Origin of the sequence: Streptomyces sp. NPDC092952 (assembly GCF_044754785.1) — a bacterium.
Classification (GTDB): Bacteria; Actinomycetota; Actinomycetes; order Streptomycetales; family Streptomycetaceae; genus Streptomyces.
Genome location: NZ_JBIVPT010000014.1, coordinates 1 through 112,428, shown reverse-complemented (window position 1 = coordinate 112,428; position 112,428 = coordinate 1). Strand labels below are relative to the sequence as shown.

Below are 112,428 nucleotides of genomic sequence, written 5' to 3'. Positions count from 1 at the left end.
CCCGGTCAGCGCCTCCTCATCCGGCACGCGCACCATGCCCCAAGCGTCGCACCGCGACATCGCCCCGGCAAACGCTCACCAGGCTCACCAGGGACCGGCCGTAAACGCTCACCAGGGACCGGCCGACCGCGGGCGGGCGGACCGCACGGCCCAGCAGCCGACCGGATGAGGACGGCACGGCGCGATCACCGGTGCTCGCGCAGGAGTGTGAGGCGGCGTCTGTACTCGTCCTCGTCGATTTCTCCGCGTGCGAATCGCTCCGCGAGCAATTCCTCGGCCCGTCGATCGCCCCAGCCGTTCCCGCCCGACGACGGCCCACCGTTCCGGCGGCCGCGCCCGGCGCCGATGAGCCAGTGGCCGAGGGCGACGATTCCGAGGGTCAGCAGACCCCACAGCAGGATCGCGATCATGATCATGAGGAACCATCCACCCCCGCCCCAGCCGCTGTGCCACATCACATCCATCACCTTCTTCGGCGGGTCACCGTGCGGCGCGGTGAACCCGGGAGTGGGGAGCCGGCCGAGTGGGACGCGCCGACCGTCCCGAACCGCGACTCCTGCCCACCCGGCCGGCCTTCTCAGCCGCCGTGCTTGATCTCCACGTGCCTGGTCGACGGCTTCTCCGCGCCCATGCCCACGCTGACCGTGAGCATGCCATCGGTGTAGTCCGCCGTGACGTCTTCCTCGTCCGCACCCGACGGCAGCGACACGCTGCGGCTCATCACGCCGTAGCGGATCTCGCTGTGGTTCCTGTCCGCTTCCTTCTCGGTGCGTTCGGCCTGGACCGTCAGCACACCGTCGCTGATGAAGACGTCGATGTTCTCGGGAGACGTCCCCGGGAGTTCCGCCCGCACCACGTAGCGGCCGTTCTCCGTGTAGTCCTCGATACGCACGGTGTACAGCTCGCCCATGGTGGGCATCGCGAACCTGGCGGGCAGGTTCTCGAACCACTCCGGGACCTCCGGGAAGGGGAACCTCTGCGCGCGTTTCAGGGTGGTCATCGTCCTGCCTCCTCGCTGTTCGGTCTCAGGTGCCGACACACACAGTCCAGCGCGGACGGATCCAGATTGCTGAGGCCGTTCGGCCCATCCCCGGGGTCCCTCCGGTCCTTCGGCCCGCTCCCCTGAGATCCCGGCGGCCGTCTCCGAACCCCGTCCGGCCACCCGGCGGGGCCGTTCGGCCCAGTGCGGGCGGCCGGACGCGTGGCGGATGGTCGGGGAGAGGCCGGACACGAGGAGGGCCGCATGCGGTGGGAGACGATTCAGAAGCACGCTCCGCCCCGGACCACCCCCAACATGGGCGACCACGAAGAGGTGTGTGCCGGCAGAACGCCCCCGGTCGGAAACCGGTCGCGAGAGACCGGCGAGTCGAGGACGACGACCGGGCCCGAGCCGATGGCCTCGCCGACCGCCGTGCCTTCGACGAGAGCCTGTCGCGGAGTGGCTGTCGGACGACAGCGGCGCAGCGTCGTCGCGCGTCGGCGGGACTGTGCACGGTCTCGGGGCGGGCCTGCACGATCGTCAGTTGCCCGGTCGGGCCGTCCTCGGCCCGTTCCAGGTCCATGGGGCAGCCGTAGTGCGTCTCGACAGCCATCGCCCACTTCGCCAGTCGCCGGACCTCCGCGCCGGTGAGAACGGATCGCGGGCGCTCGCCCGGTCGGTGAACAGCGAGGAGTGGCAGTGGTGACAAGACACCAGCGGCTGGGCGGGTCCACGCACGTTCAGACAGGTCTCCTAACTGTCCGGCGAAGCTCGCCTCGGGAAGATCCTCGGCGGTGGCGCCGCTCCGCACGGCGTGGACGGGACCGGGGAGCGCGGACCCTGTCATGCAAAGCCACCGGGCCGATCCAGGGCGGTCCCTCCGCCTCGCCGCCACCTCTTCAGGGGCGGGGCACGTCCTGCATCCACGATCACGCCTCGGACCGTGTCGCCGCAGTGCCGACGGGGCCAAGGACGGGACCGACCGGCCCCGTCCACAAGGCCCCTTTCCCTTGCCTGCCCCTTGCCTGCCCCCCCATGGGCCGGGCGGCCCCCGCCGAGGCCTGCCCGGCCCATCCCTCCCGTGCCGGGTGGTGCGACGGTGAAGATGCTGTCTTCCAGGGGAGAGGAGGCCGACGATGCCCGAGGCAGAGGCTCAGCCGCCCGTATCCGCTCCGAGGCCCGCGCTGTTGCGCTTCCTCGGCGGCGTCCGGACCGTCACCGGCAGCAAGTTCCTCGTCGAGAGCGACCACGCCCGGATCCTCGTCGACTGCGGCCTGTTCCAGGGCCTCGCGGACCTGCGCCGGCGCAACTGGGCGAAACTGCCGTGCGACGCCTCGTCCATCCACGCCGTGGTCGTCACCCACGCCCATCTGGACCACTGCGGCTATCTGCCCCGGCTGGTCCGGCACGGATTCCGAGGGCCGATCCTGGCCAGCCCCCACACCATCCGGCTCGCCGGAATCGTCCTGCGGGACAGCGCACGTCTCCAGATGGAGGCCGCCCAGCACGCCAACGAGCACGGCTGGTCCAAGCACCGGCCCGCCAAACCGCTCTACGACGATGCCGACGTCGACACCACCCTCACGTACTTCGACCCGGTCCCGGTCGGCGACGAGACCGAGATCATGGACGGCACCCGGCTGACCCTGCACCACGGCGGGCACATACTCGGCTCGGCCTGGGCCCGCCTCACCCTCGAGGACGGCCATACACTCGCCGCGAGCGGTGACCTCGGCCGCCCCGGCCACCCCCTCCTGCTGCCTCCGGAGCCGTTCTCGGGCGCGGACGTGCTGCTCATGGAGTCGACGTACGGCGACCGCACCCACGAGCCCGAAAGAGCCCGGGCGGAGTTCGCGGCCGTACTGGCCCGCACGTTCGCACGGGGCGGCACCGCCGTCGTTCCCGCCTTCGCGATCGACCGTACCGAGGTCGTCCTGCACGAACTCGCCGGACTGCGACGCAGTGGGGTACTGCCGCGCTCCGTTCCGGTCTTCGTGGACAGCCCCATGGCCCTGGCGGCTCTCGACGTCTACCGCGAGGCGCTGCGTGCCGGGTCCTCGGAGATCAGGCCCGAGGTCCTCGCCCTGGGCGAGGAAGCGATCAGTCCGGCTCCGTTCCTCGCCGCAAGGACCGTCCAGGAGTCCATCGCCATCAACAGCGTGACCGGGCCCGCGGTCATCGTCTCCTCGGCCGGCATGGCCACCGGCGGCCGGGTGCTGCACCACCTCCACCGCCTTCTGCCCGATCCGCGCAACACCGTCGTCGTGGTCGGCTTCGCCGCCGCCGGCACCAGAGCCCGCGACCTCGTCGACGGGGCCCGCACGCTCAAGATGTTCGGCGAGTACGTACCCGTACGCGCGGAGGTCGCCGACATCCCGCACTTCTCGGCGCACGCGGACGCCGACCAGATCATGGACTGGCTGCGCGGCGCCCCCGCGCCCCGCGCCACCTACATCGTGCACGGGGAAGAACAGTCGTCCGAAGCCCTGCGCGACCGGATCGACCGTGAACTGGGCTGGACCGCGGTCGTCCCGAGGCCGGGAGAGGCCGTCCTGGTCCGCTGACCGGCACAAACCATCCAGGGGCGTCGCCCGCCCGCCCCTCGTCCATAGAGGAATCCGCCATGGCCCCCAACCGGTACACCGTAAGCGACGTCATGACACGGAACGCCGTCACGGTCGCGCCGGACAAGGAGTTCAGGGAGATCGCCGACACGATGCGGCGGCACGAGGTCACCGCCCTGCCGGTCGTCACCGACGGGGGTGCCGTCATCGGTGTCGTCTCCGAGGCCGACCTGCTCCCGAAGGAGGAGTTCCGCGATCCTCCGCCCGGCATGATCGAGCAGATGCGCCGCCTTGCGGACACCGCCAAGTCCGGTGCGGTCCGGGCTGCGCTGATGTCGAGCCCCGCTGTCACGATCGGGCCCGACGCCTCCCTGCCGCAGGCCGCGCGACTCATGTCCGTCCGGCGCGTCAAGCGCCTCCCCGTGGTGGACACGGACGGCAGGCTCGAAGGCGTTGTCAGCCGGGCCGATCTCCTCAAGGTCTTCCTGCGCCCCGACGAGGATCTCGCCGCCGAAATACGACAAGAGGTCCTCGGCACGCTGTTCCCGGGAGGGGACCGGAACGTTCGGATCGATGTCGCCCAGGGCGTGGCCACGCTCACCGGCCGTGTACCCGACGCGGCGCTGATTCCCGTCGCCGCCCGCCTCGCACGGTCCGTGGAGGGCGTCGTGGGCGTGGACTGCTCGCTCGAGGGCCCGGTTCCGAACCGGTAGGGCCACGGAGCCGTCCCCTCCGAGGAACCGTCCGGACCGGACGAGGGACGAACGGCCCCTACGCACCGGCCGACGAACCGCCCCATGCTGAGAAGACGTCCGGATTCCCTTCCCGCACCACGGGACCCACCCGTGGCGGAGGCGGAGGCGGCCGATCCGCCCCGGGCCGGAGCCGACAGGTCCCGCACGGGGCGACGCCTCTTCGAGGAAGGCGGTAGGAGCCATGCAGTTCCCGATAGTCGCCGCAGTGGACGGGTCGGAGGGCAGCCTCCGCGCCCTGGACTGGGCCGCCTCGGAAGCGGCGCGCTCACGGCTTCCGCTGCGCGTCGTCCACGCGTCGTTGTGGGAGCGCTATGAGACCGCGTGGCCCACGTTCGACACCGGGCGGCCGGCGGAGCGGGTTCTCGCCGAGCACCTCGTCGCGTCCGCGCAGGAACGGGTGGAGCGCCTCCATGCCGAGGTGAGGACGACCGCCGACGTGCGGCCCGAGGATCCGGTCCACGCGCTGGTGCGCGAGAGCCACCAGGCCGCCCTGCTCGTGCTCGGCTCCCGTGGCCGCGGCCGGATCGCCGGAATGCTCCTGGGGTCGGTGAGCCTCGCCGTCGCCGGCCGCTCCCACTGCCCGGTGGTCGTGGTACCCGCCGCCGCGCCGGAGATCCCGCCCGAGCCGGCCCGCGTCGTCGTCGGGATCGGCGATGCCGCGGGACCGTCCGCGGCCGTACGTTTCGCACTCGCCCAGGCGGTCTCGCGCCACGGCGAGCTGATCGCCGTACGCGCCTGGCGCTGCCCCGCGCACGAAGCGGCGAAGCATCCGCTGCTCTCCGGCTCCCCGACCTCCGCACATCGTCAGGAGGCCGCCGACCACCTGGAAGAAGTCCTGGCCGTACTGGAACGGTCCGGGCCCGGAGCCGACATCCACCGGTCCGTGGTCCAGGGCCCCGCCCACCAGGTACTGATCGAGGCGGCCCAGGGCGCGGAACTCCTGGTCGTCGGCGCGCGGCGGGCCGACGGGCACCCCGGCTCGCGCCTCGGCCCGGTCAACCACGCGGTGCTGCACTACGCCTCCTGCCCTGTCGCCGTCGTACCCGACGGACCGGCCCCGCAGTGAGGAGACGGGAGAACCGCGCGACCCTTGGAGAGGAGGAGGGCCATCATGGGCGACGGAACGGAGTTCTCCGCACAGAATCCGATCCGCGTGTTCCTGCTGGACGACCACGAGGTCGTCCGGCGAGGTGTGCAGGATCTGCTCGACGCGGAGCCCGACATCGAGGTCGTCGGCGACGCGGGCACGGCCGACCACGCGCTGGCCCGGGGCCCGGCGCTCCGCCCCGATGTGGCGGTCCTCGATGTGCGGCTGCCGGACGGCGACGGGATCACGGTCTGCCGTGAACTGCGCTCGCGCATGCCGGAGCTGGCCTGCCTGATGCTCACCTCGTTCGACGACGACGAGGCGCTGCTCGACGCCATCATGGCCGGTGCGGCCGGGTACGTGCTGAAGGAGATCAAGGGCACGGACCTCGTCGCCGCCGTCCGTACACTGGCGTCCGGGCGCTCGACCCTCGATCCGTCGACCACGGCACGGCTGATGAGCAGCCTGCGCGAGGAGGGCTCCGGTACCGGTTCCGAGGAGGGCGACGCGCTGGCGGCGCTCTCCCCGAGGGAGAAGGACGTCCTCGCGCTGATCGGCGAAGGGCTCACCAACAGCCAGATCGGCAAGCGTCTCTACCTGTCCGAGAAGACGGTCAAGAACCACATCTCCCGCCTGCTTGCCAAGCTCGGTGTCGAACGCCGCATCCAGGCGGCCGTGATCGCCGCGCACGCCGCGGACGCCCACGCCGCTGGAACGTCCCCGCCCTCCGCCGGGCACCACCCGGCCTGATCCCTTCGTGTCCGGTCCGGCACGGGCATCAGGAGAGGCGCAACGGCACCCGCCAGCTCAGCCTGGTACCGCCCTGCGCGGACTCCTCGACCCTCATGGCGCCGCCGAGCTTCTCCGCACGGCGGGTGAGGTTGTCCAGCCCGCTCCGGGACGGGGCATGCCGGGGCATGCCCACGCCGTTGTCGGACACGACCAGCTCCACTTCGCCCTTCTCCGCCACCAGCGAGATGTCCAGCGCCGTCGCCCGTGCGTGTCGGGCGACGTTGCTCAGCGCCTCGCCGAGCACCACGATCACCTGCTCGGCGATTCCGGCCGGAACATCCGTGTCGATCAGTCCCGCCAGCCGCAGCGACGGCTGGAACCCCAGCGTCCTGGCGGCCTGCTCGACGGTGGTCGCCACCCGCACACGCAGTCCCTGGCCGGCCCGGCCCGAACCGGTGACACGGAGTCCGAAAATGGTGGACCGGATGATCTTGATGGTTTCGTCCAGATCATCCACCGCCCGCAGCAGCCGCTCACTCGCCTCCGGCTGTTCCACCAGGCGCACCACGCTCTGCAACGTCATCCCCGTGGCGAACAGCCGCTGAATGGCCAGATCGTGCAGATCCCTGGCGATGCGGTCGCGTTCCTCCAGCAGGGCGATCTGTTCGGCGGAATCCCGTCGCTCGGTGAGCTCCATCGCCAGCGCGGCCTGTCCGGCGAACGCCAGCAGTGGCGCGGTCTCAGCATCGGTGAAGACAGGACGTTCCCGTGTCCGGGCCAGCAGCAGTACTCCTCGGGCCCGGCCCCCCGCGATCATCGGAACCGCGACAGCGGGGCCCAGTCCCGTCCATCGCCGTGGTCCCTCCGTGATCCTCGGGTCGTGTTCCACATCGGGGCTGGTGATCGGCTCGCCCGCGTCCAGTGCCGCACCGGAGAACGAGCCGTTCCGCGGCAGGACCAGCCCGCGGTGCGACTCGGCATCCAGCCCGGACGCCTCCACCACGCGCAGGCTCTTCTTGTCGGCGGCCAGTGCCAGCACTCCGAGATCCGCGGCAAGGATGCGCGCGGAGTGACCGACGATCATCCGCTGGACACGGGTCTGGCCCGCCCCGCTCAACAGAGCGGCGACGACCTCGTTGCCGGCTTCCTGCCAGTGCTGACGGTCACGTGTCTCCGCGTGGACACGGGCGTTCTCGATGGCCGCTCCCGCCGCGACCGCGAGCGTGGACAGCACGGCCTCGTCCTCGGCGTCGAAGGCTTGGCCGCCCCGCTTCTGCGTCAGGTACAGATTGCCGAAGACCTTGTCGCGGACCCGGATGGGAACCCCCAGAAACGAGTGCATCGGAGGGTGGTTCCGCGGAAAACCGTACGACGAAGGGTGCTCGGAGAGCTCCACCAGCCGCAGCGGCTCGGGATGGCGGATCAGCTCACCGAGAATGCCGTGCCCCTCCGGCAGGGGCCCGATGGCCTCGTACTGCTCCGCCGTGAGGCCCACCGGCAGGAACTGGGCCAGCCGGGTTCCCTCACCGACCACTCCGAGCGCCCCGTACTCCGCGTCGACCACGACCACCGCCGCTTCGACGATCCGGCGCAGCACGCGGGGCAGATCGAGTTCCCGGCCCACCGACATGACCGCGTCCAACAGCTGGGCCATCTCCACCGGCTCCCGCATCACCGCGGCAAGCCGGTCCTGCAGACCGCTGGGGAGCGTGCCCAGCCGACGACGCCTCTCTCCGCAGTGGTCGCGTGACCTGTCGTTGTCGCCCACGATGCCTCCGCTGCGGCCCCGTGCGACGCGATGGGGCCACACCTTCACGGTAGTGGCCCTGGGCCGGGAGGCATCCGGTGGCGGAGTGCCGGCCGGACGCCGACGGCAGGGGCGTACCCCCGCACGTGGCGGAGACCGCCGAAGGGGAGCCGTGCGGCGGGCCGTGTACAGGGGCCGTTGGGCCTCCGGTCGGACCCGGGCGGCCCGTGGTGGCGTGCCCCGTGAGCGGTCACCCTGGATGGAGTGACCACGAAGGGAGCCGCTGAGATGACTTCGGCCACCACCATCGGCACCGCGCTGCCCGCCGAGCACCGCGAGCGGCTGTTGGACCTCGCCCGGGAAACCTCCTTCGACGCCGGTACGCGTCTGTTCGAGGAGGGGCGGCACGCCGACCGGTTCTGGATCATCCGCACCGGAACCGTCGCCCTCGACCTGCGTGTGCCGGGGCGCCGGCACGCCGTCATCGAGTCGCTCGGCCACGGCGAACTGATCGGCTGGTCCTGGCACTACCCGCCGTTCACCTGGCATCTGGGCGCCGAGGCGATGAGCCCGGTCCGGGCCTGGGAGTTCGACGCCGAAGCGGTCCGGGCGCTCTGCGCCGAGGACGCGGAGTTCGGTCGGTCGATCGCGGTCTGGGTCGGCCGCGTCGTGGCCCAGCGGCTGCATGCCGCCCGGGTCCGGCTCCTCGACCTCTACGCCCCCTACGGCAGCGGCGGGCCGTGAGCGTCCACGTACCCGAGGCGGCGCGTCCCCGCGCCGGCGGGCGTCCGAGGCCGCTCCGTCGAGCGGTCTCCGGCTGTCCGGCGGCGACGAGGATGGCGTCGGCATCGGCTCGTACGGAGTCGACGCGGTCGAAGTCGTCCTCGTTGGAAAGCAGTAGCCGTTCCTCGCCCGGGCGGGTGTCGAGGTGGCCGTCGATCGACACGGCCCCGGACAGCAGGACATAGGGGCGGGGCATGTCGTCTCCAGGAGGTGTGCGCGTGCGAGGTCAGCCGGGATGCAGAACGATGCGGTCGGGCGAGGCCCGGAACTCGGCCACGTCGTCCTCCTCGACTGCCGGGGCCAATGCCTGGTCGAGCCGGTCAAGCTGGCTGAAGATCCGTGCGGAACCGGTCTCGGCGGCGATACCCACGGCCTGCCGGCCGATTCGCGCGGCCAGTGGGCCTTTTCCAACCTGACGGCGCTGGACGAGGGTTGGACGGATCTGCGGGACGACGAAGCTGCTGGTAAACGGGTCCATGGCCAAGATCCACCGTCCGCCAGGAGCTTCGTGTGCTTGTCCATCCGCCGTCCATCGACCTGCCCAGCAGCCCCCTGCGGTACCTGACTGGACGGCTCGTCGCCCGGCGAGAAGGGCTCGGGACCCGGTGGCGGCGTCCGACCGCCGGCCGTCAGGCTCTCCTCGCCCTGGCCCATCCGCGGTGCCGTGACACCTACGTCCAGCTCGCCGCCGGGTTCGGCATAGCGACCCCCATACCGCTACCTGACCGCCGCCCGCACCCACGGCATCACCGATGCCTTCGCCCGCGAGCTCACCGAGCCCGGAAGTGCAAGCAGGCCGGTGAGCATCCGCCTTCGAGGACCCCTCAGGCATAGGAAGCCCGGGCTCGGCCAGGTGAAGGTGATGGACCGGACAGGCCCGGCCGGGGAACGCTCACGTACAGCCTCACTGTCAGTCAGCGTAAGGGACCGCGTTGGCAGCGTTGGTGTGCCAGTTGGTGGCTATCAGCGGGTCGACGGATGCCGGGTCGGGGAGCTTGAGGGTGACGGGGCTGGCCTCGTCGCCGTCGATGGCGAGGATGAGCCGGCCGGATTCCTTGCCGTACTCGGAGTCGGGCTCCTGGGGTTGATGCCTGCGTAGGCGACGGTGAAGGCGATGTCCGTCGGTGTCCAATTGGGTTAATCCGTTGCGGAATGCGTGGTGGATTGGTCCAGGATCTTTTTTCACCTGATCAAGTCGGGGACCAATCCGCCCCGCAGGCCAGAACCGAATTCGCCGCGTGAGGGACGAAGAGAAGGATCAGCGGGTACTGCCAGGTCTGCCGCGTCTGGCGCTGGGTGCGCTGAGCGGGGCGTTGGCCGGCTTCGCGGCGCTGGCGGTGGCCGAACTGGTCGCGACGGCGGTGCGTCCGCAGTCCAGTCCGGTCGTCGTGGTGGGCGGCGCATCCATCGACGCGACGCCCGCCGAGGTCAAGGACTGGGCGATCCGCCGCTTCGGCACCGACGACAAGCTCGTGCTGCAGCTCGGCATCCTTGCCGTGCTGACCGTACTGGCTCTGGTGCTGGGAGTGCTGGCGATGCGGTTCCGTCGGGTCGGAGCCGTCGGGGTCCTTCTCTTCGGGGCCGTCGGGGCAACTGCCGCCGTCGGCCGTCCCGACTCCACCGGCTTCACCGACGCGCTGCCCTCCGTGGTGGGAGCTGTGGCCGGGGCTCTGCTTCTGTACGTCCTGGTCAGCCGCCTGACTGCGGTGACGTTCCCACTGGCGTCGGCAACCGAGTCCATGGCCGAGGAAGTGGGAGCCGGTCCGCCCACCTCCGAGGGGTGGGACCGGAGGGGATTCGTTCTCGCGGCCGCGTCCGCCGCGGCGGCCTCCGCTGTGGTGGGCACGGTCGGCCGGTCGCTGAACGCCTCGCGCGGTCAGGACGCGATCGCCTCACGCAGGAAGGTCGTGCTGCCCCCTCCTGGGTCACCGGCGAGGCCGGCGCACAAGAGGGCTGGGCCACGAGTCCCCGGAATCAGCCCCTTCGTCACCCCGAACGACGACTTCTACCGGGTGGACACCGCACTGGTGGTGCCCAAGGTGGATGCCACCGGCTGGCGGTTGCGTATCCACGGCACGGGCGTGCGCCGCCCGGTCACGTACTCCTTCGACGACTTGCTGCGCAGGGAGCTGATCGAGCGGGACATCACCCTGACCTGCGTGTCGAACGAGGTCGGCGGGCCCTATGTCGGTAACGCACGCTGGACCGGCGTGCGGCTGGCAGACCTGCTGGCCGAATGCGGGGTCAAGGCTCCGTCCCGGGGCGGCCCGGCGGACCAGTTGGTGGCGCGGTCGGTGGACGGCATGACGATCGGCAGCCCCGTCGAGGACCTGTTGGACGGCCGGGACGCCATGCTCGCCCTCGGCATGAACGGTGAACCGCTGCCCTTCGCACACGGTTTCCCGGTGCGGATGGTCGTCCCCGGCCTCTACGGATACGTCTCCGCCTGCAAGTGGATCAAGGACATCGAGCTCACCACCTTCGATTCCTACGATGCGTACTGGGTCAAGCGGGGCTGGGCCCGCAAGGCCCCGATCAAGACCGAGTCCCGCATCGACACACCCAAGCCCTTCGCCCGGCCCAAGGCCGGAACAGTGATGGTCGCCGGCGTCGCCTGGGCCCAGCACCGAGGCATCGACAGGGTCGAGGTCCGTATCGACGACGGGCCCTGGCAGGAAGCCCACCTGGCCGCCGAGGACAGCCGGGACACCTGGCGCCAGTGGTCGATTCCCTGGCAGGCCAGCAAGGGCGGCCACACCCTCACCGTGCGAGCTACCGACCGCACCGGCACAGTGCAGACCGACAGACGCGCCCGCACTGTCCCGGACGGCGCCAGCGGACAGCACTCCGTGGTCGTGACCGTCGACTGATCACCTGCCCCGTCACAAGTGGGCGGTGGCCTTACCGAACCACCTTTCCGCAACACCCCCGAGTGCAGCCGCACCGCGGCCGCACCGTCCAACAGGAGAACATGATGAACACCCGCATCCGTCGTACCGCCGGCCTTCTCGCCGCTGCCGCCGTCCTGCCGCTGGCCCTGAGTGCCTGCTCCAACGGCAGCAGTGACTCGGGGAAGTCCGACTCCTCGGACAAGGTGTCGGCACCGGCAATCAGGAGCAGCGACGGCATGAGCGGCTCCAACGACGCGAGCAGCATGGCCCAGCCGTTCGGCCCCGCCTGTTCGGCCGTGCCGAAGAACGGCGCCGGGTCCTTCGACGGCATGGCAAAGGCCCCGGTCGCCACCGCAGCCTCCAACAATCCGGCCCTGTCCACGCTGGTTTCGGCGGTGAAGAAGGCCGGACTGGTCGACACCCTCAATAACGCGCAGAACATCACCGTGTTCGCGCCGACCAACGACGCCTTCAAGAAGATCCCGAAGGCCACCCTGGACACGGTGCTGAACGACAAGGCTCAGCTGACCAAGATCCTCACCTACCACGTCGTCGGCCAGAAGCTCGCTCCGAAGGACTTGGAGAACGGCTCCTTCGACACGCTGGAGAAGTCGAAGGTGATGACCTCCGGCTCGGGTGAGTCCTACACGGTGAATGACTCCGCCAAGGTGGTCTGCGGCAACGTCCAGACCGCCAACGCCAACGTCTACATCGTCGACACGGTCCTCATGCCCAAGAGCTGACACCGCACCGGACCGAGGACACGCGCCCTGCCCGGTCGCCTTGACGGGAGGCGAGCACGGCAGCACGTGTGCCTCGTGCAGGGCGTCCGAACAGGCCCGATCGGCCGGGCCTGTTCGGACGCCCCTCGTCAAGTGGGATGGGCCGCAGACCTCGAGGCCCGCGAACCAGCTCCCTGACATCGCCGTTCATCCGTCCGGGGACGGAGACAGAACCATGGGACGACCGTCCTGCGCGATGTCGAGCGGGCGGGCGACAGATGCCCGTAGCCGCGCCGCACAGCGGTCATCGGCAGCGGAGTCGCGGGACTGACAGCCGCGCGTACATCCTGGGCAGGGTCCATGACCCTGTACGAGGCCGACGCCCGTCTCGGCGGCCACGCCGACACCCACGACCTGACCTCGCTCGACGGGCGCATCCACCGCGTGGACTCCGGTTTCAGCGTGCGCAACCGCCGCACCTACCCGAACCTGCTCAGGCTCTTTCGTGAACTCGGCTTCTCTACACAGGATTCGGAGATGAGCATGTCCGTTCGGTGTGAGGGATGCGGTCTGATTACGCCGACGCTCGGGGCCTTCGCGGACTGCTCGCCCAGCCGCGCAACGCCCTGCGCGGGCCGCACCTGCGCATGCTGGCCGAGGTGCCGCCCTTCCACCGCGCCGCCCACCGCCTCCTCGCGATGCGCGCCGAGGACACCTTGATGCTCGCTGCTTTCCTGGACTGCGCCGGGTCCTCGACCTACTTCCGCGCACACTTCATGACACCGCTGGTGTCCGCGGTGTGGTCCCGGCATGGAAAGTGATCCAGAACCAGGGTTGGCCACAGGGCCGCATGGACATGATCCGCCGGTAGCCGCTCGCCCACGTCGCCGCTCCCCAGTCCTCAAGCACGTACGTCCACTCTCCGCACGAGCCGTACATGACGGGATTGACGCGTGGAGACGGTGTCCCCGGCCGAATCACCGGGATGGAGAGGTCTCTGTACGGAGTGCGCGCGGCCAGCTCGTCGAAGTCGGCGCCCAGCGCGATGAGGAGGTCGTCCGCCCCCATGCCCTTGGCCGCGGTGAGCGAGATCCCTCCGAGCATGCCGGGCACGGTAGTTGTCGTGGGGGTGTGGTGATGCGCACCTATCCACGCGATGCCGTCAGTCATACCCGGCAGGCTATCGATCCGTGCTGTGATCCCCGCCGTTCACAGCGGCCCCGAGGCGCGGGCAGCACCAGGAGGCGTACGCGGCGCACCTCGGCGTCATCGGCTCCCAGCGGTCGAGGGCACCCGCACCCGAACCCGCACCCGCCGACCATTTCCATCAACCATGAATACAAAAACACTATGCTTCGAGCGTGAGTCGTCACGACGCCGCTCCTGGAGCATCCGCCGCCATCGGGCAGCCCCCTACGGCCTGGCCACCAGGGTCGCGCGACGCCCGCCCCCGGACATGGGCCTGACGTACGCCGCCACCCCGGACCCATTGGACCGGACCGGCCCGCGGCGCTGATCGGCATCGGCTCCGTGGTGATCACAACGCTGACAAGCCTCGCCCCCGCCCGCCGGCGCTCGTGCACGACCAACCCGTATGCCAGACGCACTCATCCCCACACTGGAGGTTCCATGCCCAAGGGCTACTGGGTCAGCGCCTACCGCACCATTTCGGACCCCGAGAAACTGGCTGCTTACAACAAGATGGCCGCTGCTGCCGTCAAGGCCGCGGGCGGTCGGACCTTCGTCCGTGACGGCCGGGTCGTGGCGCATGACGCCGGGATCGCCGAGCGGACCATCCTGATCGAGTTCGACAGCTTCGAGCAGGCCGTCGCGGCGCACGAGAGCGCGGCCTACCAGGAGGCGCTGGCCGTCCTCGCCGACGGCGTCGAGCGCGACTTCCGGATCGTCGAAGGCCTCGACTGACCGAGGGCCAGCCGGACCCTCGCTGGAGGGCCTCCACCCCTGGATCGAGGTGGAGGCCGGTGCGTCGGAGCAGGGCGTTACGTGGACGGCGGCTTGTGGACGACGGGTTGCGCCCCGCCGAGCGCGTACACGGGCTCCCTGTCATGCATGCGGGAGATCACCGAACGGGCCGCGCCCCCTTCAGGCCGCGGTCGGTGCTCCGGCCGGGGGGACGGCGGGGGTGAGACGCAAATGGCCGGTGCGGTGCAGGCCCGTCAGCGCGCCCGCGCATGCCGCGCCGAGCGCGGAGAGCGCGGCCCAGGGCAGCCAGGGCGCCTGGACCCGGGCGGCCAGGTCGAAGAGCGCGCCCACCCCCAGGTTCCCGACGGCGACGGAGATTCCGGCCACCGTGCTGTACGCGCCGTAATAGGTGGCCACCAGGCGCTCCCCGGAGAGCCGTACCAGGGTGTCCATCTCGAACGGGTACAGCAGTGAGGACCCCGTGGCCAGCAACGCCGCGCACACCACCAGACCCATGAGCCCCAGCGCGGCCCCCACCCGGCCCGCGCCCCGGTCCGGGCCGGGCAGCAGCGGGAGGAAGGCCGCGCCCATGACGGCCAGGCCGAGCGCGATGGCCCGCGCCGGGTCCAGCCGCTTCCTTGCCCAGTCGGTCAGCCGGAGCTGGCCGGCGACCGCGACCAGGGCGGATACGGCGAAGACCACCCCCATCGCGGCGCCGTTCCCGTCGCCCAGCACGGTCCGGGCCCGGAGCGGCAGGGCGAGATAGGTCTGGAAGGCCAGCAGATACGAACCGGCCATCGCGGCGGAGAACAGGAGGAACGGCCGATTGCCCAGGACCGTCCGCCAGTCGGTGGCGACACCCCGCCAGCCGCCCGCGCGCTCCGGATCCGGCACCGGACGCCGTGCGGGCAGACGGCGCGCCTGGACGACGGCCAGCACCCCGAACACCGTCGCGGAGGCGGCGCACACCACCCGGAAGTCGAGCGTGAGCAGGGCGAGCCCCGCGAGCGGGCCGAGCAGGATGCCCGCCTGGTAGAAGACGTTGAAGGCGGCGAACGCCTCCACCCGCCGCTCCCCGGCCCCCTCGGCGATGCAGGCGCGGACCGCGGGGTTGAACAGGGCGCCGGCCAGCCCCGTCGCGGCGGAGGCGACGACCAGCGAGGGCAGGCTCCCGGCGAGGGCCAGCAGTGCGAACGCCCCGGTCCGCAGCGCACAGCCCGCCAGGATCATGGGCTTGTAGCCGATCCGGTCGGCCAGGGTCCCGCCGAGCCAGAACATCCCCTGCTGGGAGAGGTTCCGTACGCCCAGGACGAGGCCGACCGCCCAGGCCGCCAGCCCCAGGCCGTGCGCCAGATGGTCGGCGAGATAGGGCATCAGCATGTAGAAGCCGAGATTGATGCCGAACTGATTGACCATCAGCAGCTGGATGCCGGGATCGAAGGAGCGCACCCGCGCGCGCAGCCCCCTCACCGCGCACCCGCCGCGACGACGGGGGTGGCGAGGACGGCACCGGCGTCGGCGGTGCCGGCCGCCGGGCCGGTGACCGTACGGCAGCGCGTCCAGGACGTCACCGTACGTTCACCCGGATCGGTGATCTCGTCCGGTTCCTCCGGCGGCGGCGCGGAGAGGTGCGCGAGGCCCTGGCCCTGGCACCAGGCGTCGTTGTAGACGGTGTCGAGATAGCGGTGCGGGCCGTCGGGGAAGACCGCCGCGATCCGCGTACCGGCCGGACGGGTGCGGGCGGCCCAGCCGGCGACCAGGGCGACCGCGCCGACACTCCAGCCGCCCGAGGCGTAGTGGTGGCGGGCCAGCGAACGGCAGGAGCGCACCGCCTCGGCCGGGGCCACCCAGTGCACCTCGGAGAAGGCGGAGTGGGCGACATTGCCCGGGTGGATGCTGGAGCCCAGCCCCCGCATCAGACGCGGCCCGGCCGGCTGCCCGAAGATCGTCGAGCGCACGGAGTCCACGCCGATCAGTTCCAGGCCGGGGAACGTGCACCGCAGCGCGGCCGAGATCCCCGCGGAGTGCCCGCCGGTCCCGACGGAGGCGACCAGTACGTCGATCCGGCCCAGCTGAGCGACGAGTTCGGCGGCCAGCGGGGCGTACGCCGCCACGTTGTCCGGGTTGTTGTACTGGTCGGGGCACCACGCCCCGGGCATGGCGGCCAGCAGTTCCGCCACCCGCTCGCGCCGGGCCTGCTGCCAGCCGCCGGACGGATGCGGGGTGTCGACGGTCTCGATCCGGGCGCCATGGGCGGTGAGGGCCCGCCGGATCCCCGGTTCCAGACCGGGATCGGTGACGACGGTGACCGGATGGCCCAGGACGATCCCGGCCAGCGCCAGCCCCAGCCCCAGGGTGCCGCTGGAGGACTCCACGACCGGGGCGCCGGGCGCCAGTTCGCCGCGCTCGCGGGCCCGGGCCACCATGTGCAGGCCGGGCCGGTCCTTGATGCCGCCGGGGTTGGCGCCTTCGAGCTTGGCCCAGAAGCCGCGGCCGGCATCGGCGAAGGGCTCGCCGATCCACAGCACCGGGGTGCGGCCCACCAGCTCGGAGGGCCCCCGGGCGGAGATCGGGGCAGGTGCGTACGAGGACATGTTCATGCGGGTGTCACGGCTCCTCGCCCCGGGCCGGAAGCGGCCGTCGGGGCATCGCGCGGGATGGGGGACCGGGGCACCGCGGTCCGTGACCGGTCCGGCAGGTGCCGGGGACGGCCGGGCAGCGGCGCCGGGGCGTGCCCGGCGGATCCGGACCGGGACGACCCGGTCCGCCGGACACACCCCGGCCCTGTCAGGTCCGTGCCACGCAGAGTGCCGTGAGAACGCACCGCCCACCGGTCGGCCGACGCACCGGCACCCGGTCCGCACCGCACCCCACGAGGGCGGCGGCGGCCGGACAGGGCCTGACCTGCGCCGTCAGCGCCCCGCCCGGCACCGGCGCGGACGGGGTGTCGGTACGGAGCCAGTCCGCCGCGTGATCCGACTCCGGGCAGCACGACCCGGAATCCGAGGACGACGCCGCCACCGGACCGGGCCCGGGCGGGCCGGGGGAAGCCGGAGCGGTGACGCCCGCCTCCATCGGAACGTGGTGCGCGCCGAGCTCCGAGGCATGGCTGTGCACACAGCCGAGCAGATGGAAGGCGACCCAGACCAGCGCGAGGAGCACACCGCTGCCGCGCACCCGGCGATGCACCGGAGGGAGGGGCGCGGCAGCGATCACTCACTCAACGTACTCAATCGAATGCGTGAAGTCACATTCAGTGTTTCCGTGCGCGGTCACCCCCGAGGCCGCCGTCCGCACGGGCCCGGTGGGTGACCGGTCGTCAAACGGACGTCAAGAGGGGTGCGTACGAGGTCAAGGGGGCGCTAACGGGTGGGTCCGGACGGGCGGGAGCGGGCCTAGGGTGTGTCGTCGGATGCCCGGCCGCCCCGCGGGCGGTCCGGGGCGAACCACCCGTTCCCACAAGGAGTGCCATGAACGACCACCCGTGCGCAGAGGACCCCGACCCCCTTCGGGCCGGCCGGACCGGAACGCTGTTCGTGCCGGTCCGGCCGGGACCGGCGGGCTGCTGCGCCCGCCTCTTCCGTACGCCGCTCGGGGAGCGGACCGCCGTCGCCTTCACCGGTGAACGGCAACTCGTCCGGGCCCTCGGCGTCCGGCAGCACTGGATCCGGCTGTCCGAACCGGCGGTCCGCGCCCTGGTCGCGCCGCTCGGCGTCACCGGACTCGTCGTCGATCCGCTGCTCGCCGTACCGGGCCCCGCCGCCGTGCCCCGGCGGCCCGTGTGCCGGACGGTGCGGGAACCGCGTACGGCCAGGACGCCGTCGCTGTCCGCCGCATCCGCCTCCTGACCGGCCGAGGGAGACCACCATGACCACCGCAGCTCCCGGGGGCCCGGACACGGCCGCGCCACCCGCCGTCCCCGCCGGCCTGTCCGTCTGGCCCGCCTCGGCGCGGCACCTTCCAGGCGGGGACGTCGCGGTGGGCGGCGTCCCGCTCACCGAGGCGGCCGAACGGTTCGGCACCCCGCTCTACCTCCTCGACGAGCACGAGGTGCGCGAGCGCTGCCGCACCTACCTGCGCTCCTTCCCGGACACCGACGTCCTCTACGCGGCCAAGGCCTTCCTCTGCCGCGCCCTGCTGCACTGGGTGCGCGAGGAGGGGCTCGGCCTCGACGTCTGCTCCGCGGGCGAGCTGGAGTACGCCGTCACCGCGGGCTTCCCGCCCGGACGGATCGTGCTGCACGGCAACGCCAAGAGCCCGCAGGACCTGGAGACCGCGCTGCGCCTGGGCGTCGGCCGGATCGTCATCGACAGCACCTGGGAGATCGCCCGGATCGCCGCGCTCGTACCGGCGGGCACCCGCCAGAAGGTGCTGGTCCGGGTGGTCCCCGGCGTCAGCGCGGGCGGTCACGCGGCGATCCGTACCGGCACGGACGACCAGAAGTTCGGGCTGTCGGTCAGCGACGGCGGAGCGGAGCGCGCCGTCGCCCGGATCCTCGACCAGCCCGGACTCGAACTCGTCGGGCTGCACTGCCACATCGGCTCGCAGATCACCACGCCCGAGCCCTACACCGCTGCCCTGCGCACGGTCGTCGCCCTGCTCGCCCGGATCCGCGACCGGCACGGCACCGCCCTGCCGGAGCTGGACCTCGGCGGCGGGCACGGGGTCGCCCACCGGCCGGGGGAGACCGCGCTCGACCTCCCCGCCCTCGGCGCCCTCCTCCGCCGGGAACTGGCCGAGAGCTGTGCCGGGGCCGGTCTCCCCGTGCCCCGCCTCGCCGTCGAGCCGGGCCGGGCGCTGGTCGGGCCCGCGGGTGTGGCGCTCTACCGGGTCCTCGCGGTGAAGCGGACCGGGACCCGGGTCTTCGTGGCCGTGGACGGCGGGATGAGCGACAACCCCCGGCCCGCGCTCTACGGGGCGCGGTACGCACCCCGGCTCGTCGGCCGGCGCAGCACGGCGGAGCCCCGCACGGCGACCGTCGTCGGACGCCACTGCGAGGCGGGCGACATACTCGCCGCCGATGTGGACCTGCCCGGTGACGTCCGCCCCGGGGACCTGATCGCCGTACCGGTCGCGGGCGCCTACCACCTCTCCATGGCGTCCGGATACAACCTGGTGGGCCGCCCGCCGGTGGCCGCCGTGGCGGACGGCCGCGCCCGGCTGCTGGTCCGCCGGGAGTCCCTCGCCGACCTCGTCGGCCGCGACGTCGGGCCGTGAGCCGCCCGCCCCGCTCCGTCAGCCGTGCTCCTCTGTGCCGGTCGTCGCCATCGCCGCCCCCGCCTGGTCGGCCAGGGTCACCGCCACCAGACGGGCCTGGAGCGGGGCGGGCTCGGTGCCGGGTTCCGGCGTCAGCATGAACCTGCCGTAGTAGTGCCCGTTGCCGGTCGCCCGCAGTTCGATCTCCTCGCGCGGCCAGCCCCTGCGTTCCAGGTCCCAGGTCCGCCGGCCCACGACCACGTCGCCGCCCTGCTCCAGCCGCGGCGGATGGCCCAGCAGCGTGCCGTACTCGAACCGGCAGCTCCGCAGTCCGAGCAGCCGGGTCAGCTCGCCGCGTACATGGTCGACCACCGCGTCGGGGGAGGTCGACGACCGGGCCAGCCGGGCGGTGTCGTGGAGGGCGGCCAGATGGTCCGCGTCGGTGATGGCCACCACGCGCAGCCGCCGCACCCGGGCCGCGAGCTGGGAGACGACCAGCCCCACCACCAGCAGCAGTACGGCCGTCTGGAGGTTGTCGCGGCCGGTGATGGTGAACCGCTGGTACGGCGGCGCGAGGAAGAAGTCGAACCAGACGGCGGCCGACAGCGCGGCGAGCGCACCGGCCGGCCGGCTGCCGAGCGCGGCGACCGCCACGACCACCACGACGAGCACCAGCGCCGCGTTCGCGCTGGTCAGGCCGGTACGGAACGGCACCAGCAGCGCTGCGACGGCCGGGGGACAGACCAGGGCGGCGGCCACGGCCACACCGTCCCGCAAGGAGAAACCAGACATTCCTGCCTCCTGGGGTCCGTCTTCCACGATGCTCCCGCGGTGGCCGAAGCGGTAGCCGGACCACTGCCGCCGGACCACTGCAGGAGGAGCGCCCGCGGGGGCGCCCGGACGGTACGGTCCGTCCCGGCGCCCCCGCGGGGCCGGTGGATCAGCGACGCGGCGTGAGGCGGTGGACGCCCCCGTCGATGGTGCCGACGAAGAGCGTGGAGCCGTCCGGGGACGCGGCCAGCTTCGTGGTGTCGGTGTTCTGCAGACCGGACGAGATGTTCTGCCAGCTGCGGCCGCCGTCGGTGCTGCGCAGCACGCCGCGCCCGCCCTGCGGGAGGCCGCTGGCCCGGGAGGAGGTGGTGGCCGCGTACCAGGTGCCCTTCACCCGGAGCAGGTCGGAGACGTGGACCGCGAGCGGGCCCGTGTCCGAGGTGCGGAAGCTGCGGCCGCCGTCCGTGCTGACCCGGACGTCCTCGCCGCCGACGACCAGGCGCCGTCCGTCCAGTCCGATCGCCGTCACCGGGCCGTCGGCCACCTTGGTGACGGTCACCCCGCCGTCGTCCGACCGGAACAGGCCGTCGCGGCTGCCGAGCCACAGGCGCCGGGGATCGGCGGGGTCGCCCACGAGGGTGGTGAAGGAACGGCCGTGGTAGAGGTTCTTCCAGGTCGCCCCGGCGTCACCGGTGGCGAACAGCCCCTTGCCGAGCAGGCTCTGGAAGCCGACCAGCACCCGGTCCGGGTCGGCGGGGTGGACCAGCAGGGACGTCGGAACCTCGGAGGAGGTGCCGCGCCGGTGCCAGGTGGCTCCGGCGTCGCCGCTGCGTTCGACATCGAACGTTCCAGACGCGGTGCGCCGGACCCGCCAGACCACCTTCGGGTCCTTCGCCGACACGGAGAGCTGCGGGACGGCGACCCCTCTCCTGCCCTCGCCGCCCGACCGGCCCCATTCCGGGCCCTGGACGGGAAGAGCGGTGCGGTAGACCGAGCTGTCGGTGGCGGCGAGCAGATGGCCGCCGCTGACCGCGAGGTCGTTGACGGTCAGCCCCTGGACGCCGATCCGCCGGAGCCCGGTGCCGTCGGCGGAGCCCTGGTAGAGGCCGTCCTGCTCGCTGGCGACGGTCACGGAGCCGTCGGCCCACCGGTCGTAGTCCAGCGGCAGTGCCGCCCGGGTCGGCTGGGGCACCTCGCTCCAGGTCCTCCCGCCGTCGCGGCTGAGCCGGCCGGTGCCGAGCGTCGTGGCCAGGTACAGGTCACCGCCCGAGGCCAGCAGATCGACGCCGCCCTCGACCAGCGGCAGCAGGGTGGCCCATGTCTTTCCGCCGTCGTGGGAGCCGACCACGCCCCGGCCCGGGACGTACGCCGCCACGACCGAGGCGTCGGCGACCGTCGAGCCGACGGTCGCGCCGTCCGGGTCGAGGATCCGGCGCGCCTCGCCGGGCTCGCCGGAGCCGACGCCGGACCGGGACCAGATGCCGTCGAACGTCGACAGGTAGAGGGTGTCCCCGGTGAGGACGGCGGTCCTGACCTGGCCGGGTACACCGGTCGGGTACGTCGTCCAGTGGTCGCCCGCGTCCGTGCTGACCAGCAGCGCGTCCGAGGTGACCGCGACCAGGGTGCGGGTCCGCTCGTCGGCGGTGAGCGCCGTGAACCGGGTGTCGGGGACGTCGAGCGTGCGCCAGGTGCGTCCGTTGTCGTCGGTGCGCAGGACGGCGCCCTGCCGACTGCCGTCGTGGACGCTGTTCACCGCGTACCACCAGCGGTCGGCGTTCTTCGCGTCGACCACGAGCGGCCCGGTGCCCTCGGGAACGGGGAGCCGGCCCAGACGGCGCCAGGAGGCACCGTTGTCGGTGGTGAGCCAGGGGGCCGCTTGCTGGTACTGAGTGAGGACGGCCTGCTTCGGCCGGTCAGGCGAGAGCGCGACCCAGCCCGCCTCGCTGTTGGGCCCGGCCGGTTCCCAGCGGTCCGTGCGGCTGTCGGCCGGGGTGACCTCGAAGAAGCCGGTTCCGGTGAGCAGTCGGCCGCTGTCGGCGGTGCCGCGGACCGAGACCCGGTAGACGCCGGGGTTGGTTCCGGTGGCCGGGGCCCGGTAGTAGCCGGTCCGGGTGTCGAGGGTGGCGGGCACCTCGACGGACCGGCCCCGGGGCGGGGTGACGGTGACGGTCGGCGGGGCGGCGAGCGGGGTCGGCGGGGCGATGTGCACGGTGGTGCGGCCGTCGCTGGGGTCGGGCGCCGCCTGGACGGCGAGGTGCCGCACCACCAGCAGGTACGGCACCCCGATCGAGGGGCCGCGATCGGGGGTCGCCGTGAGACGGCCGGCGATCTCGGTGTCGGTTTCGGGCCGGGCGGTGCGCAGAGAGAGCGTGGCGGTCGCGGTGCGTCCGGCCGGTACGGTGATCCGCTTCGGCGAGACGGTGGCCGGGCCGTCGGTGCGCAGCGCGGCCGACAGGGCGCGGTCGCCGGTGTTGCGCAGCGTCACCTTCGTGGTGCCGCCGACCCGGTTGGCGGACAGGTCGGCGAGGCCGAACGACACGGACGGGGGAGAGGCGGCGAGCGCGGTGGCGGCGGCCGTCGCCACGTCGAGCCGGCCCGCGCCGTGCGTGGTGGGCCCGGTGCCGGCCAACGGCTTCGCGGTGCCCATGAGTTCGGCCTTGATCCCGGCGGGCGTCCGGCCGGGGTGCAGCTGGCGCAGCAGGGCGGCGGCCCCGGCGACGTGCGGGGCCGCCATCGACGTACCGGACATGCGGTACTGGCCGGGCCCGAACAGGGCGGCGGGGATGGTGGAGCGGATCTCCACGCCCGGTGCGACCAGGTCGGGCTTGAGGCCGAAGGACGGGGTGGGGCCGCGCGAGGAGAACGAGGCGATCCGGTCGGTGGTGTCGGTGCCGCGCAGGGTGACCGACACCTTCCCGGCGGCGAGCCGGGCGGTCAGCTCGGTGTACTGGGTCGGGTCGATGCCCATGACCACGAGGTGGTCCATGCGCAGCGAGTCGCCGGAGGCGTCGATCCGCGCGGACGACGAGGGCACGTGGACCGTGCCCGGTCCGGGGTCCGCCGCCGGTGGCCGGACCGATCCCGGCTCCCCGGCGAGGAGGACCGGGCCGTCGGAGGTGGGCAGTCCGCCGAGCACGGCGAGCGCGCCGCGCTTCTCCGCCTCCTGGGCCCACTCCAGGGCGTCGGCCCTCACGTCCCGGGTTTCGGAGGCGATGAGCATCTCGGCGCGGACGATCTTCCCGCGTACGTCACCGGCCCGTTCCCAGTCCTCGGCGGTGCCCCTGCCGACGTCGACGAGGGGTGCCGTGACCGGCCGCTCGGGCGGGTTCGCGGAGAGGATGCCGCGGTAGGTCTGGATCAACTCGGGCTTCCTGCCCGCCAGATAGGCGCTCGGCAGCCGCAGACCACTGGTCGATGCGCCCACCGAGATCACCCCCTCGGCGATGCCGGGGGTGCTGACCGTGCCGGTGCCCGGTCCCTCGTTGCCCGCCGCGGCCACCACGACCACACCGGCCTCCACGGCGGCGGTCGCCGCGCGGCCCAGCGGGTCGGTGCCGTCGCCGGGGCCGCCCAGGCTCATGTTGATCACGTCGGCGCGGTGCGGATTGGCCGGGTCGGCGGCCGCCTCGATCCCGGCGATGATGTCCGAGGTGTAGCCGGCGCCGTCGGCGTCCATCACCTTGTACGCCAGCAGGTCCGCGCCGGGCGCCATGCCGGTGACGCCTTCCTTCCCGGCGGCCCGGCCCGCGACGATGCCCGCGACATGGGTGCCGTGGCCGTTGTCGTCCATCGGGTCGTCGTCGCCGTTGACGAAGTCGTACCCGCCGACGACCTTGTGCCCCTTGCCGATGCCGCCGCCCAGGTCGGGGTGGGTGTAGTCCACGCCGCTGTCCAGGACCGCCACGGTGGTCCCGGTGCCGGTGACCCGCCCCCCGGCGCGGTCCTCGCGCCGCCAGACCTCGGGAGCGCCGGTGAGCGGCACGCTCGCGTCGGTCTTCGTCAGCATCCGGGTGTCGGGGTGTACGGCGACGACCCCCGGCAGGGACGAGAGCCGGTCCACCTCGGAGGCGGGCACCGTCATCGCCACGGCGTCGACGAGCAGGCCGAGTCGACGGGTGGCCGAGGGGTGCAGCCCGGCGCCCCGGGCCGAGCCGAGGAACGTCTCCTGCCGTGCGGCGAGGGTGCGGCGCGCGGTGCCGACGTCGCGGGCGGCCCCGGCGGCGAGCAGCGAACCGCCGGGCGCGGCGGTCACGGCGGGGCTGCCGGAGAGCTCGACGAGCACCCGGCGCGGCGGGTCGGGGGTGGTGGACGCGTCTGCCGCGCCCGGCGTCGCCGCCAGGGCACCGGCGAGCACGACGACGGCGAGTGCCGCGTGACGTGGTCTTCGTGACTTGATTGCCATGCGTAAAGGTCCTACTGGTCGCGGCACTTGTCGCACAACGAATCCGTGTGGCCCATTGCTGCATGTGGCACAACTGGGCCACGATCCCTCCATGAATCCCGAGAATTCACAGCTCACCGCTGCGGGCATCGATCCGTTCGACGAGAGCGTCTACCGCCATGTGCTCGCGCGGCGGACCGCGGCGCCCGCCGAACTCGCCGCAGACCTCGGATGTTCGGCCGAGCGTGTCGCCCGAGCGCTGGACCGGCTCCGCGACCACGGGCTCGTCGGCCGGCTCGCCGGTGCCCGCCGCCGGTACGCGGCGATCGAGCCGGAGGCCGCCGTCGAGGCGCTGGTGCGGGCCAGGAGCAAGGAGCTGGAGAAGGTCCGGTCGGCGGCGGGGGAGCTGTCCCGGCTGTTCGCCGCGGCGTGCGCCGGGGCGGGCGGCGAGGACGAGGTGGAGATCACCGCCGGGAGCGAGGCCCTCGGCCGCTGGTTCGTCCGCCTCCAGCAGGAGGCCCGCGAGGACGTCATGACCCTGGACCGGCCGCCGTACGCCCTGACCACCTCCAATCCGGTGGAGGCGACGGCGCTGGGCCGGGGCGTGCGCTACCGCGCGGTCTACGCCCCCGAGGCGCTGGAGTGGCCCGGCGTCCTCGACGACATCCGCGAGCTGGTCCGCCATGGCGAACAGGCCAGGGTCCTGCCCGGCCTCGGCATCAAGCTCGCCATCGCCGACCGGAAGCTCGCCCTGATGCCGCTCTCGCTCGACCTCCACGACGTACGCGCCGCGGTGATCCGCCCGTCCACCCTGCTCGACGCGCTCACCCACTACTGGGAGCTGTGCTGGAAGCAGGCGCTGCCGCTGGAGGCCCCCGCCGAGGACCCGCTCGGCGAGGAGGACCGGCTCGTCCTCACCCTGCTGGTCAGCGGGCTCAAGGACGAGGCGATAGCCCGCCAGCTCGGCTGGTCGGTACGGACCATGCGCCGCCGGATCAGCCGGCTGCACGAGCTGCTCGGTGCCGCCAACCGCTTCCAGGCCGGGGTGATCGCCGCCCGCCGGGGGCTGCTGTGAGACCGGGGCTCGGCGGTGTGTGAAGCGAGAGAGTGTTCAGTATCCCATTCTGTGTGGTGATGAGGCTCTTTAGGTCTTCAGTGGCAAGGCGCGCGAGGTGCCGATTGCTCTTGTTCGCAAATTTGGTATACAAAAAATCCATGCCTGGTCCCCGCACTCCCCACCGCTCCCCGTTCCCGCCGCAGCAGCCGTACCCCAAGCGCTGGTGGGCCCTGTGCGTGCTGGGGCTGGCCCAGCTGATGATCCTGCTGGACAGCACGATCGTGAACGTGGCCCTGCCGTCCCTCCAGACCGAACTGGACATGAGCGACGGCGACCGGCCCTGGGTGGTCACCGCCTACACGGTCGCCTTCGGCGGGCTGCTGCTGCTCGCCGGGCGGCTCGCCGACCACCTCGGGCACCGCCGGGTGTTCGCCGCCGGACTGATCGGCTTCGCCATCGCCTCCGCCGCGGCGGGCCTGGCCCCCACGGCGCAGACGCTCTTCGCGGCCCGCGCCGTCCAGGGCGCCTTCGCCGCCCTGCTGGCCGCGTCCGCCCTCGCGCTCGTGGCGACCACCTTCACCGACCCCGGCGAGCGCCGCCGCGCCATCGCCGTCTTCGGCGCCCTCGGGGGAGCCGGCGCCTCCCTCGGTGTCGTCCTGGGCGGGGTGCTCACCCAGTGGCTCGGCTGGCGCTGGTGCCTGCTGGTCAACGTACCCATCGCGCTGGCCGCGCTCCCCGGCGCGGGCTGGATACCGGCGGACCGCGTCCGGCGGGCGGGCGGCCGGATCGACATCGCCGGCGCCGTACTGGGCTGCGGCGGGCTGACCGCCCTGGTCCTCGGGTGCAGCCGGGCCGAGGCGGACGGCTGGCGCTCCCTCCCGGTGCTGGGCACGCTCGTCGGCGGCACCCTGCTGCTCACGGCCTTCGCCTTCTGGCAGACCCGCGCCACCGCGCCGCTGCTGCCGCCCCGGCTGATGAAGGACCGCCGCAGGGTGGCCTCACTGGTGGCCGGGGGCGCGCTGATGACGGGACAGCTCTCCGTCTCGCTGTTCCTCACCTACTACCTCCAGACCGTGCTCGGCTGGTCCGCGCTCGCCAGCGGCCTCGGCTTCCTGCCCATCAGCCTGGTCACCACCGCCACCGCCACCCAGCTCGGGACCCGCCTGCTGCCCCGGCTCGGCCCCCGGGTGATGATGACGGCCGGCCTCTGCCTCGCGGCCGCCGGGCTGCTCCAGCTCGCGCTCCTCACCCCGGACTCCGGCTACGCGGCGGACGTCGTACCCGCGCTGGTCACGTTCAGCGTCGGCAACGGCGGCAGTTTCCTCGCCATCATGACCGGGGCGACCTCCGGCGTCACCGCACAGGACGCCGGGATCGCCTCCGCATCCGTCAACTCAGCCCAGCAGATCGGGGGTTCGATCGGATCGGCCGTCTTCAACACGGTGGCGGCGAGCGCGGCGGCCGCCTTCGCGGGCAGCGGGCGGGCGGCCACGCTGCACGGTTTCACCACCGCCATGTGGTGCCCCCTGGCCGCCCTGCTGCTCGCCGCCGCCGTCACCGCGGGCCTGGCGGGCGGGTCACACCCGCGGCGGCCAGTTGAGGATCCGCTTGGGGCGCGGCGCGGCGTACGTGCGCACCTTCGAGGTGGTCAGCCCGAGCCGCACCAGTGACTCGGCGATGGTCACCGCCGCGGTCACCCCGTCCACGACGGGGACACCGGTGCGCTCCACGACGCGCTCGGTGAGGCCCGACATGCCCCCGCACCCCAGGCAGATCACCTCCGCGCGGTCGTCCTCCACCGCGCGGGCGGCCTGCTCCACGATGGCCTCCATCGCGGCCTTCTCGTCCCGCTCCAGGTCGAGCACGGCGAGCCCGCTGGCACGCACCGAGGCGCACCGGGCGCTCAGCCCGGCGGCGTGCAGCCGTTCCTCGATCAGCGGGACCGTGCGGTCCAGGCTGGTGACGACGGAGTAGCTGCGGCCGAGGAACTGGGCGGTGCTCGCGGCCGCCTCGGTGATGTCGACGACCGGTACGTCGAGCAGCTCCTGGAGGCCCTCGCGGCCGTGTTCGCCGTATCCGGCCTGGATCACCGCGTCGAACGGCTCCGGGTAGGCGCGTACGGCCTCCATCACGGCGATCGCGGCGAGGTAGCTCTCGTAGTTGCCCTCGACGGACTCGGCGCCGAAGGCGGGCGTCAGCGGGACGATCTCGGTGCCGGGCGACGCCGCACCGGCCGCCTGCTCGCCGATCGAGTCGGTGATGGACTGCGTGGTGTTGACGTTGACGACGAGGATGCGCATGGTTCGGCTCTCTGCTGGGCGGTTCATTCGGCGGCGACGGCGATGGACTCGCCGTCCACGTCGTTGAGTTGTGCGGTGCGGTCGGCGACGGCCGTGTACAGCAGCGCGGCGAGGGCGGCGCCGATGAACCAGGAGAACCCGGACACGGCACCGAAGAAGGGCACCAGCGCGACGACGACGGCGATCGCGGCGCTGGGGACGAAGGCCCATACGGCCCGCGGGTTGAACCCGTGCCGGTAGTGGTAGTCGCCCTGGGCGCCCTCGGTGTACAGGTCGGGCACGTTCACCCGGGCGCGTCGCAGCAGCCAGTAGTCCGCCATGATCACACCGAAGAGCGGCCCGAGCAGGGCGCCGAGCCCGCCGAGGAAGTAGTTCACCACGACGGGGTTGTTGTAGAGGTTCCAGGGCAGGATCACCAGCCCCGCGACGGCGCTCACCAGGCCGGCCCGGCGGAAGTCCAGCCGCTGCGGGAAGAGGTTGACCAGGGCGTAGATGGGGGCCACGAAGTTGGCCAGCAGGTTGACCGCGACCGTCAGCGCGATCAGCGCGAGCGAGGCGGCGGCCAGCAGGAACATGTTGGGGATCGTCCGCACGATGTCCGTGGGGCTGGTGATGACCTCGCCGTTCAGCTTGAACTGCGCCCCGCTGAGCACCGCCACGATCACCGCGAAGAACAGCATGTTCACCGGGATGCCGACGACGTTGCCGCGGACGATGGAGCCGCGGCTGCGGGCGGAGCGGGTGAAGTCGCAGAAGTTCAGTACGAAGGTCCCGTAGATCACCACCCAGAGCGCGGCGCCCTCCAGGATCTGGAGCCACATCGCGCCGCCGGTGAGCGGCTGGTCGACGGACCAGGAGATCGAGCCGTCGGCGCGTACGAACATCCAGACCGCGAGGGCGCACATGGTGATCAGGGTGGTGGGCGCGGCGAAGGCCATGTAGCGCCGGATCATCTGCATCCCGTAGCTCACGATGAGGACCTGCAGGGCCCACAGGGCGAGGAAGGTGATCCAGCCGAGCGTCGACTGGCCCAGTACGGAGTCGGTGGTCAGCGACCGCAGGCCGGGGAACATCATGACGAGCAGGGTGCTCAGCACGGACGAGGCCAGATAGGTCTGGATCCCGAACCAGGCGATGGCGACCGCGCCGCGCACCACGGCGGGTATCTTCGCGCCCCTGATGCCGAAGGCGATGCGGCTCATGACGGGGAAGGGGACGCCCGTCTTGTGCCCCATGAAGCCCGAGAGCGTCAGCAGCAGGAAGAGCAGCACGGACGCGAGGGCGAAGGCGGCCAGGATGCCCCACACGTTCAGTCCGAGCGCGAAGAGCCCGATGGCGAACGCGTAGTTGCCGAGGCTGTGCACATCGTTGGCCCACAGGGTGAAGACGTTGTAGGCGCCCCAGCGGCGCCCTTCCTTCTTCGTCGGGGCGAGATCGTACGTGTAGAGACCGGAGCTGGCGGTTCCGGTGGTTTCCACGCTCGACCGGTCATCCACGGCAGTCATAGGGGGCTCCGGGGAGTTGCGAGGAGGGAACGTTTCAAAGTTTCCGCAGATCGGAAGTGAACTTCCGTGGACCAGAACGTAGTTTTCGCCAACTCCACCGTCAAGGCTTTGGAGTTAATGACTTGGGAAAGCGGGTGAAACCGTCTCCAATGGTGATGAAATGCGAGAACACGGCGGGCTGGAGTCCGCCGTGGGGGCGTCATCCGGGCCGCCGTGTCGTGTTGCGTACGGCGGTGGGGGGAGGGGTGGGTCAGAAGGGCTTGGTGGGGAGGTACTTTCCGTCCAGGGTGATGACGGCGCGCTCGCCGCCCTCGGGGTCGGCGACCTTCTTCACGTCGAGCTTGAAGTTGATGGCGCTGATGATGCCGTCGCCGAACTGCTCGTGGACCAGGGCCTTCAGGGTGGTCCCGTAGACCTGGAGCATCTCGTAGAAGCGGTAGATGGTCGGGTCGGTCGGAATGCCGCCGGGGATCGATCCGCGGGTCGGGATGGTCTGGAGCAGCAGCACCGCGTCCTCGTCGAGTCCGAGCAGCTCGGCGACGGCGCGGGCGGAGTCCTCCGGCAGGGCGTGCTGGCCGAGGACCGCGGCGGTGACGAAGGCGACCGACAGCCCGGCGGCGTCGGCGATCTGCTCCCAGGTGAGGTCCTTGCGGGTCTTGGCCTCGACGGCGGCGACGGCGAGGGTCTGGCGGGCGGTGGGGTCGAACTGCGCGTGCGGCACGAGGGTTCCTTTCGGGGCCGGTCCCGGGCGGGGCCGGTGGTTCGGTGGGGGTGGAGGTGGTCAGGCGGCGGCCAGGGCGGTCCCGGCCGGCTCGACGGTGCCCGTGGCGATGTCGAACACCCAGCCGTGCAGGGTGACCGAGCTCTCGGCCAGGGCGCGGGCCACGGAGGGGTGGGTGCTCAGGTTCTGCAGCTGTGCGGCGACATTGGCACGCACCAGGGCGTCCACCCGCTCCGGGCCGGTCGTGGCCGGAGCGGCGGCGGTACGGGCCAGGGCGGCGTCCGCGTGGTGCAGCCAGTCGGCCACGACCGGGGCGGAGCCGAGGTCGTGCCCCTCCGCCAGGGCGGTCATCGCGCCGCAGGCGGAGTGGCCGCAGACGACGATGTCGGTCACGCCGAGCACGGCGACGGCATACTCGACGCTCGCCGCGATGCCGTCGCGGCCCGACCCGTACGCCGGGACGAGATTGCCCGCCGTACGGATCACGAACAGCTCACCCGGATCGCTCTGGGTGATCAGCTCCGGGACCACCCGGGCGTCGGAGCAGCCGATGAACAGTGTCTTCGGGCGGTGGGTCGTGGCCAGGTGGGCGAAGAGCCCCGCCTTCTCGGGAAAGACGTCGCGGCGGAATCGTGCGACGCCGTCCGTGAGGTCCTGCATCGGTCACTCCTTTCGATGGGTGCCGCCCCGAGGGGCTGACGAGAACCACCATGCATGACCTGGGCCTATAGAGTCCAAGACTTGATATCCATGATCCTTATAGGTCAGTTCTATAATTCGCTCATGGGTCCGGAACTACGTCATCTCCGCTATCTGATCGCGGTCGCCGAGCACGGGAACTTCACGCGCGCCGCCGAGGAACTGCGCATCTCGCAGCCCACGCTGTCGCAGCAGATCAAGCAGCTGGAACGGGTCGTCGGCGCCCGGCTGCTCGACCGGAGCGGCCGGGGGGTCCGCACCACCGACGCGGGCGCCGCCTATGTGCACTACGCGCGGCGTGCGCTGCGGGAGCTGGCCGCCGCCGAGCGTGCCGTCCTCGACGTCGCCGACCTCGCCCGGGGGCACCTGCGGCTGGCACTCACCCCGACCTTCACCGCCTATCTCGTCGGCCCGCTCGTGGCGGCGCTGCACACGCACCATCCCGGCATCACCCTGGACCTCAGGGAGATGCCCCAGGACCGCATGGAGGCGGGCCTGCTCGCCGACGAACTCGACCTCGGCATCGCCTTCGGGGGAACCCACCTCCAGGGCGTCGCCTCGACCGCGCTGTTCACCGAACCCCTCGGCCTGGTCACCGGTGCGCGCCGGGCCGGGGGTGAGCGCCCGCTGCCGGTGCAGGAGCTCGCCGGTCAGCAACTCGCCCTGCTCAGGGGTGACTTCGTCACACGCGTCCATGTAGACGACTACTTCGCCCGGCACCGGATCGACCCGCCGATCGCCGTGGAGGCCAACACCATCCAGGCCCTCACCGAGATCGTCCGGCGCATCGGCCCGCTGGCCACCGTGCTGCCCCTGGCGGTCACGGACGACGACCCGCACCTCGGCCACGTCCCCGTCGACCCCCCGCTCCCCACCCGGGTCGCGACCCTGCTGCGCCGGGAGAGCGGCTACGAGAGCGCCGCCGCCCGCGCCTTCACCCGGCTCGTCCACGATCTGGTCCGCGCCCGCGGCTACGCCCCGCCCGAGGCGCCCGCACCGGGGAACGGCCTGCCCGGAGCGGGTACCGGGTGATGAGAGAATCGGGCACATGACAGGGTCTGGGGACTTCGAGCCCGAGTCGGAACGGGTCACGCGCCAGCTGCGTGACGAGATCATCGACGGTGTGCGCGAGCCGGGCAGCAAACTCGTCGAGCGCGAGCTCGCCGCGGAGCTCGGGGTGAGCAGACTGCCCGTCCGCGAGGCCCTGAAGGCGCTGGTCACCGAGGGCCTGGTCACCCCCAGGCCCCGGACCTGGGCCGTCGTACGGGAATTCACCCCGGCGGACGTGGACGACCTCGACGAGGTGCGCGCGGCGCTGGAGGCCCTGACCTTCCGGCTGGCCGCCCAGCGGCGTACCCGCGCGGGGCTCGAAAAGCTCCGCGCGGACCTGGACGCCGAGCTGGGCGCGGCGGCCAGGGGCGACGCCGTGGCGGCCCGCCGGGCCGCCGCCGACTTCCACGAGACGGTCACGGCCCTGGCCGACAACGAGCTGCTGAACGAGCTCCAGGCCACCCTGCGCAGCAGGATGCGCTGGCTGCTGGGGCAGCACGACGACCTGGAGGGCGTCGCGCGGGAGCACGAGGACCTCTACGCGGCGATCGCCGACCGGGACGCCGAGAGCGTGGTGGAGCTGGCCGGCCGGCACCTGATCTCGGGCCGCCGGGCGGCCGCCGCCCGCCGCGGCCGCTCCTGAGGTCCGGTCAGCCGCCCAGCAGCCGGGCGATCTCGTCGAACCCGCGCTGCCGGGCGTGCTGGAGCGCGGTGGTGCCGGACCTGTCGGCGATCCCCGGATCGGCGCCCCCGGCCAGCAGCAGCCGCACGGTCTCCTGATGGTCCCTGCCGCCGTCGCCGAGGAGGACGGCCTCCAGCAGGGCCGTCCAGCCGAGGTCGTTGACGTGGTCGATGTCGACGTCGATGTCCGGGTTGGTGGTGACCTCCCGTACGTAGTCGACATGGCCGTGCTCCCCCGCCGGGATCAGGGAGGTGCCCCCGTACCGGTTGACGACGGTGTAGTCGGGGTCGGCCGCCGCCAGGGTACGGGCCATCGCGGCGCTGCCCGTCACCCCCGTCACCAGCCACGGGGTGTCGTGCTGCTGGTCCAGGGCGTCCGGATCGGCACCGGCGCGGACCAGTACCTCGGCGGCCCGGACGTGGTCGTTGGTGGAGGCCAGCAGCAGCGGGGTGCGGCGCTCCCCGTCCCGGACCTCCAGCCGGGCACCCCGCCTGATCGCGTCGCGCACCGCGTCGGCGTCGCCGGAACGCGCCGCGTCGAGCAGGGCCCGGTCCGCGGCCCCGGGCGTCGGCCCGGTGCCGCCGTCCCCGGACGGCCCGGCGCAGGCCGTCACGAGCAGGGCCGGTCCGAGGAGCAGGGCGGTCAGGAGGGCGGTGCGTCGTGTCGAAGGCATGGTTCCTCGCAATCCGTGGACGGCGCCCGGACGGTACGGGCCCGCACCCCCATGCTCGGCGCGCCCTCGGCCCCGGCGGTAGCCGGACCGGTCGGTGATGCGCGGCCGTCGGGACGACCTCCGTGTCGGCCGTCCGGGGGATGCGCCCACGGCTCCGCCGGTCGAACCGGAGGAACAGGGGCGGCGCGGCCCGGACCCGGACGGGGTGGAAACACGCCAAACCGTTCGCGTTAAGCTGCATCTGCCCCACGGGGGAAGTCCGGTCGAAGTCCGGCGCTGACCCGCAACGGTAGACGGTGCCCGAAAGGGCCCCGTGAGCCCGATTACCCGTGGCGGTGAAGGCTCCTGTCAATTCGCCGTGGACTGCGATGGGTGCTGCATCGGGCGCGCGGCGTCCGGGCCGCTCCGTTGATGACGTAGATGCACGGCCCGAGGCGAAAGCGAACCGCCCGTGGCCATCCCCCTCGACCGTCGCCCCGCCGTGCCGTCCCGCGCGGCCCCTGCCGCCTCCGGCCCCGCCCCGCCACGCCGGATGTCACCCGCGCTCCTCGTTCCCGTTCTTGTCGTGGCGCTGCTGTTCTCGCTGGTCTGCGGGGCGGGCATCGGGGCGTCCGGGCTCTCCTGGGGCGAGGTGCTGAGCCATCTGTGGGCCGGGCTGACCGGCGGCCGAATATCGCCCGACGAGGTCGCGGCGTACACCATCGTCTGGGAGCTGCGCTTCCCGCGCGCCGTACTGGCCGCGGTCGTCGGCGCCGGGCTCTCCGCCATCGGCATCGCCGTGCAGGCCATGGTCCGCAACGCGCTCGCCGACCCGTTCGTCCTCGGCATCTCCTCGGGCGCGGCCGTCGGCGCCAACGCCGTACTCATCTTCGGTGCCTTCGGCGCCCTGGGCATCTGGGCGCTGTCCACCGCGTCGTTCCTTGCCGCGCTCCTCGCCATGATGCTGGTGTACGCCATCGCCCGCACCGCACGCGGCCTCACCCCGCTGCGGCTCGTCCTCACCGGGACCGCGATGTACTACGGCTTCTCCGCCGTCACCACCTTCATGGTCTTCGCGGCCGAACACGGCGAGGCCGCCCGCTCCGCGATGATGTGGATGCTCGGCAGCCTCGGCGGCGCCAACTGGGCCTCGGTGCCGATCGCCGCCGGAGCCGTGCTCTGCGGCATCGCCCACCTCGCCTGGTCCGCCCGCCGGCTGAACGCCCTCGCCATGGGCGACGAGACGGCGGCCGCCCTAGGCGTCGACGCCGGACGGCTGCGCAAGGAACTCTTCGTGGTCTGCGCGGCCGTCACCGGGGCGGTGGTCGCGGTGAGCGGCGCGATCGGCTTCGTCGGACTGATGGTGCCGCACGGCGTACGGATGCTCGTCGGCGCCGACCACCGGCGGCTGCTCGCCGTCGCCCCGCTGGTCGGCGCCGTCCTGATGATCTGGGTGGACATCCTCTCGCGGGTGGTCCTCGCCCCCGCCGAACTGCCGGTGGGCGTACTGACCGCGGCCATCGGCGTGCCGTGCTTCGTGCTGCTGATGCGCCGCCGCACCTACACCTTCGGAGGCGCCTGATGCGGATCGACATCGAAGCCCTGACCGTCGAGATCGCCGGCGCGCGGCTCGTGGCCGACGCCACGCTCGGCGCGGGCACGGGACAACTCGTCGGCCTGGTCGGCCCCAACGGCAGCGGCAAGTCGACCCTGCTGCGCTGCGTCTACCGGGCGCTGCGCCCCTCCGCGGGCACCGTACGGCTCGACGGCGAGGACCTGTACGCGATGAGCCCGCGCGAGAGCGCCCGCCGGCTGGCCGCCCTTCCCCAGGAGGCCGTCTCCGAGTTCGACTTCACGGTGGCCGAGGTGGTGGCCATGGGACGCACCCCGCACCAGTCGTCGATGGGCCGGGCCACCGAGGCGGACCGGACGGCCTGCGCCGAGGCACTGGCCGGGGTCGGCGCCGCCCACCTCGCCGACCGGGGCTTCCTCACCCTCTCCGGCGGCGAGAAGCAACGGGTCCTGATCGCCCGCGCCCTGGCCCAGCAGCCCCGGCTCCTCGTACTCGACGAACCGACCAACCACCTCGACATCGCCCAGCAACTGGACGTCCTGGCGCTGGTCCGCGACAGCGGCCCCACCGTCCTCACCTCCCTGCACGACCTCAACCTCGCGGCACTCCACTGCGACCTGCTCCACGTCATCTCCGGGGGCCGGATCGTCGCGTCCGGCGCCCCCCACGACGTGCTCACCCCCGAGCTGCTGGCCGATGTGTTCGGCGTACGTGCCCACCGCGTCGCACATCCGGAGACCGGCGCCGTGCAACTGCTCTTCGACCGACTCGCCCCCGCCCGAACCGACTCCTGAGGACGCACCACCGCCATGCCCCACCCCGCACGCCCCGCCGCGTTCGCCCTCGCCGCCGCTCTGGTCCTCACCGGGTGCGGCGCCCAACTGCCCACCTCCCAGGAGGAGAAGGGCGCAAGCGCCGCGTCGGACCACTACCCGGTGACCGTAGAGAACTGCGGAGAGAAGAAGACCTACGACAAGGCCCCGCGGCGCGTCGTCACCAACGACGTCGGCATCACCGAGATCATGTTCGCGCTCGGCCTGGCGGACCGCATGGCCGGCTACGTGATGCCCGACGACAAGGGCGACCTCACCTCCGTACCCTGGAAGGACGGGTACGGGAAGACCACGTGGCTCTCGAAGAAGACCATCAACAAGGAGCTCGTCCTCGACGCCCGCGCCGATCTCGTCTTCGCGGGATGGAACTACGGATTCAGCGAGGAGGGCGGCTTCACCCCCGCCGAACTCCGGCGCGTGGGCGTCGACTCGTACCTGCTCAGCGAGTCCTGCCGCAACGGCCAAGGCAACGCGCGCGGGGTGATGGCCCCGCTCGACGCGCTCTACACCGACCTGCGCAACCTGGGCAGGATCTTCGACGTCGAGGACCGCGCCGAGGCCCTCGTCACCGACTTCCGCGAGCAGGTGGCCCAGGCGCGCGACACCGCCCCCAAGGGCTCCGACCGCCCCCGGGTCTTCCTCTACGACGACGGGCGGGACAAACCGCTGACCGCCGGGGCCTTCGCCGGACCGCACGACATCATCACCAAGGCCGGCGGCGACCACGTCATGAAGGACCTCGAGGACACCTGGGTGACGGTCGGCTGGGAGACCGTCGTCGCCCGCGACCCCGAGGTCATCGTGATCAACAACTACGGGGACCGGAGCGCCGAGCAGAAGAAGGAGTTCCTGAAGTCCTACCCGCCGCTGGCCAACGTCTCCGCGATCAAGAACGACCGCATCTACGTCCTCGACTACGTCGACCTGGTGGAGAGCCCCCGCAACCCCGCCGCCGTCGCCTCCCTCGCCACCTACCTGAAGGAGGTGTCCCATGGCTGACCTGCCGGACCCGGTGACCGTCGTCGGCATCGGCGCCGACGGCTGGGCGGGACTGACCGACGCGGCGCGCACCGCACTGACCGGCGCCGAGGTCCTCATCGGCGCCGGACGCCAGCTGGACCTCCTCCCACCGTCCTGCCCCGGCCGGCGGGTCGCCTGGCCCTCGCCGCTGCGCCCCGCCGTCCCCGGACTCCTCGCCGAGCACGCCGGGAGCCGGACCGCCGTCCTGGCCAGCGGCGACCCCATGTTCTACGGGATCGGCCGGGCCCTCACCGAGGTGCTCGGCGCCGACCGGCTGCGCGTCCTGCCCCACCCCTCGTCCGTCTCCTACGCCTGCGCCCGCATCGGCTGGCCGGTCGAGGACACCGAGACCGTCACCCTGGTCGGCCGCCCCACCGCCCGGCTCGCCGCCCACCTGCACGAGGGCCGCCGCGTCCTGGTCCTCGGCGCGGACGCCGACGCCCCCGCCGACGTGGCCCGGCTCCTGCGCGAACAGGGCTTCGGCCCCAGCCGGCTCCGGGTGCTGGAACAGCTCGGCGGCCCCGCCGAGAACTGCCTGGAGGGCACCGCCGACGACTGGCCGCACCCCCCGTCCGACCCGCTGAACATCGTGGCCGTCGACTGCCGCCGCGCCCCCGGCGCCCTCCGCCTGGGCGCCGTACCGGGCCTGCCCGACGACGCGTACGAGCACGACGGACAGCTCACCAAACGGCACGTCCGGGCCGCGACCCTCGGCGTCCTCGCCCCCGCCCCCGGCGAACTCCTCTGGGACATCGGCGGCGGCTCCGGATCGATCGCGGTCGAATGGATGCGCAGCCACCCGTCCTGCCGCGCGATCACCGTCGAACGCGACCCGGAACGCGCCGCGCGCATCATCCGCAACGCCGACCGCCTCGGCGTGCCCGCCCTCCGCGTGGTCACCGGCCGCGCCCCCGGGGCGCTGGCCGAACTGCCGGTCCCCGATGCCGTGTTCATCGGCGGCGGGCTCACCGGGCCCGGTCTGCTCGACACCTGCTGGGAGGCGCTGCCGCTCGGCGGGCGGCTCGTCGCCAACACCGTCACCCTGGAGTCCGAGGCCCTGCTCGCCGAGGCGCACCGCCGCCACGGCGGCGAACTGGTCCGGCTCTCCGTCGCGCACGCCGTGCCGGTCGGCGGCTTCACCGGCTGGCGCCAGGCCATGCCGGTCACCCAGTGGTCCGTGCGCAAACCCCCGACCGCATCCGCACCGCACTCAGGAGACACCCACAGATGACCGTCCACTTCATCGGCGCGGGCCCCGGCGCGGCCGACCTGATCACCGTGCGCGGCGCCCGCCTCCTCGCCTCCTGCGCCGTCTGCCTGTACGCGGGCAGCCTGGTGCCCAGGGAACTGCTCGACACCTGCCCGCCGGACGCCCGGCTGGTGGACACCGCGCAGCTCGACATCGACCAGATCACCGCCGAACTGCTCGCCGCCCACGAGGCCGGTCACGACGTGGCCCGGCTGCACTCAGGCGACCCCGCCGTGTTCAGCGCCGTCAACGAGCAGATGCGCAGGCTCGACGAGGCCGGGGTGCCCTACGAGGTGGTGCCCGGCGTACCCGCGTTCGCCGCCGCCGCCGCGTCGCTCAAGCGGGAACTGACCGTGCCGACCGTCGGCCAGACCGTCATCCTCACCCGGATCGCCCACCGGGCGACCGCCATGCCGCCGGGCGAGGACCTGGACACCCTGGGCCGCAGCGGCGCCCTGATCGTGCTGCACCTCGCCGCCCGGTACGTGGACCGCGTCGTCGCGGAACTCCTGCCGCACTACGGCGCCGACTGCCCGGCCGCCGTCGTCGCGCTGGCCTCCCGCCCGGACGAGATCGTCCTGCGCGGCACCCTCGACGACATCGCCGGACAGGTGAAGGCGGCAGGCGTGATCCGTACCGCCGTCATCATGGTCGGCCGGACCCTGGGCGCCGAGCAGTTCCGCGACAGCCACCTCTACTCGCCCGCCCGCGACCGCCACACCTGCTGACCGGCGACCGGGGTGGTCGGCCGGGCCCGCTCACGGCAGGGGCCGGAGCCGTCGAAGGCACTGTTCGACCGTGTCTGCCGACCGGTGGCCGACGAGGACACTGCCGGTGCCTGGTTCCGGCCTGCTGGACCGCCCGGTCCGGGCATGCTGGTGCTCGCCGACCGGGGCATCACCGGTTTCGAGCTGTGGTGGGTCGCCACGGACCAACCCCCGCTGCTGCGGCTCGGCCGCACCGTCGCTCGGCAGGACACGGCGTGCGGCGACAGGGCCCCTCACGACCGGCAGGCGGCTGATCAGGGCAGATGGAGAACCGAGACGGGAGTATCTAGGGTCAGCACGTGGCTTTCATCATGGTGTGCGAGGACGACGCGGCGGTCCGTGGCGTCCTCAAGCGCGCCCTGGAGTACGACGGCCACACCGTCTCCGTCGCCGCCACGGCCGACAGCCTGCTGCGGCAGCTCGCACCGGCGCCCCATCTGGTCGTCCTGGATCTCGGGCTCCCGGACGCCGACGGCCGCGACGTCTGCCTGGCCCTTCGGGCACGCGGTGTCGACGTGCCGGTCCTGATGCTCACCGCGTTGGATGGCCTGCATCACAAGGTGGGTGGCTTCGAGGCCGGAGCCGACGACTACATGACCAAACCCTTCGACATCCCGGAACTGCTGGTCCGGGTCCGAGCCCTCCTACGCCGGGCCACCGCGGCGCCCGCACCGCGCGAGGTCGTCCTCGATCCGGCGAAGCACGTGGTGACCTACGGTTCGGTGAGCGAGAGCCTGACCCCGACCGAGTTCCGGCTGCTGGGCCGGCTGATCGCCTCGCAGGGCGACGCGGCACGTCGCCACGCCCTCATCGCCGCCGGCTGGCCGCACGGAGCGCAGGTCAGCGACAACACCCTCGACTCCTTCGTGCGCCGGCTGCGGACCAAGCTGGGGCGGCTGGGTGTGGCCGAGCGTCTGGTGACCGTCCGCGGCGTGGGCTACCGATGGCAGTGACGGGATTCCGGAGCAGGGTCGTCGCGCTCACTGTGCTGATCGCCACCGCCGTGGTCGTGGTGCTGGTCGTGGTCTCGCACGTCCTGCTGAGCGGGGTGACGGACGCCGACGCGCACGATCTGGCGCGTACCCGCGCCGAGGCGGTCGCGGCGAACGTCACCGCCAAGGGCGGCCGTGTCGTGCTCACGGAGAACAGCAGCGAGGCACTGGACGAGGTCGCCTGGGTGTATGCCGACGGCCGCCTGATCGATGGGAACATACCCCCGGGCATGCTCGATCGCGTCGAGGCGCTGGCAGACTCGGGGCGGTCGCAGACCACGTCGGTCGGCGACTATCTCCTGTACGCGCGGCAGGTCCCGATCGACGGTCACCACGTCCTGGTGATCGCCCGGGTGGACCTCACGCCCTACGAGACGTCCGAGCAGCGAAGTCTCACCTTGTCGCTGGTACTGGGCGGCCTCACGATCCTCCTCGCCGGCGGGGTCGCGCACCTCGTGGTACGCCGCGCGCTGCGGGTCGTACACGAGATGGCCGCACTCGCCGACGACTGGGGCCATCACGAACCCGGGCGCCGCTTCAACCTCGGAGTCCCACGCGACGAGTTCGGGGAACTGGGGCGGACCCTGGACCACCTCCTGGAGCGCGTCGAGACCGCGCTGGTGGACGAGCGCCGGCTCACCGATGAGATCGCCCACGAGCTGCGGACACCGCTCACGGTCCTGCGGGGCGAGGCGCAGCTGGCGCAGCTGTCCGGCGAGCCGGTGGCGCCGGAGGCGGTGCTGAGCGAGGCCGACCGCCTCGATGCGGCGATCACGACGATTCTGCGCGCCGCGCGCGCACGGACCGACGACGAGGCCCGGTGCGATCTGCGCTCCGCCGCGCGGCAGGCGGTCGCCGGCCGCGCGGTCGAGGTCGCCATTCCCGCGAAGACCGACATCGCAGTGGCGCCCGACGTCGCCGTGTCGCTGCTGTCGCCCCTGCTGGAGAACGGCCTGCGGCATGCGCGGTCGCGTGTGTGGATCACCGCGCGCGTCCAGAGCGGGACAATTGTGGTCGATGTTCTGGACGACGGCCCCGGGTTCGATTCCGCTGAGGTCGACCGGGTCTTCGAAGCGGGTGTGACCGGCGGCGACGGGTACGGGCTGGGGTTGCCGGTGGTGAGGCGCATCGCCGCCTCGGCCGGTGTGGAGGTCCGCGCGATCGCGGACGGCCGCGGTCACGTAGAGGTGACACTCCCGGCCGCGCGTGCGGCCACGTAGTCAGGTTGCTTGCAGGTTCCTCCCGCAAACCTTCCCGTATGACAACAACAACGGAAGCGCGTACGCGCAGCGGGCGCCTCATGCTCAACAAGGTCCCCGAGGTCACCGTCTGGTTCTGGGTGATCAAGATCCTGTGCACCACCGTGGGTGAGAGCTTCGCCGACTGGATCAACATGAAGCTGGGCGTCGGCCTGGTGAACACGGCTTGGATCTTCACCGCGGTCTTCGTGGTGGTCCTGGCCTTCCAACTGCGGCTGAAGCGGTACGTCCCGTTCCCTTACTGGCTGACCGTCGTCGTTGTCAGCGTCACGGGCACGCTGTACACCGACATCCTCACCGACCGGCTCAACGTGCCGCTGTGGATCAGCTCCGCCGTGTTCTCGGCCCTGCTCGCAGTGGTCTTCGGCGTGTGGTGGCTGCGCGAGCGCACCCTCTCGATCCACTCGGTCACCACGCTTCCGCGCGAGTCGTTCTACTGGCTCGCCGTTCTCGTCACCTTCGCGCTCGGCACCGCGACCGGCGACTGGACCCTTGAGGTCACCGGCTGGAGCCCGGGGGCCTCGGTACTGCTGCCGCTCGGCCTCATCGCGGCGATCGCCCTGCTGTGGAAGTTCGGCGCGAACCCGGTGCTGTCCTTCTGGCTTGCCTACATCCTGACCCGCCCGCTGGGCGCCAACACAGGCGACTGGCTCGCCTCCCCGAAGGCCGCTCGGCCGGGCGAGCCGACCGGTCTCGCGCTGGGCACCTCCACCACCAGCCTGATCTTCCTCGGCCTCATCCTGGCGACGGTGGTCTACCTGACGGTGACGCGCTCGGACGTGACCGAGACCTGCGAGGCGGCCCATGCCACCGGCGACCCGCGCAAGGAGCGCATTGCGCTGGCCGGCTTCGGGCTGCTCGCCGTCGCGACCACGGGCCTGCTGGTCTGGGCCCACGGTCAGCCGCACGTCGGCCCGGCGCCGGAGGCCGACAACACCTCCGCCGTCCGGATGGCCCCCGGCGTGGCGGTGCAGAAGTTCCCGCCCGCCAAGGTCGCCGCGCTGAAGAACCTCGCCTCCACCTCGCTCAAGGACGCACGCTCGGGCAACGCGAAGGGCGCCCACACGGCCGCCCAGTCGCTGCGTGACCTGTGGGACGCCGACCAGGCGTCGTTGCAGCCGCTCGACAACACCGGCTGGACCTCCATCGACGCTCAGATGGACAAGGTGCTGGGGACCTTCGGTATCGATCACTCGAACGCGCCGATGTCGCCCGCACAGCAGGAGAAGGAACTGAACACCCTCCTGGTGGACATGGGCTGACGGACCGTACGGCGCCCGGCCGGCCCACCCGGCCGACGGGCTCATCGTGCCGGGCCGCTCAGGGAGCCGCGCCCACTCCGCACACGCCGACGAGCCGCGGACAGCGCGGGCGGCCGGGGCCGCCTCCGGCAGCCCGGTGATATCCGCAGGCTCCCGCGGGGCGGTCGAAGCCGGTGTCAATGGCTTCGACCGCCCCGCTCGCCCTGGCTGGTCGGTCGCGGTGGCGGCGGATGCCGGAAGCAGGCGCTCTGCGTCGACGGTGCTGCCACACTCGATGGTGACGACGTGTCGGCCGGCGAAGCGGTCACGGCCTTCGAGGATCGCCGCGATGCCGAGTGCGGCCGAAGGCTCGACAGCCCTTAGGACTTGCCGGGAATCAACCTATGGGTTTCGCGACCTGGGCTCGCAGGTCAGCGTGCTGCTGGCCCACATGTTGTTCTCCGGCAAGCCCTTAGGGTTGCCGGGACGGACCGGGGGAGAGACGCGAAGGAGCGGTGACGGTGCTGATCGGTGAGGTCGCGCGGCGGTCCGGGGTCAGCGCCCGTATGCTCCGGCACTACGAGTCGCTCGGCCTGGTCCGGCCCGACGACCGCAACGAGTCCGGCTACCGGGAGTACTCCGAGGAGAACATCCGGCGGGTCTTCCACATCGAGAGCCTGCGCTCGCTGGGGCTCTCGCTGCGCGAGGTCGCCCGGGCGCTCGACGACCCCGGATTCGCGCCTGCCGCGCTCGTCGACGACCTCGTCCGCCGGACCCGGGAACGCATCGCCGCCGAGACGGAACTGCTCACCCGGCTGCGGCGGATCGGCGCCGCGGACCCGGCCGGCTGGCCGGACGTCCTGCGGACCGTGGCGCTCCTCCAGGAGCTGGGATCCACGAGCCCCGGCGCCCGGCAGCGCGCCGCCCTGTCCACCGCCGACGACCGCCCCGTACCGGCGGAGGCCCTGGTCGAGGCGGTACTGGGCGAGCCGGACCCGCTCGTCGCCGGGGCCCTGCGCTGGGCCCTGGCCCGCTCCGGCGAGGACGGCCAGGCCCTGCTCGCCGAGGCCCTGTGCGACCCCTCCGCCCAGGTACGGGAGCGTGCCGCGCGGGCCCTGGCAGCCCTGCCGCACACCACCGGGGCCGCACCGCTGCGCACGGCCCTCGCCGACCCGGCCCCCGAGGTCCGGGCCCCCGCGGCCCTGGCGCTGGCCGCCCGGGGCGCCACCGACGCGGTACCCGAACTCCTCGCCATGGTCGTCGAAGGCCGGGGCGACACCGACGCCGCCGACGCGCTCGCCGCCCTCGCCCACGACCCCGCCGCGGCCGACCGGATCGCGACCGGACTCGTCGACCGGCTCGCCCGGGACGGCACCGCACCGGGCGAGCGGCTGCGGCTCGCCCAGGCGCTCGCCGACATCCCGGGCACGAAGGCCGCGCAAGCCCTCGCCGCCCTGGCACAGGACCGGGACCGGGCCGTCGCGCTGACCGCCGCCCACGTACTGCGCCTGCGGGACGGCGACTGAGAGTGCGTTCGAGACCTCGATCCGGGCGATGTGCGACTGGCACTGGCACGGTCGGGATCGAGAACTGGTTGCGCCATGGTGAAGGATGAGGCGAAGGCTCATGTCGCGGCTGTCCGGGACGGGAGCGGACCTCCGGAGGAACCGGTGGGACTCACCCGGAAGCCGGAGGTGTGCCCTCCGTTGCCCATCAGCACGCTGGCGGGCCCGGCCCGGTAGCGGCTCGGCCCGGGGCCACCGGACGACGACGGACGAGTGGTGGAGCGGACCGGCCGCAGGAACCACTTCGAGTCGCTGTGCGTCGAGTTCGCCGGTCCGGACGGTGTACTGATGCTGCCGCACACAGCCCTGATGGCACAGGGCCGGGCTTGGCGCCGCCCGGCCGCCTTCGCCGCTCAGCCGCCGCGCACCGGCCCGCGCACACCGCTGCGGCCCACGACCGTGCCCGCCCGGTCGATGCAGACGACGTCCACCGAGACAGGCGCGCCCCGCAGTACCGACAGCGCCTCGTCCCGTGCCGTCACCGCCACCAGGTCCCCGAGCGGCACCCCCCGCGCGAGGCACAACTGGAGCGCCGCGAGCCCCGTGTTCGCCACCGCGACCTCGGCCGCCAGCGTCTCGTCCGCGCCGCCCCGCCGGGCCAGCCGGGCCAGGAACGGCTTGTCGACCTGGGACCGGCCGGAGTGCAGGTCGAGATGGCCGGCGGCGAGCTTCGACAGCTTCGCGAACCCCCCGCAGACCGTGAGCCGGTCCACCGGGTGGCGGCGGATGTACTTCAGCACCGCGCCCGCGAAGTCCCCCATGTCGAGCAGTGCGATCTCCGGCAGCCCGTACTCGGCCACCACGGTCCGCTCCGACGTGGAGCCCGTGCACCCCGCCACATGGGTCAGCCCGGCGGCCAGGGCCACGTCCACCCCGCGGCGGATCGAGTCGATCCACGCCGAGCAGGAGTACGGGACCACGACCCCGGTCGTGCCGAGGATCGACAGACCGCCCAGGATGCCCAGGCGCGGGTTCCAGGTGGACCGGGCGATCTCCTCGCCGTCGTCCACCGACACCGTCACCTCGACGTCCCCCGACCCCCCGTGCCCGGCGGCGACCCGGGCCAGGTGCTCCCGGATCAGCCGGCGCGGCACCGGGTTGATCGCGGGTTCCCCGACGTCGAGCGGCAACCCGGGCAGGGTGACCGTGCCCACCCCCGGCCCGGCCCGGAACACCACCCCCGAGCCCGGCGGCAGCCGCCGCACCGAGACCCGGACCAGGGCGCCGTGCGTCACATCGGGGTCGTCGCCCGCGTCCTTCACCACCCCGGCCGTCGCCCGCTCCCCGGCGAGCTCCTCCACCGCGAGCGCGAAGGCGGGCGTCTGCCCCTTGGGTAGGGTGATCGTCACCGGGTCGGGGAAGTCGCCCGTCAGCAGGGCCGTGTACGCGGCGGTGGCCGCCGCGGTCGCGCAGGCGCCGGTGGTCCAGCCCGGCCGCAGGCCGGTGTGTTTCAGCTGGGCGTCGCGCCCGCCCTCGATCTCACCCATGGATGGTTCCGATGCATGTACTCGTACTCGGCGGCACGACGGAGGCCCGCCGCCTCGCCGAGGCACTGGTGGAAGAGCTCCCCGCCGGTGACCGGCTGACGAGCTCGCTGGCCGGACGGGTGGCGGGCCCGAGACTGCCGCCCGGTGAGGTCAGGATCGGCGGGTTCGGGGGAGTGGACGGGCTGACCGGGTGGCTGCGTACCCACCGGGTGGACGTGCTCATCGACGCCACCCATCCTTTCGCCGGGACGATCAGTTTCCACGCGGCGGCCGCCGCCGCTGCCGCCCATGTTCCCCTGCTCGCGCTGCGCCGCCCCGGCTGGGTGCCCGGGGACGGCGACGACTGGCACCCGGTCGGCTCGCTGGCCGGGGCGGCGGCGGCCCTGCCCGCGCTGGGGCGGCGGGTCTTCCTCACCACGGGGCGGATGGGCCTGGCCGCCTTCGCCGGGCTGGACGAGCTGTGGTTCCTGATGCGCTCGGTGGACGCGCCCGAGCAGCCGTACCCGGCCCGGATGGAGGTCCTGCTGGACCGGGGGCCGTTCACCCTGGACGGGGAGCGCGAGCTGATCCGCCGCCACCGCGTCGACGTCGTCGTCACCAAGGACAGCGGGGGCGCCGCCACCGCCCCCAAGCTGACCGCGGCCCGCGAGGCGGGGATCCCGGTCGTGGTGGTGCGGCGGCCCCCCGCCCCCGAGGGCGTACCGGTCGTGGAGACCCCGGAGTCGGCCGTCGCCTGGCTGCGCGGGCACGCCCTGCGGAGGACGACCTCTCAGCCCTCCGGGTAGCGGCGCGGCGTCCACACGATCTGCCGTCCGCCCTCGCGTTCCACCCAGCGGGTCTGCGAGGACCCCACGATCAGGATCGTCCGCATGTCGACCTCGGCCGGGTCGAGATCGGCCAGCCGCACCGTCCGCACGCTCTCCGCAGGGCCGCCCACGTCCCGGCCCAGGACCACCGGGGTGTCCGGCGAGCGGTGCTCCAGCAGCAGGTCACGGGCGCTGCCGACCTGCCAGGTCCGGCTCCGCGAGCCGGGGTTGTACAGCGCCAGCACCAGGTCCGCCCCGGCCGCCGCGCGCAGCCGCTCCGCGACGACCTCCCACGGCTTGAGCCGGTCGGAGAGCGAGATCGTCGCGTAGTCGTGGCCCAGCGGGGCGCCCGCACGGGCCGCGGCCGCGTTGGCCGCCGTCACCCCCGGCAGCACTCGCACCGGCACGCCCGCGTACTCCTCCTGCGAGGCCACCTCCAGGACGGCCGTCGCCATGGCGAAGACCCCCGGGTCGCCGCCGGAGACCACGGCCACCCGGCGCCCGCGCCGGGCCAGGTCCAGGGCGAACTCGGCGCGCTCCGACTCGACCTTGTTGTCCGAGCCGTGCCGCACCTGCCCCGGCCGGACCGGCACCCGGTCCAGGTAGGTGGTGTAGCCGACCAGGTCGTCCGCGGCGGCCAGCGCCCCGCGCGTCTCCGGGGTCAGCCAGAGCGGCCCGGCCGGGCCGGTGCCCACCACCGTCACCCCGCCGCCCTCCGGGACACGCTCCGGGCGCACCGCCCCGACCCGGCTGGGCAGGACCGCGACCGCGAAGTACGGGACCGACCCGGGCTCCACGTCCGCCAGTTCGCCCACCCGCTCCCCGGCCATCGTGGCGCGCTCGACGTACCGCGCCTCCGGCAGCCGGCCGGACGCCTCGAACGCGCCGCGCACCGCCGGGAACGTACGGCCGAGCTTCATCACCACGGCGGCGTCGGTGGCCGCGAGACGGGCCGTCAGCTCCTCCTCCGGCAGGGTGCCGGGCAGGATCGTCAGCACCTCCTCGCCCTCCACGAGCGGGGTTCCGAGCCGGGCGGCGGCCGCGCTGACCGAGGTGACCCCGGGGACCACCTCGGTCGGATAGCGGTCCGCGAGCCGCTTGTGCATGTGCATGTACGAGCCGTAGAAGAGCGGATCGCCCTCGGCGAGCACGGCGACCGTGCGCCCGGCGTCGAGATGTGCCGCCAGCCGGGCCGCCGCCTCGGCGTAGAACTCCTCCATGGCGCCCCGGTAGCCGCCCGGATGGTCGGTGGTCTCCGTCGTGACGGGGTAGACCAGCTGCTCCTCGACATGGTCGGCACGGATGTGCTTCGCCGCGATGGAGCGGGCTATGGACCGCCCGTGCCGGGCGCTGTGGTAGGCGACGACATCGGCCTCGGCGATGACCTCCACCGCGCGTACGGTCATCAGGGCCGGATCACCGGGCCCCAGCCCGACCCCGTACAGCCGGCCCGTGCTCTGCTCGCTCACGTCTACTCTTCCTCGCTGGCAATGGCGTTGAGGGCGGCGGCCGCGATGGCGCTGCCGCCGCGGCGGCCCCGCACGATCAGATGCTCCAGCCCGGACGGATGCGCGGCCAGCGCGTCCTTCGACTCGGCGGCGCCGACGAAACCGACCGGCACACCGATGACGGCGGCCGGACGCGGCGCTCCCTCCTCGATCATCTCCAGCAGCCGGAACAGGGCGGTCGGCGCGTTCCCGACGGCGACCACCGCTCCCTCCATCCGGTCGCGCCACAGCTCCAGCGCGGCGGCGCTGCGGGTGGTGCCCAGCTCCTTCGCGAGGCCGGGGACCGAGGGATCGGACAACGTGCACACCACGTCGTTGCCGGCGGGCAGCCGCTTGCGGGTGACACCGCTGGCGACCATCGCCACATCGCACAGGATGGGCGCACCGGCCTGCAGCGCGGCGCGGGCACGGGACACCACCTCCGGGGAGAAGGCGAGGTCCCGGACGAGATCGACCATCCCGCAGGCGTGGATCATCCGGACCGCGACCTGGCTCACATCGGCGGGCAGACCGGCCAGATCGGCCTCCGCCCGGATCGTGGCGAACGACTGGCGGTAGATCGCCGGTCCGTCCTTCTCGTACTGGTGCACAGTGCTTTCGCTCTCTTCGTCGGAGGTGACAACGGTTCGGGTACGGGGAGTGGGGCGGGGGTCAGCCGTGGGCGCGGCGGGCCGCGGCCACCGCGGCGGCGAGCCCGTCCGACCCGTCGGCGACCGGCACGGGCGTGCCCCGCTCCCCGTCCCGTACGACGGAGACATGGTGCCGCCCGCCGGGAGCGGCCACGACATCGACCCAGGTGCCGCGCGGGTGACCGCACCGGCGTTCGCACCCGGACCAGTACACCGGCAGGGGTCCCACGGCCCGCACCGAGGCCGCCGCCTCGGCCCGCACGTCGGCCAGCGACCTGGCGCAGCCGGGCCGGCCGATGCAGGCACCCACCCCGGCCCAGGGGGAGTCGGGCGCGACGACGAGACCGGCCGCCGCCAGCGCGTCCAGCGCCCCGGCCGCCTCCCGCGGCTCCACGCCCGGGACGACGACGCCGCGCCACGGCGTCAGACGCAGCTCGCCGCGGCCCTGGTGACGGGCCGTCCCCACCAGTGTCCGCCACTGCGCGGCCGTGGCACGCCCCAGCGGCAGCCCGGCCGACAGCGCGGCCGTCCCGGACGGCGCGCCGGTCACGATTCCGGGCACCGGCCCGTCCGAGCCGCCCGGACACTCCCGGTGCCCGCCGTCCCCGACGTCGACCCCCGCCTCCCGCAGACGTTCCGCGACCGGGCCGAGGAGCCCGTCCCCACCACCGGGCAGGTCGGAAACCCGCCACACCCCGGTGTCCGGGGCCCGCTCCAGGAAGGCACCGGCCGCCACCAGGGCGGCCCGTGGCGCCTGCGCGGCCGGGACCCGCAGCACGGACCCGGCCGTGCCGATCCGCAGCAGCGCCGACGCGCCGTCCAGGGCCAGCAGCGACACATCGCCGCCCAGCGCGTCCACATCGCCGCGCCCGTCGTCGAGGACGAACAGGAACCTGCCGGACAGCCCGGCCGCCCGCTCGTCCGCGCACAGCAGCGCGTCCAGTTCGCGGAGCCAGGGCCCCACGTCCCGTACACCGCGGCCGTCGAGCCCGCTGAGCGGGGACGCCACGACGTTGCGCACCCGCTCGTGGCGTACGGAGGGCAACAGCCCCGCCGCGTCCAGCCGTCCGGCCAGCTCGCCCCCGCAGTCCGGACGCAGCCCGCGCAACTGGATGTTGCCACGCGAAGTGAGATGCACCTCACCGTCGCCCAGGGCCTGCGCCGCGGCTCCCAGGGCGTCCGCCCGGTCCGCCGTCAGCAGACCGCCCGGCACCCGGACCCGGGCCAGCGCACCGTCGTCCGCCCGGTGCAGCCGCAGCGCGCCGGGGCAGGCGTCACCACGGCCCCGGGACGGCGGAGCGCCCGACGGATCGGCGGAGGAAACGGCAGGTGGGGGCATGGCGGCGAGCATACCGACGATCCGGACGGAACCGAACGGATGCGCCTGACGCCGAAGGGCGACCGGCCCTTACTATGCCTAGCGACGGGCCAACCGGCACGTCGTCGCCACAGACGGCGACAAGGGGAGGAAGCCCGGTGCGATTCCGGCGCGGTCCCGCCACTGTGAGCCCGGCCACGGCCGGGTGAGTCAGGAACTCCCCTCACCGGAACCCCCGGTCCTCTTCGGGCAGGGGCGTTCCATCCGACACCGCCCGGGGCGTGGACACCCCGAGGAAGGCCCGACGCCGCATGATCCTGCTCCTGTCGACGTCCGACACCGACCTGCTCAGCGCCCGCGCTTCCAACGGCCCGGTTCCCTACCGCTACGCCAACCCCGCCCGCCTCCCCCTCCAGGACCTCCCGGAGCTCCTGCACGGCGCCGACCTGGTGGTCGTCCGCCTCCTCGGCGGCGTACGGGCCTGGCAGGAGGGGCTCGACCAGGTGCTCGCCACCGGCCGCCCGGTCGTCGTGCTCACCGGCGAACAGGCCCCCGACGCCCAGCTGATGGCCGCCTCCACCGTCCCCGTCGGCATCGCCGCCGAGGCCCACGCCTACCTGGCCCACGGCGGCCCCGCCAACCTGGACCAGCTCGCCCGCTTCCTCTCCGACACCGTGCTGCTCACCGGCCACGGATTCGAACCGCCCGCCCCCGCCCCCTCCTGGGGCCCGCTGGAGCGCACCGCCCACCGCACCGACGGACCCGTCGTCGCCGTGCTCTACTACCGCGCCCACCACATGAGCGGCAACACCGCCTTCGTCGAGGCTCTCTGCCGGGCCGTCGAGGAGGCGGGCGGCCGCCCGCTGCCGCTGTACGTCGCCTCGCTGCGCAGCCCCGAGCCCGAACTCATCGAGGCGCTCGGCACCGCCGACGCGATCGTGACGACCGTCCTCGCCGCGGGCGGCACCCGCCCGGCCGAGGCATCGGCGGGCGGCGACGACGAGTCCTGGGACGCGGGCGTCCTCAGCGGCCTCGACGTCCCCATCCTCCAGGCGCTCTGCCTCACCGGCTCGCGCACCGACTGGGAGGACAACGACGAGGGCGTCTCCCCGCTCGACGCCGCCAGCCAGATCGCGGTGCCCGAGTTCGACGGCCGCCTGATCACCGTCCCCTTCTCCTTCAAGGAGATCGACGAGGACGGACTGCCCGCGTACGTCGCCGACACCGAACGCGCCGCCCGCGTCGCCGGGATCGCCGTGCGCCACGCCCGGCTGCGCCACATCCCGGCCGCCGAGAAGCGGATCGCGCTGGTGCTGTCCGCGTACCCGACCAAGCACTCCCGGATCGGCAACGCCGTCGGGCTCGACACCCCCGCCAGTGCCGTCGCCCTGCTGCGCCGGCTCCGCGGGGCGGGCTACGACTTCGGTACGGAGGAGATCCCCGGCCTGGTCTCGGGCGACGGCGACGAGCTGATCCGCGCGCTGATCGAGGCGGGCGGCCACGACCAGGAGTGGCTCACCGAGGAACAGCTGGCCCGCAACCCCGTCCGCATTCCGGCCGCCGACTACCGGCGCTGGTACGCGGCGCTCCCGGCCGAGCTGCGCGAGGCCGTGGAGGAGCACTGGGGCCCCGCCCCGGGCGAGATGTTCGTGGACCGGTCGAGCAACCCGGAGGGCGACATCGTGCTCGCCGCCCTGCGGTTCGGCAATCTCCTGATCCTGATCCAGCCGCCGCGCGGCTTCGGCGAGAACCCGATCGCGATCTACCACGACCCGGACCTGCCGCCCTCGCACCACTACCTGGCCGCCTACCGCTGGATCGCCGCCCGCGCCGACGACAACGGCTTCGGCGCCGACGCGATGATCCACCTCGGCAAGCACGGCAACCTGGAGTGGCTGCCCGGCAAGAACGCCGGACTCTCCGCCGCCTGCGGCCCCGACGCCGCGCTCGGCGACCTCCCGCTGGTCTACCCGTTCCTGGTCAACGACCCGGGCGAGGGCACCCAGGCCAAGCGCCGGGTGCACGCCACCCTCGTCGACCACCTGGTGCCGCCGATGGCACGGGCCGACAGCTACGGGGACATCGCCCGGCTCGAACAGCTCCTGGACGAGCACGCCCAGATCGCCGCGATGGACCCGGCGAAGCTCCCGGCGATCCGCGCCCAGATCTGGACCCTGATCCAGGCCGCCAAGCTCGACCACGACCTCGGCGTGGCGGACCGCCCGGAGGACGAGGGCTTCGACGACTTCATCATGCATCTGGACGGCTGGCTCTGCGAGATCAAGGACGTCCAGATCCGCGACGGCCTCCATGTCCTCGGCGGCGCCCCGCAGGGTCCGGACCGGGTCAACCTCGTCCTCGCGATCCTGCGGGCCCGTCAGATCTGGGGCGGGACCGCCTCGCTGCCGGGGCTGCGCGAGGCGCTCGGGCTCGACGAGTCCGCCGCGACCAGGGTCACCGCCGACGAGGCCGAGGAGCGGGCCCGCGCGCTGGTCCAGGCGATGGAGGACGCCGACTGGTCGCCCGACGCGGTCGCCGAGGTGGCGGCCGGGCACCCGGCGGCCGTCGCCGACATCCTCGCCTTCGCGGCCCGCGAGGTCGTGCCGAGGCTGGCCGCCACCACCGCCGAACTCGACCACGCCCTGCACGCGCTGGACGGCGGGTTCGTGCCGGCCGGCCCCTCCGGCTCCCCGCTCCGCGGCCTGGTCAACGTCCTGCCGACCGGCCGCAACTTCTACTCCGTCGACCCCAAGGCCGTACCCTCGCGCCTCGCCTGGGAGACCGGCCAGGCCCTGGCCGACTCGCTGCTGGAGCGCTACCGCAACGACAACGGCGACTGGCCCACCTCGGTCGGCCTCTCCCTGTGGGGCACCAGCGCCATGCGGACCGCCGGCGACGACGTGGCGGAGGCGTTCGCCCTGCTCGGCGTGCGGCCCGTGTGGGACGACGCCTCGCGCCGGGTCACCGGACTGGAGGCGATCCCGCCCGCCGAACTGGGCCGCCCCCGCATCGACGTGACGCTCCGTATCAGCGGTTTCTTCCGCGACGCCTTCCCGCACACCATCGGCCTCCTGGACGACGCGGTCCGGCTCGTCGCCTCCCTGGACGAGCCCGCCGAGCAGAACCACGTACGCGCCCACACGCAGGCCGACCTGGCCGCGCACGGCGACGAACGCCGCGCCACCACCCGTATCTTCGGCTCCCGCCCCGGTACGTACGGGGCCGGTCTGCTCCAGCTGATCGACTCCCGCGACTGGCGCACCGACGCGGACCTCGCCGAGGTCTACACGGTGTGGGGCGGCTACGCCTACGGGCGCGAGCTGGACGGCCGGCCGGCCCGGGAGGAGATGGAGACGGCGTACAAGCGCATCGCGGTCGCGGCGAAGAACACCGACACCCGCGAGCACGACATCGCCGACTCCGACGACTACTTCCAGTACCACGGCGGCATGGTGGCCACCGTCCGGGCGCTCCGGGGCACCGCCCCGGAGGCGTACATCGGTGACTCCACCCGCCCCGAGACGGTCCGCACCCGCACCCTGGTCGAGGAGACCTCCCGGGTCTTCCGGGCCCGGGTGGTGAACCCCAAGTGGATCGAGGCGATGCGGCGCCACGGCTACAAGGGCGCCTTCGAGCTGGCCGCCACCGTCGACTACCTCTTCGGCTACGACGCCACGACCGGTGTGGTCGCCGACTGGATGTACGACAAGCTCACCGAGACGTACGTCCTGGACCCGGTGAACCGCGAGTTCCTCCAGCAGGCCAACCCCTGGGCCCTGCACGGCATCGCGGAACGCCTGCTGGAGGCGGAGTCGCGCGGCATGTGGGCCGAGCCCGACCCGGCGGTCCTCGAAGCGCTGCGCCAGGCGTACCTGGAGACCGAGGGCAGCCTGGAGGGCGAGGACTGAGCGGGCGCCGGGCCGCCCTCCGGCGGCCCGGCCGGACCTGCCCCGGACGGAACGGAATCGCCCCTTCCGATCCGGGGCATAGTGTCGCCCGTCGCGTGGAAGCGATCTTGGTATGACCGAAAGCAACAGTCCTTACATCTCCGTGCCCCGGATCGTCGTCCTGGGGGTGCAGCGCACCGACCCGCCCTTCCGCCTGGTGGAGATCGACGGCGAGGTCGCCGGCGAGGCGACCTCGATGCTGGATGTGCTCACCCTCGCCTCGGCCTACGGGATCCATGTCCACGACCTCGACGATCCCGGTGTGGTGCGCTGGGTGGGCGGCGACAAGCTCACCTGGCGGGCGCACTGAACACCGGCGGACGGTGCCGGAGACGGTCCTCTGCCGCCTCGAACTCTTCTTCCTCGTACTGACGTTTCACTGACGTTTCGCTGACGCCCCGGCGCGGCCCCGCCGTACCGGGGCCGTACCTGGGCCAACGGCCGGGCGGCCTCAGGCCAGCGACGCCGCGTGCTCCGGATCGATGGCGTGCGCGAAAGGCACGTCATGTATAAAGCGTCGGAGTTCGTCGAGCACAAGCTCTCCGAGACGATGACGTTCGGCCCCCAGGGCACCACCGATGTGGGGTGTCAGGACCACGTTGGGAAGGGTGAACAGTGGCGAGTCATGGGCGGGAGGCTCCGGGTGCGTGACATCGAGCACGGCGGTGAGGTCGGGCCTGGCGCGCAGGACCTCCGCCGCGGCGGCCTCGTCGACGAGCGCGCCGCGCGCGGTGTTGACCAGGGTCGCCCCCGGGGGCATGGAGGCCAGCAGCCGGGCCCCGACCATGCCGCGGGTCCCGGGCAGCAACGGGGCGTGCAGGCTGACGACATGGCTGGTGGCGAACAGTTCCTCGACGTCGACCAGCCGGACACCGGCCTCCCGCGCGGCCCCGGGGGAGGCGATCGGATCGGTGGCCAGGACCTCGATGTCGAACCGGCCCAGATGGGCGGCGACCAGCCGGCCGATGTGCCCGAGTCCGAGCAGGCCCACGCGTGAGCGGTAGGCGCCCGGCACCCGGGGATCGGACGGGAAGCGGCGGCTGCTCGCCATCTCCCGGGTGAGGCGGTGGGCGTGCTTCAGCCCGAGCAGGACCTGGGCGAGGGTGAACTCCGCCACCGGTACGGCGTTGGCCGCGGCGGCGGAGACGATCGGAATCCCGCGCGCCCAGAACTCGGGCGTGGTCAGGTGCTTCACCGAACCGGCGGCGACCAGGACCGCCCGCAGCCGGGGCGCGCGCGACAGGAGGGCGGCGTCGAGCACGGGCGCGCCCCAGCCCGTGAGCAGGATCTCGACCTCGCGCAACGCCTCCGAGGCGGCTTCGAGCTGCTGCCGCGTCAGGGGCGGTCCCTGCAGCCGGGTGAGACCTCCGATCGCGGTCAGGACCTCGGGCGGATAGACGTCCGCCCTGCGTCCCTCCTCCATGACCAGCAGGGCGGTCGGTCGGTGGGCCGGCTCGTTCATGGCGATGTGCTCCTCGGCTCTGCGCGGCCGGGCCGTCGGTCGGCCGGTCCGCGACCCTGATCGGGTGCGTGGGGAAATGTCTGACCGGATGGGGAAGATTGGCGTGGCTTGTTTATTGCCATGGCTGATGGGTGTGGAGCACGATACATCGGATGACTGAAAAGTCCTCGGGGGAGGCTGGAACATCCGATCCCTGTGGTCGTCGCACTGCTCGCGGCGGTACGCGGTCGGATCCCGGCAGGAGATCGTTGCCTGGGGCAGTTAAATTCCCACGTCATGAGGTACTTTCGCGGAAGGCTCGGTCCACCGTGCATGCCTCGTGTCGCTGTCGGGTGGTCGCGAGTCCGTCCGGGCGGAGGTGCGTTCATCTTCGCGAGACTTTGCATTCATCGGACTATTGACCACGGGATTCGGACCCCGTTAGCGTCCGAGCAAGCGCTTTCCAGGCCAGCTGTGATGCGGCGAAAACAGGAGTTGTCATGCAGAGATCGCGGTGGATCGGTGCGGGTGTCCTCGCTTCGGCACTCGTCCTCACCGGCTGTAGTTCCGGGCCTGCGGGAGTGAACGCCAAGCAGGACCCGAAGGCACCGCTCGAACTGTGGACCCGGACGACACCGGGAGGACCGGGGGAGCAGGGCGCGCTCCGGCTCGCCGCCGCCTTCGAGAAGTCCACCGGCTTCAAGGTCGAGGTCACGGCGATCTTCGACGACTTCGAGACCAAGCTCCAGCAGCGCGCCGCGCAGAAGAACCTCCCCGACATCGTCCTGAACGACGTGACCCAGCTCGGCGCCATGCACAGCCAGGGCCTGCTGAGGGAGATCGACCTGGCCAAGCTGAAGAGCGGCAAGGACGTCGTCGCCCAGGGGCTGGACTCCGGCAAGAGCGTGGACGGCAAGCAGTTCGGCCTGCCGTACTCGGCCCAGGCCTCCGCCCTCCTCATCCGCAAGGACTGGCGCGAGAAGCTGAAGCTGGACGTCCCGCAGAGCTGGGACGACTTCGCCGCCATGGCCGAGGCGTTCACCACCAAGGACCCCGACGGCGACGGCAAGAACAACACGTACGGCCTCGCCGCCCCGCTCTCCACCAAGCGCGGATACGCCTCCTGGTACTTCTCCAACTTCCTCTGGGCGGCGGGCGGGGACTTCATCACCGACGCCGGTGACGGGAAGTACAAGCCCGCGATGACCACGAAGGAATCGGTCCAGGCCGTGCAGTGGTTCCGCGACCTCGGCTGCAAGAAGAAGGCCATCCAGCCCGGCGCCGTCACCATGGAGACCCCGCCCACCAACGAGACCTTCGAGGCCGGCCGGACCGGCATGTTCGTCGTCGGCCCGTACCTGCTGCCCCGCTTCGACGAGACCCTCGGCAAGGACAAGTACGAGGTCGTCCCGATGCCCAAGGGACCGAAGGACGCCACCGTGCTCGCCGAGGGCGGCTCCGTCTACCTGATGGCCGGCTCCGGGAACACGGCGGGCCAGGACGCCTTCGCCGACTTCGCGCTCTCCGCCGAGGGCCAGAAGACCGGGATGGAGGGCGAGACCGGCTTCACCGTCCAGCTGCCCGTCAACAAGACGGTCGACATCGCCCAGGTCCGCCCCGACCCGCGCTGGAAGACCTACGCGGACATCTACCAGAGCTCCGGCCGCTACGCGCCGTCCATCCCGAACTGGACCCCGGTGCGGCAGACCACCGCCGACGCCGTCAACGCCCTGATGGCCGACTGCGGCCTGGACACCGCCACCAAGCTCAAGGCGCTGGACAAGCAGCTCGCCGACATCCTCAAGGAACAGGGAATCGCCGCGTCATGAGTCTCGACCAGGCGGGCCCGGCCACCCTCCCGGAGGCCGGGCCCACCTCCCGGAAGCCCGGCCGCACGGCCGGCGGGGCCGCCGGCCGCAGCGGGCACAGCCGCCGGGGCGGCCGCTGGTGGACCCCGTGGCTGTTCCTGGCCCCGGCCCTGCTGCTCTTCCTGTACTTCAAGTTCATCCCCATGGTCAGCGCCCTGACCATGTCCTTCCAGGACGTCCAGCCCTACCTCGGCAACAAGTGGGTCGGCACCGACAACTACGCCACCGTGCTCCAGTCCGACGGCTTCCGCGAGGCCGCCTGGCACACCGTGGTCCTGGCCGCCGGACAGACCGCCGGATCGATGGCACTCGGCCTGGTGCTCGCCCTGCTCATGGAGGGCCAGGGACGGCGGCTCGGATTCATCCGCTCCGCGGCGTTCCTCCCGGTGGTGGTGCCCATCGCGGTCGTCGCCGAACTCTGGCGGATCATGTACCACCCCAGCTCGGACGGGATGCTCAACTCCCTCCTCGGCCTGGTGGGACTCGGCCCCTCCGGATTCATCAACGACCCGGACTCCTCGATGGCCTCCATCATGGTCACCGGCATCTGGCGGGGCGCCCCCTACGACATGATGATCTTCCTCGCCGGTCTGACCGGGGTGGACCGCGGCCTGTACGAGGCCGCGAAGGTCGACGGCGCCTCCCGGTTCCAGCGGGTCTGGCACGTCACGGTGCCCGGACTGCGCTCGGTCTTCTCGATCCTGTTCATCCTCGCCGCGATCCGCGGACTGCGGGTGTTCACCGAGGTGTTCCTGCTCACCAACGGCGGACCCGACGGGTCCACCGAAGTCGTGATGACCCTGATCTACAAGCTTGGGCTGGAGCAGAACCGGCTCGGCGTCGGCGCGGCGGGAGCCGTCCTGCTGTTCCTCGCGACGCTGGTCCTCACAGTCGTCGTCCACCTGCTGCGACGGAGAGAGAGCAAATGAACGGGCCGACCGAGACCGCGCTGGGCCTGACCGAGAGCCGCAGCCCCGGCGGGCGGATCCTGAAGGCCGTCACCTACCTGCTCGTCCTGGTCGTCTTCGCCGGGCCGCTGCTCGCCCTGCTCGTCAGCGCCTTCAGCCAGGTCAAGGACCCGACCCAGCTGAGCGTCATCCCCTCCGGCGCCACCCTGGACAACTTCAAGGTCGCCTTCGACCAGGGCGTGCTCGGGTACCTGCTGAACTCCTTCTTCGTGGTCGGTTTCGGGCTGCTGCTCCAGGTCGCCGTCTCCGTCCTCGCCGGATACGCCCTGGCCCGCAAGGTCTTCCCCGGGATGACCCTGGTGCTGGTCGGCATCCTGGCCACGCTGATGCTGCCCGAGGAGATCCTGGCCCTGCCGCTCTCGGTGATCCTCTCCGACCTGCCGGTCGTCCACTTCAACCTCATCGGCACCCTCGCCGGAATGATTGTCCCGCTCGGTGCCTGGGGATTCTCCATCCTGGTGATGACCGAGTTCATGAAGGACGTACCCCGGGAGCTGGAAGAGGCCGCCCGGATCGACGGCGCCGGTGATCTGCGGATCTTCGCGCAGATCATCCTCCCGATGTGCAAGCCCGCGCTCGGTGTCATCGGAGTCTTCGGCTTCACCATGATCTGGGACCAGTACCTGCTGCCCCTCCTGGTCTCCACCGACTCCTCCTCGTACACCCTCCCGCTGGCGCTGCGCACCCTGCGGATCGACCCCGCCGTCACGCCCGGTGTGGTGATGGCCGCCTCCCTGCTGGCCCTGCTGCCCTCCGTGATCGTCTTCCTCTTCTTCCAGCGCTCCTTCGTGCACGGACTGGCCTCCGGCGCCCTGAAGGGCTGACCGGGCGGACCGCCCGCCCCGACCACCCCGTACCACCCGCCCCGCTGCCAAGGAACGATGCCCATGACCCCGAGCGCCGCGACCCCCGACACCACCTGGTTCACCACCGACCGGTTCGGCATGTTCGTCCACTGGGGCCTGTACGCGCTGCCCGCCCGGCACGAATGGGTCAAGAACCGGGAGAAGCTGACCGACGAGCAGTACCAGGTCTACTTCGACCACTTCGACCCCGACCGCTACGACCCCGTCCAGTGGGCCAGGACCGCCAGGGCGGCCGGCATGCGGTACGTCGTACTGACCACCAAGCACCACGACGGCTTCTGCCTCTGGGACAGCGCCCTCACCGAGTACAAGGTCACCAACACCCCCCACGGCCGCGACCTCGTCGGCCCCTTCGTCGAGGCGTGCCGCGCCGAGGGGCTCAAGGTCGGCTTCTACTACTCCCTCATCGACTGGCACCACCCGTCCTTCCCCGTGGACGGCACCCACCCGCAGCGCGACGACGAGGAGTTCAAGGCGGCCCACGCCGACCGCGACATCCGCGACTACCAGCGCTATCTGCACGGCCAGGTCCGCGAACTGCTGACCTCCTTCGGACGGGTCGACTACCTCTTCTTCGACTTCTCCTACGAAGGCCGCACCTGGTGGGGCGGCAAGGGACCGGCCGACTGGGACTCCGCCAGGCTGCTGGAGACCGTCCGCGAACTCCAGCCGCACATCCTGGTCAACGACCGCACCGGCCTGCCCGGCGACTTCATCACCCCCGAGCAGTACCAGCCCTCCGGCCCCATGACCAAGGACGGCCGCCCCGTCCTGTGGGAGGCCTGCCAGACCCTCAACGGTAGCTGGGGATACGACCGCGACAACCTCGACCACAAGAGCGCCGACCTGCTGATCCGGATGCTCGTCGACGGCGTCTCCAAGGACGGCAACCTGCTCCTCAACGTCGGCCCCACCGGGCGCGGCGACCTCGAACCCCGGGCCGTCGCCGTACTCGAATCGATCGGCCGCTGGATGGACCTGCACGAACGCGCGGTGCGCGGCTGCGGCCCCTCCTCGTACACCGCGCCCCCCGAGTGCCGCTACACCCAGCGCGGCGACCGGCTCTACGTCCATCTGTTCGCCTGGCCGCTGCGCCATCTGCACCTGCCCGGACTCGCCGGCCGGGTCCGCTACGCCCAACTGCTCAACGACGCCTCGGAGATCGTCCGGGTCCACATCGACCCCGACCGGCCCGCGCAGAACACCGAGATGGGCGGCCAGCCCGCCGGCACGCTCACGCTCGAAATCCCCGTCCAGCGTCCCGACACCCCCGTACCCGTCATCGAGCTGTTCCTGAACGCCCCGGCCGAACCGGCCGCCGGCTGACACCGGACCGGCCCGCGCACCACCACCACGCTCACGGAGGCACCATGCAACGCCGCACGTTCCTCATGGGTACCGGGGCGGCCCTCGCCGTCACCGCCACCGGCCTGTCCGCCGCGCAGGCGAACGCGTCCCCGGCCCCGGCCACCGTCGCCTCGCTGGACGAACTCCAGGCCGCGATCGACCGGGCGGGGCCGGGCGACCGCATCGTCCTGGCCGACGGCCGGTACACCGTCCCGTCCGGCCGGCCGATCACCGTCCGGAACAAGCGGGGCACCGCGCGCGCCCCCCTCACCATCACCGCCAGGACCCCCGGCGGCGCCGTCCTCGACGGCGAACAGGGCTTCGTCCTCGACGCCTCCAGCCACATCACGATCAGCGGCTTCTCCTTCCGCCAGAGCACCACGCTGGACCTCCCGCCGAACTGCTCGCACATCAGGCTCAGCCGCAACGACTTCCAGCTCGCCGACATCGAGGGCCTGCACTGGCTGATGGTGCGCGCGGACGACAGCACCATCGACCACAACCACTTCCACGGAAAGTCCACCCTCGGCATCTACCTCGGCGTCGAGGGAGCCGGTACGGAGGAGATGGCGCAGCGCGTCCACATCTTCCGCAACCACTTCTCCGACCACACCTTCCCCGGTGACAACGGCGGCGAGCCGATCCGGCTCGGCGTCAGCCCCCGCGCCCTGTCCAGCGCCCGCGCGGTCGTCGAGTACAACCTGTTCGAGCGCGCCAACGGCGACCCCGAGGCCATCTCGGTCAAGAGCTCGGACAACGTCATCCGGCACAACACCATCCGCGACAGCTTCGGCGGCATCGTGCTGCGCCACGGCAACCGCAACCGGGTGGAGGCCAACCACCTCCTCTCCGGCACCGAGGGCGTGCGGATCTACGGCAACGACCACGTGATCGTCAACAACCACCTCTCCGGCCTGGCCGGACGGGCCATGGTGATCGGCAGCGGTTCGGAACGCGACCACCTGCCCGGCGAGACCCCCGAGGCGCGGCGCGGCAACGACGCGCCCGACCGGATCCTCATCGCGTACAACACCCTGGTGGGCAACGCGGGCACCCTCTCCGGCGAGAGCCACCGCCCGCACGAGCCGCGCGACGTGACCGTCGCGGACAACCTGTTCGTCGCGGACTCGGGCGCACTGGTCGAGATGGCGAACACCGTACGGTTCACCTGGACCGGCAACATCCTGTGGGGCGCGGCCGGCGACGGGAACATCCCGGCCGACGGCTTCACCCGCGTCGACCCGAAGCTGGTGACGGGAGCGGACGGGGTCGCCCGGCTCGCCCCGGACAGCCCGGCCATCGGCGCGGGCACCCTGCGCAAGCCGCCCGTCACCCACGACATCGACGGCGACCCGCGCGGCCGCTCCCGGGACGTCGGCGCCGACCAGTACGCCCGGCGTGCGCCCCGCACCCCGCCGCTCACCCCGGCCGACGTGGGCCCGCTGGCCCGCTGACCCGCCCGGCACCGCACCTCCGGTCCGTCCCGGTCCCAGGCCGGGCGGACCGGCCCCGGAGCACCCCGTCCCACTCGTCGCGACAGGAGACACCATGCAACGACGCACGTTCCTCAGGGGATCCGCGGTGGCGGCGCTCGCCGCCGTCCCCCTCGGCACCTCGATGTCTCTCGAGGCCTCGGCGGCCGACAAGCCCGTCAGCACACTGGCCGAGCTCCAGAGCGCCATCAACGCCGCCGCCCCCGGCGACCGGATCATCCTCGCCGACGGCACGTACACCGTCCCCGCCGGCGGGGCGATCAACGTCTCCGGCAAGAACGGCACCAGCGCCGCGCCCATCACCATCGTCTCCAAGAGCCGCGGCGGCGCGGTCCTCAAGGGCGAACGGAGCTTCGTCCTCGCCAATTCGAGCAACATCACCATCAGCGGCTTCGCCTTCCGGCAGAGCACCACGCTGGAGATCCCGGTGACCTGTTCCGCGATCCGGCTGACCCGCAACGACTTCCAGCACGCGGACGCGGGCGACCCGTACTGGGTCGTCGTACGGGCCAACGACACGAAGATCGACCGGAACCACTTCCACAACAAGACGACCACGGGCATCTTCCTGATCGTCGACGGCCCCGGCTCGACCGACATGGCCCAGAAGACCCACATCTTCCGGAACTACTTCTCCGACCACAGCTTTGCCGGGGACAACGGCGGCGAGTGCATCCGCCTCGGTGTCAGCGGGCGGGCCCTGTCCGCCGCGAACGCGGTCGTCGAGTACAACCTGTTCGAGCGCGCCAACGGCGACCCCGAGGCCGTCTCGGTGAAGTCCTCCGGCAACACCATCCGCTACAACACCATCCGCGACAGCCGCGGCGGGATCGTGCTGCGCCACGGCAACGGCTCCCGGGTCGAGGGCAACCACCTGATCGGCGGCGAGGCTGGCATCCGGCTCTACGGCAACGACCACCTGATCGTCAACAACTACCTGGCCGGGCTGTCCGAGCGGGCCCTGGTCGTCGGCAGCGGCACCACCCGTGACCACAACGCGGGCGAGACACAGGACGAGCGCCGTGGGAACGACGCCGTCGACCGCGCCGTCATCGTGCACAACACCCTCTACAACAACGCCGGTTCGCTCTCCGGCGAGACCCGGACGTACGAGCCCCGGGACGTGGTGATCGCCGACAACCTGATCGTCGGCGCCGCCGGCAGCCTGGTCTCGATGGGGACGACCACCAACTTCACCTGGCAGACCAACATGCTGTGGGGCGCGGCGGCCGACGGCAACATCCCGGCCGCGGGCTTCACCCGCGCCGACCCGAAGCTGGTGACGGGCGCGGACGGTGTGGCCCGGCTGTCGGCGGGCAGCCCGGCGATCGGCGCGGCCACCCTGACCGGGACGTCGGTGCCCGACGACATCGACGGCGACCCGCGCGGCGGCAAGCGCGACATCGGCGCGGACCAGTACTCCACCGCGGCCGCCCTCCGGCACCCCCTCACCAGCGCGGACGTCGGGCCGAACGCGACGTGAACCGTGATGCCCGCAGCGGCCCGCCCACCCCGGGCGGGCCGCCCGCGCCCCTGATCACCCCGGGGATCTGCTCGGTCACCTTCCGCCGGCTGCCCGTCGACGAGGTCGCCCGCCTGGCCGCGGACGCCGGGCTGGCGGCGGTCGAGTGGGGGGCCGACGTGCACGCCCCGCCAGGCGCCCCCGACGCCGTCCGCGCCGCCCGCGACGCGGCCGGACGGCACGGGCTGCGGTGCTGCTCGTACGGCTCCTATTTCCGGGCCGCGCCGGGCGGCCCGGCCGGACCGGACGACGGCTTCGCCCCGGTCGCCCGCGCGGCGGTGCTCCTCGGTGCGCCCCGGGTGCGGGTCTGGGCGGGCGCCACCGGCTCGCGGGAGGCCACCGCGGAGCAGCGGGCCGCGACCGTGGCCGCCCTGCGGGAGGCCGCCCGCACCGGCGCCGACCACGGGCTCGAACTCGGGCTGGAATTCCACGGCAACACCCTCACCGACACCGTCGCCTCCACCCTCCGGCTGTTGGAGGAGGTGGGCGCCGACAACCTCCGCACCTACTGGCAGCCGCCGCAGAACGCCCCCGACGAACAGGCGCTGGACGGGCTCGCCGCCCTGGGCGACCGGGTCGGCGCGATCCACGTCTTCTCGTGGTGGCCCGGCAACCAGCGGCTGCCGCTGGCGGACCGCCAGGACCTGTGGACCCGCGTCTTCGACCTGCTCGGCCGACGGGGCGTCCCGCTGGAGGCGCTGCTGGAATTCGTGCCCGGCGACGACCCCGCCGTACTGGCGCGCGAGGCGGATACGCTGCGACGCGCGGCGGACCGGCACTGAGCCACGCTCCCTTCGACCCCGACCTGGACGGCGAGAACATGCACATCAAGGACACGGACACCCTGCTCTTCATCGGTGACTCCATCACCGACGCCGGACGCGACCGCACCGACCCGGCGTCGCTCGGCAACGGATACGTCCAGGAGATCGCCCGCACCCTGGGCGGGCGCCCGGACGCCGGGGCGGGCCCCACCGTCATCAACCGGGGCATCAGCGGCCACCGGGTCTACGACCTCGAACCCCGCTGGACCACCGATGTCGTCGAGCACCGGCCCGACGTGGTCACGGTCAAGATCGGCATCAATGACACCTGGCGCCGCTACGACCAGCAACTCCTCAGCCCTGTCGACGAGTTCGAGAGCTGCCTCGACGGACTGCTCACCCGGGTCGAGCGGGAGACCTCCGCACGGCTCGTCGTCGTCACCCCGTTCCTGCTGCCGGTCGCCCCGGAACAGGAGGAGTGGTTCGAGGACCTGACGCCCCGTACGGAAGCGGTGCTGCGGGCCGCGCGCGCCCATGACGCCCTGCTGGTCCGCGCGGATCTGGTGCTGCCCCGCGCCGCCGGGGACAAGGAGGCGACGGAGCTGGCCCGGGACGGCGTCCACCCGAGCCCGCTCGGCCACCGGCTGATCGCCGACGCCTGGCTCGCGGAGGTCGATGCCGCCTCCTGACGGGTGGCGGCCGGTCGACGGGGGAGCGCGCCGCGCTCCTCGACCGGCCGCCCCGGGGCGCGCCCGGCGGGGATCAGGGCCGGGGCTCGTCGTCCTCCGCCGCGCGCTCGCCCTCGGCCTGGGACGGCTGGGTGCGCAGAGTGGCGGGGTGGCGCTCCTCGGCCGGGTCGCGGTCCTCGTCCAGCCGCTCGCCCTCGGCCTGGGACGGGGTCGAGTACTCGATGTTCTTGTCCATGGCCGCCTCCGTGATCGGACTGCGTGCCTACAGGTCGAGCCTAGCGCGGGTGTTCCCGCACTTGTCTATTGGTTGTGCGATCAATAGCATCGGGTCCGTGCCGCGCCGACGGGCCGGGCGACCGGGGATCCGTGCCCGGATCGGTCACCATGTCCCAGAACGCCGAGCACCACCACAAGGCGGCGGACGGGCGGTGACGGGGGAGCCGGCCGCTCCGCGCCGCCCACCGATCCGCCGGCCCCAAGGAGTCCGTACGTGTACCCCGGCCTCGTTCTGCTCAACGCCCGCCTGCTGGATGTCGTCACCGGCGAACCGCTCCCGCAGACCGCCCTCGCCGTGACCGGCGGACGGATCTCCGTACTCGGCGACGACCGGAGCGTCCACGCCCTCGCCGGGCCGGCGACCACGGTGATCGACCTGAGGCGCGCCGTGGTGACCCCGGGGCTGGTCGACGGGCACATCCACCCCGTCATGGGCGCCGAACTCGCCCAGGGCCTGGACCTCTCCGGCTGCACCACCCTCGACGAGGTGCGCGAAGCCCTGGCCCGGGAGGCGCGCTCGCTGGCGCCCGGGGCGTGGCTGCGCGCCCACGGCCTGGACCCGAACGTCTTCGGCGACCTGCCCATGGCCTCCGCCTCCATCGGGCCGGTCCTGGACGGCGTCCCGGCCCTCCTGATGCTCTTCGACGCCCACTCCATGCTGGCCAGCCCCCGGGCACTGGAACTGGCGGGCATCGACGGCCCGCGCCGCTTCGAGCAGTCCGCAGAGATCGTCTGCGACGAGGCGGGCCGCCCCACGGGCCTGCTCCTGGAGGACGCCGCCTTCGAACCGGTCGAACGGGTGGCGCCGCAGCCCTCCCCGGCCGAGCGGCGCGCCCGCGTCGCCGAGGCCCTGCGCGAAGTGGCCGCCTCCGGGCTCACCGGCGGCCACGCCATGGACGCCAACGGCGACAGCCTGTCGCTCTACGCGGCGCTCGACGACGCCGGAGAGCTGCCGCTGCGCCTCAGGATCGCCCCCTGGTGCCAGCCCGGGGCCGACCACGAGGCCGTGGCCGGGATCGTCGGCCGGCAGGGCACCGGCGGACGGCTGTGGCAGGTGGCCGGTGTCAAGCTCTTCATGGACGGCACCATCGACAACGGCACCGCCTGGCTGGAGCGGCCCGACTGCCACGGCGAGTCCACCCATGCCTTCTGGCCCGACCCGGAGGCCTTCACCGCCGTCATCGGCCAGTTCCACCGGGCCGGGGTGCCCACCGCCACCCACGCCATCGGCGACGCCGCCGTACGCCATGTCCTGGACGCGGTCGCGGCGGCGGCCGGTACGGGCACGCGCACCGTACGGCACCGGATCGAGCACATCGAGACGGTCCCCGACGACACCCTGCGCCGCTTCGCCGGGCTCGGCGTCGTCGCGTCCATGCAGCCCACGCACTGCTGCGACTTCACCCGCGCCGACCACACCGACAACTGGTCCCGGCGGCTCGGCGAGGAGCGTGCCTCGCGCGCCTGGCGCTGCCGCGACCTCTGGGAGTCGGGCGCCACCGTCGTCCTCGGCTCCGACTGGCCCGTGGCGCCCTACCCCCCGCTCACGGTGATGGCCGGGGCCCGCCACCGCCGCCCCTCCCGCGACCTCACCCGCCCCCCGCACGGCCCGGAGCAGGCCCTCACCGCCCTCCAGGCGCTCCAGGGCATGACGCTCAACCCGGCCCGTGCCGCGGGCGAGGAGCACGAGTCCGGACGGCTGGCCCCCGGCTACCGCGCCGACCTCACCGTCTTCGCCGAGAACCCCCTCACCACCCCCGCGACGGACCTGGCGGGCCTGCCCGTCCTGCTCACCGTGGTCGACGGGCGCCCCACCCACCGCGACACCGGCCTCTGAGCGCGCGGGCGGTGGCGCGGTGATCGGTACGCTGTGCTGCCCCCGCCACGGGGCGGGGCGGAACAGGGGTGGGACATGCACAGACGTATCGCCGTGCTCGCCGCGGCGGGAGCGGTCGGCGTCACCGTCGCGGTGACACCGGCCGCGCATGCGGAAGGCCGCGGTGACATCCGGATCACCAGGACCGTCGTCAACGACGGCGAGAGCGTGATCGTCGGGATCAAGAACATCAAGCGGTTCCCGGTCACCATGACGATCAAGGACGACTCGGGGGTGAAGAAGGTCGATCACGTGTCCGCGTTCAACGCGAAGAACGCCCACGGCCCGGTGTCGCACCTCGGGACGACCTGCCGGAAGAGCAGCGCGACGACCTCGGTGTGCACGGCGACGATGGAGATCGACCCGGCCTGGATCGACCCCTACGGCAGCGGCAACAGGGGCTGGAACGCCAACGACGTCGCGGGGGAGTGGCAGGTGAACGCCACGGTCCGGGCCAACGACGGCGACTACTGGATCTCGGACCGCATCGCCCTGTTCAAGGTGAAGCGCGCCGCGACCCTGACCACCGACGCCACGCCCGAACCGGTGCGCAAGGGCGGCACGCTCACCGTCACGGGCAAGCTGTCCCGGGCCAACTGGACGGACCTGAAGTACCACGCGTACACCAAGCAGGTGGTCAAGCTCCAGTACAAGAAGCCCGGCGGCCGCTACAGCACGGTGAAGACCGCGACCACCGACAGCAGGGGCCACCTCCGTGCGACGGTGCGGGCCACGGCCTCGGGCAGCTGGCGCTGGGCCTTCCTCGGTACCGCCACGACCATGAAGGTCGTCTCGACGGGTGACGCCGTCACGGTGAAGTGACCGCGCGGCGGGCCGGGGGACCGGCCCGCCGTCAGGGCTCGATCGTCAGCACCTCGTCCACGGCCCGGCGCGGCGTGGACGGACCCGTGGGGCCGTAGCCGAGGCGCAGGAGCATCTGCGGATGCCCCGTGCCGAGGACCGGGTCGCGCAGCAGGCGGCGCAGTTCCGGCCATTCGAGGGGCTGGGTCGCGAACGAGGCGACGAGCCCGTGCGCCACCGCGGTCAGCAGCACGCGCTCCAGTGCCTGACCGGCCCGCAGCCAGTCCGCCGGGCGGTCGCGCGAGGTGCGCAGCAGGGCGAGCTGCGGCCTGTCCTCGAACAGGGCGTGGGCCCGGCCCGGGACGGGCTCGGTGCCCGCGAAATCCCGGTTCAGCGCCCGGCCCGACGCGTCGGTGGGGCCGAAGGCGTAGTCCGGGACACCGTCCACCGGGACCCGGGCCTCGGTGTTCCGGGTCCAGTAGCGCTGCTCCGCCTCCCGCGCCGGGTCCGACAGGTCGAGTGCCTCGGCGTCCCGGATCAGCACGAGCACGCCCTCCAGATCGTCCGCCGGCAGGAACGCGAACGAGACGTCCTCCCGGCGGGCCGCCTCGGCGAGGAGGGCCCGGACGTCGTCGGGGACCACCCGGTCGTCGAACGGATAGCGGCTGGTACGGCGCAGCCGGATCGCCGGATGCAGCGCGGCGAGCGCCACGTCCCCCGGATCCCCGGCCCGGACCGGGTCCAGGCGGACCGTCGCCAACAGCTCCGGCTCGGCCGGGCGCGGGAACGGCGTGGTCACCGCCGTGAGCCCCCGGTGGGCCGCCGAGACCCGGAGGTTCAGCAGCGCCGCCCCGCACCCCACGTGCAGACCGCGCGTGGACGGATCGGCCTCGGGCATCTCACGGCCGAACTCCGCCCGCAGCGCGAGCGTCCGGCTGGAGCGCCGGAACAGGAACCGCCAGGGCTGGGCGTTGTGCATCGACGGGGCCGCGACGGCATCGCCGACCAGCTCCCGCAGCATGGTGTCGTCGACCGGCCGCACCGGCATCCCAGACCTCCCACGACACGGCACAGGGGTGTCCTTCCACCCTCCCACGTCCGGCCCGCCCCGGCCGGGTGTCCCTCACTCCGCGCGCTCGACGAGGTACGGGAACAGCGCCAGGATCTCGCCGAGCGCGGCCGGGGCGAGCGCAAGGCTCTCCAGCTCGCGGCGCGCGTCGTCCAGCTGCCGGTGCGCCTCGGCCAGGGCGGCGGCGCGGCCCCCCGCCTCCTCGGCCAGCCCGGCCGCCCGGCGGGCGTCGGCGGCACCGAGCGGCTCCCCGGCACCGAGCAGCGCGGCCAGCCGGCCGGCGGCGGGGTGGTCCGAGGCCAGCGCCGCGAGGACCGGGTACGTCTTCTTCAGCCGCCGCAGATCGCTGTGCACCGGCTTGCCCGTGACCTCGGGGTCGCCCCAGGCGCCGAGCAGGTCGTCCGCCACCTGGAACGCCACCCCGAGGTGCCGGCCCGCCCGGCACAGCGCGTCCGCCGTCGCGGCCGGGGCCCCGGCGAGCACCGCGCCCAGGCCCGCCGCGCAGCCGAGCAGCGCCCCGGTCTTGTGCTCCGCCATCCACCGGTACTCGTGCGGCTGGACCGCCTCGGGGCCGAGCCACGGCCGGGACTCGAAGAGCAGGTCGTCGGCCTGGCCCCGGACCAGGTCGGCCAGGGTCGAGGCGAGCAGCCGGACCGCGGACGCGCTGTGCTCCGCGGGTGCCTCGGCGAGGGTCTGCACGGCCAGCGCGAAGAGCGCGTCGCCCGCGAGGATCGCCGGGCCGGTGCCGTACTCCTTCCACACGGTGGCCCGCTGCCTGCGGGTCTCGTCGCCGTCCATGATGTCGTCGTGGAGGAGCGAGAAGACATGGACCAGCTCCACCGCGACCGCGCCGGGCACCGCGTCCCGCGCCGGTGCCCCGGCGGCCTCGGCGCCGAGCAGGGTGAGGGCCTGGCGGATGCCCTTGCCCTGCGAACCCGGGGCCGGGGTGCCGTCCACCCGCTCCCAGCCGAACGAGAAGGCGGCCATCTCCGCGTGCCACGGATGCAGCCGGTTCACGGCCCGCACCAGCGCCGGGCGGACCTGCTCGCGGCGGCGGGAGAGGACCTCCACCACGGGGACCTGCCGGGTCGTGGGCGATGCGGTCATCGTCGTCAGCCCTCCTGGGTGGTGCCGGCCGGTGTCACGCCGAGTTCGGCGTACGCCTTGTCGACCATCTCGCGGGCGTTGAGCAGCCCGATCCGGTCGAGGGTGCGGCGCAGCCCGTCCAGGTCCGCCGCGGTCTCCGCCCGGTCCCGGCCGAGCCGGGCCAGCGACTTGACCAGGCCGAGCCGGGCCAGCGCCTCGCCCCTGGGCTCGGTCATCGCGCGGAACTCCTCCAGCGCCCCGGCGTAGCCGTCCCGCGCCTCCTCGTAACGCCCGGCCCGGAACAGGACGTTGGCGCGCATCTTGTGGTTGTAGGCGAGCGCGCTGGACAGCTTCATCTCGCGGCAGGCCGTCTCCGCCTCCGCGAGGAGGGCCAGGGCCCGCTCCGGGTCGTCCCGCAGCGAGACGATGTCGGCCATTCCGCGCAGCGCCCAGGCCCGGCCCCGCCGGTCGTCCGCGTTCCCGGCGAGCTCGGCCGCCTCCTCGAACATGGCCAGGGCGGTGTCGAGCGAGCCGGTGTTGCGGTGGATCTGGGCTATGCCCTCCAGCGCCCACACGGTGTGGCGCGCCTCGCCGCGTGCCCGCGCCTCGGCCAGCAGTTGTTCGTGCAGCTCCGCGACCTTCCGGTAGTCGCCCTGGATGCGTCCGGTCTCCGCGAGGCCCGCCAGGGAGTAGCCACGGGCGACGATGTCGCCGCCGCGCTTGCCCATGTCGGCCGCGAGACCCAGCAGCCGGAAGGCCAGCCGGAGTTCACCGCGCTGCCGGGCCAGGGTGCCGCCGCTCCACAGCGCCCAGGCCATCGCCCCGAGGTCCTCGGCCGAACGGGCGGAGCGGTAACTGGCCTTCCAGGCCCGGTCGGCCTCGGCCACATTGCCGAGCCTGCGGTGCGCCTCGGCGACCGCGAGCCCGCACCGGGCCACCTCCTGCCGCGACCCGGAGCGCTCGGCCTCCTCCAAGTGGCGTATGCCTTCGGCGAGTACGTCGGTGAGGGAGGAGTTCACGGACATCTTGGTGAGGGCGCCCTGGTACTCGGGCGCCAGTGCCTTGCTCTGCATGGGGGCCTTCCTGCACGGCCGGATCGTGACGGAAGGCAACTATGCACTCTATGTATACATGAAGCGCATAGTTGCCCCGTGGTCTGGCCTGGTGACTCGTGGGGATCGGGCGCACCGTAGTGCTTGTGCTGCAGGTGGTGCGGGCGGAGCGGATGCTGCTGGTGTTGCCGGTGGTGCGCCGCCTTGTTGTTGATCAAGACGACACCCGTGCCCCGAAGGTTGCTCCGTGCTCAACAGAAGTCGACTTCCGTGCACCGGTGGGGCGCGGACCGTCCGGTGGCGCGCCCCCGGTGCCTTCTGGCTAAGCTCGACGGGGGGCCCGGTACTGGACGGAGACTCCGATGAGGACGTTCTACGAACCGCGTGACGCGCCCCCGCGCCTCGCCACCGGCGCGTTCATCCTGAACTCGGGCCTGGGCAAGCTGAAGGCCGACGCCGAGACGGCCCAGGGGCTGCACGGCATGGCCTGCGTCGCCTACCCGTTCCTGGAGCGGATCGGGCCCGAGCGGTTCACCCGGCTGCTCGCCTGGTCGGAGATCACGGTCGGCACGGCGCTGCTCGCCCCGTGCGTACCCACCCGACTGGCCGGACTGGCGCTGACCGGATTCTCCGGCGGCCTGGTCGGGCTGTACCTACGGGTTCCCGGGATGCGGGAGCCCGGAAGCCTCCGGCCCACCCAGGACGGCATCCCCCTGGCCAAGGACTTCTGGATGCTCGGCATCGGCCTGGGTTTCCTGGGCGCCGGGTCCTGCTGCCGCAGGGGGGTCCGCACACCCAAGGAGCGATCATGAACGAGTCCGACGAACTCCGCAGTCGAGTGCAGCAGTTGAGGGCCAAGGCGAAGGACCTGAACGCCGAGGCCGAGCGTGCCACCGACCCCGAGAAGCGCCGCCGCCTGAAGGAGAAGGCCAACCGGATCGCATCGGAGAGCGAGCAGGTCAGCGGCATGGCGAGCGGGGACATCTACCCCATGAAGTAGCCCCGTCCGGCAGCGTCCGGGACAGGGGCCGAGGCCCGGCGCCCGTACGGCGCTTCCCGTACGGGCGCCGGGGCGCGGGCGGGGAATGCCCGCGCCCCGTACGCGTTGGACCATGGTGTGAGCTCCCTGATCGCATCCACCCGGTTCTCCGTGCTCGACCGCTCCCGCGTCCGCGAGGGCCATGACCCCGGCCAGGCGCTGCGCGACACGGTGCGCCTGGCCCAGGAGGCCGAAAGGCTCGGCTACGACCGGTTCTGGGTCTCCGAGCACCACGGCGTACCGGGTGTCGCCGGATCGGCGCCGACCGTGCTCGCCGCGGCGGTGGCGGCCGCCACGCACACCATCCGGGTCGGGACCGGCGGTGTGATGCTGCCCAACCACCGGCCCCTCGTGGTGGCCGAGCAGTTCGGCGTGCTGGAGTCGCTGTTCCCCGGCCGGATCGACCTGGGCGTCGGCCGCTCGGTGGGCTTCACCGACGGCATCCGGCGGGCGCTCGGCCAGGACCGGTCGGCCGCCGACGGCTTCGCCGGACAGCTCGACGAACTCCTCGGCTGGCTGGACGGCACCCAGCGGGCCCATCCGCAGGTCCACGCCCTGCCCGCCGAAGGGCTGCGCATCCCCCCGTTCGTGCTCGCCACCGGCGAGGGCGCGGGCATCGCGGCCCGGGCGGGCCTTCCCCTGGTGATCGGCGACCTCCGGGGCCGGGAGAAACTGCTCGCCGCCGTCGAACGCTACCGGCGGGAATTCCGCCCCTCGGTCCGGGCCGCGGAACCCTACGTGATCGTGGCGGGCACGGTGGCGCTCGCCGGGACCACCGAGGAGGCCCGGCGCATCCTCGTCCCGGAGGCGTGGTCCATGGCGTACTCCCGGACCCACGGCGTCTTCCCGCCGCTCGCCCCCGCCGAGCGGATCGAGGAACGGACCATGACGGACAAGGAGCGCCGGCTCTACGAGAGGGGCCTGCGCGGCCACCTCCACGGCACGGAGGACGAGGTCGCCGAGCAGTTGGAGACCGTCATCGGACGGACCGGCGCCGACGAAGTACTCGTCACGACCAGCACGTACGACCGCGCCGCCCTGCTCGACTCCCTGCGCCGGCTGGCCCGGGTCGCGCGGCTCACCCCCCGTCCGGACGGGCCCTAACGGTTCAACAGGGCCTCGGCGATGGTGGTCTGGGCCGGGTCCAGGGTCCTCTTGCCGTCCTCGACGTCCCACAGCGCGTTCTGCAGGACCCGGCCCAGCGTCCAGCCGGTCGCCCGCTGCCGGTCCAGGCCGAGCACCTCGGTCAGCTGGTCGAAGCGGCGGAGCACGGTGCCGGTCACGTCGCCGGTCGCCTCCGCCTCGGCCCAGCGGTTGGACAGGGCCGGGAGCAGGTCGAACCCGGGGTCGCCGGAGAGGGGTTCGGGGTCGATGGCGAGCCAGGGCTCCCGCTCGCCCGCCAGGACGTTGTCGTAATGCAGGTCCCAGTGCAGCAGCCGGTCCCCGGGCTCCGCGAGGAGGTCGGAGACCGCCGAGGCGCAGGTGCGCAGCAGCTGTTGTCCGGCGCGGTCGTGGAGCATCGGCACGGCACGCGGTGTTCCGTCCACCAGCGCCGAGCCCACCTCGGCCAGGGTGCGGATCCCCGGCGGCGCGGCCACCGCGACCAGCCGGGCCAGCAGCTCGGCGAGGATCTGGACGGCGGTCACGTCGTCGGCCACGCCCGACAACGGCCGGTCCGAGTCCAGCCGTTCGAGCAGCATCGTGCCGCTGCCCTCGTCGTGGTCGAGCAGCCGCACCACTCCGTCGCCGTTCCACACCCGCAGCCCCGTGACGGCCCCGGCGTTGTCCTCCGTGACCTGCTGGAGCTTCAGCACGGCGGGCATGCCGTCCGCGCGGGTCACCGGCAGCACCAACGAGGCCATGCCGTGCGCCGGGGCACCGTCCGGCCGCAGGGCCCAGCGGTCCAGGAACTCCGCCCCCAGCGCGGGCAGCCCGGCCAGCCAGGCACGGCCGGACTCACCCCCGCTCGCACTGTACGAAGCGATGAAGGCGGCGGGCACGTCGAAGGGCATGCGGCCCACCCTAAGGGGTGGCGTCGCGGCCGAGGCGTGTCGATGGCCCGGGAGCGGCCCGTCGGCCGCCAAGGTGAGTCCATGAAGAGCGCTGACCTTTTGACCGACGCGTTCAACCGCGTCCAGGAGACCGTGCATTCGGCGGTCGAGGACCTGTCCCTCACCGACCTCCATGCCCGGCTCGGCGGCCGGGCGAACTCGATCGCCTGGCTGGTATGGCATCTCACCCGGGTCCAGGACGACCACGTCGCGGATGCGGCGGGCATCGAACAGGTCTGGTTCCGGGACGACTGGGTCGGCCGGTTCCGCCTGCCCTTCGCGGGCGAGGCCACCGGCTACGGACACACCAGCGCGGACGTCTCCGCGCTCCGGGTCGATTCGGGCGAACTGCTCCTCGGCTACTACGACGCCGTCCACGAACAGACCCTCGACTTCGTGAGCGAACTGGACGGCCGCACCCTGAACGAGATCGTCGACGAATCCTGGTCGCCGCCGGTCACCCTCGGCGTACGGCTGATCAGCGTCATCTCGGACGATCTCCAGCACGCCGGCCAGGCGGCCTTCGTCCGGGGCCTGCTGGGACACGGATAGCGCCGGCCGCCCCGGGGCCCGGAAAACCGGATGAGAACCGGACACGGGCGGTGATGGGATGGCGCGATGCGAATCGATGTGCCGACAGCCGTGGACCGGGGCCGCTACCCTGCGGCGAGAACGCCGTGGGAGCGGGACGAGTGGCGGGCGGACTTCCTGGGCTGGGCGGAGCACGCCCTCGCCGCCCACGGGCTGCGGGAGACCGGGCCCCGGGAGGTACGGCTGCGGCCGTGGTCCGTACTGGTCCGGATGACCGTCGGGAGCGGCCGCGCCGTCTGGTTCAAGGCCAACCCGCCCGGCAGCGCCTTCGAGGCGGGGCTCACCGAGGCCCTGGCCCGCTGGGTGCCGGGCCGGGTGCTCACCCCGCTCGCCGTGGACGAGGACCGGGGCTGGGTGCTCCTCCCGGAGGGCGGCACGCTCTTCCGGGACGCGCTCGACGCGGCCACCGGTGCCGCCGCCGACCCCCGCGCCTGGGAGGAGCCGCTGCGCCAGTACGCGGCGGTGCAGCGCGCACTCGTCCCGCACACCGGCGAGATCGCGGCGCTCGGAGTGCCCCGTGCCCCCGCCACCGTGCTCCCGGACCTCTTCGACCGGGCCGTACGGCACAACACCGCACTGGAGCCCGAGGAGCGGCGGACGCTGGAGGAGCTGCGGCCCCGGCTCGTCGGCTGGTGCGAGGAGCTCGCCGCGACGGGCATCACCGACACCCTCGACCACGGCGATCTCCACGACTGTCAGCTCTTCGCACCGGAACAGGGCCGCTACACCTTCTTCGACTGGGGCGACGCGCTGATCGGCCACCCCTTCCACAGCTTCCTCATCCCGGCCCGCGACGCCCGCGAACGGTTCGGCCCCGAAGCCCTGCTCCGGCTGCGGGACGCGTATCTGGAGGCGTGGACGGGCGACGGGCACACCCGGGCCGAGCTGCGGCGGGCGCTGAGCCTGGCCTGGCGGCTCGGGGCGATCGGCCGGGCGGGCGCCTGGGGCCGGCTCTTCCCCGGCACGGCCGACGACCTCGGCGGGGCCGGTGACCCGGAGGGCGCCTACTGGCTGCGTGAACTCGCCGCCGAACCGCCGCTGTAGTCCGCCGCCCCTCAGGCGTCGGCCCCCAGCCGCCGGGCCACGGTCCCGGGCAGCGGATAGACCCGCTCGGGCGGCAGCAGCCGCTGCGCCTGGGCGGCCCGCCCGTTCCTCCGCAGCCCGGCGATCCTGCGGACCGTCGGCGTCACGTCGGTGATCCCGGTGACCCACTCCTCGGCGAACGTACGGACCAGCCCGCGCCCCACCCCGACCTGGATGCTGTAGTGATTGAGCGCCGCCCCGCGCAGCGAACGCTCCGGGTCCCACTGGACGTGCACCTCGGCCCCGGCGACCGCCGCCGCACCGGCCGTCGTCGGCATCGCCCGCGACAGCGCCTCCTCCCAGCCCTCCCGGGTGATCCGCACCGCGAGGACACGTTCCTGGCCGGGCTTGCGCGCCCAGTTGCTGCGGTGCATCAGCCAGAGGAACGACGGCTTGATCCACGTCATCCGGCCGAACGAGAACGGCGGCACGAACCGCTGTGCCCGCAGGGCCGGATCGGCGATCGCCGGGGAGTACGCCTGGTACACCACGATCGTGCCGGGGTCGTAGTCGGCGCGTATCAGGTACTGGGAGGACATGCCCCGGAGGCTTTCACCCCATTGACCGCCAGGCGACCGGTTTTACCGCCGTCCGGACCGGGTGTGGACGCCGATTCCACGCGGAGGTGCGAGAGTTGTCCGCGTGGCAGGACGCGCCCGCCCCCACCGGTCCGCGCGGCGCGACGACGAGACGACGACGGGACACCTTCATGCCTCTCCAGGGAGAGTACGAGCCGAGCCCCCAGCAGTGGGTCCGCGACCAGGTCGAGCTGTTCGAGGGCTCCGGCGGCACCGAGGGCACCACGATGCGGGACATGCCCGTGATCATCCTCACCACCCGGGGAGCCCGCAGCGGGAAGATCCGCAAGACCCCGCTGATGCGGGTCGAGCACGACGGGACGTACGCCGTGGTCGCCTCGCAGGGCGGCGCCCCCACGCACCCGTTCTGGTACCACAACCTCGTGGCCGACCCGCGCGTCGAGCTCCAGGACGGCCCGGTGCGCCAGGACATGAACGCCCGCGAGGTCACCGGCGGGGAGAAGGACCTCTGGTGGCGGCGCGCGGTCGAGGCGTTCCCGGACTACGCCGACTACCAGCGCAAGACGGACCGGCAGATCCCTGTCTTCGTCCTCGAACCGGCCGCCCGGCCCCACTGATCCGGCCGGCCCCGGCCCACCCGGCCCGTCCGCCGGACGGCCGATCAGGACGCGCGCCCGCCCGGCCGGGCGCGCTCCAATGAACGGGTGACCGTGCCCCCGGACGACTGCCTCGCGCGCAACGAGTGGATCTGCGGGGCCTACCTCACCAGCCGTCGCGGGATCCTCCGGGACGCCGCGGTGCAGCACGTCCAGCTCACCGCGGTCTCGGTGCTCATCGGACTCGCCGTCGCCGTGCCGCTCGCCCTCGCGGCCCGGCGGTGGCGCTGGGCCGCGGGCCCCGTGCTCGGCCTGACGACCGTCCTGTACACCGTGCCGTCGCTCGCCATGTTCTCGCTGCTGCTGCCGGTCTACGGGCTCTCCGCCTCGCTCGTCGTCACCGGACTCGTGCTGTACTCGCTCACCCTGCTCGTCCGCAACATCCTCGCCGGACTGCGCGCCGTGCCCGAGGAGACCCGGCAGGCCGCCCGCGGCATGGGCTACGGGCCGCTGCGCCTGCTGCTCACCGTGGAACTGCCCCTCGCCCTGCCCGCCGCCATGGCCGGGGTGCGGATCGCGACCGTCTCCGCCGTCTCCCTGGTCACCGTCGGCGCGATCGTCGGCTACGGCGGACTCGGCAACCTCATCTACTCCGGGATGAACACCTACTTCAAGGCCCAGGTGCTCACCGCCTCCGTCCTCTGCGTCCTCATCGCCGTCACCGCCGACCTGCTGCTCCTGCTCGTCCAGCGACTGCTGACCCCCTGGACCCGGAGCAGGTCGTGACGACCCTCGCCGACGCCTGGTCCTGGCTCACCACAGGCGCGCACTGGTCCGGTGAGAACGGCATCACCCACCGACTGGGCCAGCACCTCTTCCTCACCGCCGTCTGCCTGCTGATCAGCAGCCTGATCGCGCTGCCCGTCGCCGTACTCCTCGGCCATCTCGGCCGGGGCGGCGCCCTCGCCGTCAACATCTCCAACATCGGCCGCGCCGTGCCCACCTTCGCCGTACTGGTGCTGCTGCTCCTCACCCCGATCGGCGGCCACGGCGACTGGCCGACCGTCGTCGCCCTGGTGCTCTTCGCCGTACCCCCGCTGCTCACCAACGCCTACGTCGGCATGCGGGAGGTCGACCGCGACGTGGTCCGGGCCGCCAGGGGCATGGGCATGACCGGCAGACAGCTGATACTGGGCGTCGAACTGCCGCTCGCCCTGCCGCTGATCCTCACCGGCGTACGGATCGCCGCCGTCCAGCTCGTCGCGACCGCCACCCTCGCGGCCCTGGCGGGCGGCGGCGGGCTCGGCCGGATCATCACGGCCGGATTCAACCTCGCCTCCACCCCGCAGGTGGTCGCCGGAGCGGTGCTCGTCGCGGCGTTCGCGCTGATCGTCGAAGGCCTCTTCGAGGCGGGCCGGCTGCTGGCCCCCGCCCGGCTCCGCGGCGAAGGACCACGATGAGGGCCCGTACCAAGGTCCCCGCGGTGCTGGTGCTGCTCTGGGCGGCCGCCTGCGCCACCGGGCCGGCCCTGGAGGACCGGGGCGCGGTCACCGCACCGCCGGGCGACAGCAGACACCTCACCATCGGCACGGCCGGATTCACCGAGAGCGACCTCCTCGCCCAGCTGTACGCGCTCCTGCTGGACCACGCCGGATACACCACGAGGATCATCTCCGTCACCAACCGGGAGATCTACGAACCGGCCCTGGAGAGCGGCCGGATCGACGTCGTACCCGAGTACGCCGCCACCTTCGCCGACTGGCTGAACGCCCGGAGCAACGGCCCCGACGCCGCCCCGGCCGGTTCACCCGACCTGGCCGCCACCATGAAGGCCCTGCGCGCGCTGGCCGTCCCCCGCGGACTCACCGTCCTCGACCCGGGCCGTGCCGTCGACCAGAACGCCTTCGCCGTCACCGCCGACTACGCGGCCCGCCACCATCTGCGGACCCTCACCGACCTGGGCCGCTCCGGGCTGCCGGTGCGCCTGGCGGCCGGTGACGAATGCGTGCAGCGGCCCTACTGCGCACCCGGACTGAAGAAGACGTACGGCATCCGGATCACCGCCGTGGACCCCAAGGGCGTCGGCACCACCCAGGCCAAGCAGGCCGTCCGCAACGGCGAGGACCAGATGGTGCTGACGACCACGACCGACGCCACGCTCGGCAGTTTCGGGCTCGTCCTGCTCGCCGACGACCGGCACCTCCAGAACGCCGACTACATCGTCCCCGTCGTCAACCGCGCCCGGGCCGGCAGCGAGGGCGTACGCACCGCGCTGGGCCGCCTCAACACCGTCCTGACCACCGCCGACCTGGCCCGGCTCAACGAACAGGTCGACAGCTGGCGGCGGCTGCCCGAAGACGTCGCGCGTACGTACCTGCGCTCCAAGGGCCTCGTCCCGGGCGGCTGAGCCCGCCGCTCGGCGTCGCCCACGGGAAGGAGAACGCCGGTACCGGGGGATCCGGGCCGGCGTCCGAGGCCTCAGGCGTCCGCGACCGAGTCGAACCGCACCTCGCCCCGGGCCACGCCCCGGGCGTCCGCGTCGACCGAGCGGCGCAGCGCCTCGTGGAGCCGGGCCGGGGTCAGCACGCCCAGGAAGCGGGCCCCGTCGAGGACCGCGACCCAGCCCGCGTCGTGCTGGAGCATCTCGCTGAACGCCTGCTTCAACGGCGCCCCGACCGGCACCCAGGCGTCCATCCGGCGGGCCAGTTCGCCGACCGTGCCGTGGTCCCCGGCGATCCGCAGCGCGTCCGCCGCCACCCAGCCGTGCAGCTCGCCCGCCCCGTTCAGCACCACCGCCCAGCGGGCGCCCGCGGCCCCCAGCCGGGCCGCCGCGACGCCGGCCGGCTCGTCCAGCCGGGCGACCGGCGGCTCCTCCAGGTCGGCCGGCTCGATCGCGGTGACCGAGAGCCGCTTCAGCCCCCGGTCGGCGCCCACGAACCGGGCCACGTAGGGGGTCGCGGGGGCGCCGAGCACGGCGCCCGGGGTGTCGAACTGCTCGATGCGGCCGGCCCCGTACACCGCGATCCGGTCGCCCATCCGGACCGCCTCCTCGATGTCGTGGGTGACCATCAGGACCGTCTTGCGGACCCGCGACTGAAGGCTCAGGAACTCGTTCTGCAGCCGCTCGCGCACCACCGGGTCGACCGCGCCGAACGGCTCGTCCATCAGCAGCACCGGCGGATCCGCGGCCAGCGCCCGCGCCACCCCCACCCGCTGGCGCTGCCCGCCGGAGAGCTGTGCGGGATAGCGGGAGCCGTACGTCCCGGGGTCCAGCCCCACCAGGTCCAGCAGTTCGGCCGCCCGTGCCCGGGCCCGCGCCCGTTTCCAGCCGACCAGTGAGGGGACGGTCGCCGTGTTGTCGAGGACGGTGCGGTGCGGGAAGAGCCCCACCTGCTGGATGACGTAGCCGATCCGGCGGCGCAGCCGCACCGGATCGACCCCGGAGATGTCCTCGCCGTCGAGGAGGATCCGGCCCGACGTCGGCTCGATCAGCCGGTTCACCATCATCATCGTGGTGGTCTTGCCACAGCCGGACGGACCCACCAGGGTGACCAGCTCCCCCTCCGCGACCTCGAAGGACAGGTCGTCGACCGCGCTGGTGCCGTCCGGATACACCTTCCCGACCTGCTCGAACCGGATCATGCCTGCACGGTAGGGAGGACCGGGGAACCCCGCACCCGGGCCGCGGCCGTCCGGGTCACGGCCGTGTGCTGAACTGTCCGTGGCACAACTGATTCAGGAGCACCTTGTGAGCAGCTACCGGCAACCCGGCATCGTCTTCACCGACCGCTACTTCACGGTCCCGCTCGACCACGGCGACCCCGGCGGTGAGCAGATCGAGATCTTCGGCAGGGAGGCCGTGGCGAGCGGCCGGACCGGCGAGGAGCTGCCGTGGCTGGTCTACCTGGAGGGCGGCCCCGGCTTCGGCGCCCGGCGTTTCGTCGGCGCGGAGGCGTGGCTCGGCCGGGCCGTCCAGGAATTCCGGGTGCTCCTGCTCGACCAGCGCGGCACCGGCCTCTCCACCCCCGCCAACCGGCAGACCCTGCCGCTGCGCGGCGGCCCGCGCGAGCAGGCCGACTACCTCACGCACTTCCGGTCCGACAGCATCGTGCGCGACTGCGAGCTGATCCGCCCGCAGCTCACCGGCGGTGAGCCGTGGACGGTCCTGGGCCAGTCCTTCGGCGGTTTCTGCGCCGTCCGCTACCTGTCGGCCGCGCCCGAGGGGCTGAAGGCCGTCCTCATCACCGGCGGGCTGCCCTCCCTCGACGCCCACGCCGACGACGTCTACCGCGCCGCGTACCCCCGGATCGAGCGCAAGGTCGCCGCCCACTACGCCCGCTACCCGCAGGACGTCGAGTGCGCCCGGAGGATCGCCGCCCACCTGCTGGAACACCCCGTCGAGAGCGCCGGGCACCGGCTGACCGCCGAGTCGTTCCAGTCGCTCGGCATCATGCTGGGCGGCGGCAGCGGCAGCCATCAGCTGCACTACCTGCTGGAGAACGCCTTCGTCCGCACCCCGCACGGCACCGAACTGTCCGACACCTTCCAGGAGGCCCTGCGGACCGCCACCTCCTTCGCCGGACACCCGCTCTACGCGCTGATGCACGAGGCGATCTACGGGCAGGACGCCCGGCCCACCGCCTGGTCCGCCGAGCGGGTCCGCGCCGAGTTCCCGCGGTTCGACGCCGCCGAGGCGCTGAAGGGCGACGGCCCGGTGCTGTTCACCGGCGAGAGCATCCACCCCTGGCACTTCGAGGCGGACCCGGCGCTGCGCCCGCTGCGCGAGACCGCCGAGCTGCTCGCCGCCCGCACCGACTGGGCCCCGCTGTACGACGGCGAGCGCCTGGCGGCCAACGAGGTGCCGGTCGCGGCGGCCGTCTACCACGACGACATGTACGTCGACACCGCGCACGCGCTGAGCACGGCCGCCGCGATCCGGGGCCTGCGCACCTGGGTCACCGACGAGTACGAGCACGACGGGGTGCGGGCGGGCGGCCCGAAGGTCCTGGACCGGTTGCTGGCCCTGGTCCGCGACGAGATCTGAGCGCGTCCACGACGCGCGGAGCCGGTCGCACCGTACGGTCCGGTGCGACCGGCTCCCAGTCCGAGGAACTGGTCAGGCGTGACGATTCTGCAGGGCGTGCAGCGTGTCGCCGAGCCCGGTGGCCGAGCGCGGCGCCCGGTTGTACGGCAGCTTCGACAGGACGGCCGCCATGCCGCAGGTGTTGGAGACGGCCGAGAACACCAGGCCGGAGCCGACCCCGGCGGAGAGCCAGCGCGCGGCGGGGAACCGCACCCCGGCGAGCAGCCCGGCCACCACGAGCGAACCGGCGGCGAGCCGGACCTGGCGCTCCATCGGCCAGGTCTTGCGCGCCCCGGCGGGCTGCTCGACGGCACGGCCCTCGGCCTCCCAGGCGGAGGTGCCGCCGGTGAGCGTCACGGCCTCGATGTCGGCGGCGGCGAGGATGTCGCAGGCGCGGGTGGAGCGGACGCCCGAGGCGCACACCAGGAGCAGCGGGCCCCGGACGGCGGCGGACTTCAGCGCGGGCACGGCCTCGGAGAGGCGGTCCAGCGGGACGTTCAGCGCGCCGGGGACGTGGCCGGAGGCGTACTCGCCGGGGGCGCGCACGTCGATCACGGTGAACTCCGCGAGACGGGCCGCGGCCTGGGCGGGGGAGAGGGAAGCGGGGCTGGTCACGAGCAGTGATTCCTTTCGTTCACCGGGAGAGGAGGGATGCGGTCCCTCCCTCCCCGGTCAGGTTAGAATACCCCTTGGGGTATTGAGGAGGAGGAATTGTGGAACTCGACATGGCGGCCGACGAACTGAAGTCGGTCCTCAACCGCCTTCGCCGGGCGCAGGGGCAGCTCACCGGGATCATCAAGATGGTCGAGGAGGGGCGCGACTGCGAGGACGTGATCACGCAGATGGCGGCCGTCTCCCGGGCGCTGGACCGGGCCGGGTTCGCGATCATCGCGACGGGGCTGCAGCACTGCATGGCCGACGGCGGGCAGGAGCCCGCGGACCGGGACCAGATGCGGGCCCGGCTGGAGAAGCTCTTCCTCTCGCTGGCCTGAGCCGGCCGGGGGCGGAGCGAGGGGAGGCGCGGATTCGTCCCGCGCCTCCCCTCCGCCGTGTTCCGCGCCACCGCGTCGACCCGGGCGTGTTCTACGCCACCGCGTCGACGAGCATGAAGACGGCCACGGCCAGCAGTACCACGCCGAAGATCCGTTGCAGGGCGGCCGTGGACACCTTCGCGGCCAGCCGCTTCCCGTCCCAGGCGCCGAGGATCGCCGCCGCCGTGAACGGGGCGATCACCGCCCAGTCCAGCACGGTGGGCGTGGTGAGCCGGGTGGCCAGCGCGGCCGTGGAGTTCACGATGATGACGAGGAGGCTGGTGCCGACCGCCGAGGTCATCGGCACGGCGACGACGGTGACCAGCGCGGGCACCACCAGGAAACCGCCGCCCACCCCGAGGAAGCCGGTCACCGCGCCGAGCCCGGCCCCGGTCCGGGCCACCCGCCCGGTGGACGAGGGGCGCGCGCCGTCCGGGGCGTCCGCTCCGGCGCGCGGCCGGATCATCCGTACGCCGGCGACCACCGCGAGCGCCGCGAAGGCGGCCGTCAGCGCCCAGGACGGGATGTGCGCCGACAGGGCCCCGGCGACCGCCGCCGGAACGAGTCCGGCCGCCGCGAAGAGCCCTCCGGTGCGCCAGCGGACACGGCCCTCGCGGGCGTGGGCGACCAGTCCGGTGAGCGAGGTCGCGATGACGATGAGCAGTGCGGCGGTGGTGGCCGCGGCCGGGGTGAACCCGAGCAGGTAGATCAGCGCGGGAACGGCGAGCACACTGCCCCCGCCGCCCAGCCCGCCGAGCGCCAGTCCGACCACGGCGCCGGCGATCAGCGCCACGACCAGGGCGGTCATATGGCGCCTCCGCTCAGGGCGGGGCCGGTGAGGCCCCGAGTGCGGCCGAGCGGGCACGGGCCCCCGGGGGTGCGGGTGAAGAACACGACGCGGCTCCTTCTGTGATGCTTTACCCCGGGGGGTATTACGGAACAAGGCTAACACCAATACCCCTAGGGGTATTTTTCCTGGGGTGGGGGCGTGCGGCGGGAGGCGGGTCTGCTCGCATCATTGACATGTAACGGCCATGATGTTGAATTCGGTGATGTTGTGTTGCGCGACTCTGATGACTTGAGTGATCAAGGGAGAATCAGTGACACCTCGCCCTTCCCGCCTCACCGCGCTCTCCACGGCGGCGGCCCTGCTCGTCGGCGGCCTGCTGGCCGCGACGCCGTCCGCCCGGGCGGACGGCCACCCCCGCCCCGCCGGCCCGGCGGCGGACAGCGCGTCGGTCCCCGCCATCACCCCGACCCCGCAGTCGGCGCGGGCCCGCACCGACCGGATCACCATCAGCCCGACCGTCACCGTGGTGGCGGGCGGGGCCTACGACGAGTCCGCCCTCCAGGTCGTGGAGAGCGCGCTGCGTCGGGCCGGTGCCCAGCGCGTCGTACGCGCCGACCGTCCCGCGCGCGGCGGCCTCACCGTCCACGTCGGCGACCCGGCCGCGCTCGCCGCGCAACGGATCGACGGCCCCTCCGCGCTGCCGGCCGAGGGGTACGTGCTCGGCGTCGGCGCCGACCGCATCGTCCTGGCGGGCAAGGACGCCACGGGCACCTACTACGCCGCCCAGACGCTCCGCCAGGTCCTGCCGCGCGCGAGCCGCCCGGGGACCACCGTCGCCGGACTCGCCGTACGCGACTGGCCCGGCACCGCGCTGCGCGGCACCATCGAGGGCTTCTACGGCACCCCCTGGTCGCACGAGGCCCGGCTCGACCAGCTCGACTACTACGGCGAGCACAAGATGAACATCTACGCCTACTCGCCGAAGGACGACGCCTACCTCCGCGCCAAGTGGCGCGACCCCTACCCGGCCGACCGGCTGGCGCAGATCCGGGAACTCGCCGACCGGGCGGCGGAGCGGCACGTGGAGTTCACCTACGCCCTCTCGCCCGGCCTCTCGGTCTGCTACAGCTCGGACGCCGACGCCAAGGCGCTGGCCGACAAGTTCCAGACGATCTGGGACGTCGGCGTACGCACCTTCGCGGTCCCGCTCGACGACATCAGCTACACCGACTGGAACTGCGCCGAGGACAAGGCCAAGTGGGGCACCGGCGGCGGTGCGGCCGGTGCGGCGCAGGCGTATCTGCTCAACCGGGTCAACCGGGAGTTCATCGCCACCCACCCCGGCGCGCAGCCGCTCCAGATGGTCCCGACCGAGTACTACGACGTCTCCGGCTCGCCGTACAAGAAGGCGCTGTCCGAACAGCTCGACCCGGACGTCCTCGTCGAGTGGACCGGCATCGGCGTCGTCGCGCCGACCATGACCGTGGCGCAGGCGGAGGCCGCCCGCACGGTCTTCGGCCACCCGATCCTCACCTGGGACAACTACCCGGTCAACGACTACACGACCAGCCGGCTGCTGCTCGGCCCGTTCACCGGGCGGGAGAAGGGGCTGCCCGGCAGGCTGGCCGGGATCACGGCTAACCCGATGATCCAGCCGTACGCCTCCAAGCTCGCGCTGTACACCGTCGCCGACTACGCGTGGAACGACGCGGCGTACGACCCGCGCACCTCCTGGGGCGCGGGTCTGAAGGAGTACGCGGGCGGCGACCCGCGCACCGAGAAGGCGCTGCGGGCCTTCGCCGACGTGAACTACAGCTCGGCCCTCGACAAGGCGCAGGCACCCGAGCTGGCGGCCGAGTTCGCCCGCTACTGGACGTCCGGCGACGCCGCCCGGCTCGGTGCGGCGCTCGACGCGCTCGGCGCGGCGCCCGCCCGGCTGCGCGCCGCCCTGCCGGACCGGGGCTTCGTCGCCGACGCCGCGCCCTGGCTGGACGCCACCGCGGCCTGGGCCACCGCCGCCCGCACCGCGCTGCGCATGGTGGAGGCGGCCCGCGCCGGCGAGGGCGCACGCGCCTGGGAGCTGCGGCAGCGGCTGCCCGCGCAGCTCGCCGGGGCGAAGTCCTTCACGTACACCGGACTCGACGGGCGCCGGGTGCCGGTGCTGGTCGGTGACGGCGTCCTGGACCGGTTCGTCGACGCGGCCACCGCCGAGCACGACCGGACCCTCGGCGTGAGCGGCCGGCCCACGGCCTCGACCAGCCTGGGCACGTACCAGAGCAACACCGCCGCCCGGATGCTGGACGGCGACGACACCACGTACTTCTGGAGCGACGGGGCGCCCGCCGCGGGCGACGGCGTCACCGTCGACCTCGGTCGGGTGCGGGAGCTGGGCACCGTCACCCTCGCGATGGGCAAGCCGGGCAGCACCGAGGACTACCTCCACCAGGGGGTGCTGGAGTATTCGTCCGACGGGCGGGAGTGGCGGCAGCTGACCGCCTTCTCCGGCACCCCGGACGTCACCGCCACCGCACCCGCCGGGACGACGGCGCGCTATGTGCGGGCCCGGGCCACGGCGGGCCAGGAGAACTGGCTGGTGGTACGGGAGTTCGGCATCCCGGCCGACGAGGCGGCGGTGACCGGCGGACCGCCCGCCGCCGAAGGGTCCTCGCTGCGCGCGGCGGCCGACGGGGACCCGGGCACCGTCTACCGGGCGGCCCGCGCGCCGGAGGCGGGGGAGGCGCTGGAGCTGGCGCTCGGTCAGGCCCGCGCGGTGCCCTTCGTCACCGTGCTGCAGGCGGCCGGGGCCACGGGCCGTGCCGACCTCCAGCTCCGTTCCGCCGACGGCACCTGGCACACGGCCGGCGCGGTCGACGGCCCGTACACCCGGGTGGACACGGCCGGGGCGGAGGCCGGCGCGGTGCGGCTCCTCTGGCGCTCCGGGACGTCCGCCCCGCAGGTCGCCGAAGTGGTGGCGGCCGAAGCGGACTGACGCCGCGCGTCGCGCGGCCCACGCGTCCGGCCCGGACCGAAGCCCTCTTCGGTCCGGGCCGGACGCATGGGCGGCCACGGGACCGGGCGAGTTGTTCCCAGAGAGGCAAGCAACCGCTTAGTATGCGCCGGAGCAGTGGTAATGCCGACAGCGTTGTGGAGGCCCCTGATGCAGGCATGGCGAGTGCACCGGAACGGCGAACCGAGCGAGGTGATGCGGCTGGAGGAGACCGGCGTGCCCGAGCCCGGCGAGGGGCAGGTGCTCGTCGACGTGCTCGCCGCGAACATCAACTTCCCCGACGCGCTGCTCTGCCGGGGCCAGTACCAGGTGCGGCCTCCGCTGCCCTTCACCCCCGGCGTGGAGATCTGCGGGCGCACGGCGGACGGGCGCCGCGTGCTCGCCACCCCGGCCCTGCCGCACGGCGGGTTCGCCGAGTACGCCCTCGTCGACGAGGCGGCCCTGCTGCCCGCCCCCGACACCCTCGACGACGCCGAGGCCGCCGCCCTGCACATCGGCTACCAGACCGGCTGGTTCGGCCTGCACCGCCGGGCGCACCTGAAGGCCGGCGAGACCCTGCTGGTGCACGCGGCGGCCGGGGGCGTCGGCAGCGCCGCCGTCCAGCTCGGCAAGGCCGCGGGCGCCACCGTCATCGGGGTCGTCGGGGGCCCGGAGAAGGCGAGGACCGCCGCGGAGCTCGGCTGCGACCTGGTCGTCGACCGCCGCACCGAGGACATCGTCGCCGCCGTCAAGGAGGCCACCGGCGGACGCGGCGCCGACGTGGTGTACGACCCGGTCGGCGGCGAGGCCTACGCCAAGTCCGTCAAGTGCGTCGCCTTCGAGGGCCGGGTGCTCGTCGTCGGCTTCGCGAGCGGGACCGTCCCCGCCCCGGCGCTGAACCACGCGCTGGTCAAGAACTACTCGATCCTCGGGCTCCACTGGGGCCTCTACAACACCAAGGACCCGGCCGCCGTCCGCGCCTGCCACGGCGAACTCACCCGGCTCGCAGCCGAGGGCGCCGTCCGCCCCCTGGTCAGCGAACGCGTCGGCCTCGACGGGGCGGCCGCCGCCGTCCAGCGCGTCGCCGACGGCAACAGCACCGGCCGGATCGCCGTACTTCCCCGAGGAGCCGCCCGATGACCGCACCCGACGCGGCGCAACTCCGCCGCCGCACCCAGGAGCTGCTGGCCGCGCACCCCCCGGCCACCACCGGCCGCACCGACTTCCTCCGGGCCCGCTTCGACGCCGGACTGGCCTGGGTCCACTACCCGGCCGGACTGGGCGGCCTCGACGCGCCCCGCTCCCTCCAGGGTGTCGTCGACGCCGAACTCGCCGCCGCGGGCGCCCCCGACAACGACCCGCGCCGGATCGGCATCGGCCTCGGCATGGCCGCCCCGACCATCCTCGGCTTCGGCACCGACGAGCAGAAGGAGCGCTTCCTGCGCCCGCTCTGGGTCGGCGAGGAGGTCTGGTGCCAGCTCTTCAGCGAACCCGGCGCGGGCTCCGACCTCGCCGCGCTCGCCACCCGCGCCGTGCGCGACGGCGAGGACTGGGTGGTCGACGGGCAGAAGGTCTGGACGTCCAGCGCCCATCTGGCCCGCTGGGCGATCCTGATCGCCCGCACCGACCCGGACGTGCCCAAGCACCGCGGGATCAGCTACTTCGTCTGCGACATGACCGCCCCCGGCGTCGAGGTCCGGCCACTGCGCCAGATCACCGGCGAGGCCGAGTTCAACGAGGTCTTCCTCACCGGCGTACGCATCCCCGACCACCACCGGCTCGGCCCGGTCGGCGAGGGCTGGAAGGTCGCGCAGACCACCCTGATGAACGAACGCGTCTCCATCGGCGGGGCCCGTGTCCCGCGCGAGGGCGGCATGATCGGCCCCGTCTCCCGCACCTGGCGCGAACGCCCCGAACTGCGCACCCACGACCTCCACCAGCGGCTGCTGACCCTCTGGGTCGAGGCCGAGGTGGCCCGGCTCACCGGCACCCGGCTGCGCCAGCAGCTCGTCGCCGGGCAGCCCGGCCCGGAGGGCTCCGGGATGAAGCTCGCCTTCGCCCGGCTCAACCAGGAGATCAGCGGCCTGGAGGTCGAACTGCTCGGCCAGGAAGGCCTGCTGTACGACGACTGGACCATGCGCAGGCCCGAACTCGTCGACTTCACCGGCCGGGACGCCGGCTACCGCTACCTCCGCTCCAAGGGCAACTCCATCGAGGGCGGCACCAGCGAGGTGCTGCTCAACATCGTCGCCGAGCGGGTGCTCGGCCTGCCCGCCGAGCCGCGCACCGACAAGGACGTCGCCTGGAAGGACCTCTCCCGATGACAGCACCGACCGCATCCGCCGACGGGACCGGCACGCCCGACCTGCTCTACTCGGAGGCCGAGGAGGACCTGCGGGCCGCGGTGCGCTCCCTCCTCGCCGACCGGGGCGACGTGCCCGCGCTGCTCGCCCGCGCCGAGACCGGCACCCCGTACGACCCGGAGCTCTGGCGGGCGCTGGCCGGCGGCATCGGCGCGGCGGGTCTGCTGGTGCCGGAGCGGTTCGGCGGCCAGGGCGCGAGCCACCGCGAGGCCGCCGTGGTCCTGGAGGAGCTGGGCCGGGCGGTGACCCCGGCGCCGTATCTGACCGGTGCGGTCGTCGCCGTCCAGACGCTGCTCGCGCTGGGCGAGCCCGCCGGGGCCGTCGCCGCACTGCTCGGCGGGATCGCCGAGGGACGCCGGGTCGCGGTACTCGCCGTGCCGTTCGCCGTCCACGCGCCCGAGGCGGTCCGGCCCGCGGCCGTGGTGGCGGGCCGGGTGGAGGGGAGCGTGACCGGTGTGGCCGACGCCGTGGCCGCCGATGTGCTGCTGGTGCCGACGACGGACGGCCTGTACGCGGTCGACACGGACGCCGAAGGGGTCGCCGTGACCCCGCTGGTGTCGCTCGACCTGACCCGCCCGCTCGCCGGCGTCACCCTCACCGGGGCCCCGGGAACCCGCCTCGCCGACGGCGCGGCGGCGGTCGACGCCGTACGCCGGGGCCTGCTGGCGGGCGCCGGACTGCTCGCCTCCGAACAGCTCGGCATCGCCGAATGGTGCCTGGCCGAGGCGGTCCGCCACACCCGCGAACGCCACCAGTTCAACCGGCCGGTCGGCTCCTTCCAGGCGCTCAAGCACCGCATGGCGCAGCTCTGGCTCGACGTCGTGTCGGCCCGCGCCGCCGCGCGCAACGCCGCCGACGCCCTCGCCACCGGCAGCGCCGGGGCGCCGCTCGCGGTGGCCGTGGCACAGGCGTACTGCTCAGGGGCCGCCGTGCACGCCGCGGAGGAGTGCGTCCAGCTGCACGGCGGGATCGGGATGACCTGGGAGCACCCGGCGCACCTGTACCTCAAGCGGGCCAAGGCCGACGCGATCGCGTACGGCACCGCGGGACGGCACCGCGCCACCGTCGCCGAGCTCATGGAGCTGCCCGCGCCCTGAACCGGCCCCCACCGGGCGAACGACGGCCGGCGGGCGGGCGGCGAACAAGTCAACTCTCGTGTGCGGTATGCCGGTTGGGGTGCGGACCGGCGCATACTCGGTCGCGTCCGCCCGTCCAGCCCTCGCTCCCGGGAGAACCCATGGCGCCCCCGACCCGCCGAAGCGTCGTCACCGCCGCGCTCGCCACCGCGGCCGCAGGCATCCTGCTGCCCCCGAGAACGGCCGCCGCGTCCCGCCCGGCACCCCGCCCCCGGGCGCTGCGCCGGGCCCACGCCCACAACGACTACCTGCACCCGCGCCCGCTGTACGACGCGCTCGACCACGGCTTCACCAGCGTCGAGGCGGACGTCTTCCTGGTGGACGGCGAACTGCTCGTCGCCCACGAGGCCACCGCCCTCGACCCCACCCGCACCCTCGCCTCGCTCTACCTCGACCCGCTGCTGGCCAGGGTCCGGGCCCACCGCGGCACGGTCCACCCCGGCTACCACGACCCCGTACAACTGCTGATCGACATCAAGACGGACGGCGCCGCCGCCTACCTCGCGCTCGACCGGCAGCTCCACCGCTACCGGTCCATGCTGACGTCGTACCACGACGGCCGGGTACGGCCCGGCGCCATCACCCCCGTCGTCTCCGGCGACCGCGCCGCCCGCGTCCCGATGGAGGCCCAGCGCACCCGCCACGCCTTCTACGACGGCCGCCCCGAGGACCTCGGCACCCGGGCCCCCGCGTCCTTCGCCCCGCTCATCAGCACCAGCTGGACCGACGTGTTCGACTGGCAGGGCACCGGCCCCTTCCCCGCCGCCGAGCGGGAGCGGCTGCGCTCCCTGGTCGTCCGGGCCCACCGGGAGGGCCGCCGCATCCGCTTCTGGGCCACCCCCGACGCCTCCGGGCCGGAACGGGAGGCGGTCTGGACCGAGCTGCTGGCCGCCGGGGTCGACCACCTCAACACCGACGACCTCGCCGGCCTGGAACGCTTCCTGCGCACCCACGACCGGAACCCCCGTGGCGGGGATGCCCGCCCCCGGGCATGACGGACGGTCACCCACCCGAACGGCGGACACGCCGGGGCACCGAACGGCCCCTCCGCTGCGCCAGACTGGCGGCCGTATGCCGCCTACCCGGCGCGGCGGAGGAGGTTGGCCATGGCTATTTCGATCTCACTGGTGGTGCTCCTGCTGATCCTGGCGGTGGTCTTCCTCCGCAACGGGCTGAAGCTCTCGCACGCGGTGGTCTGCGCGCTGCTCGGCTTCTTCCTCGCGGGTTCGAGCATGGGACCGACCATCCAGGACAGCCTGGCCGCCACGGCCGACGTCGTCGGCAGCCTGCGGCCCTGACCCCGGCGCGGGGCGCGGCGCACACCGCGCCCCGCACCGCCGTATCAGCCCCCGTCCTCGCCCGCCAGCCGGGAGCGGATGAGGAAGCGCACCCCCTCCGGGGCCTCCAGCGAGAAACCGCTGCCCCGCCCCGGCACCACGTCGACGATCAGCCGGGTGTGCGACCACAGCTCGTACTGGCTCCGCGACATCCAGAACGGGACCGGCTCCGCCACCCCCGCCACGTCGAGCGAGGCCACCAGCACGTCGGAGCCGCCGGTGCGGAACTCGCCGTCCTGGTAGCACATCGGCGCGCTGCCGTCGCAGCAGCCGCCCGACTGGTGGAACATCAACGGCCCGTGCAGCTCCCGCAGCCTCCGCAGCAGCTCCTCGGCGGCCGGGGTGAGCTCCACCGCCGCCGCGCCCGCCGGGCTCATCGCAGCGGCTCCGCGCTGAGGCCCGCCCAGGTGTAGCGGTGCTCGGGACGGCCGGTGTCGCCGTACTTGAGACTGAGCCGCAGCCGGCCCGCCCCCTCCAGGTACTTGAGATAGCGCTGAGCCGTCGAGCGGCTGAGCCCGGCACGGGCGGCGACCTCGTGCGCGGAGAGCGGCCCCTCGGCGGCCGACAGCACATGGCGGATCGCCTCGGCGGTGGGCGCCGAATGCCCCTTGGGCAGGCCGGACGACGGACCGGACTCGGCGGTGCGCAGGGCCCCGAAGATCTGGTCGACCTGCTCCTGCCCGGCCTCGCCCCGGCCGCCGCCCACCCCGTCGAGGGTCCGGCGCAGCGCCGCGTAACTCTCCAGCTTGGCCCGCAGACCGGAGAAGCTGAACGGCTTCACCAGGTACTGCAGGGCCCCGTACCGCATGGCGGTCCGCACGGTCGCCACGTCGCGGGCCGCGGTCACCATGATCACATCGGCCGGATGGCCGAGCTGGCGCAGCCGCCGCACCAGCGTCAGCCCCGTCTCGTCCGGCAGATAGTGGTCGAGCAGGACCAGATCGACCCGGTCGCGCTCCAGGAAGGCCAGGGCCTGTGCGGCGGTGTGCGCACGGGAGACCACCCGGAAGCCGGGGACCTTCGCCACGTACGCGGCGTTGATCTCGGCGACCCGGAAGTCGTCGTCCACCACCAGGACATCGATCATCGCGACTCTCCCACTTCTGTCAGGGGCCGGACGGTGAGTGCCTCGGGCAGGACGACGGTGAAGACCGCTCCGCCGCCCGCACGTGCCGTGACACGGGCCGCGCCACCGTAACGCTCGGCCAGCCGGCGCACCAGCGCCAGTCCCAGGCCGCGGCCGCGGTGCGCGGGTGACTCCTTGGTGGACCAGCCCTCGGTGAAGATGTGCTCGCGCATCGCGGGCGGCACCCCGGGGCCGTTGTCGCTGACCCGCAGGACCGCCGTGGAGCCCTCGGCCAGCAGCTCCACCTCGACGAGCGTCGCGACGTCCAGCGCGTTGTCGATGAGGTTGCCGAGCACCGTCACCAGGTCCCGCGGGTCCACCACCGCGTCCGGGAGCAGGGTGTTCGGCGAGACGCGCAGCTCCGCGCCCCGCTCCGCCGCGATGGCCGACTTGCCCACCAGCAGCGCCGACAGCAGCGGGTCGTTGACCCGCTCGGCGACCTGCTCCGCCGACGCCCGGTGGCCGCTGGTCACCTCCTCCACGAACTCCCGCGCGGCATCGGGCCGGCCCAGCTCCAGCAGCCCCAGCAGGGTGTGCAGCCGGTTGGCGTGCTCGTGGTCCTGGGCCCGCAGCGCGTCCAGCAGGCCGTGCGTGGAGTCCAGCTCGCGCCCCAGCAGCTCCAGCTCCGTACGGTCGCGCAGGGTCACCACCGCCCCGCCGTCCCCCGTGGGCATCCGGTTGGCGATCAGCACCCTGCCCCGGCACACCGTGATCAGGTTGTCGCCGTCCACCCGGCCCGCCAGCACATCGGCCATCCGGCCCGGCGGCAGCACCTCGCCCAGCGGACGGCCGACGGCGTCCCGGTCCAGCTCCAGCAGCCGCTGCGCCTCGTCGTTGAGCAGCCGGATCCGGCCCCGCGCGTCGAGGGCGAGCACGGCCTCGCGGATGCTGTGCAGCATCGCCTCGCGCTCGTCCAGCAGCGCCGAGATGTCGGCGAACGCGATGCCGTGGGTACTGCGCTGGAGGCGCCGCGAGACGGCCAGCGCGGCCAGTACGCCGACGGCGAGGGCCGTACCGGAGTAGAGCAGCAGCCCCGGAATGGTCCCCAGGAGCCGGTCGTGGACGCTGTCGTAGGCGATGCCCACCGAGACGGCGCCCACGATGCCTCCCCGCCGGTCGCGCAGCGGGACCTTGGCCCGGGCCGACCTGCCCAGGGTGCCGTCGTCGATCTGCATGATCTCCCGGCCGCCCAGCGCCGTGCTGGGGTCGGTGGAGACGTGCCTGCCGATCTGCCCGGTCTCGGTGTGCGACCAGCGCACCCCGCGGGTGTCCATGACGACGATGTACAGCGCCCCGGTGGCCCGCCGGATGCGCTCGGCCTCGGTCTGCACCGGTCCGCCGGGGGTGGGGTCGGTGGTGAGCAGTTCGTCGACCAGTCCGGGTTCGGCCGCCGTGGTCTGGGCGATGGACAGGGCCTGGTGCATCGCCTGGTTGTCGAGCTGGCGGCTGAGCGGGGCGAGGAAGAGCCCCGTGACGAGCATGATCACCCCGGTGGTGATGGCCACCTGGGTGAGGAGCACCTGGGCGAAGACACGGCGGGGCCAGTGGATGCGCATGTGCTCGCCCTCTGTCTTCCGCTCGTGTGGAACATGTTGCTCCGTTTCGCCCTCGTGTGAACGCAACGTAAACGCCGGGGTCGCCGATGACCAGTCCTCGTGGCGCATTCGTTGTCCTGCCGCGAGCAGAACGAGCAGAACCCCGGGTTATGGGCAGAACCGGGAGTTGTGGGCGCAAGGCTCCCCGGCCCCCCGGGGCCGCCTCTAGCGTCCCGCCCCATGAACAGCGAAACGAGCCCCGCCATCGAGCTGCGGGGGGCGAGCAAAGCGTTCCGGACTCCGTCGGGGGCGCTCCACACCGCCGTACGCGATCTGGACCTGACTGTCGGGCGCGGCGAGTTCGTCGCCGTCGTCGGACCCACCGGATGCGGCAAGTCGACCACGCTGACCCTGGTCAGCGGCCTGGAGGAGCCCACCGAGGGCGAGGTGCTGGTGGCCGGGGAGCCGGTGCGCGGCATCGGTGACAAGGTCGGCTTCGTCTTCCAGCAGGACGCGGTCTTCCCCTGGCGGACCGTGCTGTCCAACGTGATGGCGGGGCCCCGGTTCCGAGGGGTGCCCAAGGCCGAGGCGAAGGAGCGGGCCCGGGAGTGGCTCGCCCGGGTCGGCCTCGCCTCCTTCGAGGACCGCTACCCGCACCAGCTCTCCGGCGGCCAGCGCAAGCGCGTCGCCCTCGCGGCCACCTTCGTCAACGACCCCGAGATCCTGCTCATGGACGAGCCGTTCTCGGCGCTGGACGTGCAGACCAGGGCCCTGATGTCGGACGAGCTGCTGGAGCTGTGGGCCGGGACGGGCGCCTCCGTCGTCTTCGTCACCCACGACCTGGAGGAGTCCATCGCGCTGGCCGACAAGGTCGTGGTCATGACCGCCGGACCGGCCACGGTCAAGGAGGTCTTCGAGATCGACCTGCCCCGCCCCCGCAAGGTCGAGCAGGTGCGGCTGGAGCCCCGGTTCATCGAGATCTACCGGGAGATCTGGTCCTCGCTCGGCGAAGAAGTCCGCATCACCCGCGAGAGGGGTGCCCGCGATGTCGCCTGACACCATCACGGCCAGGGCCGAGGCCGGCCCCGTCGGCAAGTCGGACCGGGCACGGGCCAGGGCGCGGGCCGCCCGGAACCGCGCGTACCTGGTCACGGGGAGCCGGATCGCGGTGCTCCTCGCGGTCGTCGGACTGTGGGAGTGGCTGGCCCGCACGGGCGTCATCGACCCGTTCAACTTCTCCATGCCCTCGAAGATCTGGGAGCAGATCCGCACCTGGGTCGTGGACGGCACCGCCCAGGGCCCGCTCTGGGAGCAGATCTGGTACACGCTCTACGAGGCCCTGCTCGGCTGGGTCATCGGTGTCGTCGCCGGTGTGCTGCTCGGGATCGCGCTGGGCCGGGTGCGGTTCGCCGCCGATGTCCTCGGCCCGTACATCAAGGTGCTCAACGCGCTGCCCCGGATCGTGCTCGCGCCGATCTTCCTCATCTGGTTCGGCCTCGGACCGGCCTCGAAGGTGGCCTCCGCGGTCGTCCTGGTCTTCTTCCCCGTCTTCTTCAACGCCTTCCAGGGGGCGCGGGAGGTCGACCGGAACCTCGTCGCCAACTCCCGCATCCTGGGCGCCAGCAACCGGCAGGTCACCCTCCAGGTGGTGATCCCCTCCGCCACGTCGTGGATCTTCACCAGCCTGCACGTCAGCTTCGGCTTCGCGCTCATCGGGGCGATCGTCGGCGAGTACATCGGCGCGACCAAGGGGCTCGGGCTGCTGGTCGCCGCCTCCCAGGGCACGTTCAACGCCGCCGGCGTCTACGCCGCGATGGTCATCCTCGCGGTCGTCGCGCTGCTGGCCGAGGGGCTGCTCACCTTCCTGGAGAAACGGCTCTTCCGCTGGAAGCCCGCCGACGCCGACAGCCCCCGCTGACGCCCCCTTTTCCCGTACCCGTACCTCTTTTCACAAGGACGTGCATCAGATGCGTACATCCCTCCGTGTTCCCGCCCTGGCCGTCGCCGGTGTGCTCGCCCTGACCAGCCTCACCGCCTGCGGCGGCAAGGACTCCGGTTCTGCGGGCAAGGGCGACCAGGTCAAGATCATGGTCGGCGGCCTCGACAAGGTCATCTACCTCCCCGCGATGCTCACCGAGCGGCTCGGCTACTTCGAGGACGAGGGCGTCTCCGTACAGCTCCTCACCGAACCCGCCGGTGTGCAGGCGGAGACGGCCCTGGTCTCCGGCGACGTCCAGGGCACCGTGGGCTTCTACGACCACACCCTCGACCTCCAGGTGAAGGGCAAGCAGGTCGAATCCGTCGTCCAGTTCTCGCAGGCCCCCGGCGAGGTCGAGATCGTCTCCAACCAGGCGGCCGACACCCTGAAGTCGGCGAAGGACTTCAAGGGCAAGAAGCTCGGTGTGACCGGCATCGGCTCCTCCACCGACTTCCTCACCAAGTACCTCGCCGTCAGCAACGGGGTGCGGACCAGCGAGTTCTCCCCGGTCGCGGTCGGCGCCGGGCAGACGTTCATCTCCGCCCTCCAGCAGGGCTCCATCCAGGGCGGGATGACCACCGACCCGACGGTCGCCACCATCCTGGACAAGAAGCTCGGCAAGGTCCTCATCGACATGCGGACCCCGGAGGGCTCCAAGGAGGCGCTCGGCGGGCTCTACCCCTCGTCCAGCCTGTACATGCAGACCGAGTGGGTGAACAGCCACAAGGAGACCGTCCAGAAGCTGGCCAACGCCTTCGTCCGGACGCTGAAGTGGATGTCCACGCACAGCGCGGACGAGATCGCCGAGAAGATGCCCGCGGACTACGCCCAGGGCGGCGGCAAGGCCCTGTACGCCCAGGCCATCAAGAGCACGCTGCCCATGTTCACCACGGACGGCGTCATGCCCGCGGACGGCCCCGCGACCGTCGAGCGGGTCCTGAAGGCGTTCAACCCGAACCTGAAGGACGCGAAGGTGGACCTCGCCAAGACGTACACCACGGAGTTCGTCGACAAGGCGAAGTGATCCGCCCGGCCGGTCCGGTCCGTCCCCGTGGACGACCGGACCGGCTTCCGGCCGTACGGCTACTGCTTCCAGCCCGGCAGCTGGGCGGGGTCGAGGTTCCGCCACTGGGCGAGGACCTCGGGATCCTGGGCGTCGAGCCAGTCGGCCAGTTCGCGGAAGGACACGCAGCGCACCCCCTCGCGGGGGCAGACCTCGCGCATGGTGTCCTCGACGGCGTCCATGTAGATCCCGCCGTTCCAGTCCTCGAAGTGGTTCCCGATGAAGAGCGGGGCGCGGCTGCCGTGGAAGACCCGCTCGAAACCCGCGAGGTAGGCGCTGCGGGCCTCCTTGCGCCAGGCCGGGTACTTGGCGGGGTCGCCCTCGGTGCTGCCCTCGGACTGGTTGTAGAGGAAGTTGAAGTCCATGGACAGGACCTGGAACTCCTTGCCCGGGAACGGCAGCATCTGCAACGGGAAGTCCCAGACGCCGTTCTTCTTGGCCGGCCAGAGCTGGAAGTCGCCGGGGGAACTGGCGTCGTAGCGCCAGTGGAACGGCTTGGTGGCCGGCAGCAGCGTCTTCTGGCCCTCCAGGCAGGGCGCGCGGCCCCCGACGACCTCGCGGGTGGGGTCGAAGGGCAGCGGATCGAGGTCCTTGTACCCGGTGTTGGTCTTCCAGTTCTGCACGAAGGAGTAGAACTGGTCGATCTCGCTGGTCCACTCGGCCGTGCTCCAGTCCCCGCCGCCCTTCTTCTCGCAGAAGTGGCCGTTGAAGTGGGAGCCGATCTCGTTGCCCTCCTTCCAGGCACCGCCGAGCTGGTCCAGCGTCATCCGTATGTGCTCGCGCGTCGGGTACGAGATCGCGGCGGCGCCGCGCTTGTGCTGGGGCGGCCGGTACAGGTCCCGTTTCTCCGGCGGCAGCAGGTAGATGCCGGTGAGGAAGAACGTCATGTGGGCGTTGCTCTCCTTCGCGGCGCGGCGGAAGCGGGAGAACATCCGGTCGTCGCCCTCCAGCGCCCCGTCCCAGGAGAACACCACGAACTGCGGCGGCCGTTCACCGGGCTTCAGCCGCTCGGCCTTCAGCTGGTTCGGCTGCGGACCGGTGTACGAGGTGGAGCCGTCCCCGAGGACGCTGGTCTTTCCGTCCCAGCCCTTCTCCGCGCTGCCGCCGCCCTTGGGACGCTCCCGGGCGGTCGGGATCGGCGCGGCGACGGTGCGGGTACCGGCCGGGGTGCGGTCGTCGGAGGAGCTCGCGGAAAGCAGCGGTACGAGCGCCACCGTGCCCGACACCGCGAGGCACCCGGCGATACCCAGGGCGACCCGGGGCGTGAGGCGCTTTCGGAGGCGGCGGACGGCGGACGTGGTACGGGTCTCGGTCACGTGGTCGTGGCTTCCGTGTAGGTGTTCCAGATCAGGGCGGGGAGCTTCCCGTTGTCCTCGGTGCCGGCCAGGCCCTTGAGCGGCAGTGGCGCGAGGCTCTTTGCCAGGTCCATCCGGTAGACCACGACGGCGGTGGACGCGGCCGGCCCGTAGCCGACGTACCAGCGCGCGGTGTCGTCCTCGGTGGTCCCCGCCTTCCCGGCGAACCGGCCCGCGGAGCCCGAGCCGTTGCGGACGAGGGGCCGGCCGAGCGCCGAGGTGATCTCGTCGGCTACGTCGGACCGCATGGCGCGCCGGGGGCGCGGCAGGTCGAGGCGGACCGGTTCGCCGTTGCGGGTGATCCTGCGCACCGAGTACGGGTCCATGTGCACCCCGTGGGCGGCGAACGTCCCGTACGCGCCGGCCATCCGGATGGCGCTGGGGGTGGAGTTGCCCAGGGCGAACGCCGGGACGGGCGGGCCGAAGCTCGACGGGAGGAGCCCGGACGCCTCGGCCGTGTCGCGGACCTTCCTCAGGCCGGTGTCCATGCCGAGCTGGAGGAAGGGCGCGTCGGCGGACTTCGTCATGGCGTCGTGGAGACTGATGGAGCCGTAGGAGACGTCCCCGTCGTTCTCGCCCCTGACCATCTTCCCGGCACGGTCCCAGTAGGGCCCCTCGGGCGTCATCACCGGCGTCCCGTCGTCGCCGTCGTAGACGGTGGAGGGCGTTATGGCGGTGCGCGGGGCGTCGCGCTTCCTGGCCACGCCGTGCTGGAGACCGGCGGCGTAGACGAACGGAGTGAAGGCCGAACCCGCCGGTACCGTACCGGCGTTGGACTCGTTGAACGCCTGCCGTTCGAAGTCCGGGCCGCCGTAGACCGCGAGGATGCGGCCGTCCGGGGCGACGGAGGAGGCGCCGAAGCGGACGGAACGGTCGGCCTTGCGCCGGTCGGGGTCGAGCAGCTTCCGGGCGTCGCGGACGGACCTGGTGAGGGCGGTCATCCGGGACTTCTCGAAGGTCGTGTAGATCTGGTAGCCGCCGAGGTCGAAGCGGGCGTCCGAGATGTGCCCGGCCCGTTTGGCGTACGACTCCGCGAGCTGGACGAGATAGCCGTCCTGGCCGCCCGCGTCGTTCGGCCGGTGCGGCGGCCTGGGGTCGGGGAAGGTGGTGTACGTGGCCCGCTCGGCCTTGCTCAGCCTGCCTATCTCCACCATGCGGTCCAGCGTCCACGACCACCGGGCGACCGCCCGCGCGCGGTTGCGGGGGTTCATGGCGGGGTCGTGCAGCGAGGCGCCCTTGAGCAGCGAGGCGAGGAACGCGCCCTCGCTGGCGTTGAGCTGGGTGACCTCCTTGCCGTAGTACGCCTGCGAGGCGCGCTGGAGGCCGTAGGTGCCCCGGCCGAACCAGCTGGTGTTGAGGTACTCCTGGAGGATCTTGTCCTTGCTGAGCTTCCGGTCCAGCTTGACCGCCAGCAGCATCTCGGTGAACTTCCGGGAGAACGACTGGTCCTGCGTGAGATACACGTTCTTGACGTACTGCTGGGTGATGGTGGACCCGCCCTGGGTGTCCCCGTCGCCGACCATGCGCCACAGGGCGCGGGTGATGCCCTGCGGCGAGATCCCGTGGTCGGAATAGAAATCGGCGTTCTCCGCCGCGAGCACGGCCCACCGGACGTGCTCGGGGATCTTCGACAGGGGCATCTCCTGGCGGCTCACCCAGCCGGTCCGGGCCATCGGCGTGCCGTCGGCCCAGTAGTAGACGGTGTCCTGCTGTGTGGCGAAGGCGTTGAGGTCCTCGGGTATCTCGGTGCGCGCGTAGGCGATCCCCACCACGGTCGCCAGGGTCGCGGTGAACATCAGCGCCGAACCCAGGACCAGTCGCCACGAGGGCACCCACCGCCGCCAGCCGTCGCGGCCCGCCCGCGGGTAGTCCGGTCTGCGCGGCAGCCGGGCGAGGGAGCGTCTGGGCTGTTTGCGGCGTCCGGTTCCCCGGGCCGCGAACGCCCGTGCGGCGCGCAGGAATCTGCTGAATACGTCGAGTTGTGTCATCCCGTCCAGCCGTGCCAGGCCGGACGCGGCCGCGAAGGGCGGCCGCGTCCGTGCGGTGGTCGTTGCGCGTCCGTCGCCACACAGCCGGTGGTCACACCGGTCCCCCCGTGGCGCCCGGAGAGCGGCCCGTGCGCGGGCAACTCCGGCACAGCAAAGGCCAAAGCTTGACCGAGAGTTGCGGCGCGAAGTCACGTAAAGATAACAGGCTCCGGAAGGGGGTGCGCCGCCCGTGGCGGACTCCGGCGCGGGCGGCGCGCGGGCGGTGCGAGGGGTGTGCGGCCGGGCGTCGAACCGGCCAATTCCTCGCCCCGCGCCCACCCGGGTCCGCCGGAGTGCAGGAACGTTTTCGCACCATGAGCCGCCCCGGAACTGGCCGGTGGACGAGGTCGGTGTTGAGTCAAGTTCCGTTCCGGCCAACGCTGTTGATCGATGCGCCGTAGTGCCGTGGTGGCGCCGGGCCCGCCTGCCTAAGGTCTGGAAGTGCGCAGCCGGGCCGGACCATCGATCCACCGTGGCCACACACGTATCGCACAGGGGGAATCAGTGTCACGTGTCAATACCGTTCTGGCCCGAAAGATCGGAACAACTCCCTTATATCGCCTGGATGTTGTCCACCACGGCCAGGTGCGGCGACTGGGCCTCAAGCTCGAATCCCACGGCCCCACCGGATCGGTGAAGGACCGCAGCGCCCTCGGCCTGCTGCGGGCGCTGCACGACGAGAAGCCGCTCGCCCCGGGCACGGTGGTGGTGGAGTCCACCTCCGGCAATCTGGGCCTCGCCCTGGCCCGCCTGCTGCCCGCGATCGACTGCGCGTTCCTCGCCGTGGTCGACCTCAAGACCCCGCACGCCACCCGCCGCAAGCTCGCCGACGGCGGCGCCCGGGTCATCGTCGTCGACGAACCCGACGGCCTGGGCGGCTACCTGCTGAGCCGGCTGCGCCGGGTGCGCGAACTGTGCGCGGACAACCCCGGATACCGCTGGCCCGACCAGTACGAGAACTGGGCCGCGCCCGACATCCACCGGCGCACCACCGGACCCGAACTCACCGAGCAGGCCGGACCCGCGCTCGGCACGGTGTACGTCCCCGTCTCCACCGGGGGCACCCTCGCGGGCATCGCCGCCCACCTGCGCGAACACCGGCCCGACGTGGCCGCGGTCGCCGTGGACGTACGCGGCTCGCTGGCCGTCTCGGGCAGCGGCGGACGGAGGCTGGTCCCGGGCATCGGAGCCAGCCGGCCCTCCGTCTTCCTCGGCGCGGCGCGCAGCTACGACCGCGCCGTCCACGTCGACGACATCGAGGCCATCGCCGTCTGCCGGATCATCGCCGAGGACACCGGCCTCGTGCTCGGCGGCTCCAGCGGCTGCGCCGTGCGGGCGATGCTCAGCGACCAGGAGGAGGGCGGGGACGGCCGGCTCGCCGTCTGCCTGGCCGCCGACGGCGGCACCAAGTACCGCGACACCCTCTACTCCGACGACTGGGCGGCCGAGCAGGGCGTGGCCAAGGAGATCGCCTCCGCCGTGCGACGACTGCGCGGCGAGGGGCTCTTCTTCGACCGGAAGCACCAGGAGCACTGACACATGGGCACCAGCACCACCCTCGACCAGCGGCGGACCCGGCCCGGCCCACGGGAGTTCCTCCCCCTGGTGCAGGGCGCCACGCTGATCGAGTGGACCGGAACGGGCCTCTTCCTCGCCGTCTCGACGATCTACTTCGTCAAAGTCGCCCACCTCAGCACCTCGGCCGTCGGCACCGGTCTGACCATCGGCGGCGCCGTCGCCGTCGCCGCCGCCGTGCCCATCGCCCGGCTGGCCGCCCGGTTCGGACCCAAGCCCGTGCTGATCGGTGTGATGCTGCTGCGCGCCCTGGCCACCGTCGGCTACCTCGGGGTGGACGGCTGGTGGAGCTTCCTCCTGGTGGTCGCCGTCATCGCCGTCACCGAGCAGTCCTCGCCCCCGCTGGTCCAGTCCTACGTCGGGGCACGCGCCCCGGACAGCCTGCGCGCGAAGGTCATGGCCGTCCAGCGCACCGTGGTCAACCTCGGCATCAGCCTCGGCGGGCTGATCGCCGGGATCGCCCTGGGCACCGGCTCGCCGGAGGCCTTCCGGCCGCTGCTGATCGGCGGCGCGCTCGCCTACGTGGTGGTCGCCGCGGTCTACGCGACGGCGCGGAAGGAGGAGGCTGCGGCGGCGGTCGGGAGCGCCCGCGTCCTCGACCTGCTCAAGGACCGCAGGCTGCTGGGCTTCACCGCGTACAACGCGCTGGTGTCACTCTGGATGCCGGTGCTCAACGTGGCCTTCCCGCTCTGGCTCGTCACCGGGACCGACGTCCCCGAGCGCTACGTCGGCATCCTGTACGCGGTCAACACCGTGCTGTGCATCGCCCTCCAGTACCCGCTCAACCCCTGCTACCGCACCACGCGCCGGGCCTGGCTCTCCTACGCCGCCGCGGCACTGCTGCTCGCCGGGGGCGCCCTGGCCTTCGCCGCCGCACCCGGCTTCGGCCGGGGACAGGCGCTGCTGGTGCTCGGCGGGGCCGTCGTCCTGCTGACCTTCGCCGAACTGCTCCAGGTCGGCGCCTCGTGGACCCTCTCCTTCGACCTGGCACCGGAGGGCGCGCGCAGCGCCTACCTGGTGCTGTTCAACACCAGCCGCACGGTGGCCAACCGGGTCGCGGGCCCGGTGCTGATGACCGGCGTCGTCCTCGCCCTCGGCACGGCCGGCTGGATCGTGCTCGCCTGCGTCCTGCTGCTCGGCTCGCTCGTCCCCTTCGCGATGCTCCGTGCGGCGCGCGCCACCGGCGGCTGAACCCGCTCCTTCGTACCGTTCCCGTCCCGACCGCCCCACCCGCCGTACTCGCTCACTCGCTCCACCCGCCCCACTCGTCCCACTCGTCAAGGAGTTCCTCCCGTCATGGACTTCGAGCACTACCCCGACAGCGACTTCCGCTACCTGTCCCGCGCGGACGTCGTCGAGGCCGCGCGCGGCCTGGACATCGTGGCGACGGTCGCCGAGGCGCTCACGCTGCACTCCGCCGGACAGTCCGTCCTCCCCGAGGAGGCGTACCTCGGCTGGACCACCCCGCAGGGCGACGCGGCCAGGCTGCTGGCCATGCCCGGCGCCCTGACCCGGCCGGGGCGGCCCCCGGTCGTCGGCATGAAGACCATCAACGCCTCCATCGGCAACCCCGGGCGCGGGATACCCCGCTCCCAGGGCTTCACCCTGCTCCTCGACCCGGAGACCGCCCGGCCCCTCGCCCTGATGGAGGCCGCCTACATCAGCGCCATGCGCACGGCCGCGGTCACCGCGCTCGGGGTGCGCCACCTGGCGGTGGCGGAGCCGCGCGGACTGGCCCTCCTCGGCTGCGGCCCCCTCGCCCGGGCGCACATCGCGCTCCTGCTGCCCGCCGTCCCCACCCTGCGCCGGATCGCGCTGTACGACGTCGCGCCCGAGCGGGCGAAGTCCCTCGCCGAGCACATCGCCTCGCTGCCCGGTGCGGACTCCATCGAGACCGTGATCGCCGAGGGGCCGCGCGAGGCGGTACGGGACGCCGAACTCGTCGTCCCCGTGACCACGGTGACGGAGGGGTACATCGAGCCGGACTGGCTGCGGCCCGGCGCGCTCGTCTGCCATGTCTCGCTGGACGACCTCACCGAGGCGGCCGTGCTCGCGGCGGGCACGGTGATCGTCGACGACTGGAGCCTGGTCCGGGACGATCCCCGGCGCCTGCTCGGCCGGATGCACCGGGCGGGCACCCTGCTCGGCCCCGACGGAACCCCCCGCGAGGGGGTGACCGCCCGGCCCGGGGCGCGTCCCGTGGACGGCACGCTCGGCGACGTCCTCGCCGGGCGGCACCCCGGCCGCCGCGACCAGGACGAGACCGTGATCAGCAACCCGTTCGGCATGTCGATCCTCGACGTCGCCGTGGCCGACCGTATCCACGCCCGCGCCGAAGCCGCCGGTCTCGGCGCCCGGCTCACGCTCTGAGGGGAATCCGCGTGTCGATCGATCAGAACATCCAGGAGATCAACCGCACCATGTGGTCGTACGGCGAGTACCGGCACGTCGCCGACCTGCTGCGGCCGGGCGCCGTCGAACTGGTCGGCCGGCTCGCCCCCGCCCCGGGCACCGCCCATCTCGACGTGGCCACCGGCAACGGCAACGTGGCGCTGCTGTCCGCCCTGCGCGGCTGCCGCGTCACCGGACTCGACCTGACCGACGAGTTCTTCCCCGACGCCCGCGAGCGGTTCGCCGAGGCCGGTGTCGAGGTGGAGCTGCACCGGGGCGACGCCCAGGAACTCCCCTTCGAGGACATCTCGTTCGACCTGGTGACCTCCACCTACGGAATCCAGTTCGCGCCCGACCACGCCGCGGCGGGCGGGGAGATCGACCGGGTGCTCCGGCCGGGCGGCCGGATCGGCATGTGCAACTGGACGGCCCGCAGCTGGACCGCGCACTTCCAGGCGATCCTCTCCTCCTACTTCCCCTCGCCCAACGGACACCAGGGGCAGCCCATGCTGTGGGGATCGCCGGACTACCTCGCCGAACTCCTCGGCCCCGGTTTCACCGTCACCGCCGAACGCCGCGAACTCTTCTACCCGTTCGACGCGGCCGAGGACCTGGTGGCCTTCTTCGAGAACTGCTTCGGCCCCTGCATCGCGGCGAGGAACACCATCTCACCGGCCTCGCGGTGGAAGGAACTGCGCGCCGAGATGGTCGAGATGACCGAGGGGTTCCACACCACCGACGAGCGCGGCACCGGCGTCCCCGTCGAGTACCTGCTGGTCGTCGCGGAGAAGCGGGCGGCGCGGTGACCGGCATACCCGAGCACTACCCGCGGCTCCCGCTGGCCGAGGGGGCGCGGGAGGCGGCCCGCGCCGCGGCCCTCACCCGGCACGAACCGTACGAGCTGGGCGACAAGGTCCACACCTACGTCGAGCGGTTCGCGGCCCAGGACCCCGGCCGGACCGCGATCGAGGACGGCGGCACCGTACTCGGATACGGCCGGCTGGCCGAGCTGACCCGGTGCACCGCCGCCGGACTGGCCGCCGCCGGGATCGGGGAGGGGCGGATCGTCGCGGTCGGCGGCCGGCGCGGTGCCGACGTCGTCGTGGCCTTCCTCGCCCTGGAACTGCTCGGCGCCGTCTATCTGCCGGTGGACGCGGCCTGGCCCGCCGCCCGCGTCGAATCCCTGCTCACCGACAGCGGCGCGGCCCTGCTGCTGACCACCGGCGCACCGGAGGACCACGGCGAACTGCCCAAGGGCGCCCTGGCGGCCGGCGTCCCCACCGCGTCCCCGCGACCGGCCGGCGCCCCGTACCCCGGCAGCCGGCCCCCCGCCCCCGACGAGGTGCGCTACGTCCTCTACACCTCGGGCTCGACCGGCCGCCCCAAGGCCGCGGTCGTCGAGCACCGGGGGATGCTCAACCACCTCTGGGCCAAGGTCGACGACCTCGGCCTCACCGCCGACGACCGGCTGGCCCAGACCGCGCCGCTGAGCTTCGACATCTCCGTCTGGCAGATGCTCGCCCCGCTGCTCGTCGGCGGCCGGGTACAGGTCTTCGCCGACGAACAGGCACAGGACGGCGCCCTGCTCCTGGCCGAACTGCGCGAACGCGGGACCACGGTGCTGGAGACCGTGCCCACCCTGATGCGCTTCCTCCTCGACGCCCAGGAGACCGCGGGGACCGGACCCGGCGCGCTGCGCTGGATGATCGCCACCGGCGAGGAGCTGCCCCCGGCCCTGGCCCGGCGCTGGCACGACACCCTGCCCGGGATCCGGCTGCTCAACGCGTACGGCCCCACCGAGTGCTCCGACGACGTCACCCACGCTGAACTCGGCCCGCCCGCCCCCGGGGTACGCCACCTCCCGATCGGCTCACCCGTCGGCAATGCCGAGCTGTACGTCCTGCGCGAGGAGGACGGGCTCTGGCACGCCTGCGCCCGCGGGGAGGCGGGGGAGCTGTTCGTCGGCGGACTCGTCGTCGGACGCGGCTACCTCGGCGACCCGGAGCGCACCGCGCGCGCCTTCTTCACCGACCCCTTCGGCGCCGACGGCGGACGCCTCTACCGCACCGGGGACGCCGTCCGCGCGGGCCGGGACGGCCAACTGGAGTACCTGGGCCGGGTGGACCGGCAGGTGAAGCTCGGCGGCGTCCGCATGGAACTCGCCGAGATCGAGGCGGTCCTGGGCGCCCACCCCTCGGTCGCCGCCTGCGCCGTCACCGTCCACACCCCCGACGACACCGGGGCCCTGGTCGCCCGGGAGAGCGCCCACGCCCCGGCGGCCGCGGAGCCGCCCCGCCTCGTCGCCCACCTCACCGCCTCCGGCGACGAACCGACGGAGGCGGAGCTCCGCACCCACCTGGCCGACCGGCTCCCCGCCCCCATGGTGCCGCACACCTTCGTCGTCCTGCCCCGGCTCCCGCTCACCCGCAACGGCAAGACCGACTACAGGGCCCTGCCCGCACCGCCGCGCCGCAGCCGCCCCGACACCCGCCCGTACACCCCGCCGCGGGGCGGGGCGGAGACCGTGATCGCCGGGCTCGTCGCCGGGCTCCTCGGCACCGGCCGGGTCGGCCGGAACGACAGGTTCCTGGAGCTGGGCGGCGACTCGCTGCTCGCCATGCGGCTGGTCGCCGCCCTGCGCGGGACCGGATCGGCGGCCGGACTGCGCGATGTGCTGCGCGACGGCAGCCCCGCCGCACTCGCCGCGCTCGGCCGGGACCGGCGCCCCGCGACCGGCGCCCGCCCGCCCGCACGGCCGGACGACGCACCGCGCACCCGGCCGCTCACCCCGCAGCAGGCCGGGGTCTACTTCCACTGGCGGCTCGACCCGCTCAGCCCCTACTACAGCTACCAGGGCTCCCTGGAGCTCGACGGCCCCCTCGACGTGGAGCGCCTGGCCCGCGCCTGGGAGGTGCTGCTCGCCGAGAACCCGCTGCTCCTCGCCCGGTTCGCCGAGACCGACGGCGGGGAATCGGGTGACGAGGTCGTCCACCACTACCCGCACTGGAAGGTGCCGCTGCCCACCGCCGCCCGGTACGTCACCGCCGAGCAGTTCCGCGCGGTGGCCGCCGAGGAGGCCGCCAGGCCCTTCGACCTCCTGGCCGAACCGGCCCTGCGCACCGAACTGTTCGCCCTGCCGGGCGGACAGCACCGGCTCCTGGTCACCATGCACGAACTCCTCCTCGACGGCTGGGGAGCGACCGTGCTCTTCCAACGGCTGGCCGAACTCTACGAACAGCGGCCCGCCGCCCCCGACCCCGAACGGGCCACCCGCTACGACCGCTACCTCGACCACCTGGCCGAACGGCTGGCCACCGACGAGGTCGCGGCGGCGGGGGAGTACTGGCAGCGCCGCCTCGCCGGCGAACTCCCGGCCCTCCAGATCGCCCAGAAACCACGGCCCGCCGCCCCCACCTACCGGGGCGGCATCACCGAGGCGGTCCTGGACGAGGAACTCTCCCGGCGGCTGCGTGACGCCGCGGTGGCCGCGTCCGCCACCGCCTTCGTCCCCCTGCTGGCCGCCTACGCCCTGGCGCTGGGCTACTACGGCGACGCCGACGAGGTGGTCGTCGGCGCCCCGATGGCCGGACGGGAGCGGCCGGAGACCGCCGACGTACCCGCCTTCACCCTCGCCATGCTGCCGCTGCGCCTGCACCTCGAACCGGCCGCCACCCTCGCCGAGTTCACCGCCCAGGTCAGGGAGACGGTGTACGACGCGTACGCCGCCGCCGAGCACCCCTTCGGCTGGACGCTGCGGCGGCTGCCCGCCGCCTCCCGGAGCTCGTCCGCCACCCCGGTCTTCCAGACCATGCTCAACATGCTGCCCTACCCGGCACGGGCCACCACCGCCTCCGACGTCCGGTTCCGCTTCGTCGAACTGGACACCGGCTACACCAAGTACGACTGCGCCCTCTACGTCCAGCCGCACGGCCCCGGCCAACTCCTCCTCCAGTACGCCTACCAGCAAGAACTGCTCGACGCCCCGGCCGCCCGCAACGTACTGGAATCCACCCTGATCGCGCTGCGGGCCCTCACCGACCCGCACCGCGCCGAGCACACCACCGTTCGCTCCCTCGACCTGCTGCCCGGAGACGATCAACGATGACCACGCCGACCCTGCTGGAACGATTCGCCGAGCAGGTGGCGGCCCACCCCCGGGCCGTCGCCCTGCACCACACCGGCACCAGCGTCAGCTACCGCGAACTCGACGAGTGGAGCGGCCGGCTGGCCGCCCGGCTCACCGCCAAGGGCACCGGCCCCGGCTCCCTGGTGGCCCTGGCCGCCCAGCGCGGCCCCGCCGCCGTCGCCGGAGTCCTCGCCGTCCTGAAGACCGGCGCCGCCTACCTGGGGCTGGACCCCGCGATCCCCGTACGCCGGCAGCGCCGGATGGTGGAGGAGACCGGACCGGACTGCGTCCTGGCCGAACCCGGACTCGACCAGTTCCCCACCCTGGACGCACCGCGCGTCACCCTGGCGCCGCTCACCGAGGGCCCGCTCCACCAGGCGCCCGAGCGGGAGCCGGACGAGGACGCGCTCTTCCACATCGTCTACACCTCCGGAACGACCGGAAACCCCAAGGGCGTACGCGTCGGCCACCGCTCGGTGCGGGGCCGGCTGGAGTGGATGTGGCGGGACCACCCGTTCCCCGAGGACGCGGTGCTCGCGGTACAGAAGTCCCTGGCCCTGGTCGCCTCGCCCTGGGAACTGCTGGGCGGACTGCTCCAGGGCGTCCCGTCCGTCGTCCTCGCCACCGACGAACTCCTCGACCCCGCGCTCTTCGCCGCCGTCGTCGAGCGGGAACGCGTCACCCACCTCTTCCTCACCCCGCAACTCGTCGCCGGACTGCTGGAGGAGAGCGCCGCCCGCCCCGGCGGCCACCAGCCGGTCCTGGTCACCAGTGGCGCCGACACCCTGCCGGTGGCGACCGTCCGGCGCTTCCACGAGGTCTGGCCCGACGCCACTCTGCTCAACCTGTACGGCATGACGGAGACCGCCTCCAACGTCGCCGCGTACGACACCGCCCTGCTGCCCGCCGACGCCGAACGCGTCCCGGTCGGCGCCCCGGTGGCCGGCGCCTCGCTCACCGTCCGCGACCGGCACGGCCGCCGGCTGCCGCCCGGCACGACCGGCGAGGTCTGGGTCTCCGGCCCGCCCCTGGCCCTCGGCTACGTCGGCGGCGACGGCGAGGACCGCTTCACCACCGACGACACCGGAACCCGGCACTACCGCACCGGCGACCGGGGCCGCCTGCTCCCGGACTCGGGCCTGGAGATCACCGGCCGCGCCGACAACCAGATCAAGGTACGCGGCTACCGCGTCGAACTGGAGGAGATCGAGGCCGTCCTGCGCAAGGCCCCCGACATCGCCGAAGCCGGGGCCTACGCGGAGACCGAGGACGGCGAGACACGCATCGTCGCCTGCGTCACCGCCACGGGCGAGGAACCCGCCGAGGCGGCCCTGCGCGCCCACCTCCGCGACCGGCTGCCCGACTACATGCTCCCCGCCCGCATCCAGCGGGTCCCGCACCTCCCGCTCGGCACCAACGGCAAGCTGGACCGCGCCGCCCTGCGCACCCTCGTCGCGGACATCGGCCGGCCCGGCGAGGCCGCGTTCACCCCGTCCGACGCCACCGAGGCCGCCGTCGCCGCGCTCTGGGGCGAACTGCTCGGCACCCCGCCCGCATCGGCCGACCAGAACTTCTTCGACGCCGGGGGCCACTCCCTGCTCGCGGTACGGCTCGCCAACCGGCTGGCCGCGGTGGCGGGCCGCCGGGTCCCACTGCGCCGCATCCTCGGCGCCCCCACCGTCACCGCGATCGCCGCCACATGCCGCGAGATCCAGCGGGAGGAGCGGATATGACCAGCCCCTGGCTCACCCTGCCCGGCGACCGGACGGACGCCACCGGCACCCTCGTCGTCTGTTTCGCACCCACCGGCGCCCACGGCTCCACGTTCGCGGACTGGCGCGGCCGGCTCCCCGAGGACACCGCCCTCGCCACCGTCGTACCCCCGGGCCGCGGCACCCGCGTCGACGAGGAACCCGTCACCGACATGGCCGCCTTCGCCGACGCGGTGGCCGCCGGGATCCGCGAACTGCGGGACGGACGGCGCCTGGTACTGATCGGAGTCAGCCTCGGCGCCCTGCTCGCCTACGAGACCTGCCGCCGACTGCTCGACTCCGGGGTGCCCGTCGCACGGCTGTGCGCGGTGGCCGGACAGTGCCCGGGCGACTTCCACGGACGCGGCGAGGAGGTGACCGTCGAGGACGCCCGCGCCTTCGTCGCCGGAACCGGACTGACCGATCCCGAACTGCTGGCGGACCCCGAGTTCGAGGAGGTGCTGCTCCCACCCGTCCTGGCCGATCTGCGGCTGGCTGCCGGGTACGACGGCCGCGCGGGAACCGTCCCCGGGGTCGAACTGCGCGCCGTGTGGGCCACCGACGACCCGCACGTACCCGAGGCCGCCGTGCGCCGCTGGGCCGAGTGGACCCGCGGCGAATGCACCCTGACCTCCGTCGAGGGCGGGCACTACGCCCACCAGGAGAACCCCGCCGCCGTCATCGCCGCCTGCCTCGACGGACTCCCCGGCACCCGGCCGTCGCGGCGCTCCGTGCTCGGCGCCGGGGCGACGGCCGTCGCCTCCACGGTGCTCGGCCTCGGCGCGGTGGCCTCGGCGGCCCCCGAGGCACGGGCCGACGCACCGGCGGCGACGGAGAAGGCCGACACCTCCTTCGACGGCGACCCCACCGACCCGGTGGCCCTCGCCGTCGCCATGATCCGCCAGAACACCAGCAACCCGGGCGACGGCGCCGAGACCCTCCCGCTCGCCCGGATGCTCCAGGGCGTCTTCCGCTCCGCCGGGGTCGCCACCGAGATCGTGCCCACCCCGAAGGACGGCAACGTCCACTTCCTCGCCCGTGTCCCCGGCAGCGGACCGGCCACCCGCAAGCCGCTGGTCCTGCTCGGCCACTCCGACGTGGTGCCCGCCATCGGCGACCGCTGGGAGACGGACCCCTTCGCCGCGGAGATCAAGGACGGCAAGCTCTACGGCCGCGGCGCACTGGACATGAAGGGCGTCAACGCGGCCTTCGTCGCCGCCCTGCTGCGCCACGTCCGCGAAGGAGCCTCCTTCGACCGCGACATCGTCTTCTGGTCCGACTGCGACGAGGAACAGGGCCCGTACGGCGTGCGCTGGTTCCTCACCGAACACCCCGGCAGGGTCACGGCTGGAGCGGTCATCACCGAGGGCGGCTGGGTGCTCAACCAGCGCGACGGCACCACACCCATGATCGCCTCGCTCACCTGCAACGACAAACGGTCCCTGCTGCTGCGCCTGGAGACCGCCTCGTACGCCACCCACACCTCCAAGCCGTTCAGCGGGCAGGCGGTGATCCGGCTCGGCGAAGTACTCGACCAGCTCGGGCAGTGGCGCGCCCACATCCGCCCGAACGCCCTGTCCCGGCGGTACTTCGCCGAACTGGCCGAGGCCACCACCGACCGCTCCTTCGCCCGGGCCCTGCGCGAACTGCTCGACGCCCGCACGGACCGGCAGCGGGACAGGGCCGGGGAGGAGGTGGTACGGCTCAGCGAGACCCCGGAGCTGCACAACGCGATGCTCCGGACCACCCTGGCCTTCACCGCCGCCCAGTCCGGCTACTACCCGAGCATCGTGCCCGGCACGGCGACCGCGGAGTTCCGGGCCGCCTTCCTGCCCGGGGCCGAGGACCCCGGACGCGTCGTCGCCGAACTGCGCTCGCTGATCGGCAACCAGGCGACGCTGACCGTCGTCGGCAACCCCGGCGAGACCGAACAGCAGGCCCTGGACCGGCTGCGCGGCTACCTCGCCACCCCCGACTCCAGCTACGACACGGATGTCTTCCGCGCCTGGCAGAACGCCGTACGCCACACCCACCCCGGAGTACGGGCCACCGCCTGCCAGTTCGAGGCGGTCACCAGCGCGGTGCCGTTCCGGGAGGAGAACATCCCCGTGTACGGCATGTACCCGTTCACCGTGAACCGGGACATGCTCAAGCGCATGCACGGCACCGACGAGCACATCGGCGTCGAGGCCCTGCGCCGGGGCACCGAGACCGTCTACCAACTCCTGGCCGGACTGCGCACCGACACCTGAGCCACCGGCGCGGGGGGGGGGGGGGGGGGGGGGGGGGGGGGGCGGGGCGCGCCCGCGCCCCCCCCCCCACACCCCGCCCACGCCCACGCGGAGCCAGAGGCGCCCGCCCGACGCC

100 protein-coding genes, 4 pseudogenes and 2 riboswitches (1 of these 106 only partly in view) are annotated in these 112,428 nt (G+C 73.0%); of the genes and pseudogenes, 65 read left to right on the top strand and 39 right to left on the bottom strand.

The features are described 5' to 3' along the window. From ACIQGQ_RS27835 to ACIQGQ_RS27820, 4 genes are all read right to left on the bottom strand, one after another. Positions 1-36: the 5' end (the start) of a zinc-binding alcohol dehydrogenase family protein gene (locus ACIQGQ_RS27835; protein ID WP_402400454.1), read on the bottom strand. The gene continues 990 nt to the left of window position 1, outside the view; 36 of the gene's 1,026 nt are visible here — the first part of the coding sequence; the start codon lies at positions 34-36; its stop codon lies beyond the left edge, outside the window. A 149-nt stretch (positions 37-185) separates the two neighbouring features. Continuing rightward, positions 186-455: a hypothetical protein gene (locus ACIQGQ_RS27830; RefSeq protein WP_402400646.1), complete on the bottom strand. Its 270-nt coding sequence runs from the start codon at positions 453-455 to the stop codon at positions 186-188. 122 nt (positions 456-577) lie between these two features. Next, positions 578-1,000, bottom strand: coding sequence for an Hsp20/alpha crystallin family protein (locus tag ACIQGQ_RS27825; protein ID WP_402400452.1), 423 nt, complete (start codon positions 998-1,000; stop codon positions 578-580). Positions 1,001-1,025: 25 nt separating this feature from the next. Next, complete coding sequence (locus ACIQGQ_RS27820) at positions 1,026-1,592, bottom strand: PEP/pyruvate-binding domain-containing protein (RefSeq protein ID WP_402400449.1); 567 nt, start codon at positions 1,590-1,592, stop codon at positions 1,026-1,028. Positions 1,593-2,115: 523 nt separating this feature from the next. Between ACIQGQ_RS27820 and ACIQGQ_RS27815 the strand changes: the two genes are divergently transcribed. The 4 genes from ACIQGQ_RS27815 (at position 2,116) to ACIQGQ_RS27800 (ending at position 6,135) form a co-directional block, all read left to right on the top strand. Further along, positions 2,116-3,543: an MBL fold metallo-hydrolase RNA specificity domain-containing protein gene (locus ACIQGQ_RS27815; protein WP_402400446.1), complete on the top strand. Its 1,428-nt coding sequence runs from the start codon at positions 2,116-2,118 to the stop codon at positions 3,541-3,543. Between the two features lie 92 nt (positions 3,544-3,635). Next, positions 3,636-4,256: a CBS domain-containing protein gene (locus tag ACIQGQ_RS27810; protein WP_402400443.1), complete on the top strand. Its 621-nt coding sequence runs from the start codon at positions 3,636-3,638 to the stop codon at positions 4,254-4,256. 223 nt (positions 4,257-4,479) lie between these two features. Then, a complete protein-coding gene (locus tag ACIQGQ_RS27805; RefSeq protein WP_402400440.1) occupies positions 4,480-5,364 on the top strand; it encodes a universal stress protein in 885 nt (294 codons plus the stop codon). A 45-nt stretch (positions 5,365-5,409) separates the two neighbouring features. Then, positions 5,410-6,135, top strand: a complete 726-nt coding sequence (locus tag ACIQGQ_RS27800) for a response regulator (protein ID WP_402400437.1) — start codon at positions 5,410-5,412, stop codon at positions 6,133-6,135. A gap of 28 nt (positions 6,136-6,163) precedes the next feature. Here ACIQGQ_RS27800 and ACIQGQ_RS27795 read toward each other — a convergent pair whose 3' ends face one another. Continuing rightward, a complete protein-coding gene (locus tag ACIQGQ_RS27795; protein ID WP_402400434.1) occupies positions 6,164-7,885 on the bottom strand; it encodes a GAF domain-containing protein in 1,722 nt (573 codons plus the stop codon). Between the two features lie 267 nt (positions 7,886-8,152). On the opposite strand from ACIQGQ_RS27795, the gene ACIQGQ_RS27790 reads away from it, so the two are divergent. Beyond that, the gene (locus ACIQGQ_RS27790; protein WP_402400431.1) at positions 8,153-8,608 is read left to right on the top strand and encodes a Crp/Fnr family transcriptional regulator; all 456 of its coding nucleotides are present in this window, start codon (positions 8,153-8,155) and stop codon (positions 8,606-8,608) included. Between the two features lie 70 nt (positions 8,609-8,678). On the opposite strand, the pseudogene ACIQGQ_RS27785 reads toward ACIQGQ_RS27790, so the two are convergent. Next, positions 8,679-8,843, bottom strand: a pseudogene (locus tag ACIQGQ_RS27785) (dihydrofolate reductase family protein); the annotation flags it as partial. A gap of 30 nt (positions 8,844-8,873) precedes the next feature. Further along, a complete protein-coding gene (locus tag ACIQGQ_RS27780) occupies positions 8,874-9,125 on the bottom strand; it encodes a hypothetical protein (RefSeq protein WP_402400428.1) in 252 nt (83 codons plus the stop codon). Positions 9,126-9,157: 32 nt separating this feature from the next. On the opposite strand from ACIQGQ_RS27780, the pseudogene ACIQGQ_RS27775 reads away from it, so the two are divergent. Next, positions 9,158-9,349: pseudogene (locus ACIQGQ_RS27775) on the top strand (IS5/IS1182 family transposase); the annotation flags it as partial. Between the two features lie 208 nt (positions 9,350-9,557). Here ACIQGQ_RS27775 and ACIQGQ_RS27770 read toward each other — a convergent pair. Then, on the bottom strand, positions 9,558-9,779 hold the full coding sequence (locus ACIQGQ_RS27770; RefSeq protein ID WP_402400425.1) for a hypothetical protein: 222 nt from the start codon (positions 9,777-9,779) through the stop codon (positions 9,558-9,560). Positions 9,780-9,885: 106 nt separating this feature from the next. Here ACIQGQ_RS27770 and ACIQGQ_RS27765 point away from each other — a divergent pair, with 106 nt between their 5' ends. The 3 genes and pseudogenes from ACIQGQ_RS27765 to ACIQGQ_RS27755 all read left to right on the top strand — a co-directional run. Next, positions 9,886-11,517: a sulfite oxidase gene (locus ACIQGQ_RS27765; protein ID WP_402400422.1), complete on the top strand. Its 1,632-nt coding sequence runs from the start codon at positions 9,886-9,888 to the stop codon at positions 11,515-11,517. 104 nt (positions 11,518-11,621) lie between these two features. Continuing rightward, on the top strand, positions 11,622-12,281 hold the full coding sequence (locus tag ACIQGQ_RS27760; RefSeq protein WP_402400420.1) for a fasciclin domain-containing protein: 660 nt from the start codon (positions 11,622-11,624) through the stop codon (positions 12,279-12,281). Positions 12,282-12,566: 285 nt separating this feature from the next. Beyond that, positions 12,567-13,066: pseudogene (locus ACIQGQ_RS27755) on the top strand (NAD(P)-binding protein); the annotation flags it as partial. On the opposite strand, the gene ACIQGQ_RS27750 reads toward ACIQGQ_RS27755, so the two are convergent. Beyond that, a complete protein-coding gene (locus ACIQGQ_RS27750) occupies positions 13,035-13,430 on the bottom strand; it encodes a hypothetical protein (RefSeq protein WP_402400417.1) in 396 nt (131 codons plus the stop codon). The pseudogene ACIQGQ_RS27755 and the gene ACIQGQ_RS27750 overlap by 32 nt on opposite strands. A gap of 459 nt (positions 13,431-13,889) precedes the next feature. Here ACIQGQ_RS27750 and ACIQGQ_RS27745 point away from each other — a divergent pair, with 459 nt between their 5' ends. Then, the gene (locus ACIQGQ_RS27745; RefSeq protein ID WP_402400415.1) at positions 13,890-14,183 is read left to right on the top strand and encodes a DUF1330 domain-containing protein; all 294 of its coding nucleotides are present in this window, start codon (positions 13,890-13,892) and stop codon (positions 14,181-14,183) included. A 180-nt stretch (positions 14,184-14,363) separates the two neighbouring features. Here ACIQGQ_RS27745 and ACIQGQ_RS27740 read toward each other — a convergent pair whose 3' ends face one another. The 3 genes from ACIQGQ_RS27740 to ACIQGQ_RS27730 form a co-directional block, all read right to left on the bottom strand. Next, a complete protein-coding gene (locus ACIQGQ_RS27740) occupies positions 14,364-15,653 on the bottom strand; it encodes an MDR family MFS transporter (protein ID WP_402400412.1) in 1,290 nt (429 codons plus the stop codon). Beyond that, on the bottom strand, positions 15,650-16,783 hold the full coding sequence (locus tag ACIQGQ_RS27735) for a PLP-dependent cysteine synthase family protein (RefSeq protein ID WP_402400409.1): 1,134 nt from the start codon (positions 16,781-16,783) through the stop codon (positions 15,650-15,652). Before ACIQGQ_RS27735 ends, ACIQGQ_RS27740 begins: the two co-directional genes overlap by 4 nt. A gap of 187 nt (positions 16,784-16,970) precedes the next feature. Continuing rightward, on the bottom strand, positions 16,971-17,399 hold the full coding sequence (locus tag ACIQGQ_RS27730) for a hypothetical protein (protein ID WP_402400406.1): 429 nt from the start codon (positions 17,397-17,399) through the stop codon (positions 16,971-16,973). Positions 17,400-17,653: 254 nt separating this feature from the next. Between ACIQGQ_RS27730 and ACIQGQ_RS27725 the strand changes: the two genes are divergently transcribed. After that, positions 17,654-18,031: an SAV_915 family protein gene (locus tag ACIQGQ_RS27725; RefSeq protein WP_402400403.1), complete on the top strand. Its 378-nt coding sequence runs from the start codon at positions 17,654-17,656 to the stop codon at positions 18,029-18,031. Positions 18,032-18,050: 19 nt separating this feature from the next. Continuing rightward, positions 18,051-19,400, top strand: a complete 1,350-nt coding sequence (gene lysA, locus ACIQGQ_RS27720) for a diaminopimelate decarboxylase (RefSeq protein WP_402400400.1) — start codon at positions 18,051-18,053, stop codon at positions 19,398-19,400. Between the two features lie 18 nt (positions 19,401-19,418). Here the strand turns inward: lysA and ACIQGQ_RS27715 are convergent, their stop codons facing one another. Next, the gene (locus tag ACIQGQ_RS27715; protein WP_402400397.1) at positions 19,419-20,171 is read right to left on the bottom strand and encodes a DUF4118 domain-containing protein; all 753 of its coding nucleotides are present in this window, start codon (positions 20,169-20,171) and stop codon (positions 19,419-19,421) included. Between the two features lie 148 nt (positions 20,172-20,319). Further along, the gene (locus ACIQGQ_RS27710; protein ID WP_402400394.1) at positions 20,320-24,552 is read right to left on the bottom strand and encodes a S8 family serine peptidase; all 4,233 of its coding nucleotides are present in this window, start codon (positions 24,550-24,552) and stop codon (positions 20,320-20,322) included. A 91-nt stretch (positions 24,553-24,643) separates the two neighbouring features. Here ACIQGQ_RS27710 and ACIQGQ_RS27705 point away from each other — a divergent pair, with 91 nt between their 5' ends. Both ACIQGQ_RS27705 and ACIQGQ_RS27700 read left to right on the top strand, forming a co-directional pair. Continuing rightward, the gene (locus ACIQGQ_RS27705; RefSeq protein ID WP_402400391.1) at positions 24,644-25,606 is read left to right on the top strand and encodes a helix-turn-helix domain-containing protein; all 963 of its coding nucleotides are present in this window, start codon (positions 24,644-24,646) and stop codon (positions 25,604-25,606) included. A 140-nt stretch (positions 25,607-25,746) separates the two neighbouring features. Beyond that, entirely contained in the window at positions 25,747-27,258 is a 1,512-nt protein-coding gene (locus ACIQGQ_RS27700; protein WP_402400388.1) for an MFS transporter, read from the top strand. On the opposite strand, the gene ACIQGQ_RS27695 is transcribed toward ACIQGQ_RS27700, so the two are convergent. The 4 genes from ACIQGQ_RS27695 to ACIQGQ_RS27680 form a co-directional block, all read right to left on the bottom strand. Continuing rightward, positions 27,166-27,888 carry an aspartate/glutamate racemase family protein gene (locus tag ACIQGQ_RS27695; RefSeq protein WP_402400385.1) on the bottom strand — a complete coding sequence of 241 codons (723 nt, stop codon included), beginning with the start codon at positions 27,886-27,888 and terminating at the stop codon, positions 27,166-27,168. The two genes, ACIQGQ_RS27700 and ACIQGQ_RS27695, sit on opposite strands and share 93 nt — an antisense overlap. A gap of 23 nt (positions 27,889-27,911) precedes the next feature. Continuing rightward, positions 27,912-29,393, bottom strand: coding sequence for an NCS1 family nucleobase:cation symporter-1 (locus tag ACIQGQ_RS27690; protein WP_402400383.1), 1,482 nt, complete (start codon positions 29,391-29,393; stop codon positions 27,912-27,914). A gap of 250 nt (positions 29,394-29,643) precedes the next feature. Beyond that, positions 29,644-30,114: a cyanase gene (gene cynS, locus ACIQGQ_RS27685; RefSeq protein WP_402400380.1), complete on the bottom strand. Its 471-nt coding sequence runs from the start codon at positions 30,112-30,114 to the stop codon at positions 29,644-29,646. A 60-nt stretch (positions 30,115-30,174) separates the two neighbouring features. Further along, a complete protein-coding gene (locus tag ACIQGQ_RS27680) occupies positions 30,175-30,774 on the bottom strand; it encodes a carbonic anhydrase (RefSeq protein WP_402400377.1) in 600 nt (199 codons plus the stop codon). Between the two features lie 123 nt (positions 30,775-30,897). Here ACIQGQ_RS27680 and cynR point away from each other — a divergent pair, with 123 nt between their 5' ends. Next, the gene (gene cynR / locus ACIQGQ_RS27675; RefSeq protein WP_402400374.1) at positions 30,898-31,845 is read left to right on the top strand and encodes a transcriptional regulator CynR; all 948 of its coding nucleotides are present in this window, start codon (positions 30,898-30,900) and stop codon (positions 31,843-31,845) included. 16 nt (positions 31,846-31,861) lie between these two features. Next, positions 31,862-32,506: a GntR family transcriptional regulator gene (locus tag ACIQGQ_RS27670; protein WP_366293892.1), complete on the top strand. Its 645-nt coding sequence runs from the start codon at positions 31,862-31,864 to the stop codon at positions 32,504-32,506. A gap of 7 nt (positions 32,507-32,513) precedes the next feature. Here ACIQGQ_RS27670 and ACIQGQ_RS27665 read toward each other — a convergent pair whose 3' ends face one another. Next, entirely contained in the window at positions 32,514-33,218 is a 705-nt protein-coding gene (locus tag ACIQGQ_RS27665; protein ID WP_402400371.1) for an ankyrin repeat domain-containing protein, read from the bottom strand. Between the two features lie 205 nt (positions 33,219-33,423). Next, positions 33,424-33,570: riboswitch (cobalamin riboswitch) on the top strand. A 99-nt stretch (positions 33,571-33,669) separates the two neighbouring features. On the opposite strand from ACIQGQ_RS27665, the gene ACIQGQ_RS27660 reads away from it, so the two are divergent. The 8 genes from ACIQGQ_RS27660 to ACIQGQ_RS27625 all read left to right on the top strand — a co-directional run bounded on the left by ACIQGQ_RS27660 (position 33,670) and on the right by ACIQGQ_RS27625 (position 42,152). Beyond that, on the top strand, positions 33,670-34,779 hold the full coding sequence (locus tag ACIQGQ_RS27660; RefSeq protein ID WP_402400368.1) for a FecCD family ABC transporter permease: 1,110 nt from the start codon (positions 33,670-33,672) through the stop codon (positions 34,777-34,779). Next, on the top strand, positions 34,779-35,564 hold the full coding sequence (locus tag ACIQGQ_RS27655; RefSeq protein ID WP_402400365.1) for an ABC transporter ATP-binding protein: 786 nt from the start codon (positions 34,779-34,781) through the stop codon (positions 35,562-35,564). Before ACIQGQ_RS27660 ends, ACIQGQ_RS27655 begins: the two co-directional genes overlap by 1 nt. A 15-nt stretch (positions 35,565-35,579) precedes the next feature. Then, entirely contained in the window at positions 35,580-36,602 is a 1,023-nt protein-coding gene (locus ACIQGQ_RS27650) for an ABC transporter substrate-binding protein (protein WP_402400362.1), read from the top strand. Then, entirely contained in the window at positions 36,595-37,854 is a 1,260-nt protein-coding gene (cbiE, locus tag ACIQGQ_RS27645; protein ID WP_402400360.1) for a precorrin-6y C5,15-methyltransferase (decarboxylating) subunit CbiE, read from the top strand. The genes ACIQGQ_RS27650 and cbiE overlap by 8 nt, the downstream gene beginning before the upstream one ends. Further along, a complete protein-coding gene (gene cobM / locus ACIQGQ_RS27640) occupies positions 37,851-38,600 on the top strand; it encodes a precorrin-4 C(11)-methyltransferase (protein WP_366293910.1) in 750 nt (249 codons plus the stop codon). The genes cbiE and cobM overlap by 4 nt, the downstream gene beginning before the upstream one ends. 338 nt (positions 38,601-38,938) lie before the next feature. Continuing rightward, positions 38,939-39,592, top strand: coding sequence for a response regulator transcription factor (locus ACIQGQ_RS27635; protein WP_402400357.1), 654 nt, complete (start codon positions 38,939-38,941; stop codon positions 39,590-39,592). Further along, positions 39,583-40,851: a sensor histidine kinase gene (locus ACIQGQ_RS27630; RefSeq protein ID WP_402400354.1), complete on the top strand. Its 1,269-nt coding sequence runs from the start codon at positions 39,583-39,585 to the stop codon at positions 40,849-40,851. Before ACIQGQ_RS27635 ends, ACIQGQ_RS27630 begins: the two co-directional genes overlap by 10 nt. Positions 40,852-40,889: 38 nt before the next feature. Then, positions 40,890-42,152: a hypothetical protein gene (locus ACIQGQ_RS27625; RefSeq protein WP_402400351.1), complete on the top strand. Its 1,263-nt coding sequence runs from the start codon at positions 40,890-40,892 to the stop codon at positions 42,150-42,152. 246 nt (positions 42,153-42,398) lie between these two features. On the opposite strand, the pseudogene ACIQGQ_RS27620 reads toward ACIQGQ_RS27625, so the two are convergent. Further along, positions 42,399-42,506: pseudogene (locus tag ACIQGQ_RS27620) on the bottom strand (threonine dehydratase); the annotation flags it as partial. Between the two features lie 146 nt (positions 42,507-42,652). Here ACIQGQ_RS27620 and ACIQGQ_RS27615 point away from each other — a divergent pair. Beyond that, a complete protein-coding gene (locus tag ACIQGQ_RS27615) occupies positions 42,653-43,657 on the top strand; it encodes a MerR family transcriptional regulator (protein ID WP_402400349.1) in 1,005 nt (334 codons plus the stop codon). Positions 43,658-44,049: 392 nt separating this feature from the next. Here ACIQGQ_RS27615 and ACIQGQ_RS27610 read toward each other — a convergent pair whose 3' ends face one another. Further along, positions 44,050-45,183: a cobalt-precorrin-5B (C(1))-methyltransferase gene (locus ACIQGQ_RS27610; protein ID WP_402400346.1), complete on the bottom strand. Its 1,134-nt coding sequence runs from the start codon at positions 45,181-45,183 to the stop codon at positions 44,050-44,052. Between the two features lie 11 nt (positions 45,184-45,194). Here ACIQGQ_RS27610 and ACIQGQ_RS27605 point away from each other — a divergent pair, with 11 nt between their 5' ends. Then, positions 45,195-45,968: a cobalt-precorrin-6A reductase gene (locus tag ACIQGQ_RS27605; RefSeq protein WP_402400344.1), complete on the top strand. Its 774-nt coding sequence runs from the start codon at positions 45,195-45,197 to the stop codon at positions 45,966-45,968. Here the strand turns inward: ACIQGQ_RS27605 and ACIQGQ_RS27600 are convergent. From ACIQGQ_RS27600 to cobG, 3 genes are all read right to left on the bottom strand, one after another. Then, on the bottom strand, positions 45,953-47,458 hold the full coding sequence (locus ACIQGQ_RS27600; RefSeq protein WP_402400342.1) for a precorrin-2 C(20)-methyltransferase: 1,506 nt from the start codon (positions 47,456-47,458) through the stop codon (positions 45,953-45,955). The two genes, ACIQGQ_RS27605 and ACIQGQ_RS27600, sit on opposite strands and share 16 nt — an antisense overlap. Positions 47,459-47,460: 2 nt before the next feature. Next, a complete protein-coding gene (locus ACIQGQ_RS27595) occupies positions 47,461-48,087 on the bottom strand; it encodes a precorrin-8X methylmutase (protein WP_402400339.1) in 627 nt (208 codons plus the stop codon). A gap of 61 nt (positions 48,088-48,148) precedes the next feature. Beyond that, on the bottom strand, positions 48,149-49,477 hold the full coding sequence (cobG, locus tag ACIQGQ_RS27590) for a precorrin-3B synthase (RefSeq protein WP_402400336.1): 1,329 nt from the start codon (positions 49,475-49,477) through the stop codon (positions 48,149-48,151). 114 nt (positions 49,478-49,591) lie between these two features. Next, positions 49,592-49,664: riboswitch (cobalamin riboswitch) on the top strand. A gap of 91 nt (positions 49,665-49,755) precedes the next feature. Between cobG and cobN the strand changes: the two genes are divergently transcribed. Further along, positions 49,756-53,352, top strand: a complete 3,597-nt coding sequence (gene cobN / locus ACIQGQ_RS27585; RefSeq protein WP_402400333.1) for a cobaltochelatase subunit CobN — start codon at positions 49,756-49,758, stop codon at positions 53,350-53,352. 112 nt (positions 53,353-53,464) lie between these two features. Continuing rightward, complete coding sequence (locus tag ACIQGQ_RS27580) at positions 53,465-53,701, top strand: hypothetical protein (RefSeq protein WP_402400331.1); 237 nt, start codon at positions 53,465-53,467, stop codon at positions 53,699-53,701. Positions 53,702-53,842: 141 nt separating this feature from the next. On the opposite strand, the gene ACIQGQ_RS27575 is transcribed toward ACIQGQ_RS27580, so the two are convergent. Beyond that, the gene (locus tag ACIQGQ_RS27575; RefSeq protein ID WP_402400328.1) at positions 53,843-54,853 is read right to left on the bottom strand and encodes a hydroxyacid dehydrogenase; all 1,011 of its coding nucleotides are present in this window, start codon (positions 54,851-54,853) and stop codon (positions 53,843-53,845) included. A gap of 479 nt (positions 54,854-55,332) precedes the next feature. Between ACIQGQ_RS27575 and ACIQGQ_RS27570 the strand changes: the two genes are divergently transcribed. The 8 genes from ACIQGQ_RS27570 (at position 55,333) to ACIQGQ_RS27535 (ending at position 64,349) form a co-directional block, all read left to right on the top strand. After that, positions 55,333-56,661, top strand: a complete 1,329-nt coding sequence (locus ACIQGQ_RS27570) for an extracellular solute-binding protein (protein ID WP_402400325.1) — start codon at positions 55,333-55,335, stop codon at positions 56,659-56,661. Continuing rightward, entirely contained in the window at positions 56,658-57,629 is a 972-nt protein-coding gene (locus ACIQGQ_RS27565) for a carbohydrate ABC transporter permease (protein ID WP_402400322.1), read from the top strand. Before ACIQGQ_RS27570 ends, ACIQGQ_RS27565 begins: the two co-directional genes overlap by 4 nt. Continuing rightward, positions 57,626-58,492 (top strand): carbohydrate ABC transporter permease, encoded by an 867-nt coding sequence (locus ACIQGQ_RS27560; RefSeq protein WP_402400319.1) that lies wholly within the window; start codon positions 57,626-57,628, stop codon positions 58,490-58,492. Before ACIQGQ_RS27565 ends, ACIQGQ_RS27560 begins: the two co-directional genes overlap by 4 nt. Before the next feature lie 63 nt (positions 58,493-58,555). Continuing rightward, positions 58,556-59,860, top strand: coding sequence for an alpha-L-fucosidase (locus ACIQGQ_RS27555; RefSeq protein ID WP_402400316.1), 1,305 nt, complete (start codon positions 58,556-58,558; stop codon positions 59,858-59,860). Between the two features lie 44 nt (positions 59,861-59,904). After that, positions 59,905-61,335 carry a chondroitinase-B domain-containing protein gene (locus tag ACIQGQ_RS27550; RefSeq protein ID WP_402400313.1) on the top strand — a complete coding sequence of 477 codons (1,431 nt, stop codon included), beginning with the start codon at positions 59,905-59,907 and terminating at the stop codon, positions 61,333-61,335. A 94-nt stretch (positions 61,336-61,429) separates the two neighbouring features. Continuing rightward, the gene (locus tag ACIQGQ_RS27545; protein ID WP_402400310.1) at positions 61,430-62,857 is read left to right on the top strand and encodes a polysaccharide lyase 6 family protein; all 1,428 of its coding nucleotides are present in this window, start codon (positions 61,430-61,432) and stop codon (positions 62,855-62,857) included. After that, entirely contained in the window at positions 62,854-63,678 is an 825-nt protein-coding gene (locus ACIQGQ_RS27540) for a sugar phosphate isomerase/epimerase family protein (protein ID WP_402400308.1), read from the top strand. Before ACIQGQ_RS27545 ends, ACIQGQ_RS27540 begins: the two co-directional genes overlap by 4 nt. A gap of 38 nt (positions 63,679-63,716) precedes the next feature. Then, positions 63,717-64,349 carry an SGNH/GDSL hydrolase family protein gene (locus ACIQGQ_RS27535; protein ID WP_402400305.1) on the top strand — a complete coding sequence of 211 codons (633 nt, stop codon included), beginning with the start codon at positions 63,717-63,719 and terminating at the stop codon, positions 64,347-64,349. Between the two features lie 73 nt (positions 64,350-64,422). On the opposite strand, the gene ACIQGQ_RS27530 is transcribed toward ACIQGQ_RS27535, so the two are convergent. Continuing rightward, positions 64,423-64,584, bottom strand: a complete 162-nt coding sequence (locus tag ACIQGQ_RS27530) for a hypothetical protein (protein ID WP_366293968.1) — start codon at positions 64,582-64,584, stop codon at positions 64,423-64,425. Between the two features lie 255 nt (positions 64,585-64,839). On the opposite strand from ACIQGQ_RS27530, the gene ACIQGQ_RS27525 reads away from it, so the two are divergent. Together ACIQGQ_RS27525 and ACIQGQ_RS27520 are read left to right on the top strand one after the other, a co-directional pair. Next, on the top strand, positions 64,840-66,462 hold the full coding sequence (locus tag ACIQGQ_RS27525) for an amidohydrolase (RefSeq protein WP_402400302.1): 1,623 nt from the start codon (positions 64,840-64,842) through the stop codon (positions 66,460-66,462). A 75-nt stretch (positions 66,463-66,537) separates the two neighbouring features. Beyond that, entirely contained in the window at positions 66,538-67,323 is a 786-nt protein-coding gene (locus ACIQGQ_RS27520; protein ID WP_402400299.1) for a hypothetical protein, read from the top strand. A gap of 31 nt (positions 67,324-67,354) precedes the next feature. Here the strand turns inward: ACIQGQ_RS27520 and ACIQGQ_RS27515 are convergent, their stop codons facing one another. The 3 genes from ACIQGQ_RS27515 to ACIQGQ_RS27505 all read right to left on the bottom strand — a co-directional run bounded on the left by ACIQGQ_RS27515 (position 67,355) and on the right by ACIQGQ_RS27505 (position 70,530). Then, entirely contained in the window at positions 67,355-68,350 is a 996-nt protein-coding gene (locus ACIQGQ_RS27515; RefSeq protein WP_402400296.1) for an Acg family FMN-binding oxidoreductase, read from the bottom strand. Between the two features lie 75 nt (positions 68,351-68,425). After that, positions 68,426-69,478 (bottom strand): polyprenyl synthetase family protein, encoded by a 1,053-nt coding sequence (locus ACIQGQ_RS27510; RefSeq protein ID WP_402400293.1) that lies wholly within the window; start codon positions 69,476-69,478, stop codon positions 68,426-68,428. Between the two features lie 5 nt (positions 69,479-69,483). Next, the gene (locus tag ACIQGQ_RS27505; RefSeq protein WP_402400290.1) at positions 69,484-70,530 is read right to left on the bottom strand and encodes a tetratricopeptide repeat protein; all 1,047 of its coding nucleotides are present in this window, start codon (positions 70,528-70,530) and stop codon (positions 69,484-69,486) included. Positions 70,531-70,871: 341 nt separating this feature from the next. Here ACIQGQ_RS27505 and ACIQGQ_RS27500 point away from each other — a divergent pair, with 341 nt between their 5' ends. From ACIQGQ_RS27500 to ACIQGQ_RS27490, 3 genes are all read left to right on the top strand, one after another. Beyond that, the gene (locus ACIQGQ_RS27500; RefSeq protein ID WP_402400287.1) at positions 70,872-71,321 is read left to right on the top strand and encodes a hypothetical protein; all 450 of its coding nucleotides are present in this window, start codon (positions 70,872-70,874) and stop codon (positions 71,319-71,321) included. Further along, the gene (locus tag ACIQGQ_RS27495; protein WP_366293988.1) at positions 71,318-71,509 is read left to right on the top strand and encodes a DUF6381 family protein; all 192 of its coding nucleotides are present in this window, start codon (positions 71,318-71,320) and stop codon (positions 71,507-71,509) included. The genes ACIQGQ_RS27500 and ACIQGQ_RS27495 overlap by 4 nt, the downstream gene beginning before the upstream one ends. Positions 71,510-71,635: 126 nt before the next feature. Continuing rightward, positions 71,636-72,652, top strand: a complete 1,017-nt coding sequence (locus ACIQGQ_RS27490; protein WP_402400643.1) for an LLM class flavin-dependent oxidoreductase — start codon at positions 71,636-71,638, stop codon at positions 72,650-72,652. On the opposite strand, the gene ACIQGQ_RS27485 is transcribed toward ACIQGQ_RS27490, so the two are convergent. Then, the gene (locus ACIQGQ_RS27485; protein ID WP_402400284.1) at positions 72,649-73,560 is read right to left on the bottom strand and encodes an aminoglycoside phosphotransferase family protein; all 912 of its coding nucleotides are present in this window, start codon (positions 73,558-73,560) and stop codon (positions 72,649-72,651) included. The two genes, ACIQGQ_RS27490 and ACIQGQ_RS27485, sit on opposite strands and share 4 nt — an antisense overlap. Before the next feature lie 81 nt (positions 73,561-73,641). Between ACIQGQ_RS27485 and ACIQGQ_RS27480 the strand changes: the two genes are divergently transcribed. Then, entirely contained in the window at positions 73,642-74,151 is a 510-nt protein-coding gene (locus tag ACIQGQ_RS27480) for a DUF664 domain-containing protein (protein ID WP_402400281.1), read from the top strand. 66 nt (positions 74,152-74,217) lie between these two features. Continuing rightward, complete coding sequence (locus ACIQGQ_RS27475) at positions 74,218-75,234, top strand: phosphotransferase (protein WP_402400278.1); 1,017 nt, start codon at positions 74,218-74,220, stop codon at positions 75,232-75,234. Between the two features lie 11 nt (positions 75,235-75,245). Here ACIQGQ_RS27475 and ACIQGQ_RS27470 read toward each other — a convergent pair whose 3' ends face one another. After that, a complete protein-coding gene (locus tag ACIQGQ_RS27470; RefSeq protein WP_402400277.1) occupies positions 75,246-75,812 on the bottom strand; it encodes a DUF4291 domain-containing protein in 567 nt (188 codons plus the stop codon). Positions 75,813-75,982: 170 nt separating this feature from the next. On the opposite strand from ACIQGQ_RS27470, the gene ACIQGQ_RS27465 reads away from it, so the two are divergent. From ACIQGQ_RS27465 to ACIQGQ_RS27450, 4 genes are all read left to right on the top strand, one after another. Beyond that, the gene (locus tag ACIQGQ_RS27465; RefSeq protein WP_402400274.1) at positions 75,983-76,429 is read left to right on the top strand and encodes a nitroreductase family deazaflavin-dependent oxidoreductase; all 447 of its coding nucleotides are present in this window, start codon (positions 75,983-75,985) and stop codon (positions 76,427-76,429) included. Positions 76,430-76,516: 87 nt separating this feature from the next. Further along, on the top strand, positions 76,517-77,194 hold the full coding sequence (locus ACIQGQ_RS27460) for an ABC transporter permease (RefSeq protein ID WP_402400271.1): 678 nt from the start codon (positions 76,517-76,519) through the stop codon (positions 77,192-77,194). Beyond that, positions 77,191-77,868 carry an ABC transporter permease gene (locus ACIQGQ_RS27455; RefSeq protein ID WP_402400268.1) on the top strand — a complete coding sequence of 226 codons (678 nt, stop codon included), beginning with the start codon at positions 77,191-77,193 and terminating at the stop codon, positions 77,866-77,868. The genes ACIQGQ_RS27460 and ACIQGQ_RS27455 overlap by 4 nt, the downstream gene beginning before the upstream one ends. Beyond that, positions 77,865-78,815: an ABC transporter substrate-binding protein gene (locus ACIQGQ_RS27450; protein WP_402400265.1), complete on the top strand. Its 951-nt coding sequence runs from the start codon at positions 77,865-77,867 to the stop codon at positions 78,813-78,815. Before ACIQGQ_RS27455 ends, ACIQGQ_RS27450 begins: the two co-directional genes overlap by 4 nt. Before the next feature lie 71 nt (positions 78,816-78,886). Here the strand turns inward: ACIQGQ_RS27450 and ACIQGQ_RS27445 are convergent, their stop codons facing one another. Beyond that, a complete protein-coding gene (locus ACIQGQ_RS27445; RefSeq protein ID WP_402400262.1) occupies positions 78,887-80,050 on the bottom strand; it encodes an ABC transporter ATP-binding protein in 1,164 nt (387 codons plus the stop codon). Between the two features lie 106 nt (positions 80,051-80,156). Here ACIQGQ_RS27445 and ACIQGQ_RS27440 point away from each other — a divergent pair, with 106 nt between their 5' ends. Next, positions 80,157-81,452, top strand: a complete 1,296-nt coding sequence (locus tag ACIQGQ_RS27440) for an alpha/beta fold hydrolase (protein WP_402400259.1) — start codon at positions 80,157-80,159, stop codon at positions 81,450-81,452. A 72-nt stretch (positions 81,453-81,524) separates the two neighbouring features. Here ACIQGQ_RS27440 and ACIQGQ_RS27435 read toward each other — a convergent pair whose 3' ends face one another. Then, positions 81,525-82,106, bottom strand: coding sequence for a rhodanese-like domain-containing protein (locus tag ACIQGQ_RS27435; RefSeq protein ID WP_402400256.1), 582 nt, complete (start codon positions 82,104-82,106; stop codon positions 81,525-81,527). Positions 82,107-82,204: 98 nt separating this feature from the next. Here ACIQGQ_RS27435 and ACIQGQ_RS27430 point away from each other — a divergent pair, with 98 nt between their 5' ends. Continuing rightward, complete coding sequence (locus ACIQGQ_RS27430; protein ID WP_366294028.1) at positions 82,205-82,483, top strand: metal-sensitive transcriptional regulator; 279 nt, start codon at positions 82,205-82,207, stop codon at positions 82,481-82,483. A gap of 91 nt (positions 82,484-82,574) precedes the next feature. Here the strand turns inward: ACIQGQ_RS27430 and ACIQGQ_RS27425 are convergent, their stop codons facing one another. Further along, positions 82,575-83,330, bottom strand: coding sequence for a sulfite exporter TauE/SafE family protein (locus ACIQGQ_RS27425; RefSeq protein WP_402400254.1), 756 nt, complete (start codon positions 83,328-83,330; stop codon positions 82,575-82,577). Positions 83,331-83,622: 292 nt separating this feature from the next. Here ACIQGQ_RS27425 and ACIQGQ_RS27420 point away from each other — a divergent pair, with 292 nt between their 5' ends. The 6 genes from ACIQGQ_RS27420 (at position 83,623) to ACIQGQ_RS27395 (ending at position 91,095) form a co-directional block, all read left to right on the top strand. Continuing rightward, positions 83,623-86,301: a beta-N-acetylglucosaminidase domain-containing protein gene (locus ACIQGQ_RS27420; RefSeq protein WP_402400251.1), complete on the top strand. Its 2,679-nt coding sequence runs from the start codon at positions 83,623-83,625 to the stop codon at positions 86,299-86,301. A 168-nt stretch (positions 86,302-86,469) separates the two neighbouring features. Beyond that, on the top strand, positions 86,470-87,438 hold the full coding sequence (locus tag ACIQGQ_RS27415) for an NADPH:quinone oxidoreductase family protein (RefSeq protein ID WP_402400248.1): 969 nt from the start codon (positions 86,470-86,472) through the stop codon (positions 87,436-87,438). Next, a complete protein-coding gene (locus tag ACIQGQ_RS27410; protein WP_402400245.1) occupies positions 87,435-88,622 on the top strand; it encodes an acyl-CoA dehydrogenase family protein in 1,188 nt (395 codons plus the stop codon). The genes ACIQGQ_RS27415 and ACIQGQ_RS27410 overlap by 4 nt, the downstream gene beginning before the upstream one ends. Further along, on the top strand, positions 88,619-89,758 hold the full coding sequence (locus ACIQGQ_RS27405) for an acyl-CoA dehydrogenase family protein (RefSeq protein ID WP_402400242.1): 1,140 nt from the start codon (positions 88,619-88,621) through the stop codon (positions 89,756-89,758). Before ACIQGQ_RS27410 ends, ACIQGQ_RS27405 begins: the two co-directional genes overlap by 4 nt. Before the next feature lie 140 nt (positions 89,759-89,898). Further along, entirely contained in the window at positions 89,899-90,792 is an 894-nt protein-coding gene (locus ACIQGQ_RS27400) for a phosphatidylinositol-specific phospholipase C/glycerophosphodiester phosphodiesterase family protein (RefSeq protein WP_402400239.1), read from the top strand. Positions 90,793-90,903: 111 nt separating this feature from the next. Then, positions 90,904-91,095 carry a hypothetical protein gene (locus ACIQGQ_RS27395; protein ID WP_352276578.1) on the top strand — a complete coding sequence of 64 codons (192 nt, stop codon included), beginning with the start codon at positions 90,904-90,906 and terminating at the stop codon, positions 91,093-91,095. Between the two features lie 44 nt (positions 91,096-91,139). Here the strand turns inward: ACIQGQ_RS27395 and ACIQGQ_RS27390 are convergent, their stop codons facing one another. From ACIQGQ_RS27390 to ACIQGQ_RS27380, 3 genes are read right to left on the bottom strand one after another with little or no spacing between them, the layout of a single operon-like run. After that, on the bottom strand, positions 91,140-91,511 hold the full coding sequence (locus ACIQGQ_RS27390; RefSeq protein ID WP_402400236.1) for a DUF779 domain-containing protein: 372 nt from the start codon (positions 91,509-91,511) through the stop codon (positions 91,140-91,142). Beyond that, positions 91,508-92,221 (bottom strand): response regulator, encoded by a 714-nt coding sequence (locus tag ACIQGQ_RS27385; RefSeq protein ID WP_402400233.1) that lies wholly within the window; start codon positions 92,219-92,221, stop codon positions 91,508-91,510. Before ACIQGQ_RS27385 ends, ACIQGQ_RS27390 begins: the two co-directional genes overlap by 4 nt. Continuing rightward, positions 92,218-93,816: an ATP-binding protein gene (locus tag ACIQGQ_RS27380; RefSeq protein WP_402400231.1), complete on the bottom strand. Its 1,599-nt coding sequence runs from the start codon at positions 93,814-93,816 to the stop codon at positions 92,218-92,220. The genes ACIQGQ_RS27385 and ACIQGQ_RS27380 overlap by 4 nt, the downstream gene beginning before the upstream one ends. 219 nt (positions 93,817-94,035) lie before the next feature. Between ACIQGQ_RS27380 and ACIQGQ_RS27375 the strand changes: the two genes are divergently transcribed. From ACIQGQ_RS27375 to ACIQGQ_RS27365, 3 genes are read left to right on the top strand one after another with little or no spacing between them, the layout of a single operon-like run. Further along, positions 94,036-94,851 (top strand): ABC transporter ATP-binding protein, encoded by an 816-nt coding sequence (locus tag ACIQGQ_RS27375; RefSeq protein WP_402400228.1) that lies wholly within the window; start codon positions 94,036-94,038, stop codon positions 94,849-94,851. Further along, the gene (locus tag ACIQGQ_RS27370; protein WP_402400225.1) at positions 94,841-95,713 is read left to right on the top strand and encodes an ABC transporter permease; all 873 of its coding nucleotides are present in this window, start codon (positions 94,841-94,843) and stop codon (positions 95,711-95,713) included. The genes ACIQGQ_RS27375 and ACIQGQ_RS27370 overlap by 11 nt, the downstream gene beginning before the upstream one ends. A 49-nt stretch (positions 95,714-95,762) precedes the next feature. Further along, positions 95,763-96,797 carry an ABC transporter substrate-binding protein gene (locus tag ACIQGQ_RS27365; RefSeq protein WP_402400222.1) on the top strand — a complete coding sequence of 345 codons (1,035 nt, stop codon included), beginning with the start codon at positions 95,763-95,765 and terminating at the stop codon, positions 96,795-96,797. 59 nt (positions 96,798-96,856) lie between these two features. Here ACIQGQ_RS27365 and ACIQGQ_RS27360 read toward each other — a convergent pair whose 3' ends face one another. Both ACIQGQ_RS27360 and ACIQGQ_RS27355 read right to left on the bottom strand, forming a co-directional pair. Further along, positions 96,857-98,152: a hypothetical protein gene (locus ACIQGQ_RS27360; protein ID WP_402400219.1), complete on the bottom strand. Its 1,296-nt coding sequence runs from the start codon at positions 98,150-98,152 to the stop codon at positions 96,857-96,859. Next, positions 98,149-100,179: a transglycosylase domain-containing protein gene (locus ACIQGQ_RS27355; protein ID WP_402400217.1), complete on the bottom strand. Its 2,031-nt coding sequence runs from the start codon at positions 100,177-100,179 to the stop codon at positions 98,149-98,151. Before ACIQGQ_RS27355 ends, ACIQGQ_RS27360 begins: the two co-directional genes overlap by 4 nt. A gap of 480 nt (positions 100,180-100,659) precedes the next feature. Between ACIQGQ_RS27355 and ACIQGQ_RS27350 the strand changes: the two genes are divergently transcribed. From ACIQGQ_RS27350 to ACIQGQ_RS27320, 7 genes are all read left to right on the top strand, one after another. Beyond that, positions 100,660-101,754 (top strand): pyridoxal-phosphate dependent enzyme, encoded by a 1,095-nt coding sequence (locus tag ACIQGQ_RS27350; RefSeq protein ID WP_402400215.1) that lies wholly within the window; start codon positions 100,660-100,662, stop codon positions 101,752-101,754. Between the two features lie 3 nt (positions 101,755-101,757). Then, complete coding sequence (locus tag ACIQGQ_RS27345) at positions 101,758-102,984, top strand: MFS transporter (RefSeq protein ID WP_402400212.1); 1,227 nt, start codon at positions 101,758-101,760, stop codon at positions 102,982-102,984. Between the two features lie 105 nt (positions 102,985-103,089). Continuing rightward, positions 103,090-104,163 (top strand): ornithine cyclodeaminase family protein, encoded by a 1,074-nt coding sequence (locus tag ACIQGQ_RS27340; protein ID WP_402400209.1) that lies wholly within the window; start codon positions 103,090-103,092, stop codon positions 104,161-104,163. 11 nt (positions 104,164-104,174) lie between these two features. Further along, a complete protein-coding gene (locus ACIQGQ_RS27335; RefSeq protein WP_402400207.1) occupies positions 104,175-104,990 on the top strand; it encodes a class I SAM-dependent methyltransferase in 816 nt (271 codons plus the stop codon). Continuing rightward, a complete protein-coding gene (locus ACIQGQ_RS27330) occupies positions 104,987-108,289 on the top strand; it encodes an amino acid adenylation domain-containing protein (RefSeq protein ID WP_402400205.1) in 3,303 nt (1,100 codons plus the stop codon). The genes ACIQGQ_RS27335 and ACIQGQ_RS27330 overlap by 4 nt, the downstream gene beginning before the upstream one ends. After that, entirely contained in the window at positions 108,286-110,043 is a 1,758-nt protein-coding gene (locus tag ACIQGQ_RS27325) for an amino acid adenylation domain-containing protein (protein ID WP_402400202.1), read from the top strand. Before ACIQGQ_RS27330 ends, ACIQGQ_RS27325 begins: the two co-directional genes overlap by 4 nt. Then, the gene (locus ACIQGQ_RS27320) at positions 110,040-112,313 is read left to right on the top strand and encodes a M20/M25/M40 family metallo-hydrolase (protein ID WP_402400200.1); all 2,274 of its coding nucleotides are present in this window, start codon (positions 110,040-110,042) and stop codon (positions 112,311-112,313) included. Before ACIQGQ_RS27325 ends, ACIQGQ_RS27320 begins: the two co-directional genes overlap by 4 nt. The last annotated feature ends 115 nt before the right edge of the window (positions 112,314-112,428 follow it).

Bases quoted from the DNA above. Each gene is read 5' to 3' on its own strand.
- ACIQGQ_RS27830 (WP_402400646.1), bottom strand. From the start codon at position 455: ATGTGGCACAGCGGCTGGGGCGGGGGTGGATGGTTCCTCATGATCATG.
- ACIQGQ_RS27825 (WP_402400452.1), bottom strand. From the start codon at position 1,000: ATGACCACCCTGAAACGCGCGCAGAGGTTCCCCTTCCCGGAGGTCCCG.
- ACIQGQ_RS27820 (WP_402400449.1), bottom strand. From the start codon at position 1,592: ATGGCTGTCGAGACGCACTACGGCTGCCCCATGGACCTGGAACGGGCC.
- ACIQGQ_RS27815 (WP_402400446.1), top strand. From the start codon at position 2,116: ATGCCCGAGGCAGAGGCTCAGCCGCCCGTATCCGCTCCGAGGCCCGCG.
- ACIQGQ_RS27810 (WP_402400443.1), top strand. From the start codon at position 3,636: ATGACACGGAACGCCGTCACGGTCGCGCCGGACAAGGAGTTCAGGGAG.
- ACIQGQ_RS27805 (WP_402400440.1), top strand. From the start codon at position 4,480: ATGCAGTTCCCGATAGTCGCCGCAGTGGACGGGTCGGAGGGCAGCCTC.
- ACIQGQ_RS27800 (WP_402400437.1), top strand. From the start codon at position 5,410: ATGGGCGACGGAACGGAGTTCTCCGCACAGAATCCGATCCGCGTGTTC.
- ACIQGQ_RS27790 (WP_402400431.1), top strand. From the start codon at position 8,153: ATGACTTCGGCCACCACCATCGGCACCGCGCTGCCCGCCGAGCACCGC.
- ACIQGQ_RS27780 (WP_402400428.1), bottom strand. From the start codon at position 9,125: ATGGACCCGTTTACCAGCAGCTTCGTCGTCCCGCAGATCCGTCCAACC.
- ACIQGQ_RS27760 (WP_402400420.1), top strand. From the start codon at position 11,622: ATGAACACCCGCATCCGTCGTACCGCCGGCCTTCTCGCCGCTGCCGCC.
- ACIQGQ_RS27750 (WP_402400417.1), bottom strand. From the start codon at position 13,430: ATGACTGACGGCATCGCGTGGATAGGTGCGCATCACCACACCCCCACG.
- ACIQGQ_RS27745 (WP_402400415.1), top strand. From the start codon at position 13,890: ATGCCCAAGGGCTACTGGGTCAGCGCCTACCGCACCATTTCGGACCCC.
- ACIQGQ_RS27735 (WP_402400409.1), bottom strand. From the start codon at position 16,783: ATGAACATGTCCTCGTACGCACCTGCCCCGATCTCCGCCCGGGGGCCC.
- ACIQGQ_RS27725 (WP_402400403.1), top strand. From the start codon at position 17,654: ATGAACGACCACCCGTGCGCAGAGGACCCCGACCCCCTTCGGGCCGGC.
- lysA (WP_402400400.1), top strand. From the start codon at position 18,051: ATGACCACCGCAGCTCCCGGGGGCCCGGACACGGCCGCGCCACCCGCC.
- ACIQGQ_RS27715 (WP_402400397.1), bottom strand. From the start codon at position 20,171: ATGTCTGGTTTCTCCTTGCGGGACGGTGTGGCCGTGGCCGCCGCCCTG.
- ACIQGQ_RS27710 (WP_402400394.1), bottom strand. From the start codon at position 24,552: ATGGCAATCAAGTCACGAAGACCACGTCACGCGGCACTCGCCGTCGTC.
- ACIQGQ_RS27705 (WP_402400391.1), top strand. From the start codon at position 24,644: ATGAATCCCGAGAATTCACAGCTCACCGCTGCGGGCATCGATCCGTTC.
- ACIQGQ_RS27700 (WP_402400388.1), top strand. From the start codon at position 25,747: ATGCCTGGTCCCCGCACTCCCCACCGCTCCCCGTTCCCGCCGCAGCAG.
- ACIQGQ_RS27695 (WP_402400385.1), bottom strand. From the start codon at position 27,888: ATGCGCATCCTCGTCGTCAACGTCAACACCACGCAGTCCATCACCGAC.
- ACIQGQ_RS27690 (WP_402400383.1), bottom strand. From the start codon at position 29,393: ATGACTGCCGTGGATGACCGGTCGAGCGTGGAAACCACCGGAACCGCC.
- ACIQGQ_RS27680 (WP_402400377.1), bottom strand. From the start codon at position 30,774: ATGCAGGACCTCACGGACGGCGTCGCACGATTCCGCCGCGACGTCTTT.
- cynR (WP_402400374.1), top strand. From the start codon at position 30,898: ATGGGTCCGGAACTACGTCATCTCCGCTATCTGATCGCGGTCGCCGAG.
- ACIQGQ_RS27670 (WP_366293892.1), top strand. From the start codon at position 31,862: ATGACAGGGTCTGGGGACTTCGAGCCCGAGTCGGAACGGGTCACGCGC.
- ACIQGQ_RS27665 (WP_402400371.1), bottom strand. From the start codon at position 33,218: ATGCCTTCGACACGACGCACCGCCCTCCTGACCGCCCTGCTCCTCGGA.
- ACIQGQ_RS27655 (WP_402400365.1), top strand. From the start codon at position 34,779: ATGCGGATCGACATCGAAGCCCTGACCGTCGAGATCGCCGGCGCGCGG.
- ACIQGQ_RS27650 (WP_402400362.1), top strand. From the start codon at position 35,580: ATGCCCCACCCCGCACGCCCCGCCGCGTTCGCCCTCGCCGCCGCTCTG.
- cbiE (WP_402400360.1), top strand. From the start codon at position 36,595: ATGGCTGACCTGCCGGACCCGGTGACCGTCGTCGGCATCGGCGCCGAC.
- cobM (WP_366293910.1), top strand. From the start codon at position 37,851: ATGACCGTCCACTTCATCGGCGCGGGCCCCGGCGCGGCCGACCTGATC.
- ACIQGQ_RS27630 (WP_402400354.1), top strand. From the start codon at position 39,583: ATGGCAGTGACGGGATTCCGGAGCAGGGTCGTCGCGCTCACTGTGCTG.
- ACIQGQ_RS27625 (WP_402400351.1), top strand. From the start codon at position 40,890: ATGACAACAACAACGGAAGCGCGTACGCGCAGCGGGCGCCTCATGCTC.
- ACIQGQ_RS27610 (WP_402400346.1), bottom strand. From the start codon at position 45,183: ATGGGTGAGATCGAGGGCGGGCGCGACGCCCAGCTGAAACACACCGGC.
- ACIQGQ_RS27605 (WP_402400344.1), top strand. From the start codon at position 45,195: ATGCATGTACTCGTACTCGGCGGCACGACGGAGGCCCGCCGCCTCGCC.
- cobG (WP_402400336.1), bottom strand. From the start codon at position 49,477: ATGCTCGCCGCCATGCCCCCACCTGCCGTTTCCTCCGCCGATCCGTCG.
- cobN (WP_402400333.1), top strand. From the start codon at position 49,756: ATGATCCTGCTCCTGTCGACGTCCGACACCGACCTGCTCAGCGCCCGC.
- ACIQGQ_RS27580 (WP_402400331.1), top strand. From the start codon at position 53,465: ATGACCGAAAGCAACAGTCCTTACATCTCCGTGCCCCGGATCGTCGTC.
- ACIQGQ_RS27575 (WP_402400328.1), bottom strand. From the start codon at position 54,853: ATGAACGAGCCGGCCCACCGACCGACCGCCCTGCTGGTCATGGAGGAG.
- ACIQGQ_RS27570 (WP_402400325.1), top strand. From the start codon at position 55,333: ATGCAGAGATCGCGGTGGATCGGTGCGGGTGTCCTCGCTTCGGCACTC.
- ACIQGQ_RS27565 (WP_402400322.1), top strand. From the start codon at position 56,658: ATGAGTCTCGACCAGGCGGGCCCGGCCACCCTCCCGGAGGCCGGGCCC.
- ACIQGQ_RS27560 (WP_402400319.1), top strand. From the start codon at position 57,626: ATGAACGGGCCGACCGAGACCGCGCTGGGCCTGACCGAGAGCCGCAGC.
- ACIQGQ_RS27555 (WP_402400316.1), top strand. From the start codon at position 58,556: ATGACCCCGAGCGCCGCGACCCCCGACACCACCTGGTTCACCACCGAC.
- ACIQGQ_RS27550 (WP_402400313.1), top strand. From the start codon at position 59,905: ATGCAACGCCGCACGTTCCTCATGGGTACCGGGGCGGCCCTCGCCGTC.
- ACIQGQ_RS27545 (WP_402400310.1), top strand. From the start codon at position 61,430: ATGCAACGACGCACGTTCCTCAGGGGATCCGCGGTGGCGGCGCTCGCC.
- ACIQGQ_RS27535 (WP_402400305.1), top strand. From the start codon at position 63,717: ATGCACATCAAGGACACGGACACCCTGCTCTTCATCGGTGACTCCATC.
- ACIQGQ_RS27530 (WP_366293968.1), bottom strand. From the start codon at position 64,584: ATGGACAAGAACATCGAGTACTCGACCCCGTCCCAGGCCGAGGGCGAG.
- ACIQGQ_RS27520 (WP_402400299.1), top strand. From the start codon at position 66,538: ATGCACAGACGTATCGCCGTGCTCGCCGCGGCGGGAGCGGTCGGCGTC.
- ACIQGQ_RS27515 (WP_402400296.1), bottom strand. From the start codon at position 68,350: ATGCCGGTGCGGCCGGTCGACGACACCATGCTGCGGGAGCTGGTCGGC.
- ACIQGQ_RS27510 (WP_402400293.1), bottom strand. From the start codon at position 69,478: ATGACCGCATCGCCCACGACCCGGCAGGTCCCCGTGGTGGAGGTCCTC.
- ACIQGQ_RS27505 (WP_402400290.1), bottom strand. From the start codon at position 70,530: ATGCAGAGCAAGGCACTGGCGCCCGAGTACCAGGGCGCCCTCACCAAG.
- ACIQGQ_RS27500 (WP_402400287.1), top strand. From the start codon at position 70,872: ATGAGGACGTTCTACGAACCGCGTGACGCGCCCCCGCGCCTCGCCACC.
- ACIQGQ_RS27495 (WP_366293988.1), top strand. From the start codon at position 71,318: ATGAACGAGTCCGACGAACTCCGCAGTCGAGTGCAGCAGTTGAGGGCC.
- ACIQGQ_RS27485 (WP_402400284.1), bottom strand. From the start codon at position 73,560: ATGCCCTTCGACGTGCCCGCCGCCTTCATCGCTTCGTACAGTGCGAGC.
- ACIQGQ_RS27480 (WP_402400281.1), top strand. From the start codon at position 73,642: ATGAAGAGCGCTGACCTTTTGACCGACGCGTTCAACCGCGTCCAGGAG.
- ACIQGQ_RS27475 (WP_402400278.1), top strand. From the start codon at position 74,218: ATGCGAATCGATGTGCCGACAGCCGTGGACCGGGGCCGCTACCCTGCG.
- ACIQGQ_RS27470 (WP_402400277.1), bottom strand. From the start codon at position 75,812: ATGTCCTCCCAGTACCTGATACGCGCCGACTACGACCCCGGCACGATC.
- ACIQGQ_RS27465 (WP_402400274.1), top strand. From the start codon at position 75,983: ATGCCTCTCCAGGGAGAGTACGAGCCGAGCCCCCAGCAGTGGGTCCGC.
- ACIQGQ_RS27450 (WP_402400265.1), top strand. From the start codon at position 77,865: ATGAGGGCCCGTACCAAGGTCCCCGCGGTGCTGGTGCTGCTCTGGGCG.
- ACIQGQ_RS27445 (WP_402400262.1), bottom strand. From the start codon at position 80,050: ATGATCCGGTTCGAGCAGGTCGGGAAGGTGTATCCGGACGGCACCAGC.
- ACIQGQ_RS27425 (WP_402400254.1), bottom strand. From the start codon at position 83,330: ATGACCGCCCTGGTCGTGGCGCTGATCGCCGGCGCCGTGGTCGGACTG.
- ACIQGQ_RS27415 (WP_402400248.1), top strand. From the start codon at position 86,470: ATGCAGGCATGGCGAGTGCACCGGAACGGCGAACCGAGCGAGGTGATG.
- ACIQGQ_RS27410 (WP_402400245.1), top strand. From the start codon at position 87,435: ATGACCGCACCCGACGCGGCGCAACTCCGCCGCCGCACCCAGGAGCTG.
- ACIQGQ_RS27405 (WP_402400242.1), top strand. From the start codon at position 88,619: ATGACAGCACCGACCGCATCCGCCGACGGGACCGGCACGCCCGACCTG.
- ACIQGQ_RS27400 (WP_402400239.1), top strand. From the start codon at position 89,899: ATGGCGCCCCCGACCCGCCGAAGCGTCGTCACCGCCGCGCTCGCCACC.
- ACIQGQ_RS27395 (WP_352276578.1), top strand. From the start codon at position 90,904: ATGGCTATTTCGATCTCACTGGTGGTGCTCCTGCTGATCCTGGCGGTG.
- ACIQGQ_RS27390 (WP_402400236.1), bottom strand. From the start codon at position 91,511: ATGAGCCCGGCGGGCGCGGCGGCGGTGGAGCTCACCCCGGCCGCCGAG.
- ACIQGQ_RS27385 (WP_402400233.1), bottom strand. From the start codon at position 92,221: ATGATCGATGTCCTGGTGGTGGACGACGACTTCCGGGTCGCCGAGATC.
- ACIQGQ_RS27380 (WP_402400231.1), bottom strand. From the start codon at position 93,816: ATGCGCATCCACTGGCCCCGCCGTGTCTTCGCCCAGGTGCTCCTCACC.
- ACIQGQ_RS27375 (WP_402400228.1), top strand. From the start codon at position 94,036: ATGAACAGCGAAACGAGCCCCGCCATCGAGCTGCGGGGGGCGAGCAAA.
- ACIQGQ_RS27370 (WP_402400225.1), top strand. From the start codon at position 94,841: ATGTCGCCTGACACCATCACGGCCAGGGCCGAGGCCGGCCCCGTCGGC.
- ACIQGQ_RS27365 (WP_402400222.1), top strand. From the start codon at position 95,763: ATGCGTACATCCCTCCGTGTTCCCGCCCTGGCCGTCGCCGGTGTGCTC.
- ACIQGQ_RS27355 (WP_402400217.1), bottom strand. From the start codon at position 100,179: ATGACACAACTCGACGTATTCAGCAGATTCCTGCGCGCCGCACGGGCG.
- ACIQGQ_RS27345 (WP_402400212.1), top strand. From the start codon at position 101,758: ATGGGCACCAGCACCACCCTCGACCAGCGGCGGACCCGGCCCGGCCCA.
- ACIQGQ_RS27340 (WP_402400209.1), top strand. From the start codon at position 103,090: ATGGACTTCGAGCACTACCCCGACAGCGACTTCCGCTACCTGTCCCGC.
- ACIQGQ_RS27325 (WP_402400202.1), top strand. From the start codon at position 108,286: ATGACCACGCCGACCCTGCTGGAACGATTCGCCGAGCAGGTGGCGGCC.
- ACIQGQ_RS27320 (WP_402400200.1), top strand. From the start codon at position 110,040: ATGACCAGCCCCTGGCTCACCCTGCCCGGCGACCGGACGGACGCCACC.